Origin of the sequence: Marinomonas polaris DSM 16579 (assembly GCF_900129155.1) — a bacterium.
Lineage (GTDB): Bacteria > Pseudomonadota > Gammaproteobacteria > Pseudomonadales > Marinomonadaceae > Marinomonas > Marinomonas polaris.
On sequence record NZ_FQVF01000007.1, the window covers coordinates 1 to 115,343 of the forward strand.

The following is a 115,343-nucleotide window of genomic DNA, read 5'->3' on the forward strand; positions in this document are numbered from 1 at the left end:
CTAATTCTTGATAGCCTTGTTTTGTGTTCTTTAAGACCTTGGTTTTCTGCTTATTTTTGACCACGTCGCGTAACCAACTAACATCTAACTTTTCTTTACCAACATCAATGCCAATAAAAGCCTTCATCTCTATCTACTCCCCTTGTACATGCAGCATCACCCTTACCTGGGGTGCTAGGATACCATTCAGTTTAATGGAGGTTAGGAAATCAGGGCTCAATCTACAAAACAGCATCTTTGTGCTCAGGTCGCGCACGAGCTCACCGATTTCCCGATGCGATAAGTGCTAGCTAAACACTCATCAAGAAGAGATACAAGGTCGTGCTTTAGCGCGTCAAGGGCTTGAATTTGATGCTATCAGATTGTTTTACGGCCTGAAGGCTGACCTACAAGTGATTGGTTTTATAAGATTTTTTGTAGGTCGTGCTTTAGCGCGTCAAGGGTTTGAATTTGATGCTATCAGATTGTTTTACGGCCTGAAGGCCTACCTACATTAGAGCGGTTAGGGACGCTACCGCCGCGCTGCGGCGATCCATTCCAGCACTTGGAACTTGGTATTTTCAATATGAGAGCGGAGCTTGTCTGCGGCTGCATTGACGTTTCGTTGGCGAGCTAGCATTAGTAAATCGCTATGATCTTGCTGGGCGCTTTTTGACTTATTCAACTGATCAATGTGCATACTCACATAGCGATTGGATTGTAAGCTTGCACGCTCTAATAAGTTACTTGTGAGTTTCCTGTCGGAAGCAGCATAAAGTGCACTATGAAACCTTGCATTTAAAGGCCCCCAAGCCGCGACATCGCCACTTTGATAGGACAATTCCATCTCTTTAAGAATGCTCTCGCAGAGCTCAAAATGTTCGCCTTGCATCAAGGGGATAGCACGAGTGAAAAGATCCACCTCTAGCATCATTCGTACATCAAAGATTTCAGCGATTTCTTCTAAAGTATGTTTGGTCACGGTGGCGCCACGGTTGTTGGTAAACACCACCAACCCTTCTGCATCAAGACGCTTCAACGCCTCACGAATTGGCATGCGCGAGACATCGTATTCTTCCGCCAATAACTCCTGACGAATGAGTTCACCTTCAGCAAGGTCACCAGACAAAATACGCTGACGCAAATCTGCCGCAATAATATCGGGAAAACTCTGACGAACCACAGATCTTTTCTGCGCCAATCTCTTACTCCTTCGTGAGCTAAGCCTTCGCGGCCTAAACACTTCACAATCTAAAGTGTGGAAGATTGGGCTATTATACGCAAAAGCGCCGCTAACGTGAGGTTAACGGCGCTTTTTTTTATAGCTCATATCTTAAATTATTTTAAGCCGATCGATGCATTTAGAACGTAAGATTACCTGTCACGCTATAAGTACGGCCTAGGGCAGGGTAACGACCAACAGGACTGGTATCAACGCCGCGGAAGTAGTATTCCTTATCAAATACGTTATTCACAGCCACATCAATACTCAACTTAGTTTTACCCGCTTCATAAAGATCTTTGCTGACGTTAAGATTCCAAACCGTATAAGACGGAATTTTACCTGTCGATCCATTAGCATCTTCCTCAGTCGTGTTACTCGCATCTGAGAAAGCGTCACTGTAGTAATAACCAGACACAGTAGATTGGTAACCAGCAAAGTTATAACTCGCATCCCAAGAAAGCTGATGTTTTGAAGCGTCAATCAGCTGATTACCTTTATTCGCACCTTCTTCATAAGTCGCATCTAGGTATGTATAAGCCAAACCTAAACTCAAGTCAGGCAAAGATTCTGGCCCATAGCGACCGGATAACTCAACGCCTTGGTGAAGAGTTTTACCCGCATTTTCAAAGGTTTGTTCGCCAGCAATCCATTCCAGCTGATCTTTATAATCGATTCGATACAAAGCAACATTAAAAGCGTTTCGTCCATGGGTATAACGCGCGCCGACTTCATAGTTCCAGGACAATTCACCGTCTTTATTTCCATCGCCACGGATTGATGAAATCTGCGGTGCACGCAAGGATTTTTGTGCATTGGCGTAAGACACCCAGTCATCCGTCAAACTATAAGCAACCGTCAATCCAGGTAAGGCTTCGTTAATCTGATTGCTTCTCTTCTCATTATTACCTTTGTCTTGGTAATTCATATGAACCGATTCAAAACGGACACCTGGTGTGACTTTCAAGCGATTATTCATCAAACCAACTTCATCACTCACATAAGCAGCAACCGCATCTGTATCCATTTGCCAATCACGAGGTACCGTTACCGCACCTGTAGAAATTGAAGTTTGGCGTAATTGATAATCGATGTCTTCGTTCACATAACGCATACCTACAATAAGGTTTTGCGTCACTGACTCAGGTGAACCAAATGCCACAGATAATTTGGGCTCCACCCCAAACACGTTGAATTCACGAGGCGAGTTACGGATATCAGTAGAAGCAAACCGTGGATCAGACCAAGCTACGCCAGAAGTTCCGTTATAACCCCATACAAAATTGCGTGTATCACGATGACCAAAGGTCAGTACTTCAAATTGCCCGGCGTTGCCCCAGTCTAAATCTTGTAAGAACTTTAAATGCCAACGTGTGGCATCGGCTTCATAAGTATCGTTGGTTCGCTGAGACTGCGTTCTATCTTCTTTATATGCTTGTGGTGATAGCGCTCCCGGCATTTGCGTATCGGCATCATAACGCTGTACAAACGCTTGTAGTTCCTGGGTATCACTGATTAACCAATCGGTTTTAATTTGGAAATTCTGGATATCGGTATCGGAGTGATCTCGAGCACTTTCACCATTTTGAGTATTTGCTTCAATCTGTATAGCAAAATCATCCGTCACCCAACCGCCAGTACGCAAATACAAGTTATTCAGCATATTACTGCTGTGCTCAAATCCAGTGATTCTATTGCTAATTTTCGACTCCCATTCTCTCGGAATTGACTTAGTCACCAAGTTAATCACACCGCCGACGTTATTAGGACCATATTGAACCGCAGCCCCACCGCGAACCACATCAATACGCTCTAATGATGACAAGGTTGCAGGGAAAACGGACTGTCCAGTGTGACCGTAAGGTGCGAGTGTTAATGGCACTCCATCCATTAAAAACTGAGCTTGTCCACTACGGCTGGCACTCAAACCACGAACAGAGACATTCGGTAACACACCCGTTCCGGTTTCATCTTGTACTTTTACACCCGGAACTTGCTGTAGAGCATCATCAATGGATTTTGCTGCTGTTTTAGTCATCTGTTCCGCAGAAATAACAGTCCGGCTACCTGCGTATTCTTTTACGTCCGATTCTTTTGATTCACCAATTACACTCGCGTTAACTGTAAGTGCCTTTAATTCTGTCACGTCGCTAGCCGCTTGAGCAGACAAGCCAAACATCATAGAACAGGCCAAAATTGAATAGCGGAATGTCGTACTACTTAAAACAGACGATTCTTGGATAAACATATAAAAACTTTTCCTTTAGGAGGTAGGAATGACAAAATTTTCTGATTTATAGCTCATAGCTGTAACTGACCATGAACTCAGCTGGTGAGCCGTAGCCAATCGAGTTGATACCGGATGTGCCATCTGTGGAGCCTAGGTAATACTTTTCATCAAAAATGTTGTATGCATTAAATTGCACACGATGTTTGCCGGTTTGATAAGACGCCATGGCGTTGACTGTGGTGTAGTCGCCTAGATCTACGGCTTCGTTGTTACCAGCGTAACGGTCTCCCACATATTTCACGCTGCCGCCAAAACGCCATGTATCGTTAAGTTGATAAGTCGTGCCTAGAGAAATAAGCTGATCGGACACATCGTTTGGTTTTTTACCTGTATCGCGATCTTCTGCATCAAGGTAGGTATAACTAGCCGTTGCGCTTAATTGCTTGGTTAATTGTCCACGAGCTTCAAGTTCGATCCCTCGATGGCGCTCTTGGTTTTTGTTGACAATAAAGCCGTTCGTGTCAGTTTGAGGCTGCTCTTGATCAATTTGGAACACTGCCGCATTTAGCATTAAAGCGTCATCAAGCAAGTAAGCTTTAACCCCCACTTCTTTTAATTTCGTGGAGTAGAATTCAGCAAGCGTAGGGCTAATAAAGCTACCGCCATAAGGTAACTGCCATGATTTGGCGAAGGTTGTATAAGCAGACATATTGTCGGTAATACGATAAACCGCACCAAGACGATAACTGGTCTTATCATCGTCATTATTACTTTTAACACCGGCTGCTGTCGTTTGATCTAAATCCATATGATCTTGACGAATATTCCCGGTGAATGACCAATCACCTAGCGTAACAATATCTTGGACATATAAACCGATGGTTTTAGTCGTATTCTCTCGAGAGGCGGGAAAGCCTGGGCTAGCAACGTTATCTGCTATAGGGTCATCAATGCTTTTTGCGGGCAAACTTTGATTTCTTAAGTTCAAATCAATATCGATTTGATTGTAATCTGCACCAAATAATAATTGCTGATTGCCTACATCCCATTTCAACTCGGACTGAAGTGTTGCCGTGGTACGAGGGTCGTAGCCAAAATCGTTCACCGTTTGAGCCACTGTATTGGCACTGGTTACTGCTGATGTGGTTTGTCGAGTGCCTTGTTGCTCCAAAGTCACTCTTGTAAAGGCAACTCGATTGTTCCATGTAATATCAGGACCAAACTTAAGCTCATCGTCTATCGCTACTCTAACGCTGTCAGATTCTTGGTAATCGTTTTTACTACCAAAAAATGTGTGACGAGAGACATCCACTGGCTTGCCATCTTTAGATGGTATGCCGCGATAAGGCACAAGGTTTTGATGCATGACTTCGATATCTAAATTGACCGTATGATCATCCGATGGCTTAAATTGAAATGTTGGAGCGATAAAATAATCGTCTGAATTAACATAATCGACAAAAGAGTTCGAACGACGTACTTCTACGTTAAGGCGGCCATTAATGGTGTCGGTTAATTTAGTTGACGTATCGATTGAGCCTGAGAACTTATCGTTACTGCCATAGCTGGTGGATAAACGCGTAAATTCATCGCCATTGGCTCGTTTTGTAACTAGGTTAATAATACCGCCTGCGGAGCCTCGTCCGTACAAGGCTCCAGCAGGGCCTTTGACTATTTCTACCTGTTCTACGTTGGCTAAACTACGATACGATTGCAAATTACCATCGTCCCTTAAGCCATCTCGGTAAATATCTCGAATTGCATCAAAACCCCGAATCACAAACTGATCTCGGCTGCCTTCACCCAGCGTATTGTTAACACCCGCAACACCATCTAATGCGTCAACCAGTCTGACCGCACCACGATCTTTCATTTCTGTATCCGTTACAACGGATACAGATTGTGGAATATCTAACCATTCAGCATCAGATTTGCTACCCGATGTCGGTAATTCCTGCGCATACCCTTTATAACCTTGAACCACCAAAGGAATAACTTCATCTGGCACAGATTCAGATAAATCTCCAACATTACCGTCTTGAGCGAGGGCAGAAAAAGAAGCCAAAGAAATAGCGACAGCCAAAGGCGTCAAAATGAAAGATTTGATTATCACTATTGTTTTCCACAAATATTGAATATTGAGATGAAATGCGTAGGACAAGTAAACTTACATACATTTACTTTTCGATAATAAGAACACATATCATTATTATTTACAAACAGAAATGGCACGTTGCAACTTGTGCAACGTGTTTTACAAAAGAAAATATAAAGTGAGTAGAATCAGGGTAAACGCCATTTGAGGAGGTAATAGATTAATAAATAATGATTTTAGGGGGACAGAACCCGGTTGAGATCTTTAGCTATCCCTTCTGCAGCAAGAATGCCTCGGTTTAAAGACCATAACTCGGGCGAGACTTTGATAAGTTGATTTTTCTTCTCTGCGGTAAGTAACTGAAACAATGGGTTAGTACGCCAATCATCCAGGACCGTGTGATTACCATATGAGCCGATCAACAACCAATCAGGATTCACCTTGAGTAATAATTCTAGGCTATTGGCTAAATATGGCATGTTGCCATCATCAGGAATTGAACTGGCTAATCCCAGAGCATTTAACACCCCGCCAGCGTATGAGTCTGGCCCATGCAACCACATGCCCCGAGCACTAACAATCGCAAACTGTACACTTCCGACCGACGTCATTTTTTCAAATACCTTTCGATAGCTAGCCATGATAGCTTTATGTTCGCTAAGCCTTGCCTGCATTTCTGCGTTTTTATTAACAATAATTCCAATCTTTTCAGCAGACGCAAGACTGTCTAAATAGCTTTCACCACGGCTTTTTAGCAGCAAAGTTGGGGCAATGCGGGATAGATTATCGTAAGCCGCCGCGTGCCGCTGAAAATCCGCGATAATTAAGTCTGGCTGTAGTTCGGCAATTCTCTCCATACTTGGTTGTGATCGCATTCCTAGAGAGGTCCAAGGTTTCAGTTTCGCCTTAACTTCTGGGAGTAAATTATTAGGGTCATTATCATCCGCAATGCCAATTGGAGAGAGACCAACCGCAACAAGCGCATCCACAAAAGACAACTCTAAAACAACAATGCGCTTAGGCTCGCTGGGAAGCGTAAAAGTACCATTTTCATCTTGAATGCTTGGATAGGCCCAAGAAGATAATGACAATAAAAGAGAAATTACATAAATAGATACATGGCGAAACAGCATAAGACGGCTCTTTTTTTGATATCGCATCATATTTCAAAAGAGAATCGCTATCAATTTCATTTTTAACAACGAAATAATCCATTTGGCATTCAGAAAGCTTTCATTGCTCCACTTGCAACTTTTATTAAAAAACTTCGCACTAACGCTAACAGCCTAATGTTTGAATAACATCAAACATTGAGTTGATAGCTTCTCATTTTTCAAACTGTAGCCATTGCCTACTATCGATTGGTATTAAAAGTGCAGCGTTTCGAAGCGCACTTACTAACCATTCTCCGCAGTCTAGTCTGGAGTGTTTTATGACAGCGATACTATCTCAACCTTCTCTACTTAAAAGCCGCTCGTACATTGGTGGCGAATGGGTAGAAGCCAAGTCTGGCAAGACCTTCGCAATTACAAACCCAGCGAATGGCGAACACATTATCGATGTTGCTGATTTAGGCGCAGAAGAGACAACACAAGCTGTTGAAGCGGCTGAAAAAGCGCAGAAAGAATGGCAAGGTCGCACGGCGAAAGAACGCGCGACACTATTGCGTCGTTGGAACCAACTCATTCTGGACAACCAAGACGACTTAGCGACCTTGATGACCTTGGAGCAAGGCAAACCGTTTGCTGAGGCAAAAGGCGAAGTGGCTTATGGCGCGTCTTTTATTGATTGGTTTGCAGATGAAGCACGTCGTTTGAATGGTGATGTTATTCCTACTTTCGCCAAAGACAAGCGCGTATTAACTATTAAACAGCCTATTGGTGTCGTGGCGGCAATTACGCCATGGAATTTTCCAATCGCCATGATCACTCGTAAAGCCGGTCCTGCGCTTGCAGCAGGTTGTGCGATTGTGATCAAGCCTTCAGACGAAACGCCTTTGTGTGCGTTGGCTCTGGCTGAACTTGCGCATCAAGCGGGCATTCCAGCAGGCGTATTGAACGTGGTTGTTGGTAAAGATGCGAAAGCGATTGGTGGCGTATTAACAGGCCATCCAACCGTACGTAAATTGTCTTTCACAGGTTCTACACCAGTCGGCAAATTGTTGCTATCTCAGTGCGCGCAAACCGTTAAACGTACTTCGATGGAGCTAGGCGGTAACGCACCTTTCATCGTGTTTGATGACGCTGATCTGGATGCCGCAGTAGAAGGCGCGATTGCGTCTAAATACCGTAATGCAGGCCAAACCTGTGTTTGCGCAAACCGAATTTTAGTGCAAGAAGGCGTGTACGATGCGTTTGCAGAGAAGTTGGCTAAACGTGTTGCCACATTCAAAACTGGCGATGGTTTTGCTGAAGGCGTCAACATTGGTCCACTTATCAATCCAGCGGCGATCAGCAAAGTAGAACAACTTGTTGGCGACGCTATAGCAAAAGGCGCGAAAGCGCTAATCGGTGGCTCAAAAGCCACGGCTGCTGGCGCACAGTTCTTCGAACCAACCATTCTGACTGGCGTTACCGAAGACATGGACATTTTCTCTAACGAGATCTTTGGCCCAGTTGCTCCGCTATTCAAATTTAAAACCGAAGACGAAGCCGTTGCCATGGCAAACAATACCCCATTTGGCTTGGCGTCTTACTTCTATTCCCAAAATATTGCGCGTATCTGGCGTGTTTCTGAAGCTTTGGAATACGGCATGGTGGGCATCAACGAAGGCATTATTTCCAGTGAAGTTGCGCCATTCGGCGGTGTGAAAGAATCTGGTAGTGGCCGTGAAGGTTCTCAGTACGGCATCGACGAATACGTTGAAATCAAATACTTGTGCATGGGCGGCTTGGCGTAAGGTTCTACCTTACTCAACCTCTCTTATCTAAATTAACAAGCGGTGCTGGCGCCGCTTCATGTACATAGAGCTTGCTCTAAAGGTGAAAGACAAAATGAAAAACGCTGATCTACAAAAACGCAAAGAAAGTGCCATCGCTCGTGGCCAAGCTAACATGGCACCAGTGTATGTTGACCGTGCTCTAAACGCAGAAATTTGGGACGTGGAAGGCAAGCGCTATATCGACTTTGGTGCAGGTATCGCCGTCGTTAACACGGGCCATAACCATCCAAAAGTAAAAGCTGCAACATTGGCGCAAATAGAGCGCTTCTGTCACACATGTGTGATGGTCAGCCCATACGAATCTGCTGTGGCGTTGGCTGAGAAGCTAAACGCAGCGGCGCCAGGTAATACGCCGAAAAAATCTATCTTCGTTACCACTGGCGCTGAAGCCGTAGAAAACTGTGTGAAGATTGCTCGCGCTCACACGAGTCGTCCTGGCATCATTGCGTTTAACGGTGGTTACCATGGCCGTACTAACATGACCATGGGATTAACCGGAAAGGTCAATCCATATAAAATCGGTTTTGGCCCTTTCCCAAGCGATATTTTCCATATCCCTTACCCAAATGATTACCTAGGTATCACTGAAGAAGAGGCGCTAGCGGATCTACAATTACGCTTTACTTGCGACATCGAGCCATCTCGCGTTGCTGCTATCATCATCGAGCCAGTTCAAGGCGAGGGTGGTTTCTACCAAGCATCATCAAGCTTCCTACAAAAACTTCGTAAGCTATGTGACGATCACGGTATGCTGTTAATCCTTGATGAAATTCAGTCTGGCTTTGCTCGTACAGGTACTATGTTTTGCCACGAACAAGCTGGTATAGAAGCCGATCTTATGACCACTGCAAAAGGCATTGCAGGCGGTATACCTTTAGCCGCTGTTGTCGGTAAAGCAGACATCATGGATGCGCCAATTCCTGGTGGTTTGGGTGGCACTTACGGTGGCTCTCCTATTGGTTGTGCGACTGGACTAGCCGTTTTTGATGTTATCGAAGAAGAGAAGCTATGCGAACGTGCGACGCTAATCGGCAAACGTTTTGTTGAGCATCTAAAAGCGCTTCAAGCTGACTTTCCAAACATTATCGGTGACGTACGTAACTCAGGCGCGATGATCGCAGTGGAATTCGTACATGACGGCGATGTGAATAAGCCTTATCCAGAGCTTGCGAAAAAACTGTCTGCAAAAGCGTCTGAAAATGGTTTAGTGCTTTTGTCTTGTGGTATTCGCGGCAACGTTATTCGTTTCTTACCCGCTTTGACCATCGAAATGGAGATCATTGACGAAGGCATGGAAATCTTCAAATGCTGCTTTAAAGAGCTTGTATAAGCTGCTTTATTTGAGTCGCTGTATTTGAACAGCTTTCTTTTTGATAAGTAACACTTCCGCTTGCAAGAATGATTCTTGCTCCAAGCCACTGTGGTAACACGGTGGCTTTTTTTATGCGGATTTTTTTATTTGCAGCGCTGAATGCTGAAGTTGAAAACAACAGTATTCATTAGATAATTTGAGAAATTACTGAGAATCTTTGGATCGTGTGTCTTCACGTTCCGTGTAGGGTGGAAGCCCCATATCGCGGCGCAGATAAGCCGGTAGATGTCGAGTCATAGCCATTTGCCTTCTCATGACACGTCTGGCTTTTTGTGCTTGATACTTACTCTTTAGCAACTCATAGCTTGCTACTATTTTCTGATTCAACCACAACAATAACGTCCACATACTCACACCTCCTGCTGATAAGAGCTTTATTGTGTCGCTAAAAAGAGGTAAAAACGAATGCTATATTCTTACAAATAAGATTAGAAAATCTTATGGGTTTTATTTTGGATACTAGCCTATGAGCAATCGCGTTACTCACCTCAAAGCAGCACATTATTTTTCGGTGGCAAGCCAGACATTGAGCTACACCAAAGCCGCAAAGCAACTGCATGTATCACAAGCGGCTGTGAGCCAGCAAATTCGTTTATTAGAAAATTATCTTGGTGTAGTGCTGTTCTACCGCTCTGGTCGCGACATGCGCCTCACCAGCCAAGGACAAGTTCTAGCAGAACATCTAGATCAAGCGTTTGAACATATAGGAAAAGGCTTAGAAAGCGTTAAACTCGAACCGCTTGAAGGAACATTGCTCGTTTCAGGACTACAAAGCTTTGTGTCCTTATGGTTGATGCCAAAGTTATGGCGCTTTTCCCACTTACACCAAAATATCAACGTCAAACTGTTCTCTTCTGATGAGCGCGAAGACATCCACTCGGGCAAAATCGATATTAGTATTGATAACCTTATTAATCATCAAGATAATATTTCTCAGAGCCTGCTTTTATCTTCCGATATCATTCCAATTTGCGCACCAGAATTAGCGAAAAGCATCTCATTTGAACATCCGACAGATTTACTCAAATGCTGGCTTATACAAGTCGATACACCTATTTATCGTTGGGAAGCATGGTTTGCAGAGCAACAGATCTCGCCACTGCGCAGTAAAAAATTACTCTGGGCAGAAGTGAACTCTTGGTACATGGGAATAAGCGCGGTAAAAGCGGGTCACGGTGTATTCTTATGCCCAAGATTTATGGTGCAAGAAGAACTAGAGAAAGGAACACTAGTACAAGCTTTTCCTCATATTCTAAGTAATAAGATTAACTTTTACGTCAACTTCGCGAAAAACTCGCCGAGAAGAGCTCGAATTGAAGCCTTTGTCGATTGGTTAAGAGAAGAAAGTAACGGACAGAATGATGCTCCCATAAAAACAGGTCCTCACCAGTCACTGCCTTGGCCTTAATTAAAACCAGGTACAGTCTTATTAAAAAACATCAATAAGGTGCAGAAATTAGCTCTTCTACCGTCTGATGTAACACTTTCAGGAATAATTCGCGGGGTTTATTAGGTTGGGTGGTTTTCTTGCAAATCACGGCAACACCTAAGGTGTAAGAACGGTTTTCTGGCGCTACGGCAACGATTTGTCCGGACTCAACATATGACTCAGCATAGCGTTCAGGCAAGAAGCCTATGTATCGACCTGATAGGATCAAGGCTAAGCGGCTGTCATAGAAATACGAGATCGCCGTGAGGTTCATCTGGGAAATCTGTTCGCTGACCGCTTCATGTGGTTTTAATCCAGCGTGAGTAGCAGGATATTTGTCCACTTTTTCGTCTTGGTCTTCAACGGACATAGTGGCTAATGGATGATCCTTCCCGCAATACAGGTAACAATCGTCGCTGTATAAATGTACGTAACTTAAACCGTCCAGTTTGCGATGATAGGGAATAAAACCTATATCGGCTTCATCATTCAAAATCATGCGCTCAATGTTAGACATAGAAGACACGTTCGTGGTGATCAATACTTCTGGGGCTTCAGTCGAAAATCGCTGGATCATTTCTGGGAAATGGCTACGAGGATCAAGACTCACTTTATCGGAAAGGGCAAGACGCAGTTTGCCGGTTAAGCTGGCATTTAGGTTGTTTACCGTGGTTCGAAAGGCATCTAATGATTCGAGTAGATTCTCGGTCATTTTATAGATGATGACGCCTTCTTCCGTGAGAGAAAATCCACCTCGCCCACGTTTACACAAGACGAGGTTCAGGCGCGCTTCTAGATTGGAGATGTGCAGGCTGATAGTTGATCGACCAATATTAAGAGAGGTTTCCGCAGCAGAAAAACCTCCGCAATCGACTACGGTTTTAAAGACTTTTAGCTGTTTGATCTCATAATCACCGACTTGCCCCAGTGAGTAATTTTTAACACTCATCGCCTCTCCCCATGTGTACTGACATACATTTTATTATTCTAGGCCTGTGCAAACCAAACAATAGTTAGTTCGATGTGCGGTATGGCTATGATACGACGAGCACAGGCCGCAGATAATAAATGATCGTCGCAATTTAGTTCGTTGATTCTCTAACTTTACATTGATTTATGCGACTTTCATCCCCCTTTCTGCTTCTTTAAGGTAAGAGAGGTCGGTTACCGCAGCAAAATGTCTTCATGATGACGTTTTATGCATTCAGGATGATTCGTATCCGCTTGATTAAACCCTGAAATAAAGCGTCGAATTCTGGCCTTTCATTTCATTCTTCCAGCACATTATTTTGGCCTGTTTGTCTTGCTTGATAAACAGGCCTTTTTTGTCATTTTGATTGCTTCCCTTCTTTTCAGAAAGGGTCTAAAGGAGGTTGATATGTCCATCGCGTTATCCGTTCGTCAAAAGCTAATTGCTATTGTTGTTTTGGTTTGTATTGGGTACGCGGGGTTTGGCGCTTATTCCATTTATAACTTGTCGCAAATGTCGAATGCGTCCGACGATGCCACCGAGCTGAGCAGGCTAACCAGTGAAGTCAAAGACGTTGAAATTGCTTTACTAAAATTTGAACGAGAAATGGCAACGCTTTCACCTGATAATGTTGATGCTATCAGCCAAACATTAGTAAGAATAAAAAACGAGACCGCCGCTGGATTTAGCATCAGAGCAGATTTACTCGATGCCGAAGGCAAGACGTTATTAGAGAATAGCCAAGCCTTACAGCCTAATTATTTATCGGCACTTGAAAGTCACCTGCAAAATTTAACCACCCTCGGGTTAAGCGGCGAAACTGGCGCGCTGGGGCGTTTAAACCAATCCGCACAAGCCTTAGCTGAACAACTCAAATCATTAGCAAGCTTTGCCTCTAGCTTTAAAGAAGTGAGAGCGAGAGAAAAAGACTTTCTTGCTTACAGCGATGCAGAACATCAAGCCGATTTACAGGCTGCTATTCAGGCACTGAGAAATAATGTCGATAACATAGGGTTTGGCGATGTATTTGGCCCAATGATCCAAACCTATGAGGACGCATTGGTGCCCGTTATTACCCTGTCTATTACCTTAAAAGAACAGCAAAGCGAACTCGCATCATTAAGTAATCAATATACCCACGCCATGGATGAGAGTGCTAATTACCTGCAAAACACCTTACTAGCTCAGGCGCAAATACGCTCATCAGAAACCGCCAAGCAAGCGCGCAGTTCTTTGGTCATTGCTTGTGTCTTACTTGCACTTGTGATCGGTCTTATTTTGTCGACGGTGATTCGCTCTTTAAATCGCAATCTAAAAGCCGTTTTAGCGATATTAAAAGAAGTAGCGCAAGGCAAACTGCACTCACGTAAGCAAACTCTCAATTCAAGCAATCCAGATGAGTTCCAGCAGCTTTTTATTGCCTCAAACCAAATGTCTGACAGTTTACGCTTGTTAATCAGTCATTTAATAAACAGCAACGAAAAGCTGGTGCTCACAGCCGATGAGTTGGACAGTGGTATTCAAATCATTGTCAGCGGCAGCGAGCGTATTCGTGATCGAAGTAACACTCTGGCCGCCTCTACAGAAGAAATATCCGCCACCGCAGATACGGTGCAATCCATGACACAAAACGTTCAAAGCGCAGCAAAACTGGCTTATCAATCCGCAACCAGTGGCGTGAGTGCGATGCGTGATGCCATGACCAGCATCAGCGACGTGGCGGAAACTATTCAAGACACCAATGAACGAGTCGCTCGTCTTGGTACGCTGTCTAAAGAGATTGACGTGGTTATCGAGCTCATCGTCGGTGTGGCAGAGCAAACGAGCTTATTAGCACTTAATGCAGCAATAGAAGCGGCTCGCGCTGGGGAAGCAGGGCGAGGTTTTGCCGTGGTGGCCGATGAGGTCAAAACACTGTCTGAGCAAACAGTCAAAGCTTCGGGCAGCATCACCGAAAAAGTCGAAAACATTCAGAAGGAAACTCAAGCTGTCATTGATGCCATGACGTTGAGCCTAAGTAAAGTTGGCCGCAGTAAAGAGCAAGGCGAAAACGCTGTCTTGACGATTCATCAAGTCGAGCAAAATACCCTAGAGGCAATGAACAATACGCAAGAAATTACCCAAGCCATTAAAGAGGTCGCATTGACGACAGCACAAATGGCACAAGACATGGACATCATCGCCCATGACATTAAAGACAACCACAGTGCCACTCAATCTATTCAGATGGCAAATAAAAATGTTCACCACCAAACCAAAGAATTAGCCGATCAAATCCAAGGTTTTGACGTGGCTTAACAGTCAAAATCCTTGAAAAGGGCTTCCACTAAAAATCACGAAGCCCCAATTTGGGGCGGTAATAAATTACAAGCAAAAGACTCGACTGCATATTTAAAAAAGCAAAAAAAATGCACGTTTTCAACATCATAGATCAATAATATTCACACTATTGGTGCATTCAACTAATCTATTTTTTGCACCGATTTAGGTCATTGAGCCTCTTTATTGTGCACTGAATTTCAGTTAGTTATATGATTTATAACAAATTTTGGCTTTTTGGATTGTTTGATGCTCACAAAACTTTAGATAGATTTTGTGAGCTTTATTGCTCTTAGGCTTTTTGAAAGTATCGAGTACAAGGTGTCACAACCACAAAGGCGTGACTTTTTTATGCACTTTTGCTCTCGAGGTAGCTCAATGATTAAGGCGATACTAAAAGTAAAAAAACGATTGGTTGTAAGTTCTCTAGCGGTGGCCCTTGGATTAGGCGCTGTCGCTTCTTCTGCTAACGCTGCAGACTATAACTGGCGCTTCGCTAACCTATACAGCCGTGGTTCTGCCTTCGGTGCTGTGTATGAAGATTTAGCAAAAAACATTGAGACTATGTCCGACGGCCGCATCAAGGTACAAGTTCTTTATGACGGTGAAGGTGTTGGTTCTTCTGGTATTTTTGGTGCAGTAAAAACAGGCCTAATTACTATGGGCGCGACGTTCCAATCTTTGAACGCAGGCGAACTTCCAGCTGGTTTGGTTGAGATTGGCCTACCTGGTGGCACAAGTGATGTTGGTGAGCTAACTACCTTGTTCCAAGAAAAAGGCTGGGCGCCAATTCTTAAAAAAGCGTACGGCGACCAAGGTCTAGTTTGGCTTGACCCTTACATTCAGCCAGCGGTTTACGTTATCACTAAGAAACCAATCAATTCTATTGAAGACTTCCAAGGCTTGAAAATCCGAGCGCCAGGCGCATACGGTAAGTTCCTACGTAACCTAGGCGCTTCTCCTGTTTCTCTTGCTTGGTCTGAGATCTACACAAGTCTTTCAACTGGCGTAATCGACGGTTCTATCGGTTCTAACATGATCGACCACCGCGATGGTAACCACGTTGAAGTAGCGAAATACATGTACCCACTTCCTCTAGCTGGTGCACAAGTGTTACCTATTATCGTTAACCAAAGTGCTTGGAACAAACTTCCAGCAGATCTAAAAGCCATTGTTAAAGCGGCGACAACCGTTCACGCTCAAGAGCAAATGACAAAGTCTAGACTTTGGGAATCTGAAGCAATTGCTGACATGGAAGCGAAAGGCCTTCAGTGGAGCCCTGAGCCAAGTGCAGCAGATAAAGCAGCATGGAAAGATGCAGGTTCTAAACTTTGGGATGAGTACGCAGCTGCAGACAAATACAGCAAAGAGTTGATTGACGTTCTTCGTAAAGAGCAGAAATAATCTACTCAGTAATAACTAAAACGGCCTTCACCAAGAAGGCCGTTTTACTTTTTCGATCCATCCTTACAGGTACAAAACAATGATAATGACTGCGATTAGGCGCTATTGTCTTGGAGTCCACGCGTTGGTGGCTTTCATTGGGAATTCCGTTTCCTATCTTATGCCAGTATTAGCATTTGTCGTTGCTTTCGAGGTTTTCTCTCGTTACATCTTAGATAGCCCAACCATTTGGGCCTACGACACTTCGTTATTTATCTTTGGTTATATTGCGGCATTAGGCGGCGCTTATGCCCAACAGCAACGTGCCCACATCAATGTCGATATCCTTTACAACAAAGTCTCAGCTCGAACGAAAAGCATATTTAACCTATTTTCATTCGCACTCGCCATGTTCTTTATGGTTATCGTCTGCAAAATGAGCATAGGTAAGTTTGAAGAAGCACTCGAGTTTAACTACCGTCGTCAAAGTGAATGGGCTCCTCACATGCATCATTATTGGCTAATGATGGCAATCGCTAGTGTGCTACTTATTCTGCAACTTTCCAGCGATTGGATTGATTCATTACACCAAGCCATTACTGGTAAACCCTTATTACCAGAAGCACCGGCAGAACAAGAGGAAGCCGCACAATGATTAGTATCGAATTATTAACGGCTATTTTATTCGCCTGCATCATAGCATCGTTTGCCTTAGGCGCACCGGTTGGTTTAGCGCTTGGCGGTATCGCGATGGGCATAGGTTATATGACCTGGGGCGATGCGTTATTTAACGTTATTCCTACCACGCTAGAATCCACACATTTTAGTTTTATCCTACTTGCCATACCTTTGTATATTTACATGGGTCAATTGCTCACTCGATCTGGCATTGGCGATGCCATGTTTAACGCCAGTCAAATGTTAATTGGTCGAGTACGTGGATCGTTGGCCATAAGCGTTATCGTGGTATGTTCGATGATTGGTGCCATGGTGGGTATCATTGGCGCAGGCATCATGACGTCAGGCAGTATCGCACTGCGTCCGATGCTGGAACGTGGCTATGATAAACGTCTCGCATTGGGCGTTATTATGGCGGGTGGCGGCTTAGGTATTTTGATTCCACCTAGCATCCCGATGATCATGTTTGCATCGTCTACGCAGAACTCAGTAGGGCGCATGTTTATCGGTGCCTTGATTCCAGCGCTTATCACTATCGTCTTGCTGATCGCTTACGTAGTGATTTCGTGTAAGTTAAACCCAAAGCGCGCGCCGATGGATGTGGTGCCAGAAGTACAGCCAACGCCAAAAGAAAAGTTCCTAACCGCTCGCGATGGCTTGTTGTCTCTGCTGCTGATTGTTGCCGTGCTTGGCAGTATCATCATGGGGATCGCGACACCAACTGAATCTGGTGCTATCGGTGTAGTTGGTGCCATTGTCCTAGCGATTTTCTTTAAACGCTTCAAACCGCGCATGGTACAAAAAGCGGGGATGCAAGCCGCGTTGCTAGTCAGTGTGGCAATGTGGATTATTGTTGGTGCGTCGGTGTTCAGTAACTTCCATTTGCTGATGGGCGTGCAAAACATGGTCGCGGGTTTCACCCAAGACTTGGGTTTACCACCGATTGTCGTCATCATGTTATTCCAATTGATCATGCTGCTGCTGGGCTTCATTATCGATGAATTTATCATCGTCCTAATGTGTGCGCCTATCTTCACACCGATTGCCGTGTCGCTGGGTTATGATCCAATTTGGTTTGGTATCTTGATGATTCTTAACATTGAGATCGCGGTACAAACGCCGCCTTATGGTTTTGCCTTATTCTACCTAAAAGGCATCGCGCCTCCGGGTATTACCATGTTGGATATTTACAAATCTATCCTACCATTTGTGCTGTTAAAACTTTTCGTCTTGATCATCGTAATGATGTTCCCAGAATTGGTAACTTGGTTGCCTAGCCAATTAATGGACTCATAACTTTCATCTAATTCGTAACGGTTGCTCATTATCATTAGAAAGGAACAAAGCCAGTGCTAAATACACTGGCTTTGTTGTTTTTATGGACGGTGATCTTTTCACAAATCAATATCGCTTCAATATCAAAGCCGCGTTTACACCACCAAAACCAAAGCCATTACACAACACGTACTCGACACTTTTTTCACGTGAAACCAATGGGATAAGATCCAAGTCGGCCATGCTGTCTTCTGGATTCTCAAGGTTTAACGTCGGAGGCAAAATACCAGTGATTAACGCCTGCGCACTGAAAATAGTTTCTACGCCACCCGCAGCTCCCAACAAATGACCTGTCGCGGACTTAGTTGAAGAGATCGCCACCTCTGTGACTTTTTCACCAAACACACGACGCAAGGCGTTAATCTCACCTCGATCACCAACCGGTGTCGATGTCGCATGCGCATTTACATAGCCAATTTGATCAGCTGAAATGCCCGCCATGGTCAGAGCCGTTTGCATAGCACGAGCAGCACCTTCGCCATTTTCTGGACCAGACGTTAGATGGTAAGCATCAGCACTAGTGCCATAACCAACGATCTCAGCCAATGGTGTCGCGCCTCGAGCCAAGGCATGCTCAAGAGTTTCTAGCACTACTAAGCCAGCACCTTCGCCCATAACAAAGCCTTCACGATCTTTATCAAAAGGACGAGAAGCTTTAGCTGGAGCATCATTTCGCGTAGAAAGCGCCTTCAAGGCACCAAAGCCAGCAAGAGACAATGGATCGATGCAGGCTTCTGTACCTCCTGCCAACGCCACTTTTGCTTCTCCCGTACGCAATAGACGCATTGCATCGCCAATAGCTTGTACGCCCGCCGCACAAGCTGTCACCGGAGTGCCAATCGGTCCTTTAAATCCATATTTAATCGAAACGTTACCTGCCGCTAGATTGGCAAGAAAGGCAGGAACCGTAAAAGGCGACAAGCGTCGCGCACCTTGCTCCGTTAAAACAGATTGTGCATGAGTAATGGTCGGTAAGCCGCCAATACCTGTTGCAATGATGGTTGCGGTAGCTTCTTGATCTTCAGCAGTCGTTGGTCGCCAATTGGCTTGGGTTAATGCTTCTTCAGCCGCAGCCAGAGCAAATAATGTAAACAGATCGACACGTTTACGCTCTTTAGGTGACAGATAGTCCGATTCATTCAAACCATTAGCTTGTTCCGTATGACTTGGAACTTGTCCGGCAATATGAGTGTTTAGCCCTTCCGACAAGGTCGTTAGCGGTTTTCTTTTGTTAAGTAAGCGAATGCCAGATTCACCACGAACCAATCGATCCCAGACAGAAGCCACACCTAAGCCAAGTGGTGAAACCAAGCCCATACCTGTAATAACAATACGTTCTTTAAGCGACATGAGATAACCCTCTTAAGTTTCAGCAGAAAGAAAGCGACCATGCTAAAGTGAGTCTATATATGATCAAGATAATATTTAGATTCCGATTTATACTGGGAGTCTCAATGGGATATACAGGAGCTCACCTAGGAGGTTTTAACTATGTCTTACACACCAAGACACAAAGAACAAACTAGACAACGGATATTACAAGCCGCAGCAAAACTATTTTGCTCGAACGGCTTTGATCGCGTCACGCTTACTCAAATCATGAAAAAAGCCAATATGACACACGGAGCGTTTTATGCGCATTTTTCCGGTAAGAGCAGCCTGTACGAAGCCGCCATGCAGTTCGCTACGTCTAATGGTTTTTGGGCGAGAAATGACAAGCAAACCGAAAACAATGAAACGCATCTAAAAGCATTGGTTACTCGTTATCTAAGCTGGAGTCGCAGCGACAAAGAACATCCATCGCCATTGGAGTTTCTCGTTACTGATGCCGCACACAAAGAAGAAAAAGTTCGCCAAGCCTACCAAGCTTGTTTTGATAGTCTGGTTGACCGTCTTGCAGGGATTCTAAAAAAACGTGGTAGCCAAGAAGCTGAAGCACTTGCAGAAGAGACAGTCGTCTCGTTAGTGGGGACCGTTGCCATTGCACGGTCTTTTGCGCAACCGCTGCAAAGCGACTTTTTGAAACGCGCCCAAGAACGCATCGTCAATCGACTCAACAGCGGATTAAAAAATAGCGAGCCAGTGGAAGGTTAGAAGCAGGCTCACATTAATAAACCCAGCGAGGAAAAGTCTGTTTAAGTTCAGTAAGTACGGTTTCTTTCAAACTCTGAGCTGCTGTATTCAATCCGTCTGCTTGCATAAGACAAAGCATAAGATCTGGCAACCTTGGTAACCATTCTTTTTCTAGAACGACCAATGAGTCAGGACGACCGGCTGGAGTACGAACCGTAATGCCTAAACCCGCTTCTGTTGCAGACCACACACCCGATAAACTATGACTAGACATAGCCACCCGCCAAGGAATTTCTTTTGCATCTAACGCTTTTATCGCGCTCTCGCGCAGTAAACACGGGCTCTCAAATAATACTAACGACAATGGCATTTGTGGATCAGCAAGAGCCTCTGGAACACCAATCCATTGCATTGGAAATTGACCAATTACCTCAGTATTCTTAATAACGCTTTCCGTATTATTCCAGAGTAAAACGAGATCCAACTTTCCTTGTTGAAACCTTTCAATCAAATTTCTATTACGTGAAACTTGCACATCCAATACAACATCAGGATTCGTCCGATTAAACTGCGCCAGCATATCGGTCAAAAACCTTTCTCCAAAGTCTTCTTGTAGTCCTATTCGAACAATACCGGATACTTTAGGTTGTCGTAATGCCATCACCGCATCATCGTTCACAGCTAGCAAACGTTTAGCGTAGGAAAGCAGCTCTTCGCCAGCCGGAAGCAGTACTAAACTTCGTCCAGATCGTTTGACGATGGGTTGCTCAAGCTGTGCTTCTAGTTTCTTTAAGTGAGCGCTAACTGCAGAAGTTGAACGATTTAAGCGCTCAGCCGCTTCGGCAAAGTTACCCAACTCAACACCTAATACAAAACTGCGAAGTGCTTCCAAATCTAGCGTCGGTTTACGCATGACAAGTTCCTAATACATTGATCCTGATTTTCAGGACTATTATTACCATATATTTTGATTTTTTAAACATAAGAAAAACTTTAGTCTCATTATCCAACGTCAACACATCAACTCATTAGCGCATTAATTAGAGGGGGAATTCATGAACACATCATCATCGAATCTCGATAAAGAAATAATGAAACCCACAGAGGCAGAAAAAGCATTTGGAGATATAGCACCGTTCTTTGCCTTAGTAACAGACGAGATTTTATTCGATCAAGTCTGGCAAAGACCACAGCTCAGCTCAAGAGAGCGAAGCTTAATTACGGTTGCTGCATTAACCGCTTTGTACCGAACAGAACAGCAAACGTTTCATCTGAAAAAAGCCATTGAGAATGGTTTGAGTGTAGAAGAGCTTGCAGAAGCCATGACACATTTAGCCTTTTATGCAGGCTGGCCTTGTGCAGCGACAGGACTTGCAAGCTTAAAAAAACATCTCGCAACAGAACAACAGAAACAGACAGAAGAGGTGAAGTAATGCCATTCACACACATTTATATTTCAGCAGACAAGCCTGATGGCTATGTGAAAAAAGTCTCTCAATCACTTCACGAGGCATTAACTGAATCGTTTTTAGTACCTCAAAAAGACTGCTTCCAGATCATCAACCGCCTCACAGATAAACAACGTGTTTATGACAAAGATTATGCTTGTCAGGTAAACCAAGCTCGAAGTAAAAACTGGTTATTATTTGAAATTACAGCTGGAAAGCCTAGAGACACAAAAACCAAAGAAGCTTTTTATCGAACGCTATTAGCAAAACTACAAGTTTCTGTCGGTCTTAATCAAGCAGACCTCATGGTCATTATTTCAACAAATCAAACTGAAGAATGGTCATTTAGCAACGGCGCAATGGCGACCTTACCTTGAAAGGAGAGTAACAATGATTGTAATGCAATACAGTTTCACTTTACCGGCCAATTACGACATGCAAATCATCCGTAATCGGATTACAGAAAGCGGCCATAAATTAAACGGTTTTCCTCAACTTATCTTTAAAGGTTACTTGTACTCAATTAAAGACGATAACGAACTCGGCGCTCCTAAAGAAAATCAGTACGCACCTTTTTATCTTTGGGAAAGTAATGAAGGCATGATCTCTTTTCTAGCAAATCCAGGGTATCAGCAGCTAGAGAAAGATTTTGGAAGGCCTAGAATAAGTTATGGAATCCCAATTACTTATTCAAATAAAACAAGTCTAACAAGTGCGAAATACCTTAAAAAAGAAGTCATTCACATCTCTAGAGATTCAAATATTGCCGATATTATTGAACAGGAAAGGGCGTTAGACACTGATACCTTATCTCCCATTGAAAACAGTTTAGTAGCCTATATCAGCAGTCTAGATCCAGAGCAATGGTTACTAACACGCTGGACATTTTGGACTTCACAAACAGTAGAGAGAAAGGAAATAACCGATGTTTTATCAAGAGATTGGTTTCACATTGGCTATTTGGCGCAATGAGCATGTCTTTTATTCGCTTGAAATAGAATGCAACATAAGAAAAATAACATGATAGTCACTACTAGCCCGTTACAAAATTAGTTACTTTGTAACGGGCTAGTAAACAGGCTACTGCTTTGCAGTTATTCCTGAATGATGCACTCAACTTCACACCAATTACCTTGGTCATGGGACTGTAAACACGCTTCAACAAAACCCATATCCTTAACCGCCTGATCGACATTTGGGTAATACAAAAAGTCCTTTTCCGATAATGCTAACCGTATATGCTTATATACATTTGCAAAAGCTTCTAAGTAACCTTCTGGATGGCCTGCTGGAATACGACACAAAGCGTTTAAACGCTCAGGGTAACCCGCGCCATTTCTAGTCAATCGTTGAGCCGGTGCTCCCATTGGCTTAAACCACAGCACATTAGGATCCTCTTGGCGCCACTCAATCGTTGCTTCACGACCGGTTAAACGAAAACCAAGATCATTTTCATGTCCCGTCATTACTTGTGAAGCCAATATCCGACCTTGCAGTATATTGTCACTGTAACCTAATTGAATATCCGCATGGTCATCAACTCTTCTCCCAGCGACAAAAGTAGCCAAGCGTGCATTTACCGACGATGCAGAATAACCAATCAAATAACTAACCAAATTATAAGCATGTATGGCTATGTCACCTAAACATCCCGCACGTCCAGCCTTAGCAGGGTCAGTACGCCAAGCGGCTTGTTTTTGATCAGAATTTTCAATATCTGCGGCCAGCCAATCTTGTAGATAATAGGCATCTACCATTAACAACTCACCTAACTCTCCATTTTTGACCAATTCTCGTGCAACTTTAACCATAGGATTTTCAACATAGTTATAGGTAACAGCAAGAAAAGTGTTTCGCTCCTTTGCCAAAGCCTGTAATTCTTGAGCTTGCAGCAATGAAACAGTGAGAGGTTTTTCACAAATAACAGCAATCCCACGATCTAAAAAAGCCTTAACATTGTCGTAATGCAAAAAGTTAGGTGTGACAATACTCACCACCTGAATGCCATCTTCTCGTTGGCTTTCCACCTCAGCCATGGCATTAAAGTCAGAGTAGGCGCGGTCTGTCTCCACACCTAGTAATTTAGCGGATGCTTTTGTTCTTTCAAAGTTAGAAGAGAAGCAACCAGCGACAAGCTGGTAGCCTCCATCCAGACGAGCGGCCATACGATGAACATCGCCAATAAACGCACCATCTCCACCACCAACCATTCCCCAATGCAATATAGCCATCCAATACTCTCCTAAAGTTGCACTGTCTGACCCAACTGATCGGATTGTTCGCAGGCATCCAACACTCGTTGTACCTGCAATCCAGCGTCAAAGTCAGGCTGGTCCTGTACGCCCGACAGAATACTTTGAATAAAACGCTGATATATATTGAGAGTTTGTTCGCATTTAACTTCTTTCCAAATCCCCTCAATGACATCCTCATCAAGACATACTTCTAAGCGATCCCATTCCTCGCCTAGCTTTAATGAGACTTTCACCGCCCCCTTGTCACCATGAACAACTAACCGCAGGTCATTGAGGTTTCCTGTTGCCCAACGAGAAGTATGAATAGAGGCCATGGAACCATTTTGCATTCGAGCGGTGATCAATGCGCTATCATTGGCATCGAGATGGTATTCACCTATCTGATTATTTTCAGCTTTGTCGAAGGTCGTTAGAGTACAGTTCACACTAGCAAAGTCACCAACGGGAAAGCGAACAAAGTCGAGTATGTGAACACCTACATCGCCTAGTACACCTTTACTGCCATGCGCACTTGATAGCCGCCACAACCAAGTATCTTCGGTCTTCCAATCCCCCCATTTAGGAGATACTAACCAACTCTGCAAATAACTTGCTTCTACATGACGAATGTTACCGATACGTCCCATTGCAATAAGCTCCCGTGCTTTTTGTAACGAATGAGCATTTCGATAACTTAAATTAACCATATTTATGCACTTAGCTTTTTTCGCAGCGTCAGCCATTTCTTTGGCATCCGATGCATTGAGTGCTAATGGTTTTTCACATAACACATGCATTCCCGCTTCAAGTGCTTGAATCGATAGGTTTTTGTGAAATGGATCCGGTGTCACAATAGAGACTGCGTCCACCTGACCGCTGCTTAGCAGAGCCTCTACCGATCCAAAGGCATAAGGAATATTATGGGCCTCGACAAAGCTTGCAAGACGCGAAGCATTTAGATCGCACGCTGCGACCACTTCGCAATTGGCTATTTTTGAAAACTCTTCTGCGTGAACTCGCGCCATACCGCCAGTCCCAATAATGCCGATACGAATCATTATTTGAAGCCCTCTTCACCAGGCTTATGCAAACCTTCGCCTTTAACTTCAATAGGGTTTGGAGCTTGATCAGCAGGGACACAAGGACATGAGTCGATCCAGCGGCTACCCTCAGGCTGAGACCATTTCACCGCATTTTTTAGAACACGTTTCACCTTGTCATCATAGTAAATTGGATAGGTTTCATGGCCCGGACGGAAATAGAATATTTTGCCATTACCACGACGATAGACAAGACCTGAACGGAATACTTCCCCCCCCTCAAATGCACTGATGAAAATTACTTCATCTGGATTTGGTACGGCAAACGGTTCGCCATACATTTCAGTATGAGGTAACTCAATATAGTCTCCCACGCCTTGAACAATAGGATGACCAGGGTTGACCACCCAGAGTCGTTCACGTTCACCAGCCTCACGCCATTTTAGAGAACAGGTAGTTCCCATTAAACGTTTAAATATTTTGGCATAATGACCGGAGTGAAGGACTAATAACCCCATTCCCTCAAGTACACGCTTCTGAACCCGATCAACAATTTCATCCGCAACATCACCATGAGCAGCATGCCCCCACCAAATCAAAACATCTGTGTTTTCTAGTTTTTCTTCGGTAAGACCATGCTCTTTATCCTGCAAAGTAACACTAGTTGCTTCAATATCCTGATCTTCATTCAAGCCTGCAGCAATGCAGTTATGCATACCATCAGGATAAATGCGAGCGACCACTTTATTGGTTTTTTCATGGACATTTTCCCCCCACACAGTCACTTTTATTGTCATTTTTTTCTCCTAGATATTATTTTTTTGATGATGGAAAACAAAACAAAGTAAACGTTTACGTAATTAACTTAAACGTTTACTCAAAAAAATAAAAGCCTTTTTGGAAAAATTTAATACAAAAAATTTCGAAGAATAAGGGAAGATATAGCTAGATAAAGAAGAGTTAAGCGCTCTCTCGGCTAACTAGTCGTGTCATCACTTCAACAACACGCGGAGGAAGCCCATCTAATTGCTCTGATAGCAAACTGACAGCTGCCTCAGCAATCTTGGGAATATCTTGATGGATAGTTGTAATCTTATTAGAGAATCGTGGAAGGTCGTCAAAGCCCGTTACAGAGATATCTTCAGGAACTTTGTACCCAGCATCTTCTGCGGCTTGAATAACACCAACCGCTAATTCATCATTTGCGCAAATCACAGCGTCGTAAGGGAAAGGCTCAGATGACTGAAAATGCTCCATCATCTGACGATAAGCGCTTAGAGAAGAGCTAATTTGGCGAGGCACATTATCAAAATTTTCTTGGAGTCCTAGTTCACCAATCGCTTTTCGATAACCACGTAATCGCCCTTGGCTTGTTGAAATGTCGATATTTTCCCCTAAAAAAAGCATATTTTTCCGACCTTTTTTAAACAAATAGTGTGTAAGTTTATACACGCCATTTGCCTCATCAATGACAACAGAAGCACCCACCCCTGTTTCTAAAGTAACGTAGGGGAACTTTTGGCGATCAAAAATTTCAGGCCGATCATCTTCTGTTGCGCCCAATAAAATCGCTGAGCTTGCCTGTGAAAACACTTCCTCAATATTTTCGTAAGCAAATAAAACCGGCACTAAACCCTTTCGATGTAAATATAGGGTTAATGCTTGATAAAGATGAACGAAGTAAGGCCTATCAGAAAATTCATAAGGAGAAGGGGGCATACATAGTGCAACAACTGGGGTTTTTCCAGAGATTAACTGACGAGCCATGACATTCGGTTTGTAATTAATCTCTTCACTCAAAGATATAATTCGCGCACGTAATGCCTCACTAATGCCAGGTTTTCCATTTAAGGCTCGACTTACCGAAGCTATAGAAACACCAGCTAAACTGGCTAGTTCATGAATCGTAACGGACTTATTACTCATGCGAATATGATCACTTCTGAATGATTTTAAAAATATCGATAAGAATATCGCAAATTCACCCTGCAAGCGACTAAGAGCAAAACACTCTCCTTTCAAACGCCCTGATTTTAAAAAAAATCAAAAAATCAGATATTCTGTTGACTAGAGTAAAGGTTTACTTTAGCTTAAAAACAAAGAGTAAACGTTTACGTTTCTGTTTTAACATAAAACTCGAAAAAAACAAAAATAGGAGTGATGACAATGAAAAATCCGTGGAAATTTATAAACCCTTCTTTGCTATCCATATCGATAGTCGCATCAGCGATCAATTTCGCACAAGCAGCTGAAGTAGTGCTGGTGTCAGGAGCCGTTGGTAAAGATATTGAAGTATTGAAGGAAGTGGTAAAACCTTGGGAAAAAAGCACTGGAAATAAACTAACTGTCTTTCCTATGCCAGCTTCTACCACAGACCAATTTGGCCAATATCGTCTATGGTTAGCAGCAGGGAATGCTGATATCGATGTGTATCAAACAGATGTCATTTGGGCTCCTCAACTCGCTAATAATTTTGTTGATCTAACACCTTATACTAGAGATATCGTCGACCAACATTTCCCTTCCATTATTGAATCGCAAACAACCAACGGAAAACTAATTGCTCTACCTATCTTCACCGACGCTCCAGCCCTTTTTTACCGTAAAGATCTACTCAAAAAATATAATAAAACGGTGCCAAATACTTGGGAAGAACTAACTGAGACAGCCAAATACATCCAAACAAAAGAACGTGAAGCAGGTAACCCGGATATGTGGGGGTTCGTTTGGCAAGGTAACGCTTATGAAGGCTTAACTTGTGATGCATTAGAATGGGTGAAATCCTTTGGTGGAGGTCAAATAGTTGAAGCTGATGGTACGATTTCAATAAATAATCCAAAAGCTGTTGAAGCTCTTAAAATGGCAAAATCTTGGATAGGTGATATTTCTCCAGCAGGTGTTCTAGCTTATCAGGAAGAGGATGCCCGAGGCGTTTGGCAGACAGGTAATGCCGTTTTTATGCGTAACTGGCCTTATGCCTATGCTCTGGGCAACTCCGAAGAAAGTGCTATAAAAGATAAATTTGGAGCCGCTCCTTTGCCAAGTGGCACAAGTCCAAATAAATCAGCAGCAACTCTGGGGGGATGGAATGTAGCAGTTTCTAAATACTCTAAGCATAAAGAAGCGTCCATTTCATTGGTTAAATACCTTGCATCTGAAGAAGTACAAAAGTATCGGGCGCTCCATTCATCGAATTTACCAACCATTATTTCCCTCTATGACGATAAAGATATAAAGGAACAACAGCCAATAATTGCGCAATGGAAAGATGTGTTTTTACATGCTGTTCCTCGTCCTTCCGCACCCACAAAAATCAAATACAACGAAGTGTCTTCTAAATTTTTCTCCGCGGTTCATAGCACGCTTGCAGGAAGTGGCTCAGCGGAAGAAAACCTCGAATTACTCGAATACGAACTTGAAACGTTAAAAGGAAATAACTGGTAATTCGGACTATTGACTGGACTCAAAGCAATATCATTTTTTGAGTCCTTCCTTTTAACATAGGAAGCTCTTGTATGTTTAAAAAACACATCCTAACAACACCTGAGGTATCCAGCTTACAGCGCCAAAAATTGCGCGCAGCATTCTGGTTTCTCGCACCCATGCTGCTGGTGTTGTTTTGCGTTGCAGCTTGGCCGTTACTACGTTCCATTTACTTTTCATTTACCAATACTTCATTAACCAACCTTTACGGTGGTGAATGGGTTGGTTTTAAAAACTATTTGACGTGGAAAACCTTCTCATCAGGACGCACTATTTATTCGGGAACTTTAGCCGACCCTGCATGGTGGAATGCAGTCTGGAATACCGTCAGGTTTGCAGTGGTCTCAGTTTCTTTAGAAACCATTATAGGTTTAATGGTGGCCTTAGTATTGAATGCGGAATTTAAAGGCCGTGGTTTAGTCCGCGCGGCTATCTTAATACCGTGGGCCATCCCAACTATTGTGTCGGCAAAAATGTGGGCTTGGATGTTCAATGATCAATTCGGCATCATCAATGACATGCTATTAAGCGTTGGTTTAATTGACCACAAAATAGCTTGGACCGCCAATATTGATACCGCAATGTTATCGGTGTTAATCGTCGATATTTGGAAGACAACACCATTCATGGCTCTGCTTTGCCTAGCAGGCTTACAAATGATCCCAAGAGATATGTATGAGTCAGCCAAGATTGACGGCGTACACCCTATAAAAGTGTTCTTTCAAGTGACGCTCCCCTTGGTAAAACCCGCACTCATGGTCGCTGTTATCTTTCGTACGTTGGATGCTTTGCGGATGTTTGACTTGGTGTATGTACTTACTCCTAACTCAAAAGCCACAAAAACCATGTCAATCATCTCCCGAGAGAACCTAATTGAGTTTGATAAGTTTGCCTATGGTTCAGCCCAATCCACCTTACTGTTCGCCATTATTGCCCTGTTTGTAGCGCTCTATATTTGGCTTGGTAAGCTTGACCTTAGTGGAGAAAAATCATGACTAACAAGGCACTATTCAAAAAGGCCGCTTTTTACTCTGTCGTAGTTATCATCGTACTTATCTCGGTTTTTCCGTTTTATTACGCGATTTTAACAAGCCTTAAAACAGGTTCTGATTTATTCAAAGTGAACTATTTTCCTTCCTCGTTTAATTTCAGCAACTACATAGATGTATTGAATAATGGCCAGTTTATTAGGAATACGCTGAACTCTGTCTTCATTGCGAGCACCACGGTTATATTCGCTTTGTTTCTTGCTGTTACAGCGTCATACGCATTAGCTCGTGTACGTTTTAAAGGACGAAGATTATTGCTTATGGCAATCTTAGCCATCTCGATGTTTCCACAGATTGCTGTTTTAGCAGGTTTATTTGAGCTAATTCGCTTTATTGGAATTTACAACACACCTTGGGCCATGATTCTGTCCTACACCATTTTTACGCTGCCATTTACCGTTTGGGTGCTAACCACCTTTATGCGAGATTTACCCGTAGAAATAGAAGAGGCGGCCATAGTGGATGGAGCCACTCCTTGGGTCATTATCACGCAAATTTTTATGCCCTTACTTTGGCCAGCCTTGGTCACCACAGGATTGCTCGCTTTTATTGGTGCTTGGAACGAGTTTTTATTCGCGTTGACTTTCACTGCATCAGAGACCATGCGTACTGTGCCTGTCGCCATTGCCATGTTGTCAGGCTCATCTCAATACGAAACACCTTGGGGGCTCATTATGGCAGCCTCTGTTTTGGTCACCATCCCGTTGGTGATCTTGGTGCTTATTTTCCAGCGAAAAATTGTATCCGGCCTAACCGCTGGTGGCGTGAAAGGCTAAGGAGTATTCATTATGGCTAAAATTGAACTTAAAAATCTGATCAAAACCTTTGGTAGCACAGATGTTATTCGAGGCGTCGATCTCACCATTAATGCTGGTGAACTTATGGTGTTTGTCGGCCCTTCCGGTTGCGGCAAATCAACTTTATTGCGTCTTATTTGTGGATTAGAAGACATTACCTCTGGAGAGCTACTATTTGATGGCGTATCCATGAATGACAAGGTGCCATCTGAACGTGGTATCGCCATGGTTTTCCAATCCTATGCCCTATATCCACACATGTCTGTATATAAAAATATGGCCTTTGGCCTAAAGCTAGCTAACGTCTCACCACAAGAAATGAAAAATAGAGTACTTGAAGCGGCCAAGATGTTGCAAATCGACCACTTACTAGAACGTCTGCCAAAACAGCTATCTGGAGGACAACGTCAACGCGTCGCGATTGGACGTGCCATTGTCCGTGACCCAAGGGTTTTTCTCTTCGACGAACCTTTATCTAACCTAGATGCATCATTGCGCGTGGATACGCGACTAGAAATAGCTAAGTTACATCACAAAATGAAAGACACAACCATGGTTTACGTTACCCATGATCAAGTGGAAGCAATGACACTAGCAGATCGAATTTGCGTCCTAAGAGACGGTAATATCGAACAGGTTGGCACACCAGAAGAGCTCTACAGTCATCCGAAATCTCTTTTTGTTGCCGGCTTTATTGGGTCACCAAAAATGAACTTTCTCACTGGTGATATAGCCGAAAAACACCATTGTCATACTCTGGGTATTCGTCCTGAACATCTTGTTATCGATCATCTCGACGGTATATGGAGTGGAGAAGTGGTACACACAGAAAACTTAGGTGCAGATTTCTTTGTATTCTTAGATTTGGGCATAAAAGAACCTCTAGTCGTACGTTTGGATGGACAGCAGCGGATTCCTTTAGGTACTCAAGTTAATGTACGTCCATTAGAAGAACACCTCCATCGATTCGACAACAATGGTTTACCTATCACTTTAACGTCTAACAGAGAGAAAATTTAAGATGGATACTATTGAACAAGAATGGTGGCGTGGTAGCGTTACCTATCAGATTTATCCACGATCTTTCCTAGATAGTAACGGTGACGGTATAGGGGATATTCCTGGCATCACGAGCCGTTTAGATTATTTGGCTGATTTGGGTGTTGACGCTATTTGGCTGTCTCCCATCTTCACATCACCAATGAAAGATATGGGTTATGATGTTTCAAATTATATAGATATAGATCCGTCTTTCGGAACACTATCAGATTTTGATGAAATGATAGCCAAGGCTCATAGTTTGGGGCTTAAAGTCATCATTGATCAAGTGCTCTCACACACCAGTGATCAACACCCATATTTCTTAGAAAGCCGACAAAATCAAACCAATGATAAGGCCGACTGGTACATATGGGCAGATGCAAAACCTGACGGTTCACCACCAAACAATTGGTTATCGATTTTTGGAGGGACTGGCTGGCAGTGGGATTCTCGTCGTAATCAGTATTATATGCATAATTTTTTACGCCAACAGCCTGATTTAAATTTCCATAATCCAAATGTTCAAGAATGGATTCTCAGTACTGTACGATTTTGGCTAGAACGCGGAGTGGATGGTTTTCGTCTAGATACTGTGAACTACTATTTTCATGATAAATTGCTACGGGATGATGCCGCTGATTTTCGTCAAAAATCTGTAGCGGATTGGAATCCTTACCACATGCAATATCATTTATTTTCAAAAAACCAACCAGAGAATTTGGTATTCCTTAAAAAGTTTAGAGCTTTACTAGATGAATATGGAGCCACGACATCAGTTGGAGAAGTAGGTGAGAGCCACCATCCAATAGAAATGATGGGGGAGTATACAACAGATAAACGATTGCATATGGCATACTCATTTGAAATGTTAGGTCATTCGTTTTCACCCAAACATTTTTCCAAACAAATAACCGAATTTTTCCGACTAGCACCAGAAGGATGGCCTTGCTGGGCCTTTTCCAATCATGATGTTGTTCGACATGTTAGCCGCTGGAAAAAACACGCTGAAGATCCAACCGCTTTAGCTAAACAGGCTTGTGCTTTATTACTAAGTTTAGAAGGCTCTGTTTGCTTGTATCAAGGTGAAGAACTGGGCCAACAAGAAACAGATCTAAGCTATGACGAACTTGTTGACCCGCAAGGAATTGAGTTTTGGCCTGAAGACAAAGGAAGGGATGGTTGCCGAACTCCAATGAGCTGGGATAACTCAAAGTTTTCCGGTTTTTCATCTTCAACTCCATGGCTTCCAGTTAAAGAAACTCAACGCCAATTAAATGTTGCTGACCAGCAGAATAAGCAATCGTCTGTACTCAATTTTTATCGAGAGATGCTTGCGTTTCGCAAACAAAATTCCGTCCTACGAAATGGTAACACTCTCTTCATCAACGATGATAATTCACTTTTAGCATTCGTTCGAGGTGACACAATGCTATGTATCTTTAACTTAGGCAATCAGTCGATTACTTATCAAAATACAACTGAGTTTAATCAATGTATTAAAGTTGGTAACACTAAGGTTGAAGGGAAAGAGCTAGTATTGGGGGCAAATGGTTTTGCTTTTTTAACGAAGTAACAAATTTTATTAGGCAACAAGCTCAACGTTTTACCTTAGGGCTTGTTGCCACTTAAAATATTTCACGTGAAACAATCAGATAAGGTAAAGGAAGGGAAGGGAAGAGGAAGAGGAAGAGGAAGAAGAGTAACGCTTACTCTTCTTCCTCGTTTTCTAGATACCAGTTCATCACATACGGGGCGAGTTCAGCACCCGATACAAAGAAGTGGCCGTTGAGCAGGGTTTCTCTTTGGTTGTAACGAAATGGTTTTCCATCCGGTGTGACTAGCATTCCGCCAGCGGCTTCAATGATGGCTTGCTGAGCGGCGGTGTCCCATTCACTTGTTGGGCCACGACGCAAATGCAAATCCGCAATCCCTTCGGCAATTCGACAGCCTTTAATTGAGCTGCCTTTTGGCAACTCTCGCACTTGCTCGTAACTTTGCTTTAATTTATTTTTCAGCGAGGCTGGAAGCGCAGGGCCGTGACTGCGGCTTGTCATTGCAATGATAGGTTCGCGTGGTTCACGGACGTTGATACTTTCGTATTCATCGCCTTGCCATTTAAACGCGCCTACTGGCAAATCTTGCCACGCTTTGGTCACACCAAAATAGCCTTCGGTTGTGGTCGGTAAATACACCACACCTAGAATGGGTGCACCGTTTTCAACCAAGGCGATATTAATACTGAATTCGCCATTACGCTTAATGAATTCTTTTGTACCGTCGAGCGGATCAACGATCCACAACATAGGCCATTTAGAACGCTCTTCAAACGTCACCTGACCTTCTTCAGAGCTCTCTTCTGAAAGAACAGGAATATTGGGTGTAAGTGCTTGCAAACCTGCTAGAATCACTTTGTGCGCAGCGAGATCAGCAGCGGTCACAGGACTATCATCCTGTTTTTGTTCAATGCCTAAATCTGCACGTTGATAAATATCCATGATCACATCGGCGGCATCGTGTATTATTTTTTGAAGAGCTTGAAAAATTGGGTGTTTACTAATGTCCTGCATAACAGCCTCAAATATGACAACAGAATAGGGTCAACGCATTCTTTATGAGTAAACCAGAAAAGCAGTCGGCACCACAAGCCGTTCGTTTAGATAAGTGGCTTTGGGCCGCACGTTTTTTTAAAACTCGTTCACTTTGTAAAGACGCCATCGATGGCGGCAAGGTGTCTTACAACGGAAGTAAAGGCAAAGCCAGCCGTAATGTGGAAATTGGTGCCTTAATTGGCATACGTGTTGGTTGGGATGAAAAGGTCGTCGAAATCAAAGACATCAGCGGCCAACGTCGTGGCGCGCCTGAAGCACAATTGCTTTATGAGGAAACGCCACAGTCGATAGAAAAACGTGAAAAACGCGCTCTCGAAAACAAGTCTTTTGGTGGCCGAATTATGTCCGACCATAAGCCGAATAAAAAAGAGCGTCGTGATATTAAGCAGCTGAAGAAAGATATTTTTAGCGACATGTAATCTATATCTAATATCTCACATATCACGCATTTCATTTTATCTGCGTTTTATCGTGAAAGAGAGAAGGTCAGCGCCGTCTATTTAACAACGACAATAAAGGCCTTCTCGATTCTCCACACAGCCATACAATTCCAACTCCATTAACACCTGCATCATCAATCCTGCGTCCATTTTGCTTTGGCGAATCAAGGCATCAAAATCCATAGGTTGTGCTTCTTGTTCCATAATGACAATAACTGCCTTTGCGCTATCGGACGTAGATTCCGGCAAAGCATGCACCTGATTCGACACTAAAATAGGTGTGCTTCCAGCAGTTTGATTTCTATTTTCAGATGGTCGTTTTTTACTATTCTCGTTAGCTGTCTTAATTATTTTAGTTATAGAAGCACAGGACAGTTCTGAGCACTCGGCTAAAATATCATCTACATGACGAACCAAGGTTGCGCCTTGTCGAAGTAATTGATGACAACCTTCTGATTGGGGATCAATCAAACGACCGGGCAAGGCGAACACTTCTCGGTTCTGTTGGATGGCATAACTCGCACTGATCAATGAACCACTTTTGATAGAAGCCTCTGATACCAGCACGCCCATACTTAAACCACTGATAATTCGATTCCGCGGCGGAAACAGGTGAGGTCGCGGACTGGTTGATAGTGGGTATTCACTTATTAATGCGCCGCCTTTTTCTAGGATTTCTTTAAACATCTGGCGATTGTGGTGTGGGTAGCGGTGAAACAAGCCAGTTCCCATTACCGCAATAGTTGGTGTTGTCTTGTTATATAAAGCGCCTTGATGAGCTGCAGTATCGACACCCATAGCGCCGCCACTCACCACACAAATGCCACGAGCCGATAGTTGCTCGGCAAATTGAAAGGTGGCATCTCTTCCATAACGCGTACATTTGCGCGCTCCCACAATGCCGATTTTCGGCAATGACAAGGCATCTCGGTTACCTTCTACATAAAGAAACGCCGGCGCGACGGAGATCTCTTTTAACGCCGCGGGATAGTGTTCGTCTTCTTGCAGTACTAAGTGGTGATCGGCTTCTTCCAACCAAGCTAATGATTCATCACGTTTGGCTTCTTGTTCTTTAGTGAGTATGCCATTAGAAAAATAATCTATGGCCTGACGCGCTGTAATCTCTGGCCACTTTAACGCGATCAACAAATCATAAGTTATCTTCTCTGAGAAACTCGCGTCGTTTAGTTCTTCATTACTAAATAAGGGTAAGTTTTCAGCATTATCCATTGATGCATGATAATCAAGTTGACTGAGATAAGTATAAAGACGCGAGAGTCGAGATGGGCCAATGCCCGATAAGAAACTTAAGCATAACCAATCGGTTTTCGACAAACCAGAGGCATTAGAGGTAGACATGATAAGCAGCTTCCTTACGAGTTAAACATGGGCATTCCTTACCCAAACCATTACTTAAAATACAAAACCAAGAGCGAATAGTCATTGGCTATGTAGGCTATTCAATCATATTGGCCAAAAAACCGCCATCAGAAGACTGCTCAACGGCCAGACTTGCGTTACAATAGACCCAATGAAAAGAGTAGGAGAGAACGTCTCCGCTCATGAACAAAGACACATCGTTGGAAAAGATCATGGCTGTTTTAACTGTACTTGAATACCCAGACAAACGCTTACGCAAAATTGCTAAGCCAATTACCAAGTTCACTGATGAGCTGCAAACCAAAATCGACGACATGCTTGATACCATGTATGACGAGAATGGTTTGGGCTTGGCGGCGACACAAGTGGATTATCACCACCGTCTTGTGGTGATGGATTTTTCAGAAGAACGTAACGAGCCTATCGTTTTTATTAATCCAGAATTCGAAATTTTAGATGACGAGCCAAATGAATTCCAAGAAGGCTGTTTGTCTGTTCCTGGTTTTTACGAGCACATTTATCGTGCTGCGAAAGTAAGAGTCAAAGCATTAGACCGCAACGGCAAACCATTCACTTTGGAAGTCGATGAGCTAATGGCGGTTTGTGTTCAACATGAAGTTGATCACCTAGACGGCAAACTTATGGTCGATTATTTGACGCCTCTAAAGCGTAATCGTATTAAGAGCAAACTAGAAAAAGCCCATAAGCTAGCTCAAAAACAAGGTTAAGAAGACGACTCTTTTTAGCCAATAGATCATTGATACTCGTATTATAAAATCAGGCTTTGGCCTGATTTTTTGTTAAGGAACCTTTATGCCAACCTCACCACTTCGTATTGTTTTTGCTGGCACACCTGAATTCGCAGCTGCCAGCCTGCAAGCACTCTTAACAAACACAAAAGATTCAAATGCTGAAAACCAGTATCAGATCGTCGGCGTTTATACTCAGCCAGATCGTCCAGCAGGCCGTGGTCAAAAGCTAGTTCAGAGCCCTGTTAAGCAACTTGCTATCGCCAACGACATTCCAGTTTATCAGCCATTGAATTTCAAACAGGATGAAGACAAGGCACAACTCGCAGCGTTAGAAGCTGATCTTATGATTGTCGCCGCGTACGGAATTATCCTGCCAAAAGTGGTATTGGATACGCCTAAGTTTGGTTGCATCAACGTCCACGCTTCTTTACTTCCTCGCTGGCGCGGTGCTGCTCCTATCCATCGTTCGCTGATTGCTGGCGATGGCGAAACCGGCATCACCATAATGCAAATGGATGTTGGCTTGGATACTGGCGACATGTTGTTAAAAGCATACTGTGATATCAAACCAACAGACACCTCAGAAACGTTGCACGATCGCTTGGCGGTTCTTGGCGGAAGCGCACTAATTGAAGCTCTAGAAAAATTCAAAGCCGGCACATTGGTTCCTGAGCAACAAGATGAAAGCCTCACTTGCTACGCAGCCAAACTAACCAAGCAAGAGGGCGATGTGAACTGGTCATCGTCGGCAGAATTGATCGAGCGTCAAATTCGCGGTTTATCTCCTTGGCCAGTTGCTTACACCAACAGCCTTGCTGGTGTGATGAAAATCCATGCAGCACACATAGCCAGCGTAAGCGATGAAGCTTCCACACCAGGCGATATTTTGGTGGTTAGCAAAGAGGGCATTATCGTTGCCACTGGGCAAGGTTCTATCCTTATTACTGAGATCCAATTTGCAGGCGGCAAGCGCATGAAAGTGCAAGACGCCTTAAATGGTAAAAACAAAGCCGCTCTAGAAATTGGTCAACGCCTTGGCGTTAATGAAAGTGAAGATAAGAGTGAGCAAACAGCATGAACCAATACGACGAAAGCTTCTCATCCAACACTAGCCAGCAAAGTGCTCGCCAAGTGGCGGTTAAAGTCATCACCAATATTCTGCTTCAACAGGGTTCGCTTAGTACGCAACTTGCTCGCCATCAAATGGATGTCGCAAGCGAACACGCTCCAATGCTTAAAGAATTATGCTTCGGTGTGTGTCGTCAGTACCCAAGACTAAACAGCATTGCATTGCATTTATTGGCGCATCCTTTTGAAGAAAAGGACACAGATTTATACGCTGTCTTACTTTTAGGTTTGTATCAATTAGCCTACATGAATACTCCAGACCATGCGGCAGTAAACGAAACAGTAGAAGCGTGCCGGATCTTGAAAAAAGACTGGGCAACCAAGTTAATGAATGCAGTGCTACGTCGTTACCAAAGAGAAGCTGACGAAATAGTTGAGATTCTAGAAGCTCAACCTTCAGTAGAATTCAACATGCCGAAATGGCTGGTGAAGCGTTTTAATAAGCATTGGCCAGAGCATCTTGAAGAAATAATCGAAGCCAGTAACACGCATCCGCCGATGTGCATTCGAGTAAACGAGAGTCTCGTTTCACGTGAAACATATAAGGAGCAACTTCTAGATTTGGGTATAAATGCAGAAGACGGCGAGTTTTCAGATTCAGCCTTGTACCTAAGAAATGCCGTTCGTGTTGGAGAGTTACCAGGTTTTGATGCAGGTTTTGTCAGCGTTCAAGATGAAGCCGCTCAGCTTTCAGCTCATATTTTATCGCCCAAAAACGGCGAAAAAGTATTGGATGCCTGTGCAGCACCTGGTGGAAAAACAGGGCACTTATTAGAGAAAGCCAACTCTGCTGGACTAAGCTCAATGGAACTCACTGCCGTTGAACTAGAGCCTTGGCGCATGGAAAAAATCGAATCCAATTTGGCACGCCTTGGCTATTCGGCGCAGTTGATCTGTGCAGATGCGAGTGATCTTGATGCATGGTGGGATGGCGAGCATTTCGATAAAATCCTACTCGACGTTCCTTGTACGGCAACAGGTGTTATTCGTCGTAACCCAGACATTAAGATCAATCGAAAGCCAGCTGACATTGATGATCTCGTTATCATCCAGCGAGAGATTCTTAACAAGGTTTGGACAACGTTAAAATCTGGTGGCTTCATGTTGTACGCAACTTGTTCCTTGATGCCAGAAGAAAACGAACAACAAATCCAACACTTCTTAGCAAACCAAGAAGACGCGAAAGAAGTCGCGATCAATTCTTTAGCGCCTGACTTTGCGATGGAGTGGGGGATTCCTGTTAGTCACGGTAGACAACTATTTCCGCATGCAGATGGTCACGATGGTTTCTACTACTGCCTTCTTCAAAAAGCTTAAGCCGTCTAGTAAGTAGAAATAAAAAAAACAGGCACAGATCATCTCAAGCAAATGACTGAAAAATAAGTCGTTTTATAAAAAGGCCCGACAAATTGTTTCACATGAAACACAGTTTGTTGGGCATTTTTTTGAGTTCAATTAATATTAGTCCATGCTGATAGCGAACTTGCCTCTCAGTTTCAACACTGGATAAGTAACAAAAGAAATCTCATTACATGATCATCCAAAATAATTACGAGTATTTATCAAGTTCAAGTTAAATAATTGTCCTTATGTGGGTAAACTTGCTCTACTTGATTCGAGCAAAAATTATGCACGCTCGATCAACCCAAACGACTCAATTTTGACATTTGAATTAATACACTAAACAAAGAGCCGAAAAAATCACGCTCTAAGGCAGACTATGAAAATCATCATTATAGGCGCGGGGCAGGTTGGCGCCACGCTTGCGGAAAACTTGGCAAGTGAAGATAACGATATTACCGTCATTGATACAGATTTAACCCGCCTTAGAGAACTGCAAGATCGTCTCGACATTCAAACAGTTGAGGGCAGTGGCTCACACCCAGCTGTATTAGATCAAGCCGGTTGCAACGATGCTGACATGCTCATTGCGGTGAGTAACCAAGATGAAACCAATATGATCGCCTGTCAGATTGCTCATACCTTATTTAAAACACCGACTAAAATAGGTCGCGTCCGTTCTAGCGCTTATGCAAATTATCCAGAACTCTTTGTTGATTCAGCTATTCCAATGGATGTTCGTATCAGCCCAGAAAAAGAAGTGACTAAACATTTAAGCCGCTTGATTCGTTATCCAGGCGCGTTGCAGGTTATGGAATTTGCGGAAGGCAAAGTACAGTTAGTTGTAGTCAAAGCGGAAAAGGGTGGTCCACTGATCGATCAACCAATCAGCTTTTTGAAAGAACACATGCCATCAATCCAAACTCGTATCGCAGCAATTTATCGTGACGGTAAATCTATTTCTCCTGACGGCAACACACACATTCGCGCTAACGACGAAGTCTTCTTTCTAACCGCTCAACGTGACGTATTAGATGTGATGAGTGAACTGCGTCCTTTGGACGTTCCTTATCGACGCATTATCATCGCTGGCGGCGGTAACATTGGTGAGCGTTTGGCACAGAGTTTAGAAAAAGAATACCGCGTTAAAATCATCGAACGTGATCCTGAACGCTGTCGTTATTTGTCTGAAACTTTGGACAACACCATAGTACTAAACGGCGATGCGTCTAAGCAGGAATTACTGCTTGAAGAAAATATAGAATCCACTGACGTATTCTGTGCATTAACCAATAACGATGAAGCCAATATCATGTCTTCCATGCTGGCAAAAGTACTCGGCGTTCGCACAGTTATGACCATCATCAATAACCCAGCCTATGTAGACATCGTTCAAGAAGGCATGATCGATATTGCGATTTCGCCACAACAAACCACCATCAGTTCACTATTAAGTTATATCCGACGCGGTGACGTGGTAAACGTTCACTCGATGCGCAAAGGTGCTGCGGAAGCATTAGAAGCGGTCGCACACGGTGATTATCGTTCTTCAAAAGTGGTTGGCCGCAGTATTGCCAATTTGAATTTGCCTGAAGGCGCAACCATTGGCGCCATCGTTCGTGAAGACGATTTGATTGTTGCCACCAGCGAATTGGTGATCCAAGCAGAAGATCACGTCATCATTTTCGTGACCAACAAAAAACAAATTCCAGCGGTAGAGCAGCTATTCCAAGTGGGTTTAAGCTTCTTTTAATTTGAATGCTTTTTAGCAAAAAATAGAAGCCTGACTCAATTGGCTTCACCTGATTTTTAACATTGACCCGGCACAAGAATGACGTCGGGGTCTAGGAAGCAAGTATGCATTTTAGTGTTATTTTACGTGTCATCGGATTATTGGTAATGGTGTTCAGTGTGTCGCTGATTCCACCCATTATCGTTTCTTTGATTTATTCTGATGGCGCACTCAATGCGTTTCTTTATGCATTGGGCGTGAATTTATTAGGCGGCTTTCTTCTATGGTTCCCAGTTCGGAATGAACGTGGGGAGTTAAAAATTCGTGATGGTTTCTTAGTCACTGTGTTGTTCTGGACAGTACTAGGCTTGTTCGGTTCGGTGCCTTTCTTCTTAGCCGAAACACCAGACCTAACTTTCACAGATGCCTTGTTCGAATCTATCTCAGGACTCACTACAACAGGGGCAACCATACTCACTGGCATTGATGCTTTACCTCAATCAATTCTGTTTTATCGCCAGTTACTTACTTGGTTAGGTGGCATGGGTATCATCGTATTGGCCGTTGCCATCATGCCGATGTTGGGCATCGGTGGTATGCAGCTGTATCGCGCTGAAACACCGGGGCCCGTAAAAGACACTAAACTCACACCACGAATTGCCGAAACTGCGAAAGCACTTTGGTACATTTATGCGACCTTAACCAGCGTTTGTGCCTTGGGTTATTGGATCGCTGGAATGAGTTTATTTGATGCGATTTGTCATAGTTTCTCAACGGTGGCTATTGGTGGTTTCTCGACTCATGATGAGAGTATTGGTTATTTCAATAGTGTCGCTATTGAGATGATTTGTACCTTCTTTATGATTGTATCGGCGTTCAACTTCGCACTGCATTTCTACGCTTGGCGTCACAAAAGCGTGTGGCATTATTTTAAAGATCCGGAAGCACGTTTCTTTTTATTGATACTTTCCAGCACAGTTATTTTGGCAATTCTCGTACTTGCTATGACGTCGACTTACGACTGGAGTACCTCAATACGCTATGCTGTATTCGAGAGTGTATCAATTGCGACAACGTCCGGTTTCAGTACATCAGACTTTGCTAGCTGGCCGCATTTTTTACCCTTCTTATTGATCGTCACCTCGTTTGTCGGTGGCTGTGCCAGTTCGACCGGTGGTGGTATGAAGGTTATTCGTATACTTCTGATCCTCAAGCAAGGTATGCGAGAGATCAAACGCTTGATTCACCCAAACGCTGTTATTCCGGTTAAGGTGGGCGGCAAAGCCATCAATGAACGAGTTGTGTCTGCGGTATGGGGATTCTTCTCAGCCTACTTATTAGTTTACGTGGTGCTAATGATTGGCCTAATGGCAACAGGATTAGATCAGGTAACGGCTTGGTCTGCCGTTGCTGCGACATTAAATAACTTGGGGCCAGGTTTGGGCGACGTAGCTTCCAGTTTTACCAGCGTCAGCGACCCTGCAAAATGGATGCTGTGTTTTTCTATGTTGTTGGGTCGTTTGGAAGTATTTACTTTATTGGTGTTGTTCACGCCAATGTTCTGGCAAAAATAGAAAGCGCTAAAATTAGATAACGCATAAGGATCAAGACAGTGACACCGGCGATTAACCAACTTAGAAAACTGAAGATTGCGTTTAGTATTCACGAATATGAACACGATCCACATTGTTCTAATTTTGGCGAAGAGGCCGCAGAGAAACTCAATCTCGATCCTTCTTGTGTGTTCAAGACTCTATTAGTCACCGACGACAAAAATACCTTCGTCACCATTGTGCCAGTGACTGGTACCTTAAATTTAAAACGAGCTGCCAGTGCGCTAGGCGTTAAAAAATTACACATGGCAGACGTGAAAGATGCCGAGCGACTTACTGGTTATTTGGTTGGCGGTATCAGCCCAGTAGGGCAAAAGAAAAGCCTCATCACTTGTATTGACCAAAGTGCACAGACGTTTGAAAAAATCTATGTCAGCGGCGGACAACGAGGACTGGATATCGGCCTAGCGCCAAATGATCTTAGCCGCACCTGTCGTAACGCCATCTTCGCAGCGATTGGTGAAGTAAAATAACGCTCAACACCATGATGAAATAGTAACGAAACAAACAACGTAATTCAAAAAAGGCATTCCTATGGCGCAAATTAAACCCATCATTCTATTAGACCGAGACGGCGTCATTAACCAAGACTCAGACGCTTATGTAAAATCTGTCGATGAGTGGCAGCCTATCTCTGGCAGCATTAAATCCATTGCGGCATTGTCCAAAGCAGGCTTTAAAGTCTTTGTGGTAACTAACCAATCAGGCATTGCTCGTGGCTATTATGACGAAGCCACACTGCATGCCATGCACGATAAAATGACCGCGCTAGTCAAAGCAGAAGGCGGTAAAGTGGATGGCATTCAATACTGCCCTCATGGCCCAGATGATGACTGCAACTGCCGCAAACCCAAAAGCGGTATGATTGAAGCGATTGAAGCAGAACTAGGCTTATCATTCGAAGACAACCCAGCCATTATGGTCGGAGACTCTCTACGAGATCTTCAGGCAGGAAATGCTCGTGGTTGTTCACCAGTATTGGTTTTAACAGGAAAGGGCCGTGAAACGCAGTACAAGACGATAGACTTCCCATTCAGCGTCTACACAGATCTTGCCGCATTCACCATTGCGACACTGCACAAATACAGCTAACCGGATTTAGAGAGTTTACAATCTAAAAAAATACCTTGTTAGTGGACATTCACTAACAAGGTATTCGAATGCAACAGCTAACTGCCTCGCGTCATCCCAGCCAATCTCTGCCAACTAAACACCATTAATAACGCTAGAACCAATAAAAGATACGGAAACGCTGCGGCACTAAAGACCTCGATAATTGGCCCAGTTAACGACGGTGCCACCAAAGCACCTAATCCACAACACACAAAAACGTACCCCGTACGTTTGCCATTGAGCGCCATAATGCTGTTGGCATAGGAGAACAACATTGGAAAAAATGCCGAACATCCCAAACCCAACCACAAGGCAATCACCACTAACGAAGCATCGGAAAAAATCATCATCAAACTTCCGCTGAAACTCACCACCAGCAAACCATAGATACCTTGTCGGGGCGTAATCCAACGCAACAAAAATACCGAGAACAAACGACCCAACGACAAACTCACAAAGAACCAAGTAACCAAAATAGCCGCGGTATTTTGATCTTCACCAGACAGAACAGCATAAGTACTGATCCAACCAGCGATAGTTATTTCAAAACCCACATATAAGAAAATGACAGTTAGAAATGCCAAAAAAGTCGCTTTTTGTTTTGTCGCTGGCACTACTTCACTGGCTCGGACTTCGAAGGTTGGACTCGGTTGTCGCCATAACAACAACGGCAGAAGCAAAGCGTAAAGCGCCACCATCCAATAACCTGCGCCATAACCATGACCCGTCCACTGAGCGAACACCAAAATCAAGGGTGCAAGCATAGATCCAGCACTGTGACACAAATGTAAAATGGTGACATAAGAGCCAACTTTTTCTTTATGCAGCCACAGCATCATCATATTGCCACCCGCATTAGCCGATACTTCTGTCGCGCCTAGCAAGAAAAACAACACCACCAGCATCGACAATCCAGTCGAGAACGGCACCAGCACCAATCCGGTAATCATGCAGAGCAGCATTACGATAAGGTAATGATGACCTTGCCAGCGATCAAACATCCTCCCCGCCAACAAAGCGCCGAGAATATTACCTATGGCACGCGCAGTAAAAACAATTGAGATTTCAGCAACAGAGGCATCAATTAAGTCGGCCAAGTAAATCAAACTCGGTCCTAGCAAGCCCGCGACCGCGCCGACAGCAATAAACATGGCACAATACAGCGCAGTTCGAGTTAATTCATTCATCGGGCAACATCCATTTTAAATATTATTTTTGAATGGTATAAAGATGATTTTGATTTAATCACGCAACTTGATTAATTAATAGCCACCAATAACAAAATCTCTAACGACCATAGAATCGATTGGCATTAAAAATAAAATAGATAATAATGATTATTATTTTTCCTAAATCGACTTATGGCTAACCAAGACAGACTTACTCGTATAGAAAAGGTTTTAGACTACATCCACGAAAATCTGGATGAACCTATTCATGTCACTAGCTTGGCGGAAAAAAGCTGCTGGTCGCGCTGGCAGTTTCAACGAGTATTTGGTCAAGCAACTGGTCTTAGCGTTGCTCAATACATTCGGGAATTACGCTTAAGCAAAGCTGCAGAACTGTTACTATCAAGTAAAAATAGGCATGTAGATATTGCGATGCAATGTGGTTTTGATTCGGAAATAAGCTTCTCCCGCGCCTTTAAACAAATGTTCAACTGTACCCCTAGGGATTATCGACAACGTGGAAAACGTCATGGATTACGTACGCCACTACAATATAGATGCCCTAATAAAGCCCAGACAGAGACGCCAAAAACATTCACTCAAATACGTATTGAAAGTCGCGATGGTTTTCACATTCAAGGCAGATACGATTGGATTCGGGGACTATTTTCAGCTTCTCCGAATTTTTCAGAACGCGTTCCACGGCTTTGGTCTCAAGTTATTTCAGAAGTAAAGACAGTTACAAAAGGCTATCGTCCAATTGGCATAATAGACACTCAGGACCATGCCCAACATCCAGATCAAATGCTTTATTGGGCCGGGTACTTAGAGCCAATAAAAACATCATCCCCAACCATTTTTAGTGGCGCCAACCCATTTAATACCATTCTACTAGATACGGTGAAGGTTCCACTTCAAGAATACGCCGTCATTCCCGTTTATGGAAAATCTTCGGCAGTTGAAAAAGCACTAGAGTGGTTTATCTACCAATGGTTACCTGAGTCCAATTATTACGGAGTACAAGGTTACGAATTAGAAGTTTACGAGCCAGATTACGATCCAAACAGTCCTCAGAGCTATATGGAATATTGGCTTCCGATCAAGCCAAGATAGCTTTTATATAATCTAATCCAATGATTTCTTCCTCTCTCTTCCTCTTACTGAAGATGCACCAAAAAGTTAAGTTTTATATTTCCAATAAAAGTAGAATGATATTCATTATCAATATTGTTTTATTCTATTTCCGGAGTTAACATGAAACCGTCTGTGCATTTCCAACTCACTTTGCTTGCTTTAGCAATTACCTCAGTGCCGTCTTACTCTCTCGCAGCTGATACGTCAGAAGCAACAGATACAAGCTCAGAAGATCAATTAAGCGCATTAGTGGTAAAGGGGCAGACTTATCGAAATACAGCGACAAAAACCCAATTAGATCCAGAAGAAACACCCCAAGCTATTTCAGTGATTGAACAAAGCTCACTACAACAAAGAGGCACGGAAACCGTTGCGGAAGCTGTTCGATACACCTCAGGTATTAACACTGAATTACGTGGCGGAGCGGTAACACGATTGGATTTTTTTAATATCCGAGGGTTTGAAAATGACAAAGCCTATTATGACGGACTGCAATTACTCTATAACGATTGGAACCTACAACCACAAATCGATATGGCAGCGGTAGAACAAGTTGAAGTATTTAAAGGCCCGACCTCAACACTTTATGGCGCTATGCCTCCTGGGGGCATGGTGAACCTCATCAGTAAAACGCCTCAATCTGAAAGCCAACATAGTGTGGAAGTAACATTAGGTAGCGATAATAAACGCGAAACACAAATCGATAGTACTGGAGCGATTAACGACACAATGAACTATCGCGTCGTCGGTCTATTTCGTAAAAAAGACGGACAAGCTGTAACATCAGAAGAAGAACGCATCATGATAGCGCCATCTATTGATTGGAAAATCAGTGATGACACTATGCTTAACCTCAATCTGTATTATCAGAAAGATCCAAGCATGGGTATTTATTCTACCTTGCCATCAAAAGGAACCGTCTATAGCAGCACCAATGGAAAACTGTCTGCAGATGCTTATGCGGGCGACACAAACTGGGAAACCTACGACAGAGATGTACTTTTACTTGGCTATAAACTCGACCATAAAATAAATAATACTTGGAGCTTTCTTCAAAATGCTCGTTTCACTACAGCAAAAGTTTACCAAGAGAACACTTACTCTTCCTCTTTAGACAGTGATGAAAGAACTCTAAATCGTCGTGCTTACCTGACTGATGAAAAATCGGAAGGCATCAATATAGACAACCAATTTTCAGGCGTTTTTGATATTGGCAATGCCGAACATAATGTCTTGGTCGGCGTGGATTACCTCAAGCTCAAATCTGACGTTATATACGAAGATGCTGTAGCGCCTAGCATCGATCTATATAACCCAAATCACGACCAGATTATTAGAGATAACCTTGATTTTGCTGGGTCTGGTTACAGCAGCGATTTCACTATCGACAAAGAACAAACGGGCGTGTATCTGCAAGATCAAATACGCCTTGATCAGTGGGTCTTTATTGCCGGTGGCCGCTACGATCAATTTAAAGCAACTGAAAAGGGTCGTAAATACGGAAATATAACAAACACCAAAGTCGATCAGAGCCAATTTAGTGGTCGAGCCGGCGCACTGTATGAATTTGATAATGGCCTAGCGCCATTCATTAGCTATGCCCAAAGCTTCGAGCCTGTCACAGGCTCAGACAGCAAAGGAAAGACCTTTGATACTTCCACCGCAGATCAATGGGAAGCCGGCCTAAAATACAAAAAACGAGATATTACCGCCAGTGCGACCGCCTTTGAGATCACTAAACGTAATGTGCTTACCCGCGATCCAGACAGCACAGACTACAGCCAAAAAGTTCAAGTAGGAGAAATGCAATCTCGCGGTATCGAACTTGAGTTACAAAAAGAAATCACATCTGACATTACCGTAAAAGCCGCCTATACACTTCAAGACGTTGAAGTCACCAAAGACAACAGCGGCATAGAAGGTAATACGCCGGTTTGGGTACCCAAAAAGCAATTTAATACTTGGCTAACTTATACGCCAACCGAAGGAAGATTAGCCGGTACATCACTCGGTGCAGGCGTACGTTATGTTGGCCAAATGCAGCTCGACGCAGCAAATTCTAATACCGTACCGTCTTTTACCTTGGTCGATCTATCGATAGGTTACGACTTATCAATGCTGTCTGCGCAATGGCAAGGAGCCAGTGTCAGGTTTTCGATGAGCAACGTATTTGATGAAACCTATTACAGCTGCTACGACGAATCCAACTGCTGGTTCGGAGATGAAAGAGCCTTCGAAGTCAGTGCACGATATGAGTTCTAAACATTTCATAGCACAACTTAGCAGCAATACTAGAGGTATAGAAAAATCGAAAGGCCTATAGATCGTCTTTTCAACATTGCAAGATCTTACATTGCTGTGCTGGATGGGCAAGAAAGTTTGTCTGATAAAAAACAAAGCACGACAAACTTGTCAGCCAAAGAGCCAGGGCAAGCATTGCTTGTTTTACATGAAACACTACAAGAGGCGCACCCAGAAACGGGTGCGCCTTATTGGCGTATTCGATGTTGGGGGTTGGCTTGCTGGCAACCAATCTATCTGGCGATGATTTGCGTTTATCAGCTCAAAGCTGTGCCGTTGCGCTTGCAAGAAATAGAACAAAAGCAAAGTGGCGAGATGGTCGCTGGGTATTTTTTACCCGATGGAATGTGGCAAGAGGGAAGTCACAAGACGCTGATAAAAACAGCCAGTGAACAGCTCAATACGATGTTCCAATCCTTTGAAACAGCTCATGTTGATGCCTTTGGTGGAAGACCTGCACTTTATCAAGGTTTGCTTGCTGATCAGTTAATGAGTGCGTTAATTGCTATAAATAATTTGTTGCCCGATGAGCAAAAATACAACCTAGAAACGGATTTTCAACTTTGGGCGCAGGGGATGAATTTGCCATTAAAACCTCTTGCTGGTCTAAGTCAGCAAGAAACAGAAACACCTGTTTTTGTGCGTCATACTTGCTGCTTGCACTTTCGCCGTGACGGCGGAGAGCTCTGTACAAACTGCCCAAGACTGCACACAAAAAGCGCCAAACAAAAACAGCAAAATACAATTAATCAACGGTGATAAAGGTAAGTGATTATTATAAATAAGTAATTTAGTGTAAGTTCTCACTCTCAAATTTAAGCCTAATATATATACATTTAAGAAGCTAACTCTTCATTTCGTTGGGATTGTATAGCCAAAATATCGGTAATATTGTCTTCAATCCAATCAGCCAAACTAGCCACTCGAACGGACACTTCTAGCCCTAAATCCGTCAAACTATATTCCACATGAGGCGGTACCACAGGATAAGAAGTACGTAACACAAAGCCATCTAATTCCAAGGCTTGAAGAGTTTGCGCGAGCATCTTTTCACTGACACCCACAATCTTACGACGCAATTCACTAAAGCGCTGTGTGTCACCATCTTTAAGAGCAACCAACACCAACACACCCCAACGACTGGTGACATGTTTCAAAATATCACGTGAAGGGCATTTGTCTGAAAACACATCGCCTTTATCAAATAAGCGCGACATGCCGTTCTGTGAAGTTTGTAAATTATTTCCCATACTTACCTTTTTGTACGTACTTACTAAAAGTTTGTTAGTGATATATTCTACTTCCATCAACTTAAAACTCAAAGGAGAATATTATGATTTTAGTTACTGGCGCATCTGGCCAACTTGGCCGTTTAGTTATAGATAACCTTTTAAACACCACACCAGCAAACCAAATCGTGGCAGCGGTTCGTAACCCAGAGAAAGTCGTCGATTTAGCAGAAAAGGGCATTCAAGTTCGCAAAGCGGATTATAGCGACCTTGATTCTCTTGTTGCAGCAATGCAAGGCGTGGAAAAAGTACTATTAGTTTCTTCAAGTGAAGTGGGTCAACGTACTGCTCAGCACAGCAACGTAATCAATGCCGCTAAACAAGCTAGCGTCGCTTTGATTGCTTACACCAGTATCTTAAACGCGGACAAATCGCCTCTTATTTTGGCAAAAGAACACGTAGAAACAGAAAATCTGTTAGCGAAATCTGGCGTACCTTATGTACTACTTCGCAATGGCTGGTACTCAGAAAACTACACAATGGGCGTAGCAGGTGCACTAGAGCATGGTGTTGTGGGTTGTGCTGAAGATGGAAAACTGTCTACTGCAGCACGTGCAGACTATGCCGCAGCGGCCGCAGCGGTAGTTATTAAAAACGGACAAGCTGGCAAAGTATACGAACTAGCAGGTGACAACGCCTTCACTCTAAGCGAATACGCTGCAGCGATTAGCAAAGTATCAGGCAAAACCGTTGCGTACCAAAATGTTCCTGAAACAGAGTTCACCAAGATTCTTGTAAGTGTTGGCCTTCCAGAGGGCTTTGCAGCGGTTCTTGCCGATTCAGAAGCTGGCGCATCGAAAGGCGGCCTGTTCAGTGACAGCAAAGACTTATCAACGCTAATTGGCCGTCCTACGACGTCCATTGAAGACAGCATCAAGGCGGCGTTGTAAGTTTTTACACCTAAATTTGGGTATAAAAAATTAAGTATAAAAAAAGCGGTTAGAGCTTTCACTCTAACCGCTTTTTTATTGATTAAACTAAGACTTATATGTCTAGGTTCGCTACGTTCAAGGCGTTTTCTTGGATGAAGTTACGACGTGGTTCTACTTCGTCACCCATCAAGGTTGTGAACATTTGGTCAGCGGCAACAGCATCGTCGATGGTAACACGAAGCATGCGACGCGCTTCTGGGTCCATTGTGGTTTCCCAAAGTTGCTCAGGGTTCATCTCACCCAGACCTTTATAACGCTGGATAGTCATACCGCGAGACGCTTCTTTCATCAACCACGCTTTCATGTCGCTAATGGTGTGCACTGCTTCACGACGTTCGCCACGCTGGATAAAAGATTCTTCACCAAACAATTCAGCTACGGTTTCAGACATAGCAACAATACGTTTGTACTCTGGTGAGTTGAAGAAAGTGCCTTCAAAACGGTAACGGTTCGATACACCATGAGACATGATATCGACTACTGGTAAGTAGATATTACGTTCATCGTCTTTCTCTACAGAGAAGTCAAAACGGAAACCAGTACGAGCATCTTGTGGCATTTGGCTACGGATAGCTTCAACCCATTCCATAACCGCTGCTTCTTTGGTTAAATCTTCTTGTGTTAGCGCTTTGCAGTACAGAAGTTTACCCATTACATCTTTTGGATACACACGAGACAAACGTTCAACATCGGCTTCAATGTGAATGTAATCACGTACTAATTTCGCCAAATGCTCGCCTTGGATGCCTGGAGCATCTTCGTTAACGTGCATATGAGCGCCATCAAGTGCCACTTCGATTAGATGTTGATCCATCGCAGCTTCGTCTTTGATGTACTGTTCTTGCTTGCCACGTTTGATTTTAAACAAAGGCGGTTGTGCAATAAAGATGTGACCACGTTCGATGATTTCTGGCATTTGACGGAAGAAGAAGGTCAAAAGCAAGGTACGAATGTGCGATCCATCGACGTCGGCATCGGTCATAATAACGATGCTGTGGTAACGTAATTTGTCGGCGTTGAATTCGTCACGACCGATACCACAACCTAATGCAGTAATCAGGGTGCCAACTTCAACAGACGCCAGCATTTTGTCAAAACGGGCTTTTTCGACGTTCAAGATTTTACCTTTAAGAGGCAAAATAGCTTGCGTACGACGATCACGACCTTGTTTTGCCGAGCCACCTGCAGAGTCACCCTCCACTAGGTAAATTTCAGAAAGCGCTGGGTCTTTTTCCTGACAATCGGCCAATTTACCTGGCAAACCTGCGATATCTAACGCGCCTTTACGACGAGTCATATCACGAGCACGACGCGCTGCTTCACGCGCACGAGCCGCATCGATCATTTTGTTAACGATGATTTTGGCTTCGTTTGGTTTCTCTAGTAAGAACTCAGAGAAACGCTTAGTCATTTCTTGTTCTACTGCTGTTTTTACTTCAGAAGACACCAATTTATCTTTGGTCTGAGAAGAGAATTTCGGATCCGGTACTTTCACCGATACGATCGCGGTCAAACCTTCACGGCAGTCGTCGCCTGTTGTTGCCACTTTTTGCTTCTTCGCTAAACCTTCTTTCTCAATGAAAGTGTTTAGGGTACGAGTCAAAGCACCACGAAAACCAGCAAGGTGAGTACCACCATCGCGTTGTGGGATGTTGTTGGTGTAACAGTAGATGTTTTCTTGGAAGCCTTCGTTCCACTGCAATGCGACTTCTACGGCGATACCGTCTTCTAGGTCTTCGCGTTGGCAGATGAAGTGGAAAATATCGTTGATTGGTGTTTTATTAGTATTCAAATGCTCAACAAAAGAACGCAAACCACCGGTGTAGTTAAAGAAATCTTCTTTGCCAGAGCGCTCATCTTTGAGTCTAATCGCAACGCCCGAGTTCAAGAATGACAATTCACGTAGGCGCTTAGCCAAGATGTCATAAACAAATAAGATGTTGTTAAAAGTAGCAGGAGAAGGTTTAAAATGAACTGTTGTTCCCTTGCCGTCAGAGTCGCCAACAATAGCCAATGGTGCTTGTGGAACACCATGCACATATAACTGTTCGTAAACTTTACCGTTTTTACGGATGGTCAAAGTAAGCGCTTCAGATAGAGCGTTTACAACAGAAACACCTACACCGTGAAGACCACCGGAAACTTTGTATGAGTTATCGTCAAACTTACCACCAGCGTGAAGTACCGTCATGATAACTTCAGCGGCAGAAACGCCTTCTTCTTCGTGTATATCAACCGGAATACCACGGCCGTTATCCGAAACAGAAATCGATTCATCAGGGTGAATCAGTACTGTGATCGTGTCACAGTGACCAGCAAGGGCTTCATCGATGGAGTTATCCACGACTTCGAACACCATGTGATGCAAACCGGTGCCATCGTCAGTATCACCAATGTACATGCCAGGGCGTTTACGTACGGCATCTAGCCCTTTGAGCACCTTGATACTAGACGAATCGTATTTATTTTCACTCATTTAACTCTCCTGCAAACCTTTGCTCAATAAAGACAATTCACCATTAGTCATAGAAAACTGGCGAACGTCTGTTGTGTCGGCCCAAGTAAAATCCGTTGTGTCAGGCTCGACACTGGTAATAAAAATTTGGCTGTTTAATGACTCCAACAACTGACAAAGTTTCTGTCTGTGGTTAGCGTCCAACTCTGCTGGTAAATCATCCACTAAAAATACCAGAGGGCGACCCATATCGATCAGTAGCTGTCCTTGAGCAATTTTTAACGCGGAAACAACAAGTTTTTGTTGGCCACGAGACAGCGTATCTAACGCATCTCCCGTCGCCGTTTTCACTCGTAAATCTGCTCTTTGAGGGCCTGTGTGCGTATAACCTAACTCGATGTCTCGCTCACGTCCCGCTTCAACCGCCATTGCTAAATTTTTCTGTGCATCCCAGCCTTGAAAGAACTGCAAATTCACCGAAAGCTCTGTGGTTAATAGCGATAACACCTTCACAAAATGCGGTGTTAATTTTTCCACATACGCTTTGCGAGATTGATTGACTTGCTCACCCAGTCGGATCAATTCCTGATCAAATGCCGCCAATAAACTGAGGGATATTTTACCACGTCTGAGCAAGGTATTCCGCTGTTTTAATGCTTTTTGCCAGCCTCGCCACGCTTGAATGAAGTCTTTATCGAAATGAAACACCCCCCAGTCAATAAATTGGCGTCGAATGCTCGGAGAACCCTCTAATAATCGAAATGCATCAGGGTTAATGAGCTGTACTGGAAGACGTTCTGCAAGCTCAATAACAGATTGCGCACGCTGTCCTTGAATGCGGACATCAATTTGACCATCACGATAGCGCTGTAAGCCGACACGGATCGGACTACCATGCGTTTGTTGAAGCTGCGCAAAGACAATACAAGCCTCGTTTTCGTGTTGAATATAGGTCTTGTGCTTGTGACTACGAAAGGAGCGACCAAACGACAATAGGTGAATGGCTTCCAACACAGAGGTTTTACCGCTGCCATTTTTGCCAACAATCACATTTACTTGGGGCGAAGGTTCAAAGCGCACACTAGAAAGGTTGCGAACATGAGAGATGTCCAAACGCACCAGCGGCATAACTCTTAAACCTTAATTGGGGGAGGAAAGACAACCCACTTGGCATTTTAGAAAACTAAATCACCAAGCGGGTGATAGGTCTATCATCTAAGCGATGATTATAGACGCATCGGCATCACAACGTATTGTGCTGCGTGGCTTTGTGCTTCTTCGATCAAGGCACTGCTGTTCGAGTCGTTCAATGATAAACGCACTTCTTGAGAGTCTACGACACCCAATACGTCTAACAAGTAACCCACGTTGAAGCCCACTTCCATGTTGTCGCCTTGGTATTGCACCAATACGGATTCTTCGGCTTCTTCTTGCTCTGGGTTATTGGCAAACACTTGCAACATGCCGTTAGACAAAATCAAACGCACACCACGGTATTTCTCGTTGGAAAGAATCGATGCACGTAGAAATACTTGACGTAATTCCAAACGATCGGCAATGACAATTTTTTCATTATTACGAGGAATAACACGATGATAATCAGGGAATTTGCCATCAACTAATTTAGAGGTAAACACATATTCTGCTACTTTCGCGCGAATATGGTTTGTACCTATCGTTAGCTCAACTACTTCATCTGTATCATTTAGTAAGCGGTTTAGTTCCAAAACACCTTTGCGAGGCACGATAACTTGCGTTAAATCACCGCTCACTTGAGCATCTTCAACAGCTGTCGCCAAACGGTGTCCGTCAGTTGCTACAACTCGTAACTGACCGTCAGCCACTTCTAACAACATACCGTTAAGGTAATAACGCACATCTTGGTTCGCCATCGCAAAACCCGTACGGTCGATCAAACGACGTACGCTATTTTGTGCGATAGAAACCGTTAAATCGCCTTGCATATCTTGGATATTCGGGAATTCATCTGCTGGCAAAGTAGACAAGCTAAAACGTGAACGACCTGAACGAATAACCGCTTTTTGGTCATCCAAGGTGAATTCAATTACCGCACTGTCTGGTAAGCTTTTGCAAATGTCCATTAGTTTACGAGCTGGCACGGTAATACGGCCTTCTTCGCACTCATCTAATGGCACATGACCTACCAATTCTACTTCTAAGTCAGAACCGGTAAGCGTTAATAGTTGGTCTTTCACTTCTACCAACACATTGGCCAAGACAGGCATGGTTTGTTTGCGCTCTACAACGCCTGCCACTAGTTGAAGTGGCTTAAGAAGTGTCTCGCGGACGACTGAAAATTTCATTATTTTCCTCGTAAACTCAAAGTCTTAGACCATCAGGTGGTCAGAATTCGCATCAATTGTTTGTAGTCTTCACGAATATCAGAATCCGTATCTTGCAGTTCTTTAATCTTGCGAATCGCATGCAAGGCTGTCGTATGATCGCGGCCACCAAATGCATCGCCAATTTCGGGCAAGCTATGATTGGTCAATTCTTTTGCTAATGACATCGCCACTTGGCGAGGACGAGCAACAGATCGGCTACGACGTTTCGACAGCAGATCACTGATCTTAATTTTGTAGTATTCCGCCACAATTCGCTGGATATTATCGATGTTTACCAGCTTATCTTGCAAGGCCAAAAGGTCTTTTAAAGACTCGCGGACAAAATCTGGCGTAATTGCTCGTCCAGTAAAGTGCGAGTTAGCAATAACACGTTTTAGCGCGCCTTCTAACTCACGTACGTTTGAACGTATTTTCTGAGCGATAAAGAATGCAGAATCATAAGATAACTTGATACCACTTTCATCTGCTTTACGCATCAAAATGGCGACACGTGTTTCTAATTCCGGCGGTTCAATCGCAACAGTTAAACCCCAACCAAAACGCGATTTAAGACGATCTTCCAAACCTTGGATCTCTTTAGGATAGCGGTCACAGGTCAAAATCATCTGCTGACCACCTTCTAACAGAGCATTAAAGGTGTGAAAAAACTCTTCTTGCGTGCGGTCTTTGCCGGCAAAAAACTGGATGTCATCAATTAATAAAGCATCCACAGAACGATAATAACGTTTGAAATCGTTAATCGCGTTCAACTGTAGGGCTTTTACCATGTCAGCAACGAAGCGTTCAGAATGCAGGTAAACCACCTTAGCATTCGGATTATGACGCATCATTTCAGTACCAACGGCTTGCATTAAGTGAGTTTTACCCAAGCCAACCCCACCATATATAAAGAGAGGGTTGTAAGCACCGCCTGGATTCTCAGCGACTTGCAATGCCGCAGCATGAGCGAGCTGGTTGGATTTACCTTCGATGAAGTTATCAAAGGTAAATGAATTATTTAGATTCGCGCCGTGGTTAATACCACCCTCTACTTGTACTTTACGTTTGGGCGCCGTTAATGGCAGTTGGCCCTGTTCATAAGGTTCAAGCTCGCCACGCAATCCCGTACCCGACAAAGTTAATGGTGCTTCAAATTCAAGGTCAGCATTTGGGCTGCCTTCTTCGTCATCCATTAAGCCAAAACCCGGACGATAGCCAGATTCTCTAGCCACTTCATTATTTAAAGGGTTAATAGCCGGTTCACTTGAGACCGGGGGAGGTGGAGGAGACATCTGATTCGCTTGGGCAAAATTTTGAGCTTTCACCGCTAGCTTTAAAGCAGGTGCAAGATCATCACCAGCAAATTCAGACAATAATTCCTTTATGCGCGTTTGATATTTGTTACTCACCCAATCCAACACAAAACGGTTTGGTGCACTTAGGCACAATTCTCCATTCGGCATCATTTCAGCCTGCAATGGACGAATCCAGGTGTTGAACTGAGATGTGGAAAACTCACCCTGCAAGCGCTGCAGACAAAGATTCCAATGCTCCAAAGACACTGTAGACGTACTCCCTGGTTGAGTGACAGACAAGGAGCGGATTTTACATCGGGCCCTTAAAGTTATCCACACATAATTAGAAAAAAACGTAACTCATAGGTTAATAGCAGAAATGTTAATAACACATGAGGTTATGCACAGCGGTAGATAAAAAAATATTATGTGCATAACCACACTACTTACACACATGTTAGTGGCAGTTTATTTTAACCTTACCCACAAGTGGAAAAGTTTTTATCGTTTTGATTTTTATACACATAAATTAATAAAAACCCTCCCTTGTGGATAAGATAATTTTATAAAATATTCTTTATCCACCAGTGAGGTAGAAGTCTGTGTGTAAGTGTTTAATGGATTGTGTAGCTATTTTTTTATTAATTAAGCTGTGCTAAGCATTGAATTTACTAAGGAAAGGCTCTAAAATCCGCGCCCTGATTTGACCAATCAAATGTAGAGGCTTGGCGGTCGCTAACCCTCAAAACTCAAACACTGCATTCAGTGAGAGAATTAAGATGAAAAGAACTTTCCAACCTAGCGTTCTAAAACGCAAACGCAATCACGGTTTCCGTGCTCGTATGGCTACTAAAGGCGGACGTCAAGTTATCGCTCGTCGTCGTGCTCGCGGCCGCAAGGTTCTAAGCGCATAAGTACGCTGATGAACGAATATTGTTTTCCTCGGCATGTCAGACTTCTGAATGCCGGGGATTATCAATCTGTCTTTAACGACACCTCCTCCAAAGTCTTCGCAGGCGAATTCCTTTTATTGGCACGAAAACGAGATGATGACCAAACTCGGTTGGGTCTTATTGTGTCTAAGAAAACGGATAAACGCGCGGTAGGCAGGAATCGTATCAAACGTTTGGTGCGTGATTCCTTTCGTCACCACAAAATCCCTCTTTCAGGTCTTGATATTGTCTTCTTAGCACGACAAGGTATTAAGGAACTGGAAAACGCCGATTTGCACAACCGTCTCGACAAAGCATGGGATCAGTTGGCAAAAAAAGCTCTAAAACCTACTCAAAATAAAAAACGCGATCAATCTAGACAGAAATAGGCTGAAAAAACTGCCAAAGGCTGGTTTAATAGCGCGTGATTTTTATAAGGGTTCTGTGAACCTATTGTCCAACCAAACAAATTAGTTGAATACCATGGATTTCAGACGTTACTTTTTATGGGGTGCGCTTTTTATCAGTGGCTACCTACTGTTTTTACAGTGGAGCCAAGATTATGGTCCTCAGTCCACTCAAAGCGTAGCTCAAAGCACACAGTCTCAATCTGAGACAAACTCTCAAATGAGCGATGATTTGCCTATGGCAACTCAAAGCACAAGCGAAGCCAATGCCGAAATTCCGCAAAGTGTGACAAAAATCGCACCGGGGAAATTGATTGAAGTAACAACCGATACCCTTCGTGTTGCGATCAATCCTGTCGGTGGTGACTTAGTTGAAGCTGCTCTTCTTCAATACAAAAAAGAATTAGGCCAGCCTGATCCATTTGTCATCTTAGAAGATGGCAGCGAGCGCACTTATGTGACTCAAAGTGGTTTAGTTGGTCAAGATGGTCCAGACGCTTCTCCTGAAGGTCGTCCAGTTTACCAATCTGAAAAAACGGCTTACACCTTAGCTGATGGTGAAGATTCTCTTGATGTGAATCTGTACTACACTGATGCAAAAGGCGTGAAATACACGAAAACCTTCCGCTTTATGAAAGGTAAGTACCGTATTCGCCAATTGATCACGGTAGACAATACGTCATCAAGCACTTGGCGCGGTAACTTATTTGCGCAGATCAAACGTGACAACACACCAGATCCAAGCAAAGCGACTAGCATGGGCTTACAGCCTTACCTAGGTGGCGCGATTTCTGATGAGCAAACGAAATACACCAAGGTTTCTTTCTCTGACATGAAAGAAGACCCTATCAAAACAACCACTACCAAAGGTTGGGTTGCGGTACTTCAGCATTACTTCGTTTCTGCTTGGATTCCGGAACAGGGCCAAAAAGTAACCTTGCAAGCTCGCACTAATGGTGACTTTAACATCATCGGTTTTACTGGCACGCCAGTTGAAATAGCACCGGGTAAACAAGGTACGTTGAGCTCGACTTTCTATGTTGGTCCAAAATTACAAGATCACCTAGAAAGCACAGCAGAAAACCTTGATCTAACCGTTGATTACGGCTGGTTATGGTGGTTGGCTAAACCGCTTTTCTGGTTGCTAACATTGATCCAGTCTTTCGTTATCAACTGGGGTATTGCGATTATCTTGATCGTGGTTTGTGTAAAAGCTGTTTTCTTCAAGTTATCAGCGGCAAGCTACCGTTCAATGGCGAAAATGCGTAAATTCGGACCTGAAATTGCCAAGCTGAAAGAAAAGCATGGTGACGACCGTCAGAAGATGTCGCAAGAAATGATGGCGCTTTACAAGAAAGAGAAAATTAACCCCTTGGGTGGTTGTTTACCTATCTTGGTTCAAATGCCAGTTTTCCTTTCGTTGTACTGGGTATTGATGGAATCCGTTGAATTGCGCCATGCGCCATTCTTCCTATGGATTCACGATTTATCAGTGATGGACCCATTCTTTATCCTGCCAATTTTGATGGGTATTAGTATGTTTGTTCAACAATCACTTAACCCAACGCCTCCAGATCCAATGCAAGCTCGAATCATGAAGATTATGCCAGTCGCATTCTCCATCTTCTTCTTGTGGTTCCCTGCAGGTCTAGTTCTATATTGGGTAACGAACAACACCTTATCCATATTGCAACAGTATGTGATTACAAAACGCATCGAAAGAGAAGTCTGATACTCAACAGGCTTAAGTTTCGATTAAAAAGGCTTCCCATTGGGAGGCCTTTTTTACGTTTAGATTGCCATGCTTGTCTTGCTAACGGACAATGACAGCAACCTCTATTTATTTTCTTTTATCGCACAGAGTTTGATTATGACCGATTTCCAATACGCCACAGACCAAGACACGATTGCCGCACAAGCCACCGCTCCTGGCCGAGGTGGCGTAGGGATCATTCGTTTATCCGGCCCAAAAAGCCTTGCTATCGCTAAGCAAATTGTCGGCTTTGAACCTAAACCACGTTATGCCCATTACGTGCCTTTCAAAACGACGGATCAAGAACAACTCGATGAAGGCATCGCCTTATATTTTCCAGGGCCAAACTCCTTTACTGGCGAAGATGTCTTTGAACTACAAGGCCATGGCGGCCCCGTTATTATGGACATGCTGCTTAGCCACTGTGTGGCGCTTGGCGCACGTTTAGCGCGTCCGGGGGAATTCTCCGAACGTGCTTTCATGAACGACAAAATGGACTTAACCCAAGCAGAAGCCATTGCCGACTTGATCGACAGTACGTCAGAGCAAGCGGCTAAATGCGCGTTACGCTCCTTACAAGGCGCTTTCTCGAAACGTGTTGACGAGCTGGTTGAAGCCTTGATTCACCTACGTATTTACGTGGAAGCAGCGATTGATTTTCCAGAAGAGGAAATCGACTTCATCGGTGACGGCAAAGTCGCCGCGGAACTGGCTGGCATTCAAATTAAACTGGCAGAAGTACTCAAAGAAGCCAACCAAGGCGCCTTGATTCGCGAAGGTATGAACGTGGTTATTGCAGGGCGCCCAAATGCTGGTAAATCCAGCTTGTTAAACGCCTTATCTGGTAAAGAATCCGCTATTGTCACCAATATCGAAGGAACTACTCGTGACGTGTTGCGCGAACACATTCATCTAGACGGTATGCCGCTACACATTATCGATACGGCTGGCTTACGCGACAGCCCAGACGAAGTAGAGCGCATTGGTATTCAGCGCGCATGGGACGAAATCAGTAAAGCAGATCGCATTCTAATGATGGTCGACAGCCAATCGATAGATTCAAAAGACCCAAGCGAAATCTGGCCAGAATTCATGGAAAAACTCGGTGATACCAAACACCTAACTTTGGTGCGTAACAAAGTCGACTTAACCAAAGAAGGCACGGGTATTGAAATGGTCTCAGGCATCTCTGTTGTCTCTCTATCGGCAAAAACAGGCGAGGGCGTTACTGATTTAACTGAACATCTAAAAGCCGTCATGGGCTTCGACAGCACGACTGAAGGTGGTTTTATCGCCCGTCGTCGCCATATCGAAGCACTTAACAAAGCCAACCGCTTTTTAGAAGCAGGTAACGAGCAACTCCACGGCTACGGCGCAGGGGAGTTGCTGGCTGAAGATCTAAAAGAAGCCCAACAAGCCTTAAGCGAAATCACCGGCGCCTTCACCAGCGACGACTTGCTAGGCCGCATCTTTGGCTCGTTTTGTATTGGGAAGTGATAAACAAGTAAAAAAGCATTCGAGCTCTAAACCATAAGGTTTAGAGCTCGAAAAAGCCTCTTAACCCACGGTCATTTTGACTTTCGGGTAGCGGACTTTTTTGCTTCTTGGGCTGGCGAGGAAGTAGGCGAGCGTCAGTGGCCCAAGGCGGCCGATAAACATCAAGAAGATGATGATGCCTTCCCCTGTGTTACTCAAGGAACCGGTTAACCCGCGAGAAAGGCCAACAGTACCCAATGCCGATACGGCTTCGAACACCACGTCGATCATCTGTGCGTGTTTTTCACTCACCAATAATACGAATATTGCCAACCAAGTGACACCGATGGACATCATACTCAAGGCCAGAGCTTTGCTGATCACTTCCTTAGGAATTTCGCGTTTAAACACGTTTACTTCTTCATCACGTCGCAAGTAAGCGTAAGTTGCTAAGACCAGCAGCATAAAAGTCACAACCTTGATGCCACTAGCGGTACTCAATGACCCACCACCGATGAACATCAGCACTAACATCAACGATGTCGTGGCGTCTCTTAGTTCTTCAATGGCAAGAGTATTAAACCCCGCCGTGCGCGGGGTAACCGCTTGAAACCAAGAAGCCAGCCACTTGCCAGTTTCGCTCAGTGGACCAAGAGTATTGGGATTGCTGTATTCAATAAAATAGATGGCAAGCAAGGCAACAAGGTTAATGACAATGGTGCCGGTAATCATCATTTTGCTGTAGGGCGAAAGTCTCGCCCAGCGACGATTTTTCATCAGATCAATCCATACGGAAAAACCCAAACCACCAATGATGAACAAACCACTGATGGTAAAATTCACGATAGGATCGGCCACGTAAGGCATTAAGCTCTCTGAGGACAACGCAAATCCAGCGTTATTAAAGGCGCTGATGGTGTAGAAGAAACCATGGAATAAACTGGTTTTCCAACCCAAGGTTTCACTCCAATGTATCGCGAGAATTAATATACCGGTGACTTCTACGATCAAGGAAAACAGCAATACCGACTTGGCGGTAGAAACGATGCTAGAGGCGTCAGTTTGATTGAATGCTTCAATGGCTACAGTGCGCTGCAAAAAGCCAATACGGCCGCCCAGCGCGACGAGAGTAACGATAGCGAAGGTCATTAAGCCAAGACCGCCACATTGAATCAAAATCGCAATCACGACTTGCCCAAACGTAGTAAAAGCAGTGCCTGTATCCTCTACAACTAAGCCTGTCACTGTGACCGCAGACGTGGCAGTAAAAACACTATGCAGCCAGGAAATCGATTGTGTGGTGGCGATCGGTAATTTAAGCAGCAAGCTACCGATGGTAATCAGCATTAAAAAACCACCACATAAAATCAAAGGTGGCGCCGCCATGATTTTTTTCGCCGCTTTTGGATGACGCTCTATGGCGGTAACCGCAGGATCCCAATTCACCATCTCAAGCCAGCCTTGGTGCAATATGTTTAAGTTCACTGCGAGGGCCACACAACAGCAAGATGTCTTTTTCTTTTAGAACAAACTTTTTGTCTAACTGCAAAAAAGTCTCTTGCTCTCGTTTGACCATCACAGCATCGACTTTTCCCTTTGCTGGGTCCAGAACATCACCAAGAGGACGTCCGTCTAGCTGTGGTTTGATATGAATCTCCACCACGTACAAACCATGTCCAATAGACAAATAATCGTTCACCATCGGGTAATTCAGTGCCTGAGCAACACGCACACCCATTTCTTCTTCTGGATGAATAATACGTGCCACGCCAAGTTTAGAGACAATAGTGTGATGGGCGCGGCTACTGGCTTTGACCCAGATCTCTTTCACGCCGATCTTTTTCAGCGCCAAGATGCACAACAGGCTGGATTCCATGTCTTCGCCAATAGCCACCAGCACTGCATCGCTGTTGATCAGGTCGAGCTCTTTTAACGCGTTTTCATCGGTGGAATCGCAAATCATCACTTGGGTGAAATCATCAACGTACTTTTCAGCAATTTTTGCGTCTCGATCTACACCCGTTACCGTATGACCTAAATAAATTAGCTCCATGCTTGCCGAAACCCCAAAACGCCCTAAACCAATCACTGTAAAATGCGCCATATTGATTACCTTTTATTTATGCCTTTTAAGAGTCTTTTAACATTTTTGATGAATTGAGACCTTTGCACGAAGTCACGAGCGAAGCCAAGACGAGGCAAAAATAGACGAAAAAGCGGAGTTTATGGGTTATAAATAAGCATTTTGAGTCTATTTTTAACAAAGTATTGGCAAGCACAGTAGTCGTGCAAAAGTCTCAGATTAACTGCCTGATAACAATCGATAACCCAGACCAGGTTCCGTTTTAATAACACGCTGATCATTGGCATTATCGTTGAGCTTTTTGCGCAGCTGGCTAACTAAAATCCGCAAATAATGCGAGTCTCGGGTATGAGTCACGCCCCAAATTCTGGCCAGTAATTCTTCTTGCATCACCAGCTTGTCTGGCGTGGTCATCAGCATGCGTAAAAAGGCGAATTCCTTCTTAGTTAGCGCCAAGGGGGAACCTTGTAACCAAGCCTGATTGGTGCTGATTTCTAGCTTAATATCTTGGGTTTCTAGGACATCTACCGGTGAGTGGGTATTCACTAAATCCCGTAACAAGACTTTCACTCGAACAATTAATTCGCGAATGCCGAAGGGTTTGCTCAGGTAATCATTCGCTCCTGCTTCAAGCAGACGAATTTTTTCATCCTCTTCATCCCGAGCTGTCAGAATCAAAATAGGTGTATTGCTGATGGCTCGCACATAGTTGACCAAATCCATGCCGTCGCCGTCAGGCAAGCCTAGATCCAATACCAACAAATGCGGTGAATCTTGTTCAATCACGTGCTTTGCAGCGGCGATGGATTCCGCACCAAGATACTCAAAACCTTCTGCTGCTAATGAAATACGAATGAAGGTATGGATTTGTGGCTCGTCATCGACCACCAAGATTTTATAAGAGGTCATGATGCGTTACCTTTTCCGTTAATTGACACCTCAATGCACGCAGGAAGGCAGATCCGAATTAGGCAGCCTTGTGCAACAGGAACGGATTGAATAGAACCATGGTGAGCTGCAATAATGCCTTTTGATACCGCCAGACCCAAACCTGTGCCGCTGTCATTTCTCTTGAAAGAGTCGACCGAATAAAACAGTTCAAAGATGGTTTCAGACTGGGCAGAGCTGATACCATCCCCTTGATCTCGCACATCAATAACAACCTGAGAGCACTTATTATCTGTGCCTAATATATTTATTGAAATGATTACAGCTTTATCTATTGGAGAGTATCGCAAGGCATTATCGATAACGTTAAAAATTGCCTGCTGAATAAGTGAAGCACTCACCGAAATCAGTGGCAGCTTGTCATCTATTTGCAGAATTAAACGATATTTTTGCTGACTAAAACGATCCATAACATGATGTATAATGGCAACGGCAGATTGCTCAGACATTTTTGGGACAACCACGCCATGGTGCAGTTTTGTTGCTTGCAGTAAGTTCTCAATGTATTGATGAAGACGATGACTTTCGATGGTGGCGCTGTCTAGCAGCTCTTGCTTTTCCTGCTCCGAGAGCTTATCCATGTATTCTTTTAAAGTACTCAAGGTGCCAATGATGGTCGACAGTGGCGTGCGTAGATCATGAGAAACCGACAATAAAATACTGTTACGCAGCTGCTCTTGTTTTAATTGGTTTTGCTGATGTTGATATAACTCTGCCAGCTTACTGGTGATTACCGCCACCAGCAGAAATACCAGTAAATTCACCATATCATCGCCATTAAACATCTCTAATGAATAACGCGGCACGGTAAAAAGGAAGTTAAAGCAAAGCGCTTCAAACAGCGCCACGCCATACACCCAACGAGAACGACAGGATAAAGCGACTACCACCACCGCCAGCTGCAAAATCAGCAAAACGGCAATATTGGACCCAAGCCAAATATCCAATCCATAACTGATCAGCAAAGCCGTGCTAACAGCAAGCACGGCTAAATAGTGAGAAGGGATTGTTGGTGTTTTCATTTTCATTATGTCGCTTGTCTACGCCTTTTAAGTAAGGAAGAGCACAAGCAAGACTGTAGCAAAGGGCGCAGAGATTGGCGCGTAAAAAAACCGTAACGTTTTCATTAGGCCATCACATTGATTAGACAGCCACATTAATTAGCTCATCAAACGACCGAATTGAATAGCAGCGGCGATGTTTCGTGATGAGTTGATTAGATTACTTTCAGCTTGAGCCAAGACATTATCCAAACTATCGAGCGCCGGAATAATGGGAAATATCGCCAACATTCCGTGAGCCAAAATAGCCTCAGCGTCTTTACCCAAACTACCAGCAATACCAATGGTTGGAACCCCATTTGCGTTGGCTTGTTTCAGTACGCCCATGGGTGTTTTGCCAAAGACAGTTTGGCCATCTATTCGACCTTCGCCAGTGATGACTAAATCGGCATTTTGTAGCTTGTCAGCCAAACCAACGGTTTCCATGACAATCTCGATACCGGGCTTTAGAGTCGCATTAAGAAACACTTTTGCGCCCAAGCCCATGCCACCAGCCGCACCAGCGCCAGGATCGAGTCGATGATCAGCAAAACCATTCTGCACTAAGACATCCGCAAAGTGCTCGAGTGTTTTATCTAACAAGGTCACCATTTCTGGCGTTGCACCTTTTTGTGGGCCAAAAATAGCGGAAGCACCACGTTCGCCACATAACGGATTATCAACATCACAGGCAACATCGAAGCGGCATTCGGCTAGAAGAGGGTGAGCTTGGCTCACATCAACCTGACTCAATTGAGCGAGCGCCATACCGCCAAAGGGCAGTTCTTGATGGTTATCGCCTTGGAATTGAATGCCCAATGCTTGCGCCAAACCCACGCCCGCGTCATTGGTGGCACTGCCACCTAATCCTAGAACAATGTGTTTAATGCCTCTATCTAGGGCATCTTTGATCAATTCACCGGTTCCGAAGCTAGTGGTGTAAAGTGGATCACGCTGATCTCGTGGCACCAAATGCAACCCTGAAGCGGACGCCATTTCAATCACAGCGGTGGACGATGTTTGACCTTCTACCGAGCCTAAAATACCGTATTGCGCCATGACCCTATTGCCCAGCGGTCCAGTCACTTCAAGGTCAACTAAATGCCCTTGAGTCGCATCAACCATAGATTGCACCGTGCCTTCACCGCCATCGGCCATCGGGACTTTGATGTATTCCGCGTCAGGGAATACCTGACGAAAGCCCGCTTCAATCGCATTCGCTACTTCCAGCGCGGTTAAACTTTCTTTAAAGGAATCCGGTGCAATCACAATCTTCATAGTCAATCCTTGCTGCTGGTAAAATAAGTCTCGTCGATGAAATAGCAAAAGCGGGTTATTGAGCTTTTATATTAACCAATACTCGACCACGTACCTTTCCATCAAGCAATTTATAGGCCGTTTCTACTACGTCTTCCAAGCCAATTTCTTCACTGATGCTGTCAAAGTCTTCTGGTTGCAACAGTTCGCTTAAGCGTTGCCACGCTTCAATACGGTCTGCTAAGGGTCGCATGACGCTGTCAATGCCGATAAGTTTGACGCCGCGCAAAATGAACGGCGCAACAGAAGCAGGGAAGTCCATACCTTGAGCTAGGCCACAAGCGGTTACCACGCCACCGTATTTTGTACTTGCACAGGCGTTGGCTAAAGTGTGACTACCGACACAATCGATGACGCCAGCCCAACGCTCTTTCTGCAAAGGTTTACCAGGCTCGGAAAGTAACTTTCGATCAATGATCTCGCTCGCGCCAAGACTTTTCAAATAGTCGCTTTCTTCCATTCGTCCAGTTGAGGCAACCACGTGATAACCAAGACGATTCAGTAGACGAATGGCAAAACTACCAACACCTCCGTTGGCGCCAGTGACTAGAATTTCACCAGAATCAGGTGTAACACCTTGTTTTTCAAGGGCAAGTACTGACAGCATAGCGGTATATCCCGCTGTACCTATTGCCATAGATTGTTTAGCATTTATACCTTTTGGCAGCGGAATAAGCCAGTCACTTTTGAGTCGAGCTTTTTGTGCAAGCCCACCCCAATGCACTTCTCCAACGCCAAAGCCATTCAGTATGACAAAATCACCTTCAGAGAAGCGATCAGAGTCGCTTTGCAAAACTTCACCGACTAAATCGATTCCAGGCACCATAGGAAAAGAACGTACAACAGGAGACTTACCTGTGATAGCTAAGCTATCTTTGTAATTTAACGTGCTGTAATGTACTGCGATGAGAACATCACCTTCGGGTAGCTGATCTTCCTGTAGCTCAACCACGGATGCAGAGCTTTTTTTCTCTTCTTGGGTGATCAATAAACCTTTAAACATAAATCCTCCGATTTTAGACCGTTCGTCTAATAAAACTGTCATCTAATGAATAGCTAAAAAGCCAAGTATCAATACTTGGCTCAAGTCATTAACGTGTTTTTACTTGAATCGCTTGGGTGAAAAAATTCATAAATAAGCTTAGTGGTTGAATGCTTTTTACCAATCTTGCACGATGAACCGCGCCTTCCCAGCCAATCCAAAATGCCTGAGACGTCTCTTCAATACTGCCTTGTAGATCAATTTCACCTTGTTTTTGGCTTTCTAATAAACAGGTCGCAACTCGTGCTTGCCAACTTTGATAGGTCGCTTGTAATTGCTCTCGAAATGCTTCGGATAACAGGCTAGATTCTTGTTCCAAATTGCCAACTAAACAGCCACGTTTGAATTCATGACGGACAATGCCGTCTTGGGCGTCTTGAGCGAAACGCTGTAATCGTTCTAGCGGAGAAAATGCCTCATCGAACAAAAAACCATCTAACTTAGCTTCGAAATAACGGCGATAGCGCTCTAAAACGGCCAAACCAAAGGCTTCTTTACTAGAAAAGTAATGATAGAAAGACCCTTTTGGCACACCAATAGATTTTAAAATCGGATCAATGCCACTGCGGGTGAAACCAGATTCCGTCAGTATCAGCATACCTGCACGTAACAGAGCTTCTCGAGTATCCAAAGCGTCTGCTGACGGCTTTTTAGGTCGACCACGACGAGGTTTATTAGGCAAGTTCACAGTGGTATTTGGTTCATCAAGGACAGGGAGCAAGTATTTATACCTAGGCAATAAAATACGATAGGTATTAATTTAGACCACTCGTCTATTTAATTCAATGACTTAAACTCAAAGACGTTAATTCAAGGGAGTTAATTGAAGAACTTAAAAGTCTTATATCACTGCATCTTCTCTCAGTTTGTCTTTTGTCGGTGGCGCGCCGAAGTAGCGCTTATAGTCTCGACTAAATTGATGCACGCTTTTATAGCCAACTTCTAAAGAAATCTGACTGACATTTAGATGACCTTGATTCAATAACATTTGTGCTTTTAAAAGACGCAAACGCTTCAAATACTGCAGAGGAGAAGATCCTGCGATATTTTTAAAGTGATGGTGAAAACTGGAAACACTCATGTTGGCGTCTTCAGCGAGTTGCTCAACACGAACTTCTTGATCCAACTGCTGATGTAACTGCTTAAGAGAGTTCACTATCAATGAAAAACGCCCTTGGTTTAACACTAAAGCGCGTAAAGCATCACCTTGTGGGCTTTGTAAGGCTTCAAAAATGACCTCTCTAACTCGACTTTGTCCCATGATTTTTGCGGTATACGGATCATGTAACGCTTTGATAAGGCGAGACACAGATTCAATCATGTCATCACTCATTGGGACGGATGACATAGGAAAATGAGATACAGATGGGTTTAACGTCTCTTCAGAAGAAACAGAAACTAACTCGGATAATAAAACAGGGTCTATATCGATAGAGACGCCTAAAAGCGGTTCTTGTTGGCTTGCAAAGGTTTCGCATTCGAAAGGCAAGGGCAAGGTTTGCACCAAGTAATGTCCAGAATTGTAGTGAATTTCGCGGTCGCCTAAATAGCCAATTTTTCGACCCTGAACAATAATAGTGAGTCCTGGCCGATAAATAAGCGGCATTCGAGGTAATGATTTTGCGCACTTCATTAGACGAACATTGGCAATCAAGGTATCGCAGAAGCCATCCTCGCTCACTAGAGGTTTGATCAAATCTACTAAATTTCTATCGCTCATCTTTGATCCACCCATCTATAAAAATCAATGGGGTTATTATGCATACAAGATTGTGTAGGAAAAGTTAAGTTTCACTAATTTGGAGAAATAGGCAAAACAATAGCAAGAATGCACAACACAAAATAAAGGATTTTACTCTACACTAGGCGTCACGTATTTCATGTTCAAACACTGGAGTAACAATTTATGAGCCAAGCAAAATCCTATGCTGCACTCTCTGCAACAACCCCTTTAGCACCATTTTCATTTGAACGCCGCGCCCTTCGTGAAGACGATGTAAACATCGATATTCTTTATTGTGGTGTTTGTCATTCTGATATTCATACAGCGGAAAGTGATTGGGGCCCAAGTAATTACCCAATCGTTCCAGGCCATGAAATTGTCGGTAAAGTGACAGAAGTTGGCAGTAAAGTATCTAAATACAAAGTTGGCGATATTGTCGGCGTCGGTTGTATGGTCGACTCTTGTCAGCATTGTTCCCATTGTGCAGCTGACTTAGAGCAATATTGTGATAATGGCCCAGTTGGAACTTACGGTGCTCACGATTTAATCGACGGTACCTTAACTTACGGCGGTTATTCTGATCATATCGTTGTGCGTGAAAAATTCGTCTTATCCATTCCTGAAGCCTTGGAATTGAGTAAAGCAGCACCTTTATTGTGTGCTGGTATCACGACGTATTCTCCACTTCGTCATCACGGTATTAAAGCTGGTGATAAAGTTGGTATTTTAGGCATGGGCGGCTTAGGCCATATGGGCGTGAAATTCGCCAAAGCCTTTGGTGCGGAAGTGACTATTTTCACTCGTTCTGAAAGCAAAATTGCGGAAGCGAAAAAACAAGGCGCGGATCACGTTATTGTGTCGACTGATGAAGAACAAATGAAAGCGGCAGCGATGACGTTTGATTATTTGTTAGACACCATTCCTGTTCAACACGATTTGAACCCGTACCTTGGTTGCTTAAAAGTCGATGGCACGCACATTTTAGTCGGTCTTATCGAACCAATGGAACCAGCGGTTCATGCGGCGAATTTGGTGATGAAACGTCGTGTTCTTACTGGTTCTTTGATCGGTGGTATCGCCGAAACACAAGAAATGTTGGAGTTCTGTGCGGAACACAATATCGAGTGCGATGCTGAAATGATCAATATCCAAGATATTAACCAAGCTTATAAACGTATGAAAAAAGGCGATGTGAAATACCGCTTCATCATTGATATGAAAAGCTTGAAAGAAGAAGCTTAATCGAGCTTTATAGCTCTTTTGGGTTGTCTTAAAATAAGCTGATAGTTAAAAAGCGCCTTTGATAGGCGCTTTTTTTTGTTCTATTTTCTATTGTTCTCTATTTAGAGAGTTAGAGAGCAATTACGCTATTTTTTTGCTAGTAACTTATTCGCTAAACGCTGCGCATGAGCAGAATGTTCAGCCATCAATTGTTGTCTATCAATCCCAATCGCATGACCATTTTCTACCGTCCATTTTCCCGCGATCATCACTCGATCAGCTTTTTGTGCACCACATAATAGAAGTGCCGCTAAAGGATCATGACTGCCTGAAAAGCGTAGTTCATCTAATTTAAAAAGCGCCAGATCAGCTTGCTTTCCAACGGCGATTTCGCCAATGTCTTCACGTCCAAGTACCGCTGCGGAACCTTTGGTCGCCCAACGATAAGCATCGAAGTGAGAAACATTGGCGGAACCATAGCGTAATCGTTGAATATATAAAGCTTGGCGAACTTCCATAATCATATTTGAGCCGTCATTTGACGCGGAACCATCAACACCGAGTCCAACCAAGGCGCCAGCTGCTTCTAGTTCATTATTTCGTGCAATACCCGAACCCAGCATCATGTTTGAGGTTGGACAATGGCAAATTCCCACTTTGGCTTTACCTAACCGAATAATTTCATCTTCATCAAAATGAATACCGTGTGCTAACCACGTTCTATCATGTAACCAGCCGACGCTTTCTAAATAGTCGACGGTACGCATACCAAAGCGCTTTAGACAAAAATCTTCTTCATCTAAGGTCTCGGCAAGATGAGTGTGTAATCTTACATTTTCGGCTTTTGCTAATTCCGCGCTGCTTTTCATAATGTCTGTGGTGACTGAAAAAGGCGAACAGGGTGCTAAAGCGATTTGAATCATCGCGCCTTCACCTCGCTGATGATGGGCTTTAATCAATCGCGCGCTGTCATCAATGATGGTTTTTTCATCTTGAACAGTAGATTGAGGAGGCAAACCGCCATCTTTTTCTCCCAAACTCATGGAACCACGAGTAAACATTGCGCGCATACCAAGAGACTTAGCAACATCAACTTGCACATCGATGGCATTTTCCATACCGGCGGGGAATAAGTAATGATGATCTGCAGCAAGCGTACAACCGGATTCCATTAATTCCACCATGGCAAGCTTGGTCGCGCTAGCAAGCATCTCCGGCTCTAATTCAGCCCAAAGCGGATAAAGAGTCTGTAACCAAGGAAATAACGCTTTATTAAGAGCATCTGGAAAAGCCCGAGTAAGCGTCTGATAAAAATGATGGTGCGTATTGATTAAACCAGGTAAGACAACATGATTAGAAGCATCAAAAATAACATCATAGTGGCTGGTGGGTGTTTTCCCAGCTGCAACCAACTCACAAATTTTTCCATCACGAATCACCACACCATCATCCGCATTGAATGCCAATATCGCTTTAGGTGATTGAATCCAAGTCGCTCGCCCAATCATAGTAATCCTCATCTTTGTCGTTTGATCTGATAAAGATTACTACAAAAGCAAAATAGTTACTCACAGGTGAATATTTTATGAATTGTCTTTCTTTCTCCACAATGACTCACACACCAGCAAAAAGCAGGGTCTAGCGTAATTATTCACATTAGTGATATAGAAAAAATACGCCTAAATGGATTTTTTTTATTTATTTGCTTGTGGATTAAATTTTAAAAAAAAATGCTGAATTTTGTGTTAAAAAACTGATAAATCCTTTTTAAACAACACCTTAATGTATTAACAATACAAAAAAACGCCTGTTGATAAGTATGGTGATAGGTTGATAAGAAGTTTTGCACAGTTTTTAACAACTTTGGCTTTAAAAATCGACTCTGTATAAGTAGCTGTTTTATGCACAGGTTCAGGTTATCCACACCACAAGATAACCAGCCCTGTCTTAACAAGATGTTATCTATGTAAATATTTAATAAATATAGTTTTTTTATTCTTATGCACAGATATTTGCTTGCTATATAAACATAACAAACATAAAAGAACTTATATACTTACTTAAATATATTAATATTGATGACCGGGATAAGTGGGTTTCGATCTCTTTCTTTTTGGAAATTTGCCTATATACTAAGCGGCCTCAATCGATGGTTGATCGTTTTTTATTCATTTTTCTATTTATTAGTAATACCGAGGTTCCTGTGGATTTCCCAAGTCGCTTTGATGTGATTGTGGTTGGTGGCGGACATGCTGGTACAGAAGCGGCTTTAGCTGCAGCACGTATGGGCGTTAAAACTTTGTTACTTTCTCACAACATTGAAACTTTAGGACAAATGTCCTGTAACCCTGCCATTGGTGGCATTGGGAAGTCCCATCTTGTAAAAGAAATAGATGCTTTAGACGGCGCTATGGCATTAGCAACGGATCAAGCTGGTATTCAATTTCGTACTTTGAATTCTCGCAAAGGTCCTGCTGTTCGAGCCACTCGTGCTCAAGCAGACCGTATATTATATAAAGCGGCTATTCGTCATAAATTAGAAAACCAAGAAAATTTATGGCTTTTCCAACAATCTGCAGAAGATCTTGTTGTTGAAGATGGCGCTGCTCGCGGTGTCATTACTCAAACGGGTATACGTTTTAATAGTAAAACTGTTGTTTTAACAGCCGGTACTTTTTTAGGTGGTGTTATTCACATTGGCTTGCAAAACCATTCAGGTGGTCGAGCTGGAGATCCACCATCCATTGGCTTGGCACAAAAACTACGTGCTTTGCCATTTCGTGTTGATCGCTTAAAAACAGGTACGCCACCTCGAATTGATGCTCGAACGGTTGATTTCTCAAAAATGCAAGCTCAGCCTGGTGATGATATTGATCCGGTCATGTCTTACATGGGCAATCGCGCAATGCACCCTCGTCAAATTGAGTGTTTTATTACTCATACCAACGAACGTACACACGATATTATTCGTGCGGGAATGGATAGATCACCTATGTACACTGGTGTGATTGAAGGTGTTGGTCCACGTTATTGCCCTTCTATTGAAGATAAAATCGTACGTTTCGCCGATAAAAACTCACATCAAATTTTTATTGAGCCAGAAGGTTTAACGACACACGAACTTTATCCAAATGGTATTTCGACTTCTTTGCCATTTGATGTACAAATTGAGCTAGTTCGTTCGATGAAAGGCATGGAAAATGCTCATATCATTCGTCCAGGATATGCGATTGAATACGATTATTTTAATCCGCAAGATTTGAAATATTCCTTAGAAACCAAACATATGCCTGGTTTGTTTTTTGCTGGACAAATCAATGGTACAACAGGCTACGAAGAAGCGGGTGCCCAAGGCTTACTTGCTGGTTTAAACGCGGCTTTGCTTGCACAAGATAAAGATGCTTGGACACCTCGACGTGATGAAGCATATCTAGGTGTACTAGTCGATGATTTGATCAGTATGGGTACAAAAGAACCATATCGTATGTTCACTAGTCGTGCGGAATATCGTTTGATTTTACGTGAAGATAACGCCGACATGCGTTTAACAGAGAAGGGCCGTGAACTTGGCTTGGTATCCGATGAACGTTGGGCTGCCTTCTGCAAAAAACGCGAAGCGATTGAGTTAGAAACACAGCGGCTTAAATCTAGCTGGATTGTGCCAAATACGCCTGAAGCGGATAGCATTAATCCAAAACTAGAAACACCGATTACTCATGAGTACAGTTTATTAGATTTGCTTAAACGTCCGAATATTGTTTATTCCGATATTGCGAATTTGAAAAACGGTCTTGATGAGCCGGTAGATGAGCAAGTTTCTGAGCAAGTTCAAATTGCGGTAAAATACGCGGGTTATATCACTCGTCAAGCAGAAGATATTGAGCGTTTACGTCGTCAGGAAAATACGGCATTGCCTGATGATTTGGATTATTCCAAGATGGAAGGCTTATCAAATGAGATCAAACAAAAGTTGACTCAGTTGCGTCCAGCCACGCTTGCTGCGGCTTCTCGAATCCAAGGTGTAACGCCTGCTGCGGTATCCTTACTATTAATTCACTTGAAAAAACGTGCGATTGCGCGCAAAAGTGCCTAGAATCATCAGCCGATAATCCCTAATTGCTATCTTTATAGAAATGGATCGACTGTGACACACTTTGACACTATTCAAAAAGGCGCCCAACAAATGGGCGCTGCTTTATCTGATGAAACGATTCAGACTCTTGTAAAATACCTAGCCATGCTAGAAAAGTGGAACAAGGCTTATAACCTGACTGCTATTCGTGATGTTGAGCAAATGATCTCTTTGCACTTATTAGACAGTTTGGCGACTTTACCCTTTATAACAGGGGACAATATTATAGATGTTGGTACTGGACCTGGCTTACCTGGTATGGTGCTTGCTATATGTTACCCTGAAAAACGTTTCACCTTGCTTGATAGTAACGGCAAAAAAACACGTTTCTTGACGCAAGTTAAGATGGAATTGGGCATTCATAACGCCACGGTGGCAAATGAACGGGTTGAAAAACACAGTCACCAAGGGGAATACGATCACGTTATTTCTCGAGCTTTTGCTTCATTACAAGATATGATTAATTGGACTTTACCTCTTCCAAAAGAGACAGGTAATTTTCTAGCCATGAAAGGGGTTTACCCTAGTGAAGAAATAGCGGCGCTACCAAAAGAGGTTGGTTTAGTATCTGTAGAGCCTCTTAATGTGCCAAATATTCAGGCGGAGCGTCACATGGTAGTGATGACGCGTAAAGGATAAATCATGGCAAGAATCATCGCAGTTACCAACCAAAAAGGTGGTGTGGGCAAAACCACCACCTGTGTCAATTTAGCGGCATCACTGGCGGCAATGAAGCGCCGAGTATTATTAATCGATTTAGATCCGCAAGGTAATGCGACCACTGGAAGTGGCTTTACTAAAGAAGAGTTAGACACTAGCGTTTACGACGTATTGATTGGTTCTCATGGCGTAAAAGAAGTCATGAAAAAAAGCATGCCTGGAGATTATTGGGTATTGCCTGCAAACGGTGATTTAACTGGTGCAGAAGTGGTTTTACTTGATTTACCGAGTAAAGAAACCCGTCTGCGTGCTGGCCTGTACGAAGTCGACAGTGACTTCGATTACATCTTACTAGACTGTCCACCTGCATTGAATATGCTGACGGTAAATGCTTTAGCCGCTTCTCAAGGTGTATTGATTCCGGTGCAATGTGAATATTACGCGTTAGAAGGGTTAACAGCGTTATTGCAAACGATCAATCGTATTACTCAAGCGTTAAATCCGTCTCTAGAGGTCGAAGGTATTTTACGAACCATGTATGATCCTCGCCCCAGCTTAACGCATGATGTATCTAGTCAACTTCATAAGCATTTTGGCAGCAAGGTTTATGATACCGTGATCCCTCGAAATATTCGTTTGGCGGAATCACCAAGTTACGGTTTACCTGTTTTGCATTATGAGAAACAGTCTCGTGGAGCTATCGCTTACCTCGCCTTAGCGGGTGAGTTTATTCGAAAATCTGTCGCATAATTACTGTTTTATAAGCGTACTTTAATACCAATTAGGGTTAATGAAATGACGATGAAAAAAAGAGGTCTAGGTCGTGGCTTAGATGCATTATTAGCACCACAATCAACTCCAACCAATGAGGCTGATAGTGGCTCTAATAGTGAGCAAATAAAAGGCCTAACTTATTTACCTGTGGATTGGCTTTCTAAAGGTAAATTTCAACCTCGTCGTGATATGAACCCTGCGCAATTAGAAGATCTCGCGGCTTCAATTCGTAATCAAGGTATTATGCAGCCTATTGTTGTACGACCAAGTGGCCACAATCAATATGAAATTATCGCGGGTGAACGCCGCTGGCGAGCTGCCAAATTGGCCGATTTAAAGCAGGTTCCTGTCATCGTTCGTCATGTTGAAGATGCGGATGCCGTGGTTCTTGCTTTGATTGAAAATATTCAACGTGAAGACCTAAACCCAGTAGAAGAAGCATTAGCTCTACAACGTCTAGTTGAAGATTTTCACCTTACTCAACAAGAAGTTGCAGATACCGTTGGTAAATCTCGTTCAACTGTAGCGAATCTATTACGTTTGTTAGGATTGACGCCTGAAGTTCGTCGTTTGTTAGAACATGGTGATATTGAAATGGGCCATGCGCGAGCTTTATTACCTTTAGAGCATGACAAACAAATTCAAGCGGCGTCACAAGTTGTCACTAAATCCTTGTCTGTCCGTGAGACGGAAAGATTGGTGAAAAACTTCCAAGTTATTGAAAAAAATGAAGATAGCAAACCTATCCTGCCAGATTTAAGTGCAGAAGCAGAACGCATTAGTCAAAAAATTAATGCGGCGGTAAAAATACAACCTTCAGCCAAAGGAAAAGGTAAGTTGGTTATTGAGTACCGTAACCCAGAACACCTAGAACTCTTGATTAGCGAACTGCTTGTAGGGAAATGAAGCAATTCGTGACAAGTACGTTTTTCTATCTAGACAAGATGCCTTGAAAGTGATCGTGTGAATCGGTTTAAGTTGAACAAGGCAGCTATTACCCATATAATGCCTCGAATTTTGTAAATCATCACATTGATTGCACTTTTATAGTGCGAAAAGAGAGTTGGGTAATGGAGACAAAAAAGCCACTAAGCGCGAGTGCAATTATTAGCGCTAAAAAGAAGGCTATATTTCGTTTCCTTTTATTACAATTATTGCTCACTTTTTTAGTTTCTTTGGGAATTTTTTACGTTGCTGGTGGTCTGTATGGGTACTCGTTTATATTGGGCGCTTTAACCAGCATATTGCCGAGTGTTTATATGGCTTGGCGAATCTTCGGTTACAAAGGGACTCGTCCAGCAAAAGATGTCGTTAGATCATTCTATCGAGGAGAAGCCGGTAAGTTGGCTATGACAGTGGTTTTATTGTCGCTGGTTTTTCTTCTGATAAAACCATTAGCTGCAGGGGCTTTCTTTGCAGGTTTTGGCGGTGCAATTTTGAGCCATTGGCTCAGTCCTATCGTGCTAAGAAATACCTAGTACGGTAGGCAATAGGATTTTAATCATTGAGAGAGCGTGGATATAAGTATGGGTATTGAAAGTCCAACAGCTTCTTCATATATAAAGCATCACCTTCAGAATTTGACCTATGGTCAACATCCTGATGGAACATGGGGTCTTGCCCATGATGCTAAAGAAGCAGCAGATATGGGATTCTGGGCAATTCATGTAGACACTATGGCAATTTCGATTGCTTTGGGTTTCTTGTTTTTATGGTTGTTCCGTAAGGCCGCAAAGAAAATTTCGACAGATACACCGACTGGACTACAAAACTTTGTAGAACTTATGGTTGAGTTTGTTGATGGCAGTGTTAAAGAAACCTTTCATGGTAAGAGTAAGGTCATTGCGCCTTTAGCACTTACTATCTTTGTTTGGGTTTTCTTGATGAACTTCATGGATTTAATTCCTGTTGATTTCTTGCCTGCTGTAGCTCAAATGATTGGTACTTCAGTGTTTGGCGCTGATCCTAATCATGTGTATTTCAAATTTGTTCCAACAACAGATATTAATGCCACATTAGGCATGTCACTTTCTGTTTTTGCTTTGATTGTTTTCTACAGCATCAAAGTGAAAGGCATAAGTGGTTTTGTTGGTGAACTGACGTTACAGCCATTTGGCAAATGGATGATCCCTTTCAACTTATTACTTGAAGGTGTTGGTCTACTTGCGAAACCTGTTTCATTAGCATTGCGATTGTTCGGTAACTTGTATGCTGGTGAATTGATCTTTATTTTGATTGCTATATTGCCTTGGGGCCTACAATGGGCTCTGTCTGTGCCATGGGCGATCTTCCATATTTTGATCATCGTGCTTCAAGCCTTCATCTTTATGATGTTGACTATCGTCTACTTAAGTATGGCGCACGAAGATCATTAATAGTGTGTTCTTTAAAGTAATAATTTTTTAAACCTTATCTAAAACTGTGAAAATGTAGGAGTTAAAATGGAAACTGTAGTTGGTCTTACTGCGATCGCTGTAGCCCTTCTAATCGGTCTAGGTGCCCTAGGTACTGCGATTGGTTTTGGTATTTTGGGTGGAAAATTCTTGGAAGGCGCTGCGCGTCAACCAGAAATGGTTCCAATGCTGCAAGTTAAAATGTTCATCGTAGCGGGTCTTCTAGATGCCGTAACTATGATCGGTGTAGGTATCGCATTGTTCTTCACTTTTGCGAATCCTTTTGTTGCTTTGGTCGCTGGTTAATATTCTGCAAAACTTTGCGGGAATGATTTTTAAACGACTAAAAGCGAGGGTATTAGCGTGAACTTAAATCTCACACTTCTAGGCCAAGCTATCTCGTTTGCTATTTTTGTCTGGTTCTGCATGAAATATGTGTGGCCACCAGTTATTGCTGCGCTCGAAGAGCGTAGCAAAAAAATTGCAGACGGTTTGGAAGCAGCGAACCGTGCTTCACGTGACCTTGAGTTGGCACAAGAACAAGCCTCTCAAATATTACGTGAAAGCAAAGAGAACGCGGCCGAGATTATTGAACAAGCCAACAAACGTGCGAACCAAATGGTCGACGAGGCAAAAGAGCAGGTGATTGCCGATGGCAAGCGTCTGCGCGAAGCAGCTCAAGCAGAGATCGAACAAGACGTTATGCGTGCTAAAGAAGCATTGCGTGCTCAAGTTTCCGTTCTTGCATTTGCTGGTGCCGAGAAGATTTTGGGAGCCACCATTGACGAAAAAGCACATAGCGAGATCGTTGAACAGCTCGCCAAAGAGCTTTAAGCGAGGGTCTAATGGCTGAATTAAAAACAGTCGCGCGACCGTACGCTAAAGCGGTTTTCGAAGTTGCTAGAGAGCAAGGTCATATTTCAGAGTGGGCAGATATGTTAAACATATTAGCTGCTGTGACTGTTGAACCTAAGCTTAAAAAAGCACTTGGGAATCCAGCTTTTAGTGCGGAAGAGAAGGCAAACGCTCTAGCGGACGTTTGTGCAGAAGTAACAACAGAACAAGGCAAAGCATTTTTGTTAGCTCTTGCTGTGAATAAGCGTTTATCGCTTCTTCCTGCTATTTCTGAGTTATTTTTACAGTTCAAACTGAATTTCGAAAAAGCCGTAAATGTTCAATTTACGTCTGCATTTGAATTAACAGTAGAACAAACACAAGCATTAGCCGCTTCACTGGCTAAAAAGTTGGACCGTACAGTCAACTTAACCAGTGAAACAGACGCAAGCCTAATTGGTGGCGTGGTTATTCGTACAGGTGACTTAATCATCGACGGTTCAGTACGCGGTAAATTAGCGAAACTGGCCGAGGCGATAAACTCCTAGCGTTTCGTTAAATCGAAACCAGGGTTGAGGAATTTAGCATGCAGCAACTGAATCCATCTGAGATCAGCGAGATTATCAAGAAGCGCATCGAGAACCTCGATGTATCTTCTGATGCCCAAAATGAGGGCACAATTGTCAGCGTGGCAGACGGTATCGTTCTGATCCACGGCTTGGCAGATGTTATGTACGGGGAAATGATTGAATTCCCTGGTGGTATTTACGGTATTGCTTTGAACCTAGAGCGTGACTCTGTCGGTGCAGTAGTACTTGGTAAATACCAAGACCTTGTAGAAGGTCAAAAAGTTAAATGTACAGGTCGTATATTGGAAGTTCCAATCGGTCCTGAATTGCTTGGTCGTGTTGTTGACGCATTGGGTAACCCAATCGACGGCAAAGGCGCTATCAATGCAAAACTAACTGATAAAGTTGAAAAAGTGGCGCCAGGCGTTATCGAACGTCAGTCAGTTGATCAACCGATTCAAACAGGTTACAAAGCCATTGACGCTATGGTGCCAATTGGTCGTGGTCAACGTGAGTTGATCATCGGTGACCGTCAGATTGGTAAGACTGCATTAGCAATTGACACCATTATTGCTCAGAAAGATTCTGGCATTAAGTGTGTGTACGTAGCGATTGGTCAGAAACAATCTACAATTGCTAACGTCGTGCGTAAGCTTGAAGAAGCTGGCGCAATGGAATACACCACAGTAGTAGCAGCTGGCGCATCTGATCCAGCAGCAATGCTTTACATAGCGCCGTACACTGGCTGTACTATGGGTGAATATTTCCGTGACCGCGGTGAAGACGCATTGATCATTTATGATGATTTGACCAAGCAAGCTTGGGCTTACCGTCAGATATCTTTGCTTCTACGTCGTCCGCCAGGTCGTGAAGCCTACCCAGGTGACGTATTCTACCTTCACTCTCGTCTTCTTGAGCGTGCATCACGTGTAAACGTTGATTACGTAGAGAAATTCACCAATGGTGAAGTGAAAGGCAAAACGGGTTCTTTGACCGCATTGCCAATCATCGAGACTCAAGGTGGTGACGTATCTGCATTCGTACCAACCAACGTTATCTCCATCACAGATGGTCAGATATTCTTGGAAACGAGCTCGTTTAACGCCGGTATTCGTCCAGCGATGAACGCAGGTATTTCGGTATCTCGTGTAGGTGGTGCAGCACAAACTAAGATCGTCAAGAAACTTGGCGGTGGTATTCGTCTTGCATTGGCTCAGTACCGTGAATTGGCGGCTTTCGCTCAGTTCGCATCTGACCTAGACGAAGCGACTCGTAAGCAGTTAGAGCACGGTAAACAGGTTACTGAACTGATGAAACAAAAGCAGTTCTCTCCTATGTCTGTAGCTGATATGGGCGTAGTTCTTTACGCTGCTAATGATGGCTTCCTTGAAGATGTTGAAACAAGCAAAATTGGTAGTTTTGAAACTGCTTTGTTGAGCTACATGAACAGTGAACACACTGATCTTATGGCTGACATTAACAAAACTGGTAATTTTAACGGCGAGATTGAAGCGACCTTTAAAGCGGCAATCGAGAAGTTTAAAGCGACGCAAACTTGGTAATGAGTTTGGTGACAAGCGATTAAAGCTTGTCACCACTTTCTTGCAGTTTGTGAAATAACATTCTCACAAGGGCAGTTCTATTATGGCAGTCGGAAAAGAGATACGTACTCAGATTTCGAGCATTAACAATACGCGTAAAATTACTCGTGCTATGGAAAAAGTAGCTGCAAGTAAAACGCGTAAAGCTCAGGATCGTATGGCCGCTTCTCGTCCGTATGCGGAACGAATTCGCCAAGTAGTTGGTCATTTGGCCAACGCGAATCCTGAGTATAAACACCGTTACCTTACCGAACGTGAGGCGAAGCGTGTTGGTTATATCGTAATCTCTTCTGATCGTGGTTTATGTGGTGGTTTGAACGTTAACGTGTTCAAAAAAGCCATTAGAGATATGAAACAGTTTGCTGATACTGGTGTTGAAATAGACATCTGTGCGATTGGTGGCAAAGCCGTTTCATTCTTTCGTAACTACGGCGGAAATGTAACAGCAGCCTTCACCGGTTTAGGTGATGCACCAAAAGCTGACGACTTAGTCGGTAGCGTAAAGGTGATGCTAGACGCATTTGATGAAGGTCGTATTGATCGTCTTTATGTGGTTTCAAATGAGTTCGTGAATACCATGACTCAAAACCCGACGGTTGAACAACTTTTGCCATTAAAAGCGGAAGAGAATACAGAGTTAAAGCACCACTGGGATTACATTTATGAACCGGAAGCCGTTGAAATTTTGAACGAATTATTGGTTCGCTATATTGAATCTCAAGTATATCAGTCAGTGGTTGAGAATATTGCGTGTGAACAAGCAGCTCGTATGCTTGCGATGAAAAACGCAACAGACAACGCCGGCGATATCATTGATGAATTGCAGTTGGTGTACAACAAGGCTCGTCAAGCAGCGATTACTCAGGAAATTTCTGAGATAGTCAGCGGCGCGGCAGCGGTTTAAGGTATTTAGGTATTTAAGAGGATCCGAACATGAGTAGCGGACACATCGTACAGGTTATTGGCGCGGTTATGGACGTGGAATTCCCACGTGATAGCGTGCCAAAAGTATATGATGCCCTGACCATTGAGGGTAAACAGTTGGTGTTGGAAGTTCAACAACAACTAGGCGACGGTATTGTTCGTACCATCGCAATGGGTTCCACTGACGGTATTAAACGTGGCTTGGTTGTAGAAAATACAAACAAACCAGTTTCTGTGCCAGTTGGTACTAAAACACTAGGACGTATTATGGACGTTCTAGGTAATCCGATTGACGAAAAAGGCCCAATCGGCGAAGAAGAGCGTTGGTCAATTCACCGCGCAGCTCCTTCTTATGCTGAGCAGTCTTCTAGCAACGAATTGCTAGAAACGGGTATCAAGGTTATCGACCTTGTTTGTCCTTTCGCGAAAGGTGGTAAAGTTGGTCTGTTTGGTGGTGCCGGTGTAGGTAAAACCGTAAACATGATGGAACTTATCCGTAACATCGCAATCGAGCACAGCGGTTACTCTGTATTTGCTGGTGTTGGTGAGCGTACTCGTGAAGGTAACGACTTCTACCACGAGATGACAGACTCGAACGTAATCGATAAAGTATCTCTAGTATATGGCCAAATGAACGAGCCACCAGGTAACCGTCTACGTGTTGCTTTGACTGGTTTGACTATGGCTGAGAAGTTCCGTGACGAAGGTCGTGACGTACTTTTCTTCGTAGATAACATCTACCGTTACACGCTTGCGGGTACAGAAGTATCTGCATTGCTAGGTCGTATGCCATCTGCGGTAGGTTACCAGCCTACACTTGCTGAAGAGATGGGTGTTCTTCAAGAACGCATCACCTCTACTAAGACTGGTTCTATCACGTCTGTTCAAGCGGTATACGTACCTGCGGATGACTTGACTGACCCGTCTCCAGCAACAACGTTCTCTCACTTGGACGCAACCGTTGTATTGTCTCGTGACATCGCATCTTTGGGTATCTACCCAGCGATCGATCCTCTTGACTCTACTTCACGTCAGCTTGATCCACTAGTTATCGGTCAAGAGCATTACGACGTAGCACGTGGCGTTCAAATGGTATTGCAGCGTTACAAAGAATTGAAAGACATTATCGCAATCTTGGGTATGGACGAGTTATCTGAAGAAGATAAACAAACGGTTAACCGTTCTCGTAAAATCCAGCGTTTCTTGTCTCAGCCTTTCTTCGTAGCAGAAGTATTCACTGGCTCTCCAGGTAAGTATGTTTCTTTGAAAGACACGATTCGTGGCTTTAAAGGCATCTTGGATGGTGAGTTCGATGATCTTCCAGAGCAAGCGTTCTACATGATTGGTAGCATCGACGAAGCTGTCGAGAAAGCTAAGAAACTTTAACCATCACGCGTAGCAAAAGCGTTGTAAAACGCTTTTGCTAAGTATGACTAAGAGAGGCAACTTATGGCTATCACAGTACACTGCGATATCGTAAGCGCTGAACAAGAGATTTTTTCCGGTACGGTACAATCTCTTGTGGCTGCAGGCAGCTATGGCGATTTGGGCATTATGCCTGGTCACGCGCCATTGTTGACTACTCTGCAACCAGGTCCTGTTCGTGTGGTTAAAGAAAATGGTGACGAAGAGATAATCTTCGTGTCCGGTGGCTTCCTAGAAGTTCAACCGCACCGCGTCACCGTCTTGGCTAACACAGCCACTCGTGCAAGAGATCTGGACGAAGAGGCGGCACTAAAAGCTCAGGAACATGCTAAAGAGCTTTTGGCTAACCAAAAACCTGACGTCGACTACACTCGTGCGACAGTGGAACTAGCAGAAGCTATGGCCCGCTTGCGTACTATTCAGCAGTTCCGCGATCACAAATAAGCGGTAATGTTGAGTTTGAAGTCAAAAAAGCAGCCTAAGGGCTGCTTTTTTATTGCCTGCTATTTGAGTGGAACGTTGCTTTTTAGAGCATCTTCCATAAGGTATCGAAGATGATCTGCTGTGCTTTGGCGATGTCTTTAGATTCCAATACCACGGCAGAAGGGAAGTTGTTACTCGCTAAAGAAATAATCGCACATTTGGGCGGATAGATAGCAATATAGCTGGCGTCGACCGAACCTTCCGTTTTAATCCACTTACGTTCAGACAACTGTGCTTCTTCACCACCATCTCCAAGCGCGATCACTTTTACATTAATACCAAGCTTCACGCGTTGCTTTGTGTAGTTGGGAAAAGGGCGATACAAGAAAGGGCGAATAGGTTTAGAAGAAAACACACAATATTCTTTGTGGTCTTGTTGCGATACCACGTTTAAAATATCGCGTAAAACCCACTCTATGCCATCATCACCTTCGTAATAACGTACATTGGTTTGATGATAATCTGGCTGCTGCTGATGCAAATTAGGAATGATAGTGTTTTTCAGGTTTTCAATAGTTTTGTCTAGGCGGTTGCGTTTTTCTTCCGCTAAATTTAGAAGAATATCTGGGTTTTCAGCGGTAAATAATCGGCGTTTTCCTTTTGGAAAGTAGCTAACGATGCCTTTGCTTTGTAACTGTTTTAGCGACTCATATGCCGTGCCGCGATTGATGCCGCTGTGTTCGGCAATATCTCGAATGGAAGAAGGGCCTAACTTTAATAGAGTTTGATAAAGTTGAGTTTCTCTTGGCGTCAAACCAAGCATTTCAAAAGCTTGCTGAATCATAGGGCTCACAGTACCTGGTGATTATTTATATAAATCTTTGCACGCAAAGATTTTTGATAGAAAGTAATTCGTCTTTGCTAGGTTCAAAGAATACACTTATTGGCATAAAAAGCGCAGGGTAGAACCTTTTGCGAGGAGATAAAAGTGACAAACGATCAACGATTTGGTGGCATTCGCCGTTTATATGGCGATGCAGCGTATGAGTTTTTTACTCAAGCACACGTTTGTGTCATCGGTATTGGGGGCGTTGGCTCTTGGGCGGCTGAAGCCTTGGCACGTTCAGGTATTGGTAAAATTACGTTGATCGATATGGACGATGTTTGCATCACTAATACCAACCGCCAAATTCACGCATTAGATGGAAACATTGGTCAATCGAAAGTTGATGTCATGGCAGAACGTATCAAGTTGATTAATCCGAATTGCCAAGTAACCTGCATAGAAGACTTTATTACCCCTGAAAACATCTCTGAGCTGCTCTCTACGCCGTTTGATTACATTATTGATTGCATTGATAGCATCAAGCCAAAAGCCGCTCTGATGGCGTGGAGTAAGAGTAACAAGCGTAAAGTCATCACAGTCGGTGGTGCGGGCGGTCAAATGGACCCAACCAAAATACTCATCGGCGATCTCTCTAAAACCGAAAAAGATCCACTTGCTGCCAAACTACGCAACTTCCTGCGACGTTATTACAACTTTACCCGTAATCCGAAACGCCGCTTTGACATTGAATGCGTGTATTCCACCGAGCAATTAAGTTATCCGCAAGGCGACGGCACGGTTTCTCATCAACGTTTAAAAGGCGATACGGAAACCAAAATGAATTGCGACACTGGTTTTGGTGCTAGTACCGCAGTTACGGCTTCCTTCGCGTTTGTGGCGGTGTCGAGAGTATTGGAAAAACTGGCACAGAAGGCGAATTAAGCAATGACACCGACAACCATGACTTTCTTTGAACGCTTTGAGGCCGATATTCTATCTGGCAAGAAGACCATTACCTTGCGTGATGTAGCTGAAAAGCACTATGTCCCTGACTCAGTTGTGACTGTGTTTACCTTCGAAGACGGTCGTGAGTTTTGTCGATTAAAAATATTGTCTGTCGAGCCGGTCTTGTTTGACGCTCTAACGGATTATCATGCCGAGCAAGAAAACATGACCTTGGATGAATTGAGGGAAGTGATTCAGGACATTTACCCAGGGATTCAAGAGCTGTATTTGATCTCTTATCAGCTGGTTGATGCATGACAAACAAGCAGATTCTGCTCATCTATGACAAAGAATGTCCCGCCTGCCATTTTTATTGCCAAATAGTTCGTATACGTCAAAGCGTCGGAGAGTTAGTACTCATTGATGCTCGCGACAATCCAGAGGTTATGGTAGAAGTTAATGCTAAAGGCTTAGACATAGATCAAGGCATGGTCTTGAAAATGGATGGACAGCTTTACTATGGCGCGGATGCAATCCATCTTTTAGCCTTGCTTAGCGGCCGATCTGGAGTGTTTAACCGCTTGAATTATTGGCTGTTTAGTTCCAAAAAAGTCGCTGCTATTTTGTACCCAGTGTTAAGATCTTGCCGTAATGTGTTATTGAAAATATTGGGAAAAACCAAGATTAATAATTTAGAGCAAGATGGTAATGATAGGTTTTAACTAAGATAAAAGAAGGAAAATGAAAATGGATTATTGGTTGTTTTTATTGATTTGCTTAGTGGCGACTTTTTCACCTGGCCCAGCGATGTTACTTGCTATAAAAAACTCCGCCAGCTTTGGCTTTTGGCAATCCTTGCGAGGCATTGCAGGAAATATTGCGGCAGTCATGACGCTAGCCAGTTTATCGGCTGCAGGGTTGGGAGCTATTATTCTGGCTTCTGATTTACTGTTTAGCCTGATCAAAGTTATTGGCGGCTTATACTTAATATATCTTGGTGTTAAAGCTTGGAAGTCTCGATATACGAAACCTGATACACAAACGGATTCTAAGTCATTGGGTTCCGGCAAAAAACTTTTTATGGAAGCGTATGTAGTTGGAATGAGTAACCCGAAAGCCATCGCATTTTATACTGCGGTGTTTCCTCAGTTTATCGATTTAAATCAAGCCGTTCTGCCGCAATTCTGTCTATTAGCAGGGACATTTGCCTGTTGCTCTTTTGTTGGGCTGAGTATTTATGCGTTAGCAACCACATCAATTAGCCAGTATTTAGCGAGAGATAATATTAACCGGATCTTTCATCGATTAACTGGCGGAATATTTATAGGCTTTGGATTGTCATTGATCTTGGTAAATAAAAGTTAAGTAACAGGTATTGTGAAGTAAAAGAAAAGGTATCTAAACCTTATACCGTGTTGATTTTGTTCAAAATCGCTAACACACCATTGGTTCTAGAGCTGGTTAGGTAACTTGATAAGTTAAGCTCGGCTAGCTCTGCTTTGAGGTCCATTTTTTGAATATCCGCTAGCATTTTTCCTTCTACTAAGCTCAATATGGCGACTAATACACCGCGCATAAGTTTGGCGTCGCTGTCGGCTTTGAAGTGGCGTATGCCATGACTTTCTTCAACGACTAGCCAAACGGCACTTTCGCAGCCTTTTACCTTGTTTTCTTCGGTTTTTTTTTCAGCAGACAAGCGCGGTAAGGTTTTGCTTAACGTCACCAAAGCCTTAAAGGTTTCTTCTTTGCTACGGCAAGCTTGCAGCAGGGCTTTTATGTTTACTGGCTTTTGTTGTCCTAAAGAGTCCGTCATAGTGTTACTCATCGTTTAATAGGTCTATGGCTTCTAGAAGAACATCGCAGAAACGATTAGCTTCTTCCATGGTGTTGTAACAGGCGAAAGAGGCACGCAAGGTTCCAGCAACACCAAGTTGTGCCATTAACGGATGGGCACAGTGGCTGCCAGCTCGAACCGCTACACCTTGGCTATCTAGGTAAGCGTTCAAATCCAAGATATGAATATTGGGTACACTTAGTGAAACCAAAGTAGTGTTTTTCTCGGGCGAATAAATTTCGATGCCACCTTCTTTATGAAGACGTGAATATACGTGCATGGCGAGGGATTGTTCCCAAGCTAATAACGCCAGACGATCCTGAGCGTTAAGAAAATCACAGGCCGCCGCCAAGCCAATAACGCCTTCGATGTGTGGCGTTCCTGCTTCCAAGCGATAAGGAAGCACATTGAACTCTGTGGCTTGATACGAAACATGACGCACCATTTCGCCGCCCGTTTGGTAGGGCAGCAGAACTTCCAAAGCGTGGCTTTTGCCATATAACACGCCAATACCCGTTGGGCCATACATCTTGTGGCCAGAGAAGATATAGAAGTCACAGTCTAATATTTGCACATCAATAGGATAGTGCGCCACGGCTTGAGCGCCATCGACAAGGGTAAAAGCGCCTTGTTGCTTGGCATGATCGAGCATTGTTTGCAGCGGTGTGCTTACGCCGATGGCATTGGAAATCTGTGTCGCCGCAAAAATACGCGTGCGATCCGTGAAGTAGTGGCTGAATTCGGGCTCCCATTCGCCATTGGATGTTAATGGCAGAATGCGTAATCGAGCGCCAGTGCGAAAGGCTAATTGCTGCCAAGGCACTAGGTTGGCGTGATGTTCTAAACTAGTGATGAGTATCTCATCGCCTTTTTCGAGCAGATGCTCTAAACCAAAAGCGACCGTATTGATGGCTTCTGTCGCGCCTTTTGTCCAAATCACATGGCTTTGTTCTGGCGCATTAATAAAGCTTGCGATCGTGTCTCGGGCTTGCTCAAAACGGTTGGTTGCTCGGTCGCTAAGGAAGTGCGCACCACGATGAACATTGGCGTTAAAGCTTCGGTAATAGTCCTGAATTGCATCCAATACTGGCAACGGCTTTTGCGTCGTCGCTGCATTATCTAAATAGGTTAGCGGATGATCATAGGCTGACTGCGCCAAAATTGGGAATAGGTGACGAAGCGAGGATGGGTCAAAAGCCATGAATACTCTACTTTAGGGTTGTCTACTTTGGTTTTTAACAATGGGCGGATTTTAATTGGTGATGCTAGTGGCTTAAAAGTCTGAACCAAAAGTCATGAAATCTGCGCTAAATTGGTGAAATTGTACCTTAACTCCCATCAAAATCGTGAATTATTGGGCTTTTACTTGCGTTTTTTTAAGACAACTATAATGATTGATAACAGATACTAGATGACAAACTAGAAAAGGTACAAAACGGTGGCGGATTTTTTATATAAAGGTGTGGTGGATTGGTTCTTGGATCAGATGTCACAAGAGGCCATTGTGCCCGGTGATAAAATGCCGTCCTTACGAGCTTTATCGAAACAATTGGGCCTGAGCTTAAATACGGTCATACATGGTTATGAGTTGTTAAGCGAAGATGGTTGGATCGAGTCTCGGCCTAAATCTGGTTACTTTGTTTGTCACCGTAGCGAGACAAAACCGGCATTGTTATTGGCTGGCGAAGAATTACGTGAACTCGCCAAAGACGGTACTAAGCCAGCTTGGGCATGTCTTGCGCATCGAGCGGCCTTGGTTGATCAAAGCGATACTTTTTTAAGCCCTGCAGTGCGTCAGGAAGAAGTCCATCTGCCTGTATTGGGTAAAGGCCATTTAGCGGCCCGTGAAGCCGTTAGTGAGCATTTAAAAGGGCTTGGTATCAAAGCTCATGCATCACATCTTTGGCTAGGACGTTCTCCTTTAGCAATCTTCACTCAAACCTTGCAAACACTGACTCAACGTGGCGATAGCGTGTTGGTGTTAACGCCTTGTGATCCGCGGATTACTACTACATTACAAAGCTTAGGACGACAAGTGATTGCCCTGACAGCAGGTGAACGCGGCGTCGATTTAGATTTAGCGATTCGTTGCTTACGAGATAAATCCATTCGTCTGATTGTATTGCCGGGACAGTTCTCGTTTCCTGCTGGCCAGTTGGTGAGTAATTTAAGTCTGCGTCGCTGGTTAGCAATTATTGAAGAAACCAAGCTGCCAGTGATTGAGTGGGATTTGTGCTCACATTTGGCGTATCGCGCTGGATCTATGATGACCTACAAGTCACTGGATTCGTCTGATCAGATTGTTTATATCGGCGGCGTGGAATCAAAAGGTGTAGATCGCTCTGCAAGCTGGTGTTTGCCTGGTAAACATCAAGCTTTGTTGGAAGGCGCTTTCTTAGGCGCTGATATGGCGTTAAGCGATGCGCAACAAATGGCCTTGAGTGATGCGTTACAGCCACATAGTAAGCGCTCATTAATGAAACGCGCGAGAGAGGTTTGGGCTAATTCTGAGCGCGTTAAAGCGCACCTAGAAACGTGTCTCGGCGAGCATGTTAGTTTTGCTGCTAGCAAAGGTGGTATGTCACTTTGGATGCGTTTATCGAAACCATTAGATGTTGCCAGTATGACTGCATTGCTAGCCAGTTTCCGCCACGCGATTGTGCCCGGAGCCTTGGTTAGCCATGAAGCCGACGCTAATCATTGGTTGGCGGTGAATGTCACCTTGGACGATGTGGAACCGTTAGCAAAAGCTCTGGCGGAGCATTTGGTCGTTGATGAAGCTAAATTAGCGGTTGAGCCTGTAGAAACAGTCATTGAAAAGATAGAAGAACAAGCTGTAGAGACTCTTGAGCCAGTGGAAGAGAGCGAGCAAACAGAAGAGCTTGTCGAAGCGATAGAAAGTGATTTAGCGCAGCCTGAGAAGGAAGCTAAAAAGTCTCGTAATGCCACAACAGAACCACTTTATAACCCGATGTTGGATTTAATTAATCACGACTTTGGTTAGAGCCCAAAAAGAGTCATGTTTTCTAGAAAATGACAAAAACAATAAAGGCCAGATTTACTGGCCTTTATTGTTTATTCGCTAGTCTATGGCTATTGTTGGCGCGCAGCCCTGAACATATCTAGGTCTTTATTATAGATTTCGCTGTTCATATCAAAGGCACCCATGACACTATGGAAAATATTCGCTTGGGTGCTTTGTTCTCGTGCTCTTAGTTTATCGATAGAGATATGCCTCTGATCAATAAAAGATGGCGACATCCACACAAAGAACGGCACTTTGAATTGTTGCTCAGGTGCAATGGAATAAGGTGTTCCATGTAAATAAATACCACCTTCGCCAAGTGACTCTCCATGGTCAGATACATAAAGATAAGCGCTGGAGGTGTCTTTCAATCCTTCTAAAGTTTTGCGTAACTGATCTAAGAAATGATCGTTATATAAGACGGTATTATCGTAGGCGTTAATTAGCTCCTCTTGTGTGCAGTTACTAAGCTCGACCGAACGACAAATAGGTTTAAAGACCTCAAATTCTTTTGGATATTTGCTGTAATAAGATGGTCCATGACTGCCTGTTTGATGCAGAACAACAAAGACTTTTTGTTTATCTGATGCCTGAATTTGCTCAGCTAGATGACTTAATAACACGCCGTCATAGTCGCATTCACTGCCTTCACAGTTCTTTTTCAAATCCCCTGAACTTAAATAGCTGGCCACTTTAATTGGTGGTTCTCCCCAGTTTTTGGAGCGCCAAAAAACGTCAATACCTTGTCTTTGCAGGTAACTTGGCAAAGGTTCAAATTGCTCGGAGAAACTACCACTTGGGTTATTGTGTGAAAGAATACATTTCACAGATTCGGTAGTGTAAGTGGCGCAAGAGGTCGCATTTTTTAAGGTAACGACATTTTCAGATGCGGTTAGCAAAGGATTGGTTGGTTTGTCATAGCCGTATAGGGAAAAATTCTCCGCTCGCGCTGATTCACCAATGACTAACACCACAACGGTTTTTTCATTTGAACCAAAGGTGGCATCTGGTAATAGAGTTTGTACTACATTTTCTTTCGCTAACTGGTTTTGATAGCGAATCGTATTACCTACGTAAGACCATGGCATGATTCGGCCACCTAATTGTTTGGCATGATCATCAATCCATAGCCAATGACTTTGTGACTGCCAAATCCAAGTAGACGTGACTATGACGGTGATAATGAGATGCGCGAATAATCGTATTCTTGAGGTTTTTTGAACCGATGCACGAATGATTAACCAAGCTGGTAAGACGCCAAGCAGAATAAAATAAATGGCCAGCTTTGGGCTTAAAAATTGTCCAGATTCTGAATATTGGGTGTTAAAAATATTGCCTATCATGGTTCTGTCTAAGATGACGTTATAGGTCACCACGAAATACACTGCCAATGAGTTTGCAAGTGCAAACACCATACACACAGCTTTACCTAAGCGTCTAGATAAAATAAACAAAACATAAAGCACAAGAGTGGTGACTAGATAAATAGCGGCAAAAACGGTCATAAGAGTTTGCAAGCTATTCAGCGTAAAGCCATCTAGATTTTTTATCGAAAAAGAAAACAAAGGCCAGTTATATAGCGCTGTATTTAGTAGCGTTAGCAAAATAACAAAGCTTGAAGTACTAGGTTTTGTTCTAAAACCCTGTCTGAAGAAAGAACATAGCCCCGAAGTGAATCGGGACAAAATAGTGTGGTTACGCTTCATTTGGGATATGTATTCCTGTTGACCTTGTTGTTCCTAGATTAAGGAAAATCTAGCGAAGAAAAACCTAGATGGAAAAATAACTCGTGATTATTCGCCTATTAACGGGGATTTCATCATGATCATCAATCCTTCTTTTACCTTTTGTTTGCTAACCTTACACAAAATCACAAAAAAAAAGATAAACATTCCTTTAGCTACATATCTTTAATTCATATTTCACTTATTTTTCATCCAATATGCATAAAATGTGAATATTGAAGTTTTATATTTATTTATGTTTTGCCAAAAGGAATAGGGATTATATGCGTTGTCACTTAACTAAAATGTCGACCAATTATAAATCGCTGCTAGATCAAGCGAGATCAAGCAAGGCTGTTGTTCCTCAATCTAGTATTCAAATTTTGCTTTTGGTTGCCGTTGTATTAGCAAGCACTGCCATGATTGGTAACGTTCTTGGTGGTTATCACTTTGGCTTTATGGAAATAAATAGTTTTAGCACCTACATACCTTCTTTCTTATTGGAAAATATGACGGTATTTGGAGATGGCGTATTTTTGTTGGCCCTAGTGCTGTTATTTTCTTGCCGCAATATTCGTTTTCATTGGACTGTTCTATTCACCACATTACTTGGTGCCATCGTAGTTAACTTACTTAAGGATTATTTTGCGATGCCGCGTCCACCGGCAGTGCTTGATCCTGAAACCTTTAATCTTTTGGGCAGAGCCTATAAAGCACGTAGCTTTCCTTCTGGCCATAGTTTAACGGCATTCTTATTAGCAAGTGTGTGTTTTTGCTACGTTCAAAATGCTTATGCTAAAGCGACGTTTATCCTGTTGGCGGTATTGGTTGCCTTGAGTCGAGTGTTGATTGGTGTGCATTGGCCAATGGATGTTTTAGTTGGTGGCGCATTGGGTGTGGTTTTAGGTGTTGGTGGTGTGATGATCACAGCAAAATGGAAGTTTGGTTTGTGTGCCTATGTGCACCTATTTACGCTGAGTCTGCTAGTTATTGCGTGCATTATGGTGTTTGTAGATGGCAACGATTATAAGCTCGCTTTACCTTTGCTATATGTTGTTTCAGCAGCTGCGATAGCTCGGACAGTGAAGAGTTATATTTTAGTTCGTTGATTTATATTTATAGAACTGATGTGATTTAAGTGACTAAGGCGCTAAGACAGCGCCTTTTTTATGGCATTTAACATGCTTGAATGGTCTTTGTAGTCTAGTGGAATAGGCGTGAGCTTATCGCCTATAAGTAAGGCTAAAGAAGGGAATGAATTTAAGCCAAGATGTCGAGCTTGCTCTATTTCTTCTTCCAATAAACGTTCATTTTTAACGTGCTGCATGGTTTTCTGAAAACCGTCTGCATTCATGCCTATTTGCTCAGCGCATTCAATGAGAGTGTCTAAGTCTGATGGATTTCTGGCTTTTAGGTAATACGCCTCTTGGATGGCGTGATACATCTCTTCCTCTAATCCCGTATCTCTTGCGACATAACAGGCTCTGCATGCTGGGTAAGTCGAGCGTCGTGGTGCAGCTGTTTTCCAGAAATCAAAATTAAACTTGGTTCCTAATGACGCTTGAATGTTTTTCCAAGTGCTTTCTAGTTTGCTTTTCATTTCATCTGGCATAGCGACATCAGAGTCTATGGCAAGCCCTCCAAGCATGGGTTGAATGGTTAATTGATCTGCATCGACTAAGTCTTGTAGGGATTTTTGTAGCTTGGTCCAAGTAGGGCGGAATCCCCAACACCAGCTGCACATAGGGTCGTAGCAGTAAATCAGTGTGGCGGTCATTGATGGCTCCTGTGAAGATAGAAAAAAGCGAATCCATAAGGTAACAGCCTCTTTAGCGATAAAACAACAAACAAAAACAATCGACATAAAAAAACGGCTTCAACATGAAAGTTTGAAGCCGTTTTTTAGAATTGCGCAGTAGCGACTAAATGTTAGCCTAGCCCTTTAAAATCGCGGCAATAGCATCACAAAGTGGACCCATGTTTTCATGAGTCATACCTGCAACACTGATACGTCCTGAGCCAACAATGTAAATGCCGTACTCTTTACGCAACTGAGCAACTTGATCTGGTGTCAGACCAGAAAAAGAGAACATGCCTTGCTGATGCGAAATAAACGAAAAATCTTGGCTAACGCCTTTGATTCGTAGTGTATTCACAAACAAGCTACGCATTTCATGAATACGAGTACGCATGGCTTTTACTTCGCTTTCCCATAATGCGAACAGCTCGGCATCATTAAGGATTTCGGCGACAACTGCTGAGCCATGAGATGGCGGATTTGAGTAGTTGGTGCGAATACAGCGTTTGATTTGTGTGAACGCTGTTTCAGCTTGTTCAGCGGTTTCACACAAAATAGTCAGTGCGCCAACACGTTCGTTGTACAGACCAAAGTTCTTGGAGAACGAACTAGCAATCAGCATTTCAGGGACGTGCTCTAAGAAAGTACGTAAGCCTTGAGCATCTTCCTTTAAGCCTTGGCCAAAGCCTTGATAAGCAAAGTCAAACAATGGCAAGAAGCCTTGTTTGCTACATAGCTTAGCCAATTGATACCACTGTTCTGGTGTTGGATCTATACCAGTTGGGTTGTGGCAGCAGCCATGAAACAACACTACATCGCCTTCAGGAACTTGAGACAAGCTCGCAAGCATGGCTTCAAAGTCTAAAGATTTGTTATCAGCATTATAGTAAGCATAGCTGCCAACTTCTAAACCAACGGATTGAAAGACCGCCTGATGGTTTGCCCAAGTTGGGTTGCTGACCCAAATTGTCGCTTCTGGTAAATGTTTTTTAATGAATTCTGCTGCGACGCGTAATGCGCCTGTGCCGCCAGGGGTATGGGCTGTTTGAGCAAGCTGTTTGGTAATAATATTGTGTTCTTTACCAAATAAAAGCGTTTGCACGGCAGATCGATAAGCGGGTGCGCCTTCGATACTTAAATAGCTTTTGGTTTTTTCTTGAGCCAACAAACGTTCTTCTGCTTGTTTGACTGATTTTAAAATAGGTGTATTGCCTTGTTCATCTTTATAAACACCAACGCCCAAGTTAATTTTATTGGGATTTGGATCATTTCTGTAAGCGTCATTCAGGCCAAGAATTGGGTCTGCCGGAGCAGCTTGGATATGTTCAAACATGGTAACTCCCCCAAGAGGGTTATTTGCTTTTTTTATTATGGATTAGAAGATATAAAAATCAGACCGTATGGTACTCCAACATGTGAGTAACCGCTATAAGTTGGCGGAAAAGGGCAAGAATTAACTGTGTAGAAATGTTGCGGCTTATTCTAAATAAAGCCGCTTTTTGAGGCCGATAGAGTAATATCACAACACGTTGGTTGCTGAGAGGGATGTTTTTGAGTGTAAAAAAACGTTGACCTAGCAAGATAGCTAGGTCGTATTTAGTTCACTTTAAGTATCAACTAATGAGCAGGGAAATTAATCGTCCCAACCGTTAGAGATATCATGGTGCAAACGTTTTTCTTCTAAATGCTGTTCAATTGCACGTCTGGCTTTTAACATACGTACCGCGTCTTCCTTTTGATTCCGTTCTTTTGTTTCATTATCCAAGCTAATGGAAGCGTGCATTATGTCGGTTTTTACTTCAGTTAGTGTTTCAGCAAAATCGCTCATCGTTATACCCTTTTGGACGTTCGACGACATTGAAGTGCATAGATCGCTGTCATCGACAGTTAAAAAAAGTCAAAATAGACAGATCACTTATTTCAAGCTAATAAAAAACCCAAATAGAATGAAAATCAACTTATTTTTACGCGTTTTTTGTTACAAATTTATTAATTATTATGGCGGAATGTAATGGACGTTTCTTTTATCCTCGACTCACTGAATGACAAGCAGCGAGAAGCCGTCGCAGCGCCTTTGCAGAATAGCCTTGTTTTGGCTGGCGCTGGGTCAGGAAAAACCCGAGTCCTAGTGCACCGGATCGCATGGCTGATGCACGCTTACGAGTTGTCTCCCTACAGCCTGATGGCGGTAACCTTTACCAATAAAGCTGCTCGCGAGATGCAAGGCCGTATCGAACAGTTGGTGGGTGTTCCGCCGCAAGGCATGTGGGTTGGCACCTTCCACGGTTTGGCACATCGACTCTTGCGTGCCCATTGGCGTGATGCGGGACTAAAAGAAAATTTCCAGATAATGGACAGCGATGATCAACTGCGATTAATCAAACGTATTATGCGCGAATTGAGTATTGATGATACTCGCTGGCCGCCGAAGCAAGTGTCTTGGTTTATCAACGCGCAAAAAGACGAAGGACGACGAGCAGCTCATGTACCAGATAGCCATGATCCTTTCTCCAAAGGCATGCGCGAGCTGTATTACCATTACGAAGAAGCTTGTGAACGTGGCGGATTATTAGATTTCGGTGAATTGCTATTGCGCGCTCATGAGCTAATGCTTAGCACGCCAGCCTTGTTACGCCATTATCAAGAGCGCTTTCGCCATGTGCTGGTGGACGAGTTCCAAGATACCAACACCATCCAATACGCTTGGTTACGTATTATGGTGGGTAGCCAAGGTACGATTACCGCCGTGGGCGATGATGACCAATCGATTTACGGTTGGCGTGGCGCAAAAATTGAAAACATCCAAAACTTCACCAAAGATTTTAAAGACGTTGGCACCATTCGCTTGGAGCAAAATTATCGCTCAACTGGCCATATCCTGAATGCGGCGAATGGCCTGATCAAACATAATGATGATCGTTTGGGAAAAGAGCTTTGGACCGACAGCGGTGAAGGCGATCCAATCTCGCTGTACGCAGGCTTTAACGAACAAGACGAAGCGCGTTTTATCATTGGCATCATCAAACAATGGCGCGACAAGGGAACCTCTCTGACTGATATGGCGATTCTCTATCGTTCCAATGCTCAGTCACGCGTCATAGAGGAATGCCTTGTTAGGGAACAGATTGCTTATCGAATTTATGGTGGGCACAGATTCTACGACCGTCTTGAAATCAAAAATGCCTTGGCTTACGCACGTTTGGCGTTGGATCCAAATGACGACGGTGCCATGGAACGAGTCATCAATGTACCACCTCGTGGTATTGGCGAACGTAGTATCGGTACATTACGTGAAATCGCGCGAGATAATGGCTGTTCTATGTGGCAGGCCGCGCAAGAAGTCGTGCGTCAGTCTTTGATGACAGGCCGTGCGACCAATGCAATCAAGGCATTTTTGCACCTTATTGAAGGTTTGAGTACCACTGTGCAGCAACCAGATTTGAACCTGAATGATATTTTCGAGCAGATCATTGAAGAAGCTGGTTTGATTCCTTTCCATGAAAAAGAGAAAGGTGAGAAAGGCGAAGCACGTATCGAAAACTTAAAAGAGTTGGTTGGTGCGGCAGGCGGATTCAGCTGGAGCGACGAGGACGAAGAGTTTAGCTCTCCACTGATGGCATTCTTGGATAAAGCCGTATTGGACGCTGGCGATGCTCAAGCCGACGAGTACCAAGACGCCGTGCAGTTGATGACATTGCACTCGGCGAAAGGTCTAGAGTTCCCATTGGTGTTCCTAACGGGCGTGGAAGAGAATATTTTCCCAAGCAAGATGTCTTTCGAAGAACCGGGACGACTCGCAGAAGAACGTCGCCTTTGCTACGTGGGCATTACTCGAGCAATGGAAAAGCTTTACATTACTTACGCGGAATCTCGTCGTTTGTTTGGTAGTGAGTCTTTTAACAGTCCATCACGCTTTATTAAAGAGTTGCCACCGGAATGTTTGGAAGAAGTGCGTCTTCGCTCACAAGTTAGCCGTCCTGTTTCTTTGCAGCGCCCTGATTACAACTTTGAAAAGAACAAACTGCAAAACAGCAGCGTGTTGAACAGTTATAAAGCGCCAGAAGTCACTGTGAATATGGGTGATCGAGTCAATCATCCTGTGTTTGGTGAAGGCTTGGTGATCAACTACGAAGGCCAAGGCCCACAAGCACGAGTTCAGGTGAACTTCGATGATGAAGGCACCAAATGGCTAGTGTTGTCATTCGCTAAATTGGAAGTTTTGTAGCTTTGGTTTAGATGCAGTATCTCGTTGTCTGATTTCCTTGCGCCTACTTCGCAAGCTCAGCGCGTCAGCGCAAATCAGACAACGAGATAATTTCTAAAAGGTGGCTACATGTTGCTTTGCTAGACTTTAGCGTCTATTCCCTTATTAAGTTCCTTTCCTACAGCCCAGCTATTTATCCATGAGTTAAATGGTCTAAAACTGTAAATATTTTTAATTGCGGCATTTTTTTTCAATTGGTTGTAAACTATTTAGAGTTGTAATGATTTAGTTGAAAAGGAGTTGGGCATGGCGATTCGTGTTGGTTTGATTGGTTTTGGTTTGTCTGGGCGGGTGTTTCACGCGCCTTTTGTGATGAATGATCCTGGCATGACGATGGCGTATGTTTGCAGTTCGAAGGCGGATGAGGTGAGGGCTGTTCTGCCTGATGTGTCGGTGGTGTCGTCTGCTGAATCTGTGTTTGCGGCGCCGGATGTGGATTTGGTGGTGATTACGACGCCGAACGCTTTGCATTTTGATCAAGCAAAGCTGGCGTTGGAAAACGGCAAACATGTATTGCTGGAAAAACCTTCTGTTACCCGTTTATCTCAGATTGAAGCTTTGTGTGCCTTGGCGAAGCAAAAAGGCTTGGTGTTTTGTGTTTACCAGAATCGTCGTTTTGATGGCGACTTTTTGCGTCTCAAAGCGTTAATTGAAAGCGCTGAGTTGGGTGAGTTGAAGCATTTAGATTCTCGCTTTGATCGGTTTCGTCCAACGGCGCAAGCACGCTGGCGTGAAGAGCCGGGTGTTGGCACGGGGATTTTTTGGGATTTAGGGCCGCATATTCTAGATCAGGCATTGAGTTTATTTGGGCCGCCGAAGTGGTTGCATGCAAGTATTGATAAGTTACGCGACGGTAGCCAAACGCACGATTGGTTTGAAGTGGAGTTGGGCTATGATGACAAACGTGTACGTCTAGCGTCGACGCCATTTGAAGCAGGTGACATGCGCCGCTTTAATGCAAGATTTACTAAAGGCAGCTGGCAATGTGTGGGTTTAGATCCACAAGAAGAAGCACTGCGAGCTGGGCAAATGCCATGGCAGGATGAATTTCCTTCGAAAGCCGCTCAGCAAAAAATTACTCGTTTTGTCGCGCATTCTCAAGATGATATTGAAAGCATTCAAGAAGCTGCAACACAAGGCGATTATGCGGCTTTCTATGCGCAATTACGTGATGCGATTCTGGGTAAAGGTGAGGCTCCGGTTGCGATGGAGCAGGCTTGTCAGTTGATTTACTTGATCTGTTTGGCGGAGCAGTCGGCTGAAAGTGGTCAGCGTATGTCTTGGGGTTATACGCCTAATTTCTCTGTTAAGTGAATTAGTCGCGAGAAATTGTAAAAAAGAGTTGAGCAAGATTCCTACAATTCTTATCATCTTTTGCCCTTTTAATGTTTTATGCATTTTAAGGGCAATTTTCTGTCTGATTTATTATAAAAATACAGAAGTAGGTGGCATTTAACCGATGTTTTAATTGCCCCTATTTTCATATCACAGATAGATTCTATTGAGACCATGGGTTTCATAGTAATCAAGTAACTGGCTCTCTGAGGGAAAATAATGCGTAATTTAATGGTATTGGGCAAATTGGCGTTTGCTAGTTTGTTTGCTTTGTCTTTGGTCGCTTGTGGCGGATCAGAGAAAGCGGAAGAAACGGCTAAAGTAGAAAAGAAAGTAGAAACAATTCACTGGAAAATGGTCACGACTTGGCCCAAAAACTTTCCTGGCTTGGGTACAAGTGCTGAAGAGCTAGCGAAAAATATTACTAAAATGTCTAACGGTCGTTTGGATATTAAAGTTTATGCCGCAGGTGAGCTTGTTCCTGCGTTGGAAGTGTTTGATGCTGTATCTCGTGGCACTGCAGAAATGGGTCACAGCTCTGCGTATTATTGGAAAGGCAAAGCGCCAGCAGTACAATTTTTCTCGTCTGTGCCTTTTGGTATGACGGCACAAGAGTTTAACTCTTGGATTACTTATGGCGGTGGTTTACAACTGTGGGAAGAAGTTTACGCACCGTTTAATATCATTCCGATGGCTGCTGGTAACACAGGCGCGCAAATGGGTGGTTGGTTCAATAAAGAGATTAACTCTTTAGCTGATTTCCAAGGCTTAAAAATGCGTATGCCAGGTCTTGGTGGCGAAGTACTGAAGAAAGTTGGTGCTGTGACGGTTAACCTTCCAGGCAGTGAAATGTTTACCGCTCTTCAAACTGGCACTATCGATGCCACTGAGTGGGTAGGTCCTTACAATGACCTAGCGTTTGGCTTGTACAAAGCAGCGAAATACTACTATTACCCAGGTTGGCAAGAGCCAGGTTCTGCAGTTGAGGCGCTTATTAACAAAGACGCTTTCAATGCATTACCAGAAGACCTACAAGAGATTGTTCGTTCAGCTGCACAACAAGCTAACTTGAATATGTTGAGTGAACTAACAGCTCGTAACAACGCTGCCTTGAAGACTTTGGTCGATGAACATCATGTTATTTTGAAAAAGTTCCCAAAAGACCTTTTGGAAGCATTGCGTATAGCGTCTGATGAAACACTAAAAGAAGTGGCTGCTAACGATCCTATGAGCCAAAAAGTCTATGACTCCTTCACTAGTTTCTTAACGTCTGTTAGTGAGTGGCATGATATTTCTGAGCGTGCATTTATTAACGCTCGCGCTACAGATTAATTAGTTTGTTATTTATGGAATAAAGAGCTAGCGATACAATTAAGCCCTGCTATCGATTGGTAACAGGGCTTAATTTATCACGTTGGTTTTGCTCGTTGTATTGGACAAAGCGTATCGAGCAAAGTGCTAGTTATAAATGTAATTCGTCTCTTAATGGATAAAGTGAATGAGCAAAATAAGAATATGGGCAAAAGTGGCACTGGTCGGTGTAATAACAGCTACTTTGGTTGCCTGTGGTGGATCTGAAGAAAAAGAAACCGCAAAGGTAGAGCAAAAAGTTGATGTCATTCATTGGAAAATGGTAACAACTTGGCCGAAAAATACGCCTGGAATGGGCACAGGTGCACAAGCGCTGGCAGATAATATCAAAGAAATGTCTAACGGCCGTTTGGATATTAAAGTCTATGCCGCAGGTGAACTTGTTCCAGCATTAGAGGTATTTGATGCGGTATCTCGTGGCACAGCGCAAATGGGCCACGGCACTGCGTATTACTGGAAAGGAAAAGTGCCAGCAGCGCAGTTTTTCTCTACGGTTCCTTTTGGTTTTAACGCGCAAGAATTTAACGCTTGGATTGCCTATGGCGGTGGTTTACAGCTGTGGGAAGAAATCTACGCTCCGTTTAACTTAATTCCTATGGTAGCTGGTAATGCTGGCGTGCAAATGGGCGGTTGGTTTAATAAAGAGATTAACTCGTTAGCCGATTTCCAAGGCTTGAAAATGCGTATGCCAGGGTTAGGTGGAGAAGTACTGAAAAAAGTCGGTGCATCGCCTATTACTTTACCTGCTAGCGAAGTTTTCACCGCGCTTCAAACTGGGACAATCGATGCTACAGAATGGGTTGGGCCTTATAACGACCTTGCGTTTGGTTTGTATAAAGCGGCGAAATATTATTATTACCCAGGCTGGCATGAGCCAGGTTCTGCTGTTGAAGCTATCTTTAATAAAGACGCTTTTGAAGCCTTGCCAAAAGATTTAAAAGCCATTGTGCGCTCTGCGGTTCAACAAGCTAACTTAGACATGATCAACGAGTTTACTGCGCTTAATAATGCTGCGCTGCAAACCTTGGTAAATGAGCATCATGTGATTCTTAAGCCTTTCCCTCGAGACTTGTTGGAAGCACTTAAGAAAGCGTCTACTGAGACTCTAGAAGAAGTGGCTGCGAATGATCCTGAGAGTCAAAAAGTCTATGACTCTTTCAAAAGCTTTTTAGCACCTGTGAGTGAATGGCATGATATTTCTGAGCGCGCTTACATTAATGCACGCGCAGACGATTAAGCTTCTAAACGTTTCTGCTTGATAGTCGATTAGCACAGTTAAAAGCTCCGTTATTTTTGATAACGGAGCTTTTTTGTATTTATGAAATTAAATACTTAGTAATTTTGCTAATGTAGCTTTATCTTTCTCATTAGCAGCCGTCAGAGGTTTACGAGGCTCGCCGACTTGAAGGCCTTTTAACGCTAAACCTGCTTTAATTGTTTTAGGTAACCCGCCAGCAACAATAAAGCTTAGTACAGGCAGTTGACGGTAAAAACAGTCTTTCGCAGATTGAAGATCATTTGCTTTAATTAAGGTATAAAGCTCCTTTGGTAATGTCTCTAATAAATTTGGGGCTGCAGTACACCAACCACTAGCACCTGCACATAAAGCCTCTAGAGCTAATGGATTGCTACCATTGTAGAAAGGTAACTCTCCAGCTGATAATTGATGTATTTTGTGCATTCGCTGAATATCACCAGTACTTTCTTTTACCATGGTGATGTTAGGGATTTCCTTAAACATTTTGACAATTAATTCAGGCGACATATCTACACCACTGGTAGCCGGATTATTGTAAATCATAATAGGTAAGGACACTGTTGCCGCAATAGCTTCATAATAACCGAAGATTTCATCGTCTGTGAGTTTCCAGTACGACACAGGTATTACCATAATAGCATCGGCACCAATCTGAGCCGCAAAACGAGCTTTATTAATAGCTTGTTCAGTTGTTAGCTCTGAAATGCCAATGATCACTGGTACTCGGTTTGCCACAACTTGAACTGAATGCTGCGCTACCTTTTTCCATTCGGAAAAACTCAAATATGCGCTTTCACCAGTGCTGCCTAGAGGAGCTATAGCGTCACAGCCATGCTGTAACAGTAGTTCTAAACTTTGTCCCAGTTTCTCTAAATCGGGTTGATTATTATCTGTAGTAAAAGGGGTAATTGGGTACGCGATAATGCCTGTTAGTTTCATTTTCATCTCCTTAGATGGATTCAGGGTGGGACTTCAGTACTTTTCTGGCGTAATACGCAAAGTTGACTTTGCTACGGCGGTCAGTCGTTAGCCAGTCATGGGCTTCTTTTGCTAATTCAGTCGGTAAAGGCTGAATCTGTCCTGCTGCCATTGCTAGTAGCTGTAATCGTGCTGCGCGCTCAATCATCAATGCGAGATTACAGGCTTCTTCAATGGTTTTACCTACAACTAGCTGACCATGATGGGCCAACAAAACGGCTCTTTTTTTACCCAGAGCATTTGAAATAATGATGCCTTCCTCATTACCAACAGGAACTCCTGGCCAATCACTTAAAAAGGCGCAGTCATCAAATAAACTGCAGGTATCCATTTGTGCAACCATCAGCGGAACTCTGAGCATAGACAGTGCAGCGACATGAGTTGGATGAGTGTGAATAATGCAATTCACTTCTGGGTGTTGTTGGTAAATCCAAGTGTGGAATCTATTGGCGGGGTTTGGCATTGCTTGTTGATCAACAGGTTCCAAATCCTGATTTACTTCCAGCAAATTGTCTGCGGTGATCTCATCGAATCCTAGTCCGAATTGTTGTGTGATAAATGTATTGCTGGATTCAGTACGGGCAGTGACCTGTCCGGCTAAACCAGCATCATGGCCGTGCTCATATAAAATACGACAAGTTAAAGCCAGTTTTTGTCTGTCGTTAAATTGCCCTTCGTTTACTAATAAATCCATTTGTTGTTGCGCATTAGCCATCAATTGTTGTTTATCTAGGTGTGCTGTTTTCATCATGTTTTAACTCCTAGTTCGTGCTTGAGTAGGCAGAATAAAACTAATCTGGACCAGAAATAACATCCAGATTTATAATTAGTAATGGTCCAGATGGGGAGAGTATTATGCTACGTCCATGGCAAACGCAGTTGTGGTTAGAGAATAGTGTTGGTGATACGACTCATGCTCGGTTGGTCAATAGACTTATAGAGGATATTTTAAATGGACGGCTGGAGTCTGGTGCACTTTTACCTGGCTCGCGATCATTAGCGGCTATATTGGGGTTAAATCGTAAGACGGTTCAAGTGGCGTATGACGAGCTAATTGCGCAGGGCTGGCTGGTGGCTGAAGCAAAACGTGGAACCTTTGTTTCAACACGATTGCCTGAGCAACACTTGTCAGAACAGTATCAACATTTAGTTACACGTACCGCTACGGCAGACATTGAAGCCGTTCCTACTTCGTTAAGTTTGGACAGCCGAGCAAAAGTAGATAATGACGGCATTCCAGATGCTCGTCTTATTCCCTATGAGTTATTAGCGAGGGCGTATCGAAGGGCATTAATTGCTGCCAGTCGTAAGCAGTATTTGGGTTATGGTGATGCTCAGGGAACGATAGAATTACGTAGCGCCTTACAGAGAATGCTTGTTCAGGAGCGTTATTTACATTTGACGACTGCCCATATTTGTACCGTTCGAGGTAGTCAGATGGCCATTTACTTGGCATCCCGTATCATCAAGCCATCTGATGGTGTAATGATATTTGAGGAGCTTACTTACGCTCCTGCGTTGGCTGCTTTTGAAGCGGCAGGTTTCACTATATTACGCTGCAGAACAGACAGTAAAGGCCTTGATGTTTTACATCTACAGCAATTATTGACCAATCACAAAGTGGCGGCTATCTACACTACCCCTCATCATCATTATCCCACTACCGTCACAATGGTGATGGAACGGCGTTTATTGTTACTGCAGTTATCAATTCGTTATGGCTTTTACATAGTGGAAGATGATTATGATCATGAATTTCATTTTGATAGCCGACCCATACCGCCATTAGCGAGTTTGCCAGGTGCGGAACGGGTGCTGCATATAGGTTCGTTATCTAAAGTATTTGCCCCAGGGCTTAGAGTTGGGTATTTAGTGGCGAATCCTGAATTAATAAAACAAGCCGTGCAGGAGATTTTAATGATTGATAGACAAGGTAATACGTTAACAGAGCTTGCCTTGGCTGAATTATTAGAATCAGGTGAAGTAAAACGCCATATTCGGAAATGTAAAAAACTTTATAAAGCCCGTCGTGATCACTGTATTACTGAGCTAAATCGGCTGTTTGGTGACAGGGTTAGTTTCCATGTTCCTGCAGGAGGCTTAGCTTTTTGGCTGAATTTAGGGGACTCATCACAGTTGGATCTTACTGATTTAGCTTTAAATCCATATTTCTTTATTCATAAACAGAATGGTTATCTTAGATTCGGTTTTGGCGCATTAACTGAGCGGGAAGCTACAGATGCGCTGACTAGCCTGAAGTTTTAAGTTTATTTGCTTATAGGGCGTTAATTGTTCGACTAATAAATACTACTTAAAAATAAAACCAAAAAAGCCTTGAGCCTTGATATTGCAATTTATACTATCAAAAACACTTAGTGCATAAGCTATGGCTATAGAGTTGGTTGTCGACTCGCCTTTGCTTGGTTTGTAGCATCAAGCAAAGCTTTTATAAAAATAAAGTCATTCAGTCTTTTAGGGATAAACAATGAGAACAATAAAAATGTGGGGAAAACTGGCATTGGTCGGTTTGACGGCGGCAAGCTTGGTGGCTTGTGGTGGATCAGAAGAGAAAGCAACGGCAAAGGTTGAGAAAGCGGCGGATGTCATTCATTGGAAGATGGTCACAACATGGCCGAAAAACTTTCCTGGTTTAGGTACGGCGGCAGAACATCTAGCGGAAAATATTACCGCAATGTCGAATGGGCGTTTAGTGGTAAAAGTGTACGCTGCAGGCGAACTAGTACCCGCGTTGGAAGTGTTTGATGCGGTATCACGTGGCACTGCTCAAGTAGGTCATGGTGGTGCTTTCTACTGGAAAGGCAAAGCTCCAGCGGCACAGTTTTTCTCCGCCGTACCGTTTGGCTTTACCGCACAGGAAATGAACTCATGGCTCCACTATGGTGGCGGCCTGAAATTGTGGGAAGAGACTTACGCACCTTTTAATCTTATTCCGATGGCAGCAGGTAATACTGGGGTACAGATGGGAGGTTGGTTCAATAAAGAGATCAACTCCCTTGCGGACTTCCAAGGCCTAAAAATGCGTCTTCCTGGCTTAGGTGGTGAAGTGTTGAAAAAGGTCGGTGGTACGCCTGTTAACTTGCCAGGCAGTGAAATCTTCACCGCACTTCAAACCGGTACCATTGATGCGACAGAATGGGTTGGTCCATACAATGACCTAGCATTTGGTTTGTACAAAGCTGCCAAATTCTACTACTACCCAGGTTGGCATGAGCCGGGTTCAACCATGGAAGCAATCTACAATAAAGAAGCGTTTGAAGCCTTGCCAAACGATCTTCAGCTGATTGTTCGAGCAGCAACTCGCCAAGTGAATGCTGATATGTTGGATGAATTTACCGCACGTAACAACGCCGCGTTAGAAACCTTAGTAAATGAGCATCACGTGGTTTTGAAACCATTTCCAAAAGAAGTCTTGGTAGCATTGAAAAAAGCTTCCACTGAAACGCTAGATGAAGTCGCTGCGGCAGATCCAATGAGCCAAAAGGTCTATAACTCATTTAAAGAGTTCAATACTAAAGTTAGAGCGTGGCATGAAATCTCTGAGCGGGCTTTTATTAATGCTCGTGAACTTGAGTAAGACTTAATTTAGTAGAGTAATAGATAAAAAAAAGTCCTTCTTGTTATCAAGAAGGACTTTTTCATTTTATATGTATTCTGTCAGAGCGAGTATTAGTCGTTCATGCTGCCCAATTCAAGCAGTGTCGCGTTGCCGCCGATTGCGGTTGTGTTGTTAGACACAGTGCGTTCAGTGACAAAGCGCAGCACGTAATGCGGTTTGGCAATGACACTTAAATTTTCCGCATCGGTTTCTTCAACCAATTGGCAGATTAGGCCGCCTTTCGCTGCAAGACGTTGGCTAAGCTGCTGCGCTTGCATAGGGTCGCAAAGCGTTGCGATACCAGCTAGGTGATTGGCTTCGATCAAAGAATCTTGCGCTGATTCTGCAATGTTCTGCACGACACCTTCAGCCACGAATGGAGAGATCATATCCATGATTTCTTGGCCTATTGGACCAACAGTAATCACTGGGTTACCAGCAATAAGCGCAGCAAATATTTGGCCTACTAAACCGACTTTTGCCTTATCGCCTTCGATAAAAGACATGCAAAGAAACACGCCACGGCCTTGGTTTGATAGCTCATTACGTTCGCCAGTTGGCCCAGGCATGACGCGTGTTTCTGCAATAGATTGCTTAGCATTATTGATTTGCCAAGCAGCCATTTTTCTCTGTTCGTTAGGGAAGGCGTTAAGGGCTTTCTGCAGTTTTTCTGCACGACCGTTTACGCCAAGCTTGTCCCATGCTTCGAAGACTTTTTGAGCGACCTGAATTTGGATAGGTTGTACGATTGTCATAGTAATGTCTCCCCTTAAAGGTCTTGCTCAATAGCGAAGCGTTGAAGGTAATGTGGACCGCCAGCTTTTGGCCCTGTGCCGGATAAACCTTGTCCGCCGAAAGGCTGAACACCAACTACCGCACCGACTTGGTCGCGGTTAATGTAAAGGTTACCAACACGAGCGCGACTAGCAATGCGTGCACAAGTGGTTTCGTTACGGCTGTGAACACCCATAGTCAAACCAAAGCCTGAGTTATTGATAGTATCGATGATCTTATCTAAGTCGCGTGCTTTGTAGCGTACAACGTGAAGGATAGGACCAAATTTTTCATCCGTTAGCTGATCAATACTGGCAATTTCAAACGCTGTTGGCGCTACGAAGGTACCGTTTTTAGCGAAATCTGGTAGCTCCGTTTGGGCGATCAATTTGCTTTCCGCTTTCATGTATTCGATATGATCTAGCAGCATTTTCTGTGCTTTTTTATCGATAACCGGACCCACATCTGTGCTGTGTAGATAAGGCAAGCCAACGCTTTGTTCAGCCATGGCACCTTTGATCATCGGAATAACACGATCTGCAATATCGGCTTGTACGAACAATACACGCAATGCAGAACAACGTTGTCCAGCAGACGCAAACGCTGAGCGTACCGCATCGCGAACTACTTGCTCAGGCAAAGAAGTTGAATCAACCAACATAGCGTTTTGACCGCCTGTTTCCGCAATCACTGGCACTGGCGCAACGCCACGAGCCGCAAGGGTACGGTTGATCAATTGTGCTGTACCAGTGGAACCTGTGAAGGCAAGACCGGCAATACGTTTGTCGCTAGTAAGTGGAGCACCAACTGTCGCGCCGTCACCTGGTAACAAGTGAAGTACGTCAGTTGGAACGCCTGCTTGGTGTAGCATTTCAATGGCGCGGAATGCGATTAGGCTTGTTTGCTCAGCCGGTTTCGCAACCACTGTGTTACCAACTACAAGAGCGGCAACCACTTGGCCTGTAAAGATTGCCAATGGGAAGTTCCACGGGCTGATACAAGTGAACACACCGCGGCCGTTTAGCTTGGCTTGTTTTTCTTGACCTAAGAAATCTGTGTAGCTGGTTGGATTGGCAAAGTGGCTACGAGCTTGTTGAGCATAGTAGCGACAGAAATCAACGGCTTCACGTACTTCGTCGATGCTGTCTTGAATGGTTTTACCTGCTTCACGGTGGCAAAGTGCCATCAATTCTGCGTAGTTTTCTTCCATCAAGTCAGCCATTTTATCTAGACAGTCAGCACGTTCAGTCGCTGGACGTGCTGACCATGCAGGGAAAGCGGCTTCGGCAAGGTCAATTGCCTTGGTAACGGTCGCTGTGTCTGCCCAGTCGATTTGACCTGCAGTTTGGCTGTGGTCGTAAGGGCTTTCAATAGAATGTGTTTGACCTGTTGCGACTTTCTCACCACCAACGATAGGGAAGGCACGCCATTGGGTGTCTTGTCCCATGAAAGTATCGATTTTCGCTTTGAAAGGCGTCCATTCAGAATCAATCTCGATGTTCGGACCGAATGAGTTCTTACGGTCGTCAAATAAACCAGAAGGCAAGCTGATATGCGGGTTCGCTAGAGTTTTACGACTTTCTAGCGTAGTAACTGGATGACCTATCAACTCAGAAATCGGGTAACTAGCATCGATTAATCGGTGAACGAATGAGCTGTTGGCACCGTTTTCTAGCAGACGACGAACCAAGTATGGAAGCAAGTCTTTATGGCTACCGACTGGCGCGTAAATACGTACACAGATGTCGCTGTCTTTGATCAAGCGGTTGTAAAGTGCGTCGCCCATACCGTGTAGACGTTGGAATTCAAATTCTTGTGTTGTCGCGCCTAATTGCTTAGCTAAACAGCTAATCGTCGCGATAGTGTGTGCGTTATGGCTCGCAAACTGCGGGAAGATATTCGCACGAGTGTGTTCGCTCAATAAGAAGTGAGCGCAAGCCAAATAAGAAACGTCTGTTGACTCTTTACGAGTGTAAACTGGGTAACCACTGATGCCGCGTTGTTGGCACATCTTGATTTCAGAATCCCAGTAGGCGCCTTTCACAAGACGCACAGGGATGCGATCGCCTTGTTCTTTAGATAGTGCAGCCAACCAAACTAAAACCGGCAGAGCGCGTTTTGAGTAAGCCTGAACCACAAGGCCAAATAAACCCCAGCCTTTAGTAGATTCGTCGCGGTAAAGTTTTTCAAACAAATGCAAAGAAAGCTCTAAACGATCTGCTTCTTCTGCATCGATGGTGATACCGACGTTCAACGAGCGTGCCTTGATGATCAAACCTTTAACGCTGTCGAAAAGCTCTGTCATCACGCGGTCTTCACAACCGACTTCATAACGTGGGTGAAGAGCTGACAGTTTGATAGAGATTGTTGGGCGGTGACCCTTGCTGTAGGTGTCTTTGCCTACAGATTCAACCGCTTGCATGTAAGATTTTAGGTATTTGTCAGCATCGGCAGCAGTCAATGCCGCTTCACCCAACATGTCAAAAGAGTAAGTGTAACCTTTGTCACGGTAGCCTTTACCACGAGACAAAGCTTCTTCAATGCTGCGGCCTAGAACAAACTGGTGTCCCATAATTTTCATCGCTTGGTTCATCGCTTTACGAATCACCGGCTCAGAAACACGGTTTACCATGCGGTTTACCAAGTTAGCTGGCGTACCGTCTTTTTTCTCGTCCATAGTGACGATTTTACCCGTCAACAATAAGCCCCAAGTAGAAGCGTTAACGAAGAAAGAGTCTGAGTTTTTAGCGTGAGATGCCCAATCGGCAACGCTCAAACGGTCCTTGATGAAAGCATCTGCCGTTTCTTTATCTGGCACGCGCATTAGCGCTTCTGCCAAACACATCAGCAAAATGCCTTCTTTGGTGTCTAAGCTATATTCCAGTAGCAAAGCGTCGATCATTGACATGCTATCGTCGTCTTTGCGGACTTCGGCAATCAAGTTTGCAGCGGCATTGGTTTGGGTTTCTAGCTCACCTTCAGCGGGTCTTGCCAAAGGTAATAACTCATTTAACCACTTCTCTTCATCCATATTATAAAGAGGGGAAATCAGCTGCCACAATTCATTGAGTGGACGCTGAATGAAGTTAGGCTGTAACACCTCAATCGCTTTAAACATGGTTGGATTCTCCCGCGTTAACATAAAAAACTGAATGGTTTTTTATTAAGGCCGCATATTGTTATAGAGCATTAAGCACTTTTTTGACTACTTTTCACTCTGCATAATCAAAAAAATGCATGTCTGGATAATGCTGACACTTTAGTGACAGAAGGGATAAATTGTCTTTCGAAAAAATCGTTTTTTTTTATAAGAAAGTCCGACTGGATAAGAATAAATGGGACATAGATTCATTCTAGTGCAGAAGATCTGGGGAAATGATCGAAATGCTTATAAATAGGGCGTTTTATGGTGTTTTTAGGAAGAAAGAGAATTAGCGATTACCAAATTGCTTTTGGTATTTTAATGGCGTAATTCCAAGGGTTTGAGAAAACACATTGGTCATGGCACTTTGGCTAGAGAAACCACACATTTCGGCCACTTGAATGGGCGGGAAGCCTTCAGCGAGTAAGCTTTGGGCACGCTCTAAGCGTTTACGCATTAGATATTGATGCGGTGTCATGCCGGTGCGGTCTTTGAAGCGCTCGTGAAATTGGCTGACACTCAAAAAGCAGAAGTTTGCCAACTGATCGATATGAACACGACGAGATAAATTCAGCTCGATAAACTGATCTAGTTTATCGATATCAAGATGGTTGCCACGAGAACGAACATCTTTATTGTTGATTTGATGGCGAATGGCGCTCAACAAAGTATTGCCGCAAGCACGAGCCAGAATCATATCATTCGGATATTGCTGTAATTCACCAGATAGAGCCGAGGCCAATATCTGTAAACGCGGATTAAGCTGAAAATACGCTGCTTGGTCAAACAAACGCGATACGACTTCGTATTCTTCGTCGGTAATACCTTTTTGCGGCGGGATAGGCAGATTGACCACCATGATGCGATTTTCCCCCAGACCCGCAAACGCATGGCTGTTCTCTGACGGAAGAATACAACCTTCGCCAGTGTGCAACTGCTTGCCTTTGCCTTCTATATCGAAATCGGTATTGCCATCTAGCACAACCACCAGTTGATGGTAGTCATGATCGTGGGCGTCCGCTTCGTTAGGCAGACTGAAAACATCGGAATCAGACTGAGTCAAAATGTGCCTTTTGCATAAACATAAGTGAGAAAGTATAGCTACCTTAAGGTGGCTTTAGTAGCGTATTTTTTTGAAGATGTCGTATTTTACTGCATAAATGGAGGCTTGGAGTGCATATATAGGCAGATTGAAGGTGAAAAAAAACACGACGCTTTCCTTTTTTTAGAACTTATAAAAAGCTTATGAAGCGCCATGTTTGAGTTGTATTGATTTATTCTAGTTTATACGAATAACAAGGTTACCTAGCGCACCAGATTTTAAGACATCTTCGTGTGCTTGCGCTAATTCGGTAAGCGGGTAGCTATGACGAATAACAGGCTTGAGTACGCCTTTTTCAAACAGCGGGCGTAAGGATTTTGCAATCAAGGCAAGTTCGGCAGGCTTCACATTAGCCAATGCTACACCGACGACAGAAGCATCTCGAGCCATTAAGTCACGAGGATTAATTTCTATCGTGCCGCGGTTCCCCACGACACTAACACAACCACTAAAGGCCAAGGCTTTTAAGTCTTGATCTAAGTTGTGATTGGCAAGCATCTCGATAATGATATCAAACCCCGTCTCTAACGACTGATAAGGCGCAAGATGATCTGCTTCATTGTGCATAATGATGTTAGTCACGCCTTGCTGGCGTAATAAATCTGCGCCAGCGGCTGTTCCTGAACTGGCAACCACTTCCATTCCCGCTGCTAAGGCTAATTGCACTGTAGCAATGCCGACAGCGCCCGTTGCGCCATGTACTAATACCTTGTCGCCCGCCTCGCCATTAGCGCGGCCAAACAAGGCACGGTGAGCTGTGGTGTAAGGAATACCAACACAAGCGCCTTCTTCGAAAGACAAAGCATCCGCTAGTGGATAGGTGTGAGTCGCTGCGCAAGCGGCAAATTCAGCAGAGGAACCGGTTAGGTTACGACTAAAATAAACACGTTGGCCAATCTCGAAGCCAACAACTTTAGCGCCTAGTTCAGCAATAGTCCCTGCGCCATCAGAGCCAGGAGTGTGTGGAAAATTAGCTGAATAATTATTGGTGCCTGAGCGAATGTAAGTGTCCACAGGATTCACGCCAGCAGCACCAACTTGAACCAAAATTTGGTCCTCATTGATGCTTGGCTTTTGAGCCTCAACCAGCGATAAATCGCTGGCTGGGCCGTAGTCTTTTATTTGCATTGCTTTCATATTGAGATCCTTAGTCGGCATAGACTTGTTCAGGTAGCCAAGTTGCTAGATCTGGCCAAATAGATAACATGATCAACACAGAAACCTGAATAAGAATAAAAGGTATTACGCCTTTATAAATAGACTGAGTTTTCAGTTCCGGTGGCGCTACGCCACGCAGGTAAAACAGCGCAAATCCGAATGGTGGTGTTAGGAAAGATGTTTGTAAATTGATTGCCATCATAATCCCTAACCACACAGGATCTAAGCCCATTGCTAACAATACGGGTGCAACAATTGGCACGACCACAAAGGTGATTTCAATGAAGTCTAAGATGAAGCCAAGGAAGAACATCAGCAACATAACGACGATCATCGCACCAACAACACCGCCAGGTAGTTGCGAGAAGAAGTCTTGAATCAACTCTTCGCCACCAAAGCCACGGAACACCAACGAAAATAAAGAGGCGCCGATTAAGATCATAAACACCATGCAGGTGACTTTTGCAGTCGAATATACCGCGTCTTTTAAGGTGGGCAAGTTCAGTTTACCGCTGCCTAACGCCAATAGCGCAGCGCCTAGTGCACCAACGCCAGCAGCTTCGGTTGGTGTCGCAATCCCGCTAAGAATAGAACCCAATACGGCGAAGATAAGTACTAAAGGCGGCACCAATCCTTTAAATAGCTGAACGGCTAAGGATTCGTTTGAGCCATTACGTAATTCTTCACGAGGCACAGCAGGTGCTTTGTGCGGCTGCAACCAAGCTACCATGATGACGTAAAGGATATAAAGCCCAACCAAGATTAAGCCAGGGATCAGCGCACCAACAAACAAATCTCCCACAGAGATGGTTTTAGGCGAGAAGATCCCCATTTCCAATTGTGCTTTTTGATAAGCATTGGACATTACATCGCCCAATAGAACCAAAGCGATGGAGGGTGGTATGATTTGTCCCAAAGTACCTGTCGCACAAATAGTACCAGCGGCTAACGCAGGATCGTAGCCACGACGCAACATGGTTGGTAACGAGATCATGCCCATGGTGACCACGGTTGCACCAACAATACCGGTACTTGCCGCCAGTAACATACCCACCAAAATAACTGAAATGCCTAAACCACCACGTAAGGTGCCAAACAGCATGGCCATGGAGTCGAGTAGTTTTTCAGCTAGTTTGGATTTTTCGAGCAAAACGCCCATCAAGACAAACAGTGGTACTGCGATCAAGGTTTCATTGCCGACGATACCAAATAAACGGTTTGGCAAGGCTTCTAAGAAAACACTATCAAAGGTGCCGAACATAGAACCAACCGCGGCAAAAATCAACGCGGTGCCGCCCAAAGAAAACGCCACAGGGTAACCAAAAAGCAAGCAGACACAAACGCCGGCAAACAGCCATAAAGGAATAAATTCAGCCATTAGTTTTGTCCTTTAGCCTGTCTATTAATGAGAGAGCGAGCCGCAGTCACAACGCCAATATTCTTCAAAATATCAGCCGTACCTTGAATGATCAGGCTAATCATCATGATGGGAATAAGTGTTTTTAGCAGATACACGAAAGGCAAACCGCCAGGTTCAGGGGAGGTTTCTAATACTCGCCAAGAAGCACTCACGTAATCAAAGCTCAAATATGCGGTGTAAAGCGTGAATGGCAAAAGAAAGAAAAGACCGCCAATGATATTTACCCATGCTTTTTTAGTGACAGAAAAGTCACGATAAAAAACATCAACGCGAACATGTTCATCGTCTTTAAAGGTGTACGCCGCACCCAACATAAAGACCATGGCATGCATATAAAGCACGGACTCTTGCAGCGCTATCGCACCAATATCAAAGCCATAACGCAACAGCACGATGAGGCAGGTAAGCAGCATCATCGCTAACGTAAGCCAAGCAACGCATCTTCCCATGTAATGGGAAATCGCCTCAGCTGAACTGACCAGTTTGTTTAACATTAAAATACCCACAGTTTTAATCATTATTATCGGAAGTTTAGTAAGGCCTTAAAGCCCAGAAAATCCGGACGGTTAGTCTATTGGATAACGCTACGCTTGGGAATATTCCAGACGGCGTGAAAGGCAAGTTAGAAGGCATATAACGGAAATTAGGTGGTTTATTGATAATAAAATATTGAGAACGAGAGAGTGCCTGTTTTTTTAAGTAAGTACTTTTGTTGTTGAGTTAGTCAATAACGAGGAGGAAACGGTTCTGGTTTTTCGAAAACAGACACGACTGAGCCGTGTCTGTTGATTGGATCTTTATTTTGTTTGATCTTTTACAAAAGTGGTGTCTTTTTCACCCTTGAAGAAATCACGACCGTAGACTAGAAGGCATAATACTACGCCAACAGCGAATGCCCATGTTGCACCACGAGTCGCCAGAACAGCTGCAACGATACCTGCGATACCAAG

103 protein-coding genes (1 of these 103 running past the window's edge) are annotated in these 115,343 nt (G+C 43.6%); 58 read left to right on the forward strand and 45 right to left on the reverse strand.

Translation table 11 applies throughout. The features are described from left to right. Window positions 1-511: 511 nt before the first annotated feature. The 4 genes from BUA59_RS08385 to BUA59_RS08400 form a co-directional block, all read right to left on the reverse strand. Window positions 512-1,180, reverse strand: a complete 669-nt coding sequence (locus BUA59_RS08385) for a GntR family transcriptional regulator (RefSeq protein WP_072839277.1) — start codon at window positions 1,178-1,180, stop codon at window positions 512-514. Between the two features lie 160 nt (window positions 1,181-1,340). Continuing rightward, window positions 1,341-3,449 (reverse strand): TonB-dependent receptor family protein, encoded by a 2,109-nt coding sequence (locus BUA59_RS08390; protein ID WP_072839278.1) that lies wholly within the window; start codon window positions 3,447-3,449, stop codon window positions 1,341-1,343. Window positions 3,450-3,495: 46 nt separating this feature from the next. Beyond that, window positions 3,496-5,544, reverse strand: coding sequence for a TonB-dependent receptor (locus tag BUA59_RS08395; protein WP_084122289.1), 2,049 nt, complete (start codon window positions 5,542-5,544; stop codon window positions 3,496-3,498). A gap of 218 nt (window positions 5,545-5,762) precedes the next feature. Next, on the reverse strand, window positions 5,763-6,659 hold the full coding sequence (locus tag BUA59_RS08400) for a Fe(3+) dicitrate ABC transporter substrate-binding protein (RefSeq protein WP_217653728.1): 897 nt from the start codon (window positions 6,657-6,659) through the stop codon (window positions 5,763-5,765). 299 nt (window positions 6,660-6,958) lie between these two features. Here BUA59_RS08400 and BUA59_RS08405 point away from each other — a divergent pair, with 299 nt between their 5' ends. Next, window positions 6,959-8,425, forward strand: a complete 1,467-nt coding sequence (locus BUA59_RS08405; protein WP_072839280.1) for an NAD-dependent succinate-semialdehyde dehydrogenase — start codon at window positions 6,959-6,961, stop codon at window positions 8,423-8,425. Window positions 8,426-8,519: 94 nt separating this feature from the next. Then, complete coding sequence (gene gabT / locus BUA59_RS08410; protein WP_072839473.1) at window positions 8,520-9,797, forward strand: 4-aminobutyrate--2-oxoglutarate transaminase; 1,278 nt, start codon at window positions 8,520-8,522, stop codon at window positions 9,795-9,797. A gap of 186 nt (window positions 9,798-9,983) precedes the next feature. Here the strand turns inward: gabT and BUA59_RS08415 are convergent, their stop codons facing one another. Further along, window positions 9,984-10,187: a hypothetical protein gene (locus tag BUA59_RS08415; protein WP_072839281.1), complete on the reverse strand. Its 204-nt coding sequence runs from the start codon at window positions 10,185-10,187 to the stop codon at window positions 9,984-9,986. A gap of 118 nt (window positions 10,188-10,305) precedes the next feature. On the opposite strand from BUA59_RS08415, the gene BUA59_RS08420 reads away from it, so the two are divergent. Then, window positions 10,306-11,247, forward strand: coding sequence for a LysR substrate-binding domain-containing protein (locus tag BUA59_RS08420; RefSeq protein ID WP_072839282.1), 942 nt, complete (start codon window positions 10,306-10,308; stop codon window positions 11,245-11,247). A gap of 31 nt (window positions 11,248-11,278) precedes the next feature. On the opposite strand, the gene BUA59_RS08425 is transcribed toward BUA59_RS08420, so the two are convergent. Further along, complete coding sequence (locus BUA59_RS08425) at window positions 11,279-12,217, reverse strand: LysR family transcriptional regulator (protein WP_072839283.1); 939 nt, start codon at window positions 12,215-12,217, stop codon at window positions 11,279-11,281. Between the two features lie 429 nt (window positions 12,218-12,646). Between BUA59_RS08425 and BUA59_RS08430 the strand changes: the two genes are divergently transcribed. The 4 genes from BUA59_RS08430 to BUA59_RS08445 all read left to right on the forward strand — a co-directional run bounded on the left by BUA59_RS08430 (window position 12,647) and on the right by BUA59_RS08445 (window position 17,914). Continuing rightward, entirely contained in the window at window positions 12,647-14,536 is a 1,890-nt protein-coding gene (locus BUA59_RS08430; RefSeq protein WP_072839284.1) for a HAMP domain-containing methyl-accepting chemotaxis protein, read from the forward strand. A gap of 399 nt (window positions 14,537-14,935) precedes the next feature. Next, the gene (locus BUA59_RS08435) at window positions 14,936-15,961 is read left to right on the forward strand and encodes a TRAP transporter substrate-binding protein (RefSeq protein WP_175550754.1); all 1,026 of its coding nucleotides are present in this window, start codon (window positions 14,936-14,938) and stop codon (window positions 15,959-15,961) included. A 79-nt stretch (window positions 15,962-16,040) separates the two neighbouring features. Beyond that, on the forward strand, window positions 16,041-16,595 hold the full coding sequence (locus tag BUA59_RS08440) for a TRAP transporter small permease subunit (protein ID WP_072839285.1): 555 nt from the start codon (window positions 16,041-16,043) through the stop codon (window positions 16,593-16,595). Further along, on the forward strand, window positions 16,592-17,914 hold the full coding sequence (locus tag BUA59_RS08445) for a TRAP transporter large permease (RefSeq protein WP_198432078.1): 1,323 nt from the start codon (window positions 16,592-16,594) through the stop codon (window positions 17,912-17,914). Before BUA59_RS08440 ends, BUA59_RS08445 begins: the two co-directional genes overlap by 4 nt. Before the next feature lie 105 nt (window positions 17,915-18,019). Here BUA59_RS08445 and fabF read toward each other — a convergent pair whose 3' ends face one another. Then, window positions 18,020-19,303 carry a beta-ketoacyl-ACP synthase II gene (gene fabF, locus BUA59_RS08450; RefSeq protein WP_072839286.1) on the reverse strand — a complete coding sequence of 428 codons (1,284 nt, stop codon included), beginning with the start codon at window positions 19,301-19,303 and terminating at the stop codon, window positions 18,020-18,022. Between the two features lie 141 nt (window positions 19,304-19,444). Between fabF and BUA59_RS08455 the strand changes: the two genes are divergently transcribed. Next, on the forward strand, window positions 19,445-20,047 hold the full coding sequence (locus BUA59_RS08455) for a TetR/AcrR family transcriptional regulator (protein ID WP_072839287.1): 603 nt from the start codon (window positions 19,445-19,447) through the stop codon (window positions 20,045-20,047). 13 nt (window positions 20,048-20,060) lie between these two features. Here BUA59_RS08455 and BUA59_RS08460 read toward each other — a convergent pair whose 3' ends face one another. Continuing rightward, window positions 20,061-20,939, reverse strand: a complete 879-nt coding sequence (locus BUA59_RS08460) for a LysR substrate-binding domain-containing protein (protein WP_072839288.1) — start codon at window positions 20,937-20,939, stop codon at window positions 20,061-20,063. 142 nt (window positions 20,940-21,081) lie between these two features. On the opposite strand from BUA59_RS08460, the gene BUA59_RS08465 reads away from it, so the two are divergent. From BUA59_RS08465 to BUA59_RS08475, 3 genes are read left to right on the forward strand one after another with little or no spacing between them, the layout of a single operon-like run. Then, on the forward strand, window positions 21,082-21,459 hold the full coding sequence (locus BUA59_RS08465; protein WP_084122291.1) for a carboxymuconolactone decarboxylase family protein: 378 nt from the start codon (window positions 21,082-21,084) through the stop codon (window positions 21,457-21,459). Beyond that, window positions 21,459-21,851 carry a tautomerase family protein gene (locus tag BUA59_RS08470; protein WP_072839289.1) on the forward strand — a complete coding sequence of 131 codons (393 nt, stop codon included), beginning with the start codon at window positions 21,459-21,461 and terminating at the stop codon, window positions 21,849-21,851. Before BUA59_RS08465 ends, BUA59_RS08470 begins: the two co-directional genes overlap by 1 nt. A 13-nt stretch (window positions 21,852-21,864) precedes the next feature. Then, window positions 21,865-22,446, forward strand: a complete 582-nt coding sequence (locus tag BUA59_RS08475) for a DUF4865 family protein (protein WP_072839290.1) — start codon at window positions 21,865-21,867, stop codon at window positions 22,444-22,446. Between the two features lie 122 nt (window positions 22,447-22,568). On the opposite strand, the gene BUA59_RS08480 is transcribed toward BUA59_RS08475, so the two are convergent. The 4 genes from BUA59_RS08480 to BUA59_RS08495 form a co-directional block, all read right to left on the reverse strand. Continuing rightward, window positions 22,569-23,705, reverse strand: a complete 1,137-nt coding sequence (locus tag BUA59_RS08480; protein WP_072839291.1) for a Gfo/Idh/MocA family protein — start codon at window positions 23,703-23,705, stop codon at window positions 22,569-22,571. 11 nt (window positions 23,706-23,716) lie between these two features. Then, a complete protein-coding gene (locus BUA59_RS08485; protein ID WP_072839292.1) occupies window positions 23,717-24,766 on the reverse strand; it encodes a Gfo/Idh/MocA family protein in 1,050 nt (349 codons plus the stop codon). Then, complete coding sequence (locus tag BUA59_RS08490; protein WP_011977865.1) at window positions 24,766-25,545, reverse strand: ThuA domain-containing protein; 780 nt, start codon at window positions 25,543-25,545, stop codon at window positions 24,766-24,768. Before BUA59_RS08490 ends, BUA59_RS08485 begins: the two co-directional genes overlap by 1 nt. 163 nt (window positions 25,546-25,708) lie before the next feature. Beyond that, the gene (locus BUA59_RS08495) at window positions 25,709-26,674 is read right to left on the reverse strand and encodes a LacI family DNA-binding transcriptional regulator (RefSeq protein WP_072839477.1); all 966 of its coding nucleotides are present in this window, start codon (window positions 26,672-26,674) and stop codon (window positions 25,709-25,711) included. Window positions 26,675-26,914: 240 nt separating this feature from the next. On the opposite strand from BUA59_RS08495, the gene BUA59_RS08500 reads away from it, so the two are divergent. The 5 genes from BUA59_RS08500 (at window position 26,915) to BUA59_RS08520 (ending at window position 32,691) form a co-directional block, all read left to right on the forward strand. Further along, complete coding sequence (locus BUA59_RS08500) at window positions 26,915-28,192, forward strand: ABC transporter substrate-binding protein (RefSeq protein ID WP_139248849.1); 1,278 nt, start codon at window positions 26,915-26,917, stop codon at window positions 28,190-28,192. A 71-nt stretch (window positions 28,193-28,263) separates the two neighbouring features. Next, window positions 28,264-29,226, forward strand: coding sequence for a carbohydrate ABC transporter permease (locus BUA59_RS08505; RefSeq protein ID WP_072839293.1), 963 nt, complete (start codon window positions 28,264-28,266; stop codon window positions 29,224-29,226). Continuing rightward, complete coding sequence (locus tag BUA59_RS08510; RefSeq protein WP_072839294.1) at window positions 29,223-30,056, forward strand: carbohydrate ABC transporter permease; 834 nt, start codon at window positions 29,223-29,225, stop codon at window positions 30,054-30,056. Before BUA59_RS08505 ends, BUA59_RS08510 begins: the two co-directional genes overlap by 4 nt. A 12-nt stretch (window positions 30,057-30,068) precedes the next feature. Continuing rightward, window positions 30,069-31,097, forward strand: a complete 1,029-nt coding sequence (locus BUA59_RS08515; protein ID WP_072839295.1) for an ABC transporter ATP-binding protein — start codon at window positions 30,069-30,071, stop codon at window positions 31,095-31,097. Window position 31,098: 1 nt separating this feature from the next. Beyond that, entirely contained in the window at window positions 31,099-32,691 is a 1,593-nt protein-coding gene (locus BUA59_RS08520; RefSeq protein WP_072839296.1) for an alpha-amylase family glycosyl hydrolase, read from the forward strand. A gap of 133 nt (window positions 32,692-32,824) precedes the next feature. On the opposite strand, the gene cysQ is transcribed toward BUA59_RS08520, so the two are convergent. Beyond that, window positions 32,825-33,685, reverse strand: coding sequence for a 3'(2'),5'-bisphosphate nucleotidase CysQ (cysQ, locus tag BUA59_RS08525; protein ID WP_072839297.1), 861 nt, complete (start codon window positions 33,683-33,685; stop codon window positions 32,825-32,827). A gap of 44 nt (window positions 33,686-33,729) precedes the next feature. On the opposite strand from cysQ, the gene BUA59_RS08530 reads away from it, so the two are divergent. After that, on the forward strand, window positions 33,730-34,146 hold the full coding sequence (locus BUA59_RS08530) for an RNA-binding S4 domain-containing protein (protein ID WP_072839298.1): 417 nt from the start codon (window positions 33,730-33,732) through the stop codon (window positions 34,144-34,146). An 81-nt stretch (window positions 34,147-34,227) separates the two neighbouring features. Here BUA59_RS08530 and dprA read toward each other — a convergent pair whose 3' ends face one another. Then, the gene (gene dprA, locus BUA59_RS08535) at window positions 34,228-35,526 is read right to left on the reverse strand and encodes a DNA-processing protein DprA (RefSeq protein ID WP_072839299.1); all 1,299 of its coding nucleotides are present in this window, start codon (window positions 35,524-35,526) and stop codon (window positions 34,228-34,230) included. Window positions 35,527-35,759: 233 nt separating this feature from the next. Here dprA and def point away from each other — a divergent pair, with 233 nt between their 5' ends. The 7 genes from def to gmhB all read left to right on the forward strand — a co-directional run bounded on the left by def (window position 35,760) and on the right by gmhB (window position 43,205). Then, the gene (def, locus tag BUA59_RS08540; RefSeq protein ID WP_072839300.1) at window positions 35,760-36,275 is read left to right on the forward strand and encodes a peptide deformylase; all 516 of its coding nucleotides are present in this window, start codon (window positions 35,760-35,762) and stop codon (window positions 36,273-36,275) included. A gap of 85 nt (window positions 36,276-36,360) precedes the next feature. Further along, a complete protein-coding gene (gene fmt / locus BUA59_RS08545; RefSeq protein WP_072839301.1) occupies window positions 36,361-37,377 on the forward strand; it encodes a methionyl-tRNA formyltransferase in 1,017 nt (338 codons plus the stop codon). After that, window positions 37,374-38,744, forward strand: a complete 1,371-nt coding sequence (gene rsmB / locus BUA59_RS08550) for a 16S rRNA (cytosine(967)-C(5))-methyltransferase RsmB (RefSeq protein ID WP_072839302.1) — start codon at window positions 37,374-37,376, stop codon at window positions 38,742-38,744. The genes fmt and rsmB overlap by 4 nt, the downstream gene beginning before the upstream one ends. Window positions 38,745-39,147: 403 nt before the next feature. Beyond that, on the forward strand, window positions 39,148-40,521 hold the full coding sequence (gene trkA, locus BUA59_RS08555) for a Trk system potassium transporter TrkA (protein WP_072839303.1): 1,374 nt from the start codon (window positions 39,148-39,150) through the stop codon (window positions 40,519-40,521). 104 nt (window positions 40,522-40,625) lie between these two features. After that, the gene (locus tag BUA59_RS08560; RefSeq protein ID WP_011977851.1) at window positions 40,626-42,074 is read left to right on the forward strand and encodes a TrkH family potassium uptake protein; all 1,449 of its coding nucleotides are present in this window, start codon (window positions 40,626-40,628) and stop codon (window positions 42,072-42,074) included. 38 nt (window positions 42,075-42,112) lie between these two features. Continuing rightward, window positions 42,113-42,586, forward strand: a complete 474-nt coding sequence (gene ybaK / locus BUA59_RS08565; protein WP_072839304.1) for a Cys-tRNA(Pro) deacylase — start codon at window positions 42,113-42,115, stop codon at window positions 42,584-42,586. Window positions 42,587-42,647: 61 nt separating this feature from the next. Continuing rightward, window positions 42,648-43,205, forward strand: a complete 558-nt coding sequence (gmhB, locus tag BUA59_RS08570) for a D-glycero-beta-D-manno-heptose 1,7-bisphosphate 7-phosphatase (RefSeq protein WP_072839305.1) — start codon at window positions 42,648-42,650, stop codon at window positions 43,203-43,205. Between the two features lie 77 nt (window positions 43,206-43,282). Here the strand turns inward: gmhB and BUA59_RS08575 are convergent, their stop codons facing one another. Beyond that, on the reverse strand, window positions 43,283-44,413 hold the full coding sequence (locus tag BUA59_RS08575) for an MFS transporter (RefSeq protein WP_072839306.1): 1,131 nt from the start codon (window positions 44,411-44,413) through the stop codon (window positions 43,283-43,285). Between the two features lie 174 nt (window positions 44,414-44,587). Between BUA59_RS08575 and BUA59_RS08580 the strand changes: the two genes are divergently transcribed. The 3 genes from BUA59_RS08580 (at window position 44,588) to BUA59_RS08590 (ending at window position 48,589) form a co-directional block, all read left to right on the forward strand. After that, complete coding sequence (locus BUA59_RS08580; RefSeq protein ID WP_072839307.1) at window positions 44,588-45,508, forward strand: AraC family transcriptional regulator; 921 nt, start codon at window positions 44,588-44,590, stop codon at window positions 45,506-45,508. 141 nt (window positions 45,509-45,649) lie between these two features. Next, window positions 45,650-47,791 (forward strand): TonB-dependent siderophore receptor, encoded by a 2,142-nt coding sequence (locus BUA59_RS08585; protein WP_072839308.1) that lies wholly within the window; start codon window positions 45,650-45,652, stop codon window positions 47,789-47,791. 75 nt (window positions 47,792-47,866) lie between these two features. Next, complete coding sequence (locus BUA59_RS08590; RefSeq protein WP_281251014.1) at window positions 47,867-48,589, forward strand: siderophore ferric iron reductase; 723 nt, start codon at window positions 47,867-47,869, stop codon at window positions 48,587-48,589. 77 nt (window positions 48,590-48,666) lie between these two features. On the opposite strand, the gene BUA59_RS08595 is transcribed toward BUA59_RS08590, so the two are convergent. After that, complete coding sequence (locus tag BUA59_RS08595) at window positions 48,667-49,080, reverse strand: winged helix-turn-helix transcriptional regulator (RefSeq protein ID WP_072839310.1); 414 nt, start codon at window positions 49,078-49,080, stop codon at window positions 48,667-48,669. Between the two features lie 83 nt (window positions 49,081-49,163). Here BUA59_RS08595 and BUA59_RS08600 point away from each other — a divergent pair, with 83 nt between their 5' ends. After that, entirely contained in the window at window positions 49,164-50,009 is an 846-nt protein-coding gene (locus tag BUA59_RS08600; protein ID WP_072839311.1) for an SDR family oxidoreductase, read from the forward strand. A 94-nt stretch (window positions 50,010-50,103) separates the two neighbouring features. On the opposite strand, the gene gyrB is transcribed toward BUA59_RS08600, so the two are convergent. The 4 genes from gyrB to dnaA form a co-directional block, all read right to left on the reverse strand. Next, on the reverse strand, window positions 50,104-52,527 hold the full coding sequence (gyrB, locus tag BUA59_RS08605) for a DNA topoisomerase (ATP-hydrolyzing) subunit B (RefSeq protein WP_072839312.1): 2,424 nt from the start codon (window positions 52,525-52,527) through the stop codon (window positions 50,104-50,106). Further along, complete coding sequence (recF, locus tag BUA59_RS08610; protein ID WP_072839313.1) at window positions 52,528-53,634, reverse strand: DNA replication/repair protein RecF; 1,107 nt, start codon at window positions 53,632-53,634, stop codon at window positions 52,528-52,530. Window positions 53,635-53,732: 98 nt separating this feature from the next. Beyond that, on the reverse strand, window positions 53,733-54,830 hold the full coding sequence (gene dnaN / locus BUA59_RS08615; protein WP_011977840.1) for a DNA polymerase III subunit beta: 1,098 nt from the start codon (window positions 54,828-54,830) through the stop codon (window positions 53,733-53,735). A 32-nt stretch (window positions 54,831-54,862) separates the two neighbouring features. Beyond that, on the reverse strand, window positions 54,863-56,413 hold the full coding sequence (gene dnaA / locus BUA59_RS08620) for a chromosomal replication initiator protein DnaA (protein WP_072839314.1): 1,551 nt from the start codon (window positions 56,411-56,413) through the stop codon (window positions 54,863-54,865). A gap of 512 nt (window positions 56,414-56,925) precedes the next feature. Here dnaA and rpmH point away from each other — a divergent pair. From rpmH to mnmE, 4 genes are all read left to right on the forward strand, one after another. Continuing rightward, the gene (rpmH, locus tag BUA59_RS08625) at window positions 56,926-57,060 is read left to right on the forward strand and encodes a 50S ribosomal protein L34 (protein ID WP_012072147.1); all 135 of its coding nucleotides are present in this window, start codon (window positions 56,926-56,928) and stop codon (window positions 57,058-57,060) included. Between the two features lie 8 nt (window positions 57,061-57,068). Next, window positions 57,069-57,467, forward strand: coding sequence for a ribonuclease P protein component (rnpA, locus tag BUA59_RS08630; protein ID WP_072839315.1), 399 nt, complete (start codon window positions 57,069-57,071; stop codon window positions 57,465-57,467). A gap of 94 nt (window positions 57,468-57,561) precedes the next feature. Then, window positions 57,562-59,217 (forward strand): membrane protein insertase YidC, encoded by a 1,656-nt coding sequence (gene yidC, locus BUA59_RS08635; RefSeq protein WP_072839316.1) that lies wholly within the window; start codon window positions 57,562-57,564, stop codon window positions 59,215-59,217. Between the two features lie 138 nt (window positions 59,218-59,355). Beyond that, the gene (gene mnmE / locus BUA59_RS08640) at window positions 59,356-60,735 is read left to right on the forward strand and encodes a tRNA uridine-5-carboxymethylaminomethyl(34) synthesis GTPase MnmE (RefSeq protein WP_072839479.1); all 1,380 of its coding nucleotides are present in this window, start codon (window positions 59,356-59,358) and stop codon (window positions 60,733-60,735) included. Window positions 60,736-60,795: 60 nt separating this feature from the next. On the opposite strand, the gene BUA59_RS08645 is transcribed toward mnmE, so the two are convergent. The 8 genes from BUA59_RS08645 to BUA59_RS08680 form a co-directional block, all read right to left on the reverse strand. After that, a complete protein-coding gene (locus BUA59_RS08645) occupies window positions 60,796-62,199 on the reverse strand; it encodes a TrkH family potassium uptake protein (protein ID WP_245813117.1) in 1,404 nt (467 codons plus the stop codon). Continuing rightward, on the reverse strand, window positions 62,165-62,818 hold the full coding sequence (locus tag BUA59_RS08650) for a potassium channel family protein (RefSeq protein ID WP_072839318.1): 654 nt from the start codon (window positions 62,816-62,818) through the stop codon (window positions 62,165-62,167). The genes BUA59_RS08645 and BUA59_RS08650 overlap by 35 nt, the downstream gene beginning before the upstream one ends. A gap of 198 nt (window positions 62,819-63,016) precedes the next feature. After that, complete coding sequence (locus BUA59_RS08655; protein ID WP_072839319.1) at window positions 63,017-63,706, reverse strand: response regulator transcription factor; 690 nt, start codon at window positions 63,704-63,706, stop codon at window positions 63,017-63,019. Continuing rightward, window positions 63,703-64,773 (reverse strand): sensor histidine kinase, encoded by a 1,071-nt coding sequence (locus tag BUA59_RS08660; RefSeq protein WP_072839320.1) that lies wholly within the window; start codon window positions 64,771-64,773, stop codon window positions 63,703-63,705. The genes BUA59_RS08655 and BUA59_RS08660 overlap by 4 nt, the downstream gene beginning before the upstream one ends. Before the next feature lie 132 nt (window positions 64,774-64,905). Then, window positions 64,906-66,063 carry a glycerate kinase gene (locus tag BUA59_RS08665; protein WP_072839321.1) on the reverse strand — a complete coding sequence of 386 codons (1,158 nt, stop codon included), beginning with the start codon at window positions 66,061-66,063 and terminating at the stop codon, window positions 64,906-64,908. Between the two features lie 55 nt (window positions 66,064-66,118). Next, entirely contained in the window at window positions 66,119-67,105 is a 987-nt protein-coding gene (gene acuI, locus BUA59_RS08670; protein WP_072839322.1) for an acrylyl-CoA reductase (NADPH), read from the reverse strand. Between the two features lie 88 nt (window positions 67,106-67,193). Continuing rightward, a complete protein-coding gene (acuR, locus tag BUA59_RS08675; RefSeq protein WP_072839323.1) occupies window positions 67,194-67,865 on the reverse strand; it encodes an acrylate utilization transcriptional regulator AcuR in 672 nt (223 codons plus the stop codon). A 120-nt stretch (window positions 67,866-67,985) separates the two neighbouring features. Next, window positions 67,986-68,864 (reverse strand): AraC family transcriptional regulator, encoded by an 879-nt coding sequence (locus BUA59_RS08680; protein ID WP_245813118.1) that lies wholly within the window; start codon window positions 68,862-68,864, stop codon window positions 67,986-67,988. A 186-nt stretch (window positions 68,865-69,050) separates the two neighbouring features. Here BUA59_RS08680 and BUA59_RS08685 point away from each other — a divergent pair, with 186 nt between their 5' ends. Further along, the gene (locus tag BUA59_RS08685; RefSeq protein WP_072839325.1) at window positions 69,051-70,109 is read left to right on the forward strand and encodes an NAD(P)-dependent alcohol dehydrogenase; all 1,059 of its coding nucleotides are present in this window, start codon (window positions 69,051-69,053) and stop codon (window positions 70,107-70,109) included. Between the two features lie 125 nt (window positions 70,110-70,234). On the opposite strand, the gene BUA59_RS08690 is transcribed toward BUA59_RS08685, so the two are convergent. Next, window positions 70,235-71,596, reverse strand: a complete 1,362-nt coding sequence (locus BUA59_RS08690) for an 8-oxoguanine deaminase (protein ID WP_072839326.1) — start codon at window positions 71,594-71,596, stop codon at window positions 70,235-70,237. A gap of 695 nt (window positions 71,597-72,291) precedes the next feature. Here BUA59_RS08690 and mnmG point away from each other — a divergent pair. From mnmG to BUA59_RS08755, 13 genes are all read left to right on the forward strand, one after another. After that, window positions 72,292-74,181, forward strand: a complete 1,890-nt coding sequence (gene mnmG, locus BUA59_RS08695) for a tRNA uridine-5-carboxymethylaminomethyl(34) synthesis enzyme MnmG (RefSeq protein ID WP_072839480.1) — start codon at window positions 72,292-72,294, stop codon at window positions 74,179-74,181. 51 nt (window positions 74,182-74,232) lie between these two features. Further along, window positions 74,233-74,859, forward strand: a complete 627-nt coding sequence (gene rsmG, locus BUA59_RS08700; protein ID WP_072839327.1) for a 16S rRNA (guanine(527)-N(7))-methyltransferase RsmG — start codon at window positions 74,233-74,235, stop codon at window positions 74,857-74,859. A gap of 3 nt (window positions 74,860-74,862) precedes the next feature. Next, complete coding sequence (locus tag BUA59_RS08705; protein ID WP_012072131.1) at window positions 74,863-75,630, forward strand: ParA family protein; 768 nt, start codon at window positions 74,863-74,865, stop codon at window positions 75,628-75,630. A 45-nt stretch (window positions 75,631-75,675) separates the two neighbouring features. Then, on the forward strand, window positions 75,676-76,560 hold the full coding sequence (locus BUA59_RS08710; protein ID WP_072839328.1) for a ParB/RepB/Spo0J family partition protein: 885 nt from the start codon (window positions 75,676-75,678) through the stop codon (window positions 76,558-76,560). Window positions 76,561-76,724: 164 nt separating this feature from the next. Further along, the gene (locus BUA59_RS08715; protein WP_072839329.1) at window positions 76,725-77,132 is read left to right on the forward strand and encodes an ATP synthase subunit I; all 408 of its coding nucleotides are present in this window, start codon (window positions 76,725-76,727) and stop codon (window positions 77,130-77,132) included. Between the two features lie 48 nt (window positions 77,133-77,180). Further along, window positions 77,181-78,029 carry a F0F1 ATP synthase subunit A gene (gene atpB / locus BUA59_RS08720; protein ID WP_072839330.1) on the forward strand — a complete coding sequence of 283 codons (849 nt, stop codon included), beginning with the start codon at window positions 77,181-77,183 and terminating at the stop codon, window positions 78,027-78,029. Between the two features lie 66 nt (window positions 78,030-78,095). Continuing rightward, the gene (gene atpE / locus BUA59_RS08725; protein ID WP_012072127.1) at window positions 78,096-78,353 is read left to right on the forward strand and encodes a F0F1 ATP synthase subunit C; all 258 of its coding nucleotides are present in this window, start codon (window positions 78,096-78,098) and stop codon (window positions 78,351-78,353) included. Window positions 78,354-78,410: 57 nt separating this feature from the next. After that, complete coding sequence (locus BUA59_RS08730) at window positions 78,411-78,881, forward strand: F0F1 ATP synthase subunit B (protein WP_012072126.1); 471 nt, start codon at window positions 78,411-78,413, stop codon at window positions 78,879-78,881. A gap of 11 nt (window positions 78,882-78,892) precedes the next feature. Beyond that, complete coding sequence (locus tag BUA59_RS08735) at window positions 78,893-79,429, forward strand: F0F1 ATP synthase subunit delta (protein WP_072839331.1); 537 nt, start codon at window positions 78,893-78,895, stop codon at window positions 79,427-79,429. A 38-nt stretch (window positions 79,430-79,467) separates the two neighbouring features. Beyond that, entirely contained in the window at window positions 79,468-81,012 is a 1,545-nt protein-coding gene (gene atpA / locus BUA59_RS08740; protein ID WP_072839332.1) for a F0F1 ATP synthase subunit alpha, read from the forward strand. 82 nt (window positions 81,013-81,094) lie between these two features. Next, window positions 81,095-81,955, forward strand: coding sequence for a F0F1 ATP synthase subunit gamma (atpG, locus tag BUA59_RS08745; RefSeq protein ID WP_072839333.1), 861 nt, complete (start codon window positions 81,095-81,097; stop codon window positions 81,953-81,955). A gap of 29 nt (window positions 81,956-81,984) precedes the next feature. After that, the gene (gene atpD, locus BUA59_RS08750; protein ID WP_072839334.1) at window positions 81,985-83,361 is read left to right on the forward strand and encodes a F0F1 ATP synthase subunit beta; all 1,377 of its coding nucleotides are present in this window, start codon (window positions 81,985-81,987) and stop codon (window positions 83,359-83,361) included. A 63-nt stretch (window positions 83,362-83,424) separates the two neighbouring features. After that, window positions 83,425-83,844 (forward strand): F0F1 ATP synthase subunit epsilon, encoded by a 420-nt coding sequence (locus BUA59_RS08755; RefSeq protein ID WP_072839335.1) that lies wholly within the window; start codon window positions 83,425-83,427, stop codon window positions 83,842-83,844. Window positions 83,845-83,926: 82 nt separating this feature from the next. On the opposite strand, the gene BUA59_RS08760 is transcribed toward BUA59_RS08755, so the two are convergent. Next, window positions 83,927-84,667: a TrmB family transcriptional regulator gene (locus BUA59_RS08760; RefSeq protein WP_072839336.1), complete on the reverse strand. Its 741-nt coding sequence runs from the start codon at window positions 84,665-84,667 to the stop codon at window positions 83,927-83,929. Between the two features lie 144 nt (window positions 84,668-84,811). Here BUA59_RS08760 and tcdA point away from each other — a divergent pair, with 144 nt between their 5' ends. The 4 genes from tcdA to BUA59_RS08780 are packed head-to-tail and all read left to right on the forward strand — an operon-like array spanning window position 84,812 to window position 86,959. Beyond that, entirely contained in the window at window positions 84,812-85,591 is a 780-nt protein-coding gene (gene tcdA / locus BUA59_RS08765) for a tRNA cyclic N6-threonylcarbamoyladenosine(37) synthase TcdA (protein WP_072839337.1), read from the forward strand. 3 nt (window positions 85,592-85,594) lie between these two features. Next, a complete protein-coding gene (yqfB, locus tag BUA59_RS08770; protein WP_072839338.1) occupies window positions 85,595-85,912 on the forward strand; it encodes a N(4)-acetylcytidine aminohydrolase in 318 nt (105 codons plus the stop codon). Beyond that, the gene (locus BUA59_RS08775) at window positions 85,909-86,316 is read left to right on the forward strand and encodes a DCC1-like thiol-disulfide oxidoreductase family protein (protein WP_072839339.1); all 408 of its coding nucleotides are present in this window, start codon (window positions 85,909-85,911) and stop codon (window positions 86,314-86,316) included. The genes yqfB and BUA59_RS08775 overlap by 4 nt, the downstream gene beginning before the upstream one ends. Window positions 86,317-86,341: 25 nt before the next feature. Continuing rightward, window positions 86,342-86,959 carry a LysE family translocator gene (locus tag BUA59_RS08780; protein ID WP_072839340.1) on the forward strand — a complete coding sequence of 206 codons (618 nt, stop codon included), beginning with the start codon at window positions 86,342-86,344 and terminating at the stop codon, window positions 86,957-86,959. Window positions 86,960-86,999: 40 nt separating this feature from the next. Here BUA59_RS08780 and BUA59_RS08785 read toward each other — a convergent pair whose 3' ends face one another. Together BUA59_RS08785 and BUA59_RS08790 are read right to left on the reverse strand one after the other, a co-directional pair. Next, window positions 87,000-87,407: a SufE family protein gene (locus BUA59_RS08785; RefSeq protein WP_072839341.1), complete on the reverse strand. Its 408-nt coding sequence runs from the start codon at window positions 87,405-87,407 to the stop codon at window positions 87,000-87,002. A gap of 4 nt (window positions 87,408-87,411) precedes the next feature. Further along, window positions 87,412-88,629: an aminotransferase class V-fold PLP-dependent enzyme gene (locus BUA59_RS08790; protein ID WP_072839342.1), complete on the reverse strand. Its 1,218-nt coding sequence runs from the start codon at window positions 88,627-88,629 to the stop codon at window positions 87,412-87,414. A 237-nt stretch (window positions 88,630-88,866) separates the two neighbouring features. Between BUA59_RS08790 and BUA59_RS08795 the strand changes: the two genes are divergently transcribed. After that, window positions 88,867-90,432 (forward strand): GntR family transcriptional regulator, encoded by a 1,566-nt coding sequence (locus tag BUA59_RS08795; protein WP_072839343.1) that lies wholly within the window; start codon window positions 88,867-88,869, stop codon window positions 90,430-90,432. 89 nt (window positions 90,433-90,521) lie between these two features. Here the strand turns inward: BUA59_RS08795 and eptA are convergent, their stop codons facing one another. Continuing rightward, on the reverse strand, window positions 90,522-92,159 hold the full coding sequence (eptA, locus tag BUA59_RS08800; RefSeq protein WP_072839344.1) for a phosphoethanolamine--lipid A transferase EptA: 1,638 nt from the start codon (window positions 92,157-92,159) through the stop codon (window positions 90,522-90,524). Between the two features lie 302 nt (window positions 92,160-92,461). Between eptA and BUA59_RS08805 the strand changes: the two genes are divergently transcribed. After that, a complete protein-coding gene (locus BUA59_RS08805) occupies window positions 92,462-93,286 on the forward strand; it encodes a phosphatase PAP2 family protein (protein ID WP_072839345.1) in 825 nt (274 codons plus the stop codon). A gap of 41 nt (window positions 93,287-93,327) precedes the next feature. Here the strand turns inward: BUA59_RS08805 and BUA59_RS08810 are convergent, their stop codons facing one another. From BUA59_RS08810 to BUA59_RS08820, 3 genes are all read right to left on the reverse strand, one after another. Continuing rightward, window positions 93,328-93,954, reverse strand: a complete 627-nt coding sequence (locus tag BUA59_RS08810; protein ID WP_072839346.1) for a DsbA family protein — start codon at window positions 93,952-93,954, stop codon at window positions 93,328-93,330. A gap of 157 nt (window positions 93,955-94,111) precedes the next feature. Then, the gene (locus tag BUA59_RS08815) at window positions 94,112-95,308 is read right to left on the reverse strand and encodes an amino acid aminotransferase (RefSeq protein WP_072839347.1); all 1,197 of its coding nucleotides are present in this window, start codon (window positions 95,306-95,308) and stop codon (window positions 94,112-94,114) included. 300 nt (window positions 95,309-95,608) lie between these two features. Continuing rightward, a complete protein-coding gene (locus BUA59_RS08820) occupies window positions 95,609-95,803 on the reverse strand; it encodes a PA3496 family putative envelope integrity protein (RefSeq protein ID WP_072839348.1) in 195 nt (64 codons plus the stop codon). Window positions 95,804-95,986: 183 nt separating this feature from the next. Between BUA59_RS08820 and uvrD the strand changes: the two genes are divergently transcribed. From uvrD to BUA59_RS08840, 4 genes are all read left to right on the forward strand, one after another. Beyond that, window positions 95,987-98,200: a DNA helicase II gene (gene uvrD, locus BUA59_RS08825; RefSeq protein ID WP_072839349.1), complete on the forward strand. Its 2,214-nt coding sequence runs from the start codon at window positions 95,987-95,989 to the stop codon at window positions 98,198-98,200. Between the two features lie 285 nt (window positions 98,201-98,485). Then, complete coding sequence (locus tag BUA59_RS08830) at window positions 98,486-99,553, forward strand: oxidoreductase (protein ID WP_072839350.1); 1,068 nt, start codon at window positions 98,486-98,488, stop codon at window positions 99,551-99,553. Window positions 99,554-99,793: 240 nt separating this feature from the next. Continuing rightward, window positions 99,794-100,906 carry a TRAP transporter substrate-binding protein gene (locus tag BUA59_RS08835; protein WP_072839351.1) on the forward strand — a complete coding sequence of 371 codons (1,113 nt, stop codon included), beginning with the start codon at window positions 99,794-99,796 and terminating at the stop codon, window positions 100,904-100,906. A gap of 166 nt (window positions 100,907-101,072) precedes the next feature. Continuing rightward, entirely contained in the window at window positions 101,073-102,182 is a 1,110-nt protein-coding gene (locus BUA59_RS08840) for a TRAP transporter substrate-binding protein (RefSeq protein WP_072839352.1), read from the forward strand. Between the two features lie 87 nt (window positions 102,183-102,269). On the opposite strand, the gene BUA59_RS08845 is transcribed toward BUA59_RS08840, so the two are convergent. Continuing rightward, entirely contained in the window at window positions 102,270-103,142 is an 873-nt protein-coding gene (locus BUA59_RS08845) for a dihydrodipicolinate synthase family protein (protein ID WP_072839353.1), read from the reverse strand. Between the two features lie 10 nt (window positions 103,143-103,152). Further along, entirely contained in the window at window positions 103,153-103,932 is a 780-nt protein-coding gene (locus tag BUA59_RS08850; protein ID WP_245813119.1) for an aldolase, read from the reverse strand. Window positions 103,933-104,036: 104 nt separating this feature from the next. On the opposite strand from BUA59_RS08850, the gene BUA59_RS08855 reads away from it, so the two are divergent. Next, entirely contained in the window at window positions 104,037-105,446 is a 1,410-nt protein-coding gene (locus tag BUA59_RS08855) for an aminotransferase-like domain-containing protein (protein ID WP_072839354.1), read from the forward strand. A 220-nt stretch (window positions 105,447-105,666) separates the two neighbouring features. Further along, on the forward strand, window positions 105,667-106,776 hold the full coding sequence (locus tag BUA59_RS08860; RefSeq protein ID WP_072839355.1) for a TRAP transporter substrate-binding protein: 1,110 nt from the start codon (window positions 105,667-105,669) through the stop codon (window positions 106,774-106,776). Between the two features lie 92 nt (window positions 106,777-106,868). On the opposite strand, the gene BUA59_RS08865 is transcribed toward BUA59_RS08860, so the two are convergent. The 7 genes from BUA59_RS08865 to BUA59_RS08895 form a co-directional block, all read right to left on the reverse strand. Beyond that, window positions 106,869-107,552 (reverse strand): 1-pyrroline-5-carboxylate dehydrogenase, encoded by a 684-nt coding sequence (locus BUA59_RS08865; protein WP_072839356.1) that lies wholly within the window; start codon window positions 107,550-107,552, stop codon window positions 106,869-106,871. 14 nt (window positions 107,553-107,566) lie between these two features. Further along, window positions 107,567-110,689 carry a bifunctional proline dehydrogenase/L-glutamate gamma-semialdehyde dehydrogenase PutA gene (gene putA, locus BUA59_RS08870; protein WP_072839357.1) on the reverse strand — a complete coding sequence of 1,041 codons (3,123 nt, stop codon included), beginning with the start codon at window positions 110,687-110,689 and terminating at the stop codon, window positions 107,567-107,569. Window positions 110,690-111,002: 313 nt separating this feature from the next. Next, window positions 111,003-111,776 carry a helix-turn-helix domain-containing protein gene (locus BUA59_RS08875; protein WP_072839358.1) on the reverse strand — a complete coding sequence of 258 codons (774 nt, stop codon included), beginning with the start codon at window positions 111,774-111,776 and terminating at the stop codon, window positions 111,003-111,005. Between the two features lie 216 nt (window positions 111,777-111,992). Beyond that, entirely contained in the window at window positions 111,993-112,952 is a 960-nt protein-coding gene (locus BUA59_RS08880; RefSeq protein ID WP_072839359.1) for an NADPH:quinone reductase, read from the reverse strand. A gap of 10 nt (window positions 112,953-112,962) precedes the next feature. Then, window positions 112,963-114,351, reverse strand: a complete 1,389-nt coding sequence (locus tag BUA59_RS08885; protein WP_072839360.1) for a TRAP transporter large permease — start codon at window positions 114,349-114,351, stop codon at window positions 112,963-112,965. Beyond that, on the reverse strand, window positions 114,351-114,887 hold the full coding sequence (locus BUA59_RS08890; RefSeq protein ID WP_072839482.1) for a TRAP transporter small permease subunit: 537 nt from the start codon (window positions 114,885-114,887) through the stop codon (window positions 114,351-114,353). The genes BUA59_RS08885 and BUA59_RS08890 overlap by 1 nt, the downstream gene beginning before the upstream one ends. Window positions 114,888-115,190: 303 nt before the next feature. Then, window positions 115,191-115,343, reverse strand: partial view of a hypothetical protein gene (locus tag BUA59_RS08895; protein WP_072839361.1) — the end only. It continues 1,215 nt past the right edge of the window; only the last 153 of its 1,368 coding nucleotides appear in the window; its start codon lies off the right edge, out of view; it ends in the stop codon at window positions 115,191-115,193.

What these genes read in the sequence shown, in the direction of transcription:
- BUA59_RS08390 (WP_072839278.1), bottom strand. Translation starts at nt 3,449, where the DNA reads ATGTTTATCCAAGAATCGTCTGTTTTAAGTAGTACGACATTCCGCTAT.
- BUA59_RS08400 (WP_217653728.1), bottom strand. Translation starts at nt 6,659, where the DNA reads ATGCTGTTTCGCCATGTATCTATTTATGTAATTTCTCTTTTATTGTCA.
- BUA59_RS08405 (WP_072839280.1), top strand. Translation starts at nt 6,959, where the DNA reads ATGACAGCGATACTATCTCAACCTTCTCTACTTAAAAGCCGCTCGTAC.
- gabT (WP_072839473.1), top strand. Translation starts at nt 8,520, where the DNA reads ATGAAAAACGCTGATCTACAAAAACGCAAAGAAAGTGCCATCGCTCGT.
- BUA59_RS08415 (WP_072839281.1), bottom strand. Translation starts at nt 10,187, where the DNA reads ATGTGGACGTTATTGTTGTGGTTGAATCAGAAAATAGTAGCAAGCTAT.
- BUA59_RS08420 (WP_072839282.1), top strand. Translation starts at nt 10,306, where the DNA reads ATGAGCAATCGCGTTACTCACCTCAAAGCAGCACATTATTTTTCGGTG.
- BUA59_RS08425 (WP_072839283.1), bottom strand. Translation starts at nt 12,217, where the DNA reads ATGAGTGTTAAAAATTACTCACTGGGGCAAGTCGGTGATTATGAGATC.
- BUA59_RS08430 (WP_072839284.1), top strand. Translation starts at nt 12,647, where the DNA reads ATGTCCATCGCGTTATCCGTTCGTCAAAAGCTAATTGCTATTGTTGTT.
- BUA59_RS08435 (WP_175550754.1), top strand. Translation starts at nt 14,936, where the DNA reads ATGATTAAGGCGATACTAAAAGTAAAAAAACGATTGGTTGTAAGTTCT.
- BUA59_RS08440 (WP_072839285.1), top strand. Translation starts at nt 16,041, where the DNA reads ATGATAATGACTGCGATTAGGCGCTATTGTCTTGGAGTCCACGCGTTG.
- BUA59_RS08445 (WP_198432078.1), top strand. Translation starts at nt 16,592, where the DNA reads ATGATTAGTATCGAATTATTAACGGCTATTTTATTCGCCTGCATCATA.
- fabF (WP_072839286.1), bottom strand. Translation starts at nt 19,303, where the DNA reads ATGTCGCTTAAAGAACGTATTGTTATTACAGGTATGGGCTTGGTTTCA.
- BUA59_RS08455 (WP_072839287.1), top strand. Translation starts at nt 19,445, where the DNA reads ATGTCTTACACACCAAGACACAAAGAACAAACTAGACAACGGATATTA.
- BUA59_RS08460 (WP_072839288.1), bottom strand. Translation starts at nt 20,939, where the DNA reads ATGCGTAAACCGACGCTAGATTTGGAAGCACTTCGCAGTTTTGTATTA.
- BUA59_RS08465 (WP_084122291.1), top strand. Translation starts at nt 21,082, where the DNA reads ATGAACACATCATCATCGAATCTCGATAAAGAAATAATGAAACCCACA.
- BUA59_RS08470 (WP_072839289.1), top strand. Translation starts at nt 21,459, where the DNA reads ATGCCATTCACACACATTTATATTTCAGCAGACAAGCCTGATGGCTAT.
- BUA59_RS08475 (WP_072839290.1), top strand. Translation starts at nt 21,865, where the DNA reads ATGATTGTAATGCAATACAGTTTCACTTTACCGGCCAATTACGACATG.
- BUA59_RS08480 (WP_072839291.1), bottom strand. Translation starts at nt 23,705, where the DNA reads ATGGCTATATTGCATTGGGGAATGGTTGGTGGTGGAGATGGTGCGTTT.
- BUA59_RS08485 (WP_072839292.1), bottom strand. Translation starts at nt 24,766, where the DNA reads ATGATTCGTATCGGCATTATTGGGACTGGCGGTATGGCGCGAGTTCAC.
- BUA59_RS08490 (WP_011977865.1), bottom strand. Translation starts at nt 25,545, where the DNA reads ATGACAATAAAAGTGACTGTGTGGGGGGAAAATGTCCATGAAAAAACC.
- BUA59_RS08495 (WP_072839477.1), bottom strand. Translation starts at nt 26,674, where the DNA reads ATGAGTAATAAGTCCGTTACGATTCATGAACTAGCCAGTTTAGCTGGT.
- BUA59_RS08500 (WP_139248849.1), top strand. Translation starts at nt 26,915, where the DNA reads ATGAAAAATCCGTGGAAATTTATAAACCCTTCTTTGCTATCCATATCG.
- BUA59_RS08505 (WP_072839293.1), top strand. Translation starts at nt 28,264, where the DNA reads ATGTTTAAAAAACACATCCTAACAACACCTGAGGTATCCAGCTTACAG.
- BUA59_RS08510 (WP_072839294.1), top strand. Translation starts at nt 29,223, where the DNA reads ATGACTAACAAGGCACTATTCAAAAAGGCCGCTTTTTACTCTGTCGTA.
- BUA59_RS08515 (WP_072839295.1), top strand. Translation starts at nt 30,069, where the DNA reads ATGGCTAAAATTGAACTTAAAAATCTGATCAAAACCTTTGGTAGCACA.
- BUA59_RS08520 (WP_072839296.1), top strand. Translation starts at nt 31,099, where the DNA reads ATGGATACTATTGAACAAGAATGGTGGCGTGGTAGCGTTACCTATCAG.
- cysQ (WP_072839297.1), bottom strand. Translation starts at nt 33,685, where the DNA reads ATGCAGGACATTAGTAAACACCCAATTTTTCAAGCTCTTCAAAAAATA.
- BUA59_RS08530 (WP_072839298.1), top strand. Translation starts at nt 33,730, where the DNA reads ATGAGTAAACCAGAAAAGCAGTCGGCACCACAAGCCGTTCGTTTAGAT.
- dprA (WP_072839299.1), bottom strand. Translation starts at nt 35,526, where the DNA reads ATGTCTACCTCTAATGCCTCTGGTTTGTCGAAAACCGATTGGTTATGC.
- def (WP_072839300.1), top strand. Translation starts at nt 35,760, where the DNA reads ATGGCTGTTTTAACTGTACTTGAATACCCAGACAAACGCTTACGCAAA.
- fmt (WP_072839301.1), top strand. Translation starts at nt 36,361, where the DNA reads ATGCCAACCTCACCACTTCGTATTGTTTTTGCTGGCACACCTGAATTC.
- rsmB (WP_072839302.1), top strand. Translation starts at nt 37,374, where the DNA reads ATGAACCAATACGACGAAAGCTTCTCATCCAACACTAGCCAGCAAAGT.
- trkA (WP_072839303.1), top strand. Translation starts at nt 39,148, where the DNA reads ATGAAAATCATCATTATAGGCGCGGGGCAGGTTGGCGCCACGCTTGCG.
- BUA59_RS08560 (WP_011977851.1), top strand. Translation starts at nt 40,626, where the DNA reads ATGCATTTTAGTGTTATTTTACGTGTCATCGGATTATTGGTAATGGTG.
- gmhB (WP_072839305.1), top strand. Translation starts at nt 42,648, where the DNA reads ATGGCGCAAATTAAACCCATCATTCTATTAGACCGAGACGGCGTCATT.
- BUA59_RS08575 (WP_072839306.1), bottom strand. Translation starts at nt 44,413, where the DNA reads ATGAATGAATTAACTCGAACTGCGCTGTATTGTGCCATGTTTATTGCT.
- BUA59_RS08580 (WP_072839307.1), top strand. Translation starts at nt 44,588, where the DNA reads ATGGCTAACCAAGACAGACTTACTCGTATAGAAAAGGTTTTAGACTAC.
- BUA59_RS08585 (WP_072839308.1), top strand. Translation starts at nt 45,650, where the DNA reads ATGAAACCGTCTGTGCATTTCCAACTCACTTTGCTTGCTTTAGCAATT.
- BUA59_RS08595 (WP_072839310.1), bottom strand. Translation starts at nt 49,080, where the DNA reads ATGGGAAATAATTTACAAACTTCACAGAACGGCATGTCGCGCTTATTT.
- BUA59_RS08600 (WP_072839311.1), top strand. Translation starts at nt 49,164, where the DNA reads ATGATTTTAGTTACTGGCGCATCTGGCCAACTTGGCCGTTTAGTTATA.
- gyrB (WP_072839312.1), bottom strand. Translation starts at nt 52,527, where the DNA reads ATGAGTGAAAATAAATACGATTCGTCTAGTATCAAGGTGCTCAAAGGG.
- recF (WP_072839313.1), bottom strand. Translation starts at nt 53,634, where the DNA reads ATGCCGCTGGTGCGTTTGGACATCTCTCATGTTCGCAACCTTTCTAGT.
- dnaN (WP_011977840.1), bottom strand. Translation starts at nt 54,830, where the DNA reads ATGAAATTTTCAGTCGTCCGCGAGACACTTCTTAAGCCACTTCAACTA.
- rpmH (WP_012072147.1), top strand. Translation starts at nt 56,926, where the DNA reads ATGAAAAGAACTTTCCAACCTAGCGTTCTAAAACGCAAACGCAATCAC.
- rnpA (WP_072839315.1), top strand. Translation starts at nt 57,069, where the DNA reads ATGAACGAATATTGTTTTCCTCGGCATGTCAGACTTCTGAATGCCGGG.
- yidC (WP_072839316.1), top strand. Translation starts at nt 57,562, where the DNA reads ATGGATTTCAGACGTTACTTTTTATGGGGTGCGCTTTTTATCAGTGGC.
- mnmE (WP_072839479.1), top strand. Translation starts at nt 59,356, where the DNA reads ATGACCGATTTCCAATACGCCACAGACCAAGACACGATTGCCGCACAA.
- BUA59_RS08650 (WP_072839318.1), bottom strand. Translation starts at nt 62,818, where the DNA reads ATGGCGCATTTTACAGTGATTGGTTTAGGGCGTTTTGGGGTTTCGGCA.
- BUA59_RS08655 (WP_072839319.1), bottom strand. Translation starts at nt 63,706, where the DNA reads ATGACCTCTTATAAAATCTTGGTGGTCGATGACGAGCCACAAATCCAT.
- BUA59_RS08660 (WP_072839320.1), bottom strand. Translation starts at nt 64,773, where the DNA reads ATGAAAATGAAAACACCAACAATCCCTTCTCACTATTTAGCCGTGCTT.
- BUA59_RS08665 (WP_072839321.1), bottom strand. Translation starts at nt 66,063, where the DNA reads ATGAAGATTGTGATTGCACCGGATTCCTTTAAAGAAAGTTTAACCGCG.
- acuI (WP_072839322.1), bottom strand. Translation starts at nt 67,105, where the DNA reads ATGTTTAAAGGTTTATTGATCACCCAAGAAGAGAAAAAAAGCTCTGCA.
- BUA59_RS08680 (WP_245813118.1), bottom strand. Translation starts at nt 68,864, where the DNA reads ATGAGCGATAGAAATTTAGTAGATTTGATCAAACCTCTAGTGAGCGAG.
- BUA59_RS08685 (WP_072839325.1), top strand. Translation starts at nt 69,051, where the DNA reads ATGAGCCAAGCAAAATCCTATGCTGCACTCTCTGCAACAACCCCTTTA.
- BUA59_RS08690 (WP_072839326.1), bottom strand. Translation starts at nt 71,596, where the DNA reads ATGATTGGGCGAGCGACTTGGATTCAATCACCTAAAGCGATATTGGCA.
- BUA59_RS08705 (WP_012072131.1), top strand. Translation starts at nt 74,863, where the DNA reads ATGGCAAGAATCATCGCAGTTACCAACCAAAAAGGTGGTGTGGGCAAA.
- BUA59_RS08710 (WP_072839328.1), top strand. Translation starts at nt 75,676, where the DNA reads ATGACGATGAAAAAAAGAGGTCTAGGTCGTGGCTTAGATGCATTATTA.
- BUA59_RS08715 (WP_072839329.1), top strand. Translation starts at nt 76,725, where the DNA reads ATGGAGACAAAAAAGCCACTAAGCGCGAGTGCAATTATTAGCGCTAAA.
- atpB (WP_072839330.1), top strand. Translation starts at nt 77,181, where the DNA reads ATGGGTATTGAAAGTCCAACAGCTTCTTCATATATAAAGCATCACCTT.
- atpE (WP_012072127.1), top strand. Translation starts at nt 78,096, where the DNA reads ATGGAAACTGTAGTTGGTCTTACTGCGATCGCTGTAGCCCTTCTAATC.
- BUA59_RS08735 (WP_072839331.1), top strand. Translation starts at nt 78,893, where the DNA reads ATGGCTGAATTAAAAACAGTCGCGCGACCGTACGCTAAAGCGGTTTTC.
- atpA (WP_072839332.1), top strand. Translation starts at nt 79,468, where the DNA reads ATGCAGCAACTGAATCCATCTGAGATCAGCGAGATTATCAAGAAGCGC.
- atpG (WP_072839333.1), top strand. Translation starts at nt 81,095, where the DNA reads ATGGCAGTCGGAAAAGAGATACGTACTCAGATTTCGAGCATTAACAAT.
- atpD (WP_072839334.1), top strand. Translation starts at nt 81,985, where the DNA reads ATGAGTAGCGGACACATCGTACAGGTTATTGGCGCGGTTATGGACGTG.
- BUA59_RS08755 (WP_072839335.1), top strand. Translation starts at nt 83,425, where the DNA reads ATGGCTATCACAGTACACTGCGATATCGTAAGCGCTGAACAAGAGATT.
- BUA59_RS08760 (WP_072839336.1), bottom strand. Translation starts at nt 84,667, where the DNA reads ATGATTCAGCAAGCTTTTGAAATGCTTGGTTTGACGCCAAGAGAAACT.
- yqfB (WP_072839338.1), top strand. Translation starts at nt 85,595, where the DNA reads ATGACACCGACAACCATGACTTTCTTTGAACGCTTTGAGGCCGATATT.
- BUA59_RS08775 (WP_072839339.1), top strand. Translation starts at nt 85,909, where the DNA reads ATGACAAACAAGCAGATTCTGCTCATCTATGACAAAGAATGTCCCGCC.
- BUA59_RS08780 (WP_072839340.1), top strand. Translation starts at nt 86,342, where the DNA reads ATGGATTATTGGTTGTTTTTATTGATTTGCTTAGTGGCGACTTTTTCA.
- BUA59_RS08785 (WP_072839341.1), bottom strand. Translation starts at nt 87,407, where the DNA reads ATGACGGACTCTTTAGGACAACAAAAGCCAGTAAACATAAAAGCCCTG.
- BUA59_RS08790 (WP_072839342.1), bottom strand. Translation starts at nt 88,629, where the DNA reads ATGGCTTTTGACCCATCCTCGCTTCGTCACCTATTCCCAATTTTGGCG.
- eptA (WP_072839344.1), bottom strand. Translation starts at nt 92,159, where the DNA reads ATGAAGCGTAACCACACTATTTTGTCCCGATTCACTTCGGGGCTATGT.
- BUA59_RS08805 (WP_072839345.1), top strand. Translation starts at nt 92,462, where the DNA reads ATGCGTTGTCACTTAACTAAAATGTCGACCAATTATAAATCGCTGCTA.
- BUA59_RS08810 (WP_072839346.1), bottom strand. Translation starts at nt 93,954, where the DNA reads ATGACCGCCACACTGATTTACTGCTACGACCCTATGTGCAGCTGGTGT.
- BUA59_RS08815 (WP_072839347.1), bottom strand. Translation starts at nt 95,308, where the DNA reads ATGTTTGAACATATCCAAGCTGCTCCGGCAGACCCAATTCTTGGCCTG.
- BUA59_RS08820 (WP_072839348.1), bottom strand. Translation starts at nt 95,803, where the DNA reads ATGAGCGATTTTGCTGAAACACTAACTGAAGTAAAAACCGACATAATG.
- uvrD (WP_072839349.1), top strand. Translation starts at nt 95,987, where the DNA reads ATGGACGTTTCTTTTATCCTCGACTCACTGAATGACAAGCAGCGAGAA.
- BUA59_RS08830 (WP_072839350.1), top strand. Translation starts at nt 98,486, where the DNA reads ATGGCGATTCGTGTTGGTTTGATTGGTTTTGGTTTGTCTGGGCGGGTG.
- BUA59_RS08835 (WP_072839351.1), top strand. Translation starts at nt 99,794, where the DNA reads ATGCGTAATTTAATGGTATTGGGCAAATTGGCGTTTGCTAGTTTGTTT.
- BUA59_RS08840 (WP_072839352.1), top strand. Translation starts at nt 101,073, where the DNA reads ATGAGCAAAATAAGAATATGGGCAAAAGTGGCACTGGTCGGTGTAATA.
- BUA59_RS08845 (WP_072839353.1), bottom strand. Translation starts at nt 103,142, where the DNA reads ATGAAACTAACAGGCATTATCGCGTACCCAATTACCCCTTTTACTACA.
- BUA59_RS08850 (WP_245813119.1), bottom strand. Translation starts at nt 103,932, where the DNA reads ATGATGAAAACAGCACACCTAGATAAACAACAATTGATGGCTAATGCG.
- BUA59_RS08855 (WP_072839354.1), top strand. Translation starts at nt 104,037, where the DNA reads ATGCTACGTCCATGGCAAACGCAGTTGTGGTTAGAGAATAGTGTTGGT.
- BUA59_RS08860 (WP_072839355.1), top strand. Translation starts at nt 105,667, where the DNA reads ATGAGAACAATAAAAATGTGGGGAAAACTGGCATTGGTCGGTTTGACG.
- BUA59_RS08865 (WP_072839356.1), bottom strand. Translation starts at nt 107,552, where the DNA reads ATGACAATCGTACAACCTATCCAAATTCAGGTCGCTCAAAAAGTCTTC.
- putA (WP_072839357.1), bottom strand. Translation starts at nt 110,689, where the DNA reads ATGTTTAAAGCGATTGAGGTGTTACAGCCTAACTTCATTCAGCGTCCA.
- BUA59_RS08880 (WP_072839359.1), bottom strand. Translation starts at nt 112,952, where the DNA reads ATGAAAGCAATGCAAATAAAAGACTACGGCCCAGCCAGCGATTTATCG.
- BUA59_RS08885 (WP_072839360.1), bottom strand. Translation starts at nt 114,351, where the DNA reads ATGGCTGAATTTATTCCTTTATGGCTGTTTGCCGGCGTTTGTGTCTGC.
- BUA59_RS08890 (WP_072839482.1), bottom strand. Translation starts at nt 114,887, where the DNA reads ATGTTAAACAAACTGGTCAGTTCAGCTGAGGCGATTTCCCATTACATG.